The sequence below is a fragment of the Halodurantibacterium daqingense genome (assembly GCF_042666235.1).
GTDB lineage: Bacteria > Pseudomonadota > Alphaproteobacteria > Rhodobacterales > Rhodobacteraceae > Halodurantibacterium > Halodurantibacterium daqingensis.
In genome coordinates this window covers 54,409-165,291 of sequence record NZ_JBHTFQ010000001.1, presented here as the reverse complement: position 1 = coordinate 165,291, position 110,883 = coordinate 54,409, and the positions used below count along the sequence as shown (strand labels likewise).

Here is a 110,883-nt window from a genome sequence, read left to right as displayed (position 1 = left end):
TCGAACGCGGACACACCGCCTGATCCCCTGGAAGGCCGCCCCCGGCGTCAGGCCGGGGGCGATGCTGTCTTACGCGCGCACCAGCTTTTCGTAGGCTTCCGCGATATCGCGGGTCAGCGCGCCGACTTCGAAGCGATAGTCGCCGATCTGCCCGACGGGCGTCACCTCGGCGGCGGTGCCGGTCAGCCAGCACTGCTGGAAGCCCTCAAGTTCTTCCGGCATGATGTGGCGCTCATGCACGGTGATCCCGCGTTCCTTGAGCATGCGGATCACGGTCTGCCGGGTCAGGCCGTTCAGGAAGCAATCCGCCAGCGGCGTGTGAACCTCGCCGTCGCGGACAAAGAAGATGTTGGCCCCGGTCGCCTCGGCGACATAGCCGCGATAGTCCAGCATCATGGCGTCCGAACAGCCCTTCGCCTCGGCCGCGTGCTTGGACATGGTGCAGATCATGTAAAGCCCGGCCGCCTTGGCTGCCGAGGGGATGGTTTCAGGGCTGGGCCGCTTCCATTTCGACAGGTCGAGCTTGGCGCCCTGCATCTTGGCCGCACCGTAATAGGCCCCCCATTCCCATGCGGCCACGGCCATCCGGACCGGGTTGCGGCTGGAGGCCACGCCCATATCCTCGCCCGCGCCGCGGAAGGCCACGACGCGCACATAGGCATCGGTGAACCCGTTGGCCGCCAGCACCTCGGTCTTGGCGGCTTCGATCTGATCCACGGTATAGGGGATCTCCATATCGATCAGCCGGCCCGAGGTCAGCAGACGCTCGGAATGTTCGCGGCTCAGGAAGATCTTGCCTCCATAGGCCCGTTCGCCCTCGAATACCGAACTGGCATAATGCAGCGCATGGGTCAGGACGTGGACCTTGGCGTCCCGCCAGTCCAGCATCTTGCCGTCCATCCAGATCTTTCCGTCACGATCGTCATAGGCACCGACCATAGTGTCCTCCATGCGGCCCGCCGGCCACTTTCCACAAGTTGCGCAATAAACGGCCGTCATGGACATATTATTGCGCCGAAGCGTGATTTCGCTAACAATTGATTCTTGGAAAGTCAACAAGGCTGACATAAAATCTGAAGGCAAGATACAGGGGAGCTGGGGCACAGATGGCAGAAGGCGGCGCAGGACCCGGAGGCGAAAGCCTCCTCTTCCTGACGGACGAGCAGCTGCGAAAGGGCATCGAGGCAATGTTCTTCGCCTATCGCGGCTTTACCGCGGATCCGGACCGGATTCTTGAAAACCATGCCTATGGCCGGGCCCATCACCGGGCGCTGCATTTCATCCATCGCAGCCCGGGGACCACGGTCAACAACCTGCTGGGTATTCTTGGCGTCACCAAGCAGTCGCTGAACCGGGTTCTGCGCACCCTGATCGACGACGGGCTGGTCGAAAGCCGTGTGGGGCGCAAGGACAAGCGCGAGCGTCATCTGTTCCTGACGGAAAAGGGTGCGCAGCTTGAACGGGACCTGTCCGATGCCCAGCGCGCCCGCATGCGCGCAGCTTATCGGAGTGCAGGCCCCGCCGCCGTCGCCGGGTTCCGGCAAGTGCTCGAGGCGATGATGGACCCGGATCTGCGCCGCCAGTACCAGAGCAGCAAGGATACCGGCTGATGACCCTTGATGCCACCGCGCAACCCCAGGCCCATCTGTTGATCGTCGACGATGATGAGCGCATCCGCGGACTTTTGCAGAAATTCCTGATCCGGCAGGGATTTCTGGTCAGTGCCGCGCGCGATGCCGCACAGGCGCGCCGTCTCTTGGGGGGGCTCGAATTCGACCTGATCGTGCTGGATGTGATGATGCCGGGCGAGGACGGCATCAGCCTGACCCGCGCCCTGCGAGACACGCTGGATACGCCGATCCTGTTGCTCACCGCCCGCGGCGAAGCCGAGGACCGCATCGCCGGGCTTGAGGCCGGGGCGGACGATTATCTCATCAAGCCGTTCGAGCCGCGGGAACTGCTGCTGCGCATCAACGCGATCCTGCGGCGGATGCCCCAGCCTGCCGTGCAGCCCGGCGGGCCGAAGGTGCTGCAGCTGGGTCCCGTCCGCTATGATGTCGAAAGGGGCGAGCTTTGGCAGGGCAGCGCGCCGGTTCGGCTGACAGCGACGGAATCGGCGTTGATGCGCATCTTTGCCTCGCGCCCGAACGAGGCCTTCAGCCGCATCCAGCTGGTCGAGGATCTGGGCCGGGACCGCGGCGCAGGCGGCGACCCGGCACAGGAACGCGCGGTAGACGTTCAGATCACGCGGCTGCGCCGCAAGATCGAATCCGATCCGAAACAGCCGCGCTATCTTCAAACGGTGCGCGGCGCCGGCTACATGCTGACCCCGGACTGACGCTTTCGCCCGCGCCACATGCAGGTGGCAACTGCGGCCGCGTCATGCCTGCGCCTCAAGCCTGAAAGGATCACCGGTGACTGCCTTCGTTCTGACCGTAAAATGCCGCTCGCGCCGCGGAATCGTCGCCGCCATTTCCGGCTTTCTGGCCGAGATGGGCTGCAATATCACCGACAGCGCCCAGTTCGACGATTCGGTCACCGGCAACTTCTTCATGCGCACCACCTTTCGCAGCGAAACCGGCGCCGACCTTGAGGCGCTCTCAGCCGGTTTTGCCAAGGTGGCAGAGCCTCTGGACATGGACTGGCAGTTTCACGATGCCGCACGACGCATGAAGGTTCTGGTGATGGTCTCGAACTTCGGGCATTGCCTCAATGACCTGCTGTATCGCTGGCGGATCGGCGCACTGCCGATCGATATCGTGGGCGTGGTGTCGAACCATCTTACCTATCAGAAGGTCGTGGTGAACCACGATATCCCCTTCCACCACATCAGGGTCACCCCCCAGAACAAGCCCGAGGCCGAGGCCCGGCTGATGGCCCTGATCGAGGAAACCGATACCGAGCTGGTGGTGCTTGCGCGCTACATGCAGGTGCTTTCCGACGAGATCTGCGCGCGGATGTCAGGCCGCATCATCAACATCCACCATTCCTTCCTGCCCAGCTTCAAGGGCGCCAACCCCTACAAGCAGGCCTATGAGAGGGGCGTGAAACTGATCGGCGCCACGGCGCATTACGTCACCCCCGATCTCGATGAAGGCCCGATCATCGAACAGGACACGGTGCGCATCACCCATGCCCAGTCACCCGAGGATTATGTGAGCCTGGGACGCGACGTCGAGGCGCAGGTTCTTGCCCGCGCCGTGCATGCCCATATACACCACCGCGTGTTTCTCAATGGCAACAAGACGGTGGTCTTTCCTGCAAGCCCGGGCTCTTATGCCTCGGAACGGATGGGCTGAGCAGAGCCCCCTATCACGATCGGACGGGGGGAGCCGGCGCCACCCCCGCCACTGCCCGCCCCTGGTTTCTTGGAAGGCGGGCAGCGAAAGGCGTGTCACTGCCGCGCCGGAACCATGCGAGACCTTCGCGCCCCGGCCGCGCGGGCCAGGCCCGACGGTGCGAAGCCCCGAAGACGCGGCACAGCGGCGGCAGGCAAAATCCGACCAGTTGCCAGCCCCCGGAGGCGCCGTTAGTCTGGCGCCATGACCACCGCCCTTCTCAGCCACGCCGCCTGTCTTGATCATGTGACACCCCCCGGCCATCCCGAACGGGTGGCCCGCCTCGAGGCGGTCCTTGCCGCCCTGGACGCACCGGAATTCGCCGGCCTGGTCCGGCTTGAGGCGCCTCTCGCCGATGTGGCCGAGGTTCTGCGGGTTCATCCCGCGGCCTATCTCGCCCAGATCAAGGGGGCGATCCCCCGCGCCGGCCAGGTGATGCTGGATGAGGATACCCATGTGTCACAAGGCTCGCTCGACGCGGCGCTGCGGGCGGTGGGGGCGGCCACGCTCGCGGTCGATCTTGTTCTTGCCGGACGGGTCCGCAACGCCTTCTGCGCCACACGCCCTCCGGGCCACCATGCCGAGACGGCGCGCGCAATGGGGTTCTGCCTCTTCGGCACTGCGGCAATCGCCGCCAAACGCGCGCTTGACCACCACGGGCTGAACCGCGTTGCGGTGGTGGATTTTGACGTGCATCACGGCAATGGCACTCAGGATCTGTTGTGGGATGACGGCCGCGCCCTGTTCATCTCGCTGCACCAGATGCCGCTTTATCCCGGAACCGGCAGTTCCGGCGAGCGGGGCGCGCATGACAATGTGCTCAACCTTCCGCTGCCGCCGGGCAGCGGGGGCGCCGAAATGCGCCGCGCCGTGACGAAACAGGTCATGCCACGCCTGCGCGCCTTTGCGCCCGAGCTTGTGCTGATCTCGGCCGGCTTCGACGCCCATGCCGATGATCCGCTGGCCAACCTCGCCTGGCACGAGGATGATTTCGCCTGGATCACCTCGGAACTGTGTGAGCTTGCCGATCAATGCGCCGGGGGCCGGGTGGTCTCGACACTCGAGGGGGGATATGATCTTGACGCGCTGGCCGCGAGCGTCGCGGCACATGTGCGGGTTTTGATGGAGCGAGACGGATGACCGAAAGAGCCGTGACCGAAATGAGCTTTGAAGAAGCAATGGCCGAGCTTGAAGGCGTCGTGAGCCAACTGGAACGTGGTGATGTGGCGCTGGAGAAATCCATCGAGCTTTATGAACGCGGAGCGGCCCTGAAAAAGCACTGCGAGGCGCGGCTGCGCGCCGCCGAAGAGAAGGTCAAGGCGATCCAGCTGGCCGAAGGTGCGCCGGTCGGAACGACACCTGTCGAAGGGCTTTGATGTTTCCGCAGGCTTTGGCGGCCGCTGTCGGGAAGGTGCAGGCGCGCCTGGCGCAGGAGCTTTTCCCCTTCGACGACCAGCCGGTCGTCCACGCGATGCGCTATGCGCTGGCCGGCGGCAAGGGGTTGCGCGGCTTTCTGGTTCTGGAAAGCGCTGCATTGCATGGGGTGCCGGCCGACGCTGCGCTGCCGGCTGCTGCCGCAGTCGAGGCGATTCATGCCTATTCTCTGGTGCATGACGATCTGCCGGCGATGGATGACGACGATCTGCGCCGAGGCCAGCCGACCGTGCACGTGAAATGGGACGAGGCGACCGCGATTCTGGCCGGCGACGCGCTTCAGACCCTGGGCTTCCAGTTGCTGACCGATTCCGTGCTGGGCGCGGCGGACCGACGCCTTGCGCTTGTCTCGGGTCTGGCGCGCGCGGCGGGCGCGCAGGGCATGGTGCTAGGCCAGGCGCTTGACATCGCGGCCGAGACGGCGGCCCGCCCCCTGTCGCTTGAGGAAATCACCGCGCTGCAGGCGGGCAAGACCGGGGCGCTGATCGTCTGGTCGGCCGAGGCGGGGCCGGTGCTGGCCGGGGCCGATCCCGCGCCGATGCGCCGTTACGCCAAGGCGCTGGGCCTTGCCTTTCAGATTGCCGACGACATCTTGGATATAGAGGGCGATCCGGAACGGGCCGGCAAGCGCCTGCAGAAGGACATGGTTGCCGGCAAGGCCACCTTCGTGTCGCACCTCGGGCTGGAAGGCGCGCGCCAACGTGCCCGCGCCCTTGTGGAGGAGGCCGAAGCGGCCCTTGCGCCCTTCGGCGACCGGGCCCGAACCTTGCGAGAGGCCGCCCGTTTCGTTATTGCCCGCGACATGTGAAGCCTGGCCCCGGGGAGGGGCACGCCAAATGATCGAACGACCCAAGACGCCGCTTCTGGATCGGGTAAACCTGCCAAGCGACCTCAAGGCCCTCAGCGACCGGCAGCTTCGTCAGCTGGCGGATGAGCTGCGGGCCGAAACGATTTCGGCGGTATCGGTCACGGGCGGGCATCTGGGTGCAGGTCTTGGCGTGGTCGAATTGACGGTGGCGATCCATGCGGTGTTCGATACGCCGCGCGACAAGCTGATCTGGGATGTGGGCCACCAATGCTACCCGCACAAGATCCTGACCGGGCGGCGGGACCGCATTCGCACCCTGCGCCAGAAGGACGGGCTGAGCGGCTTCACCAAACGTTCGGAATCGCCCTATGATCCGTTCGGCGCGGCTCATAGCTCCACCTCGATCTCGGCGGCGCTGGGGTTTGCCATGGCCCGCGAACTGGGCGCCGGCGACGTGGGCGACGCAATCGCGGTGATCGGCGACGGATCGATGAGCGCGGGCATGGCCTATGAAGCGATGAACAACGCCGGGCATCTCAGGAAACGCCTCATCGTCATTCTGAACGACAACGAGATGAGCATCGCGCCCCCGGTCGGTGCCATGTCGGCCTATCTGTCGCGCCTTTATGCAGGCGCACCGTTTCAGGAGCTCAAGGCCGCCGCGAAGGGCGCAGTAAGCCTTCTGCCCGAACCGTTGCAGGAAGGCGCGCGCCGCGCCAAGGACATGCTCAAGCATCTGGCCGTGGGCGGCACCCTGTTCGAAGAAATGGGCTTTTCCTATGTCGGCCCCATCGACGGGCATGATCTGGACCAGCTTCTGCCGGTGCTTCGCACGGTCAAGGCGCGCGCGGACGGGCCGATCCTGATCCATGCGCTGACGAAAAAGGGCAAGGGTTATGCCCCCGCCGAGGCCGCCGCAGATCGCGGCCATGCCACCGCGCAGTTCAACGTTCTGACCGGCGAACAGAAAAAGGCGCCTTCGAACGCGCCCTCCTATACCAAGGTCTTTGCGCAAAGCCTCATCCGCGAGGCCGAACTGGACGACCGGATCGTTGCCATCACCGCCGCGATGCCGGACGGAACCGGGCTCAACCTGTTCGCCGAGCGGTTTCCGCGCCGCTGTTTCGACGTGGGCATTGCCGAACAGCATGGCGTCACCTTTTCCGCAGGGCTTGCCGCGGCAGGGATGAAGCCTTTCTGCGCCATGTATTCCACCTTCCTGCAGCGCGGCTATGACCAGGTGGTGCATGACGTGGCGATCCAGCGCCTGCCGGTGCGGTTTGCCATCGACCGCGCCGGGCTGGTCGGCGCCGATGGCGCGACCCATGCCGGCAGCTTCGACATCGCCTTTCTGGCCAATCTGCCCGATTTCGTGATCATGGCCGCCGCGGACGAGGCCGAACTGGTGCACATGGTCGCAACCGCCGCCGCCATCGACGACCGGCCCAGCGCCTTCCGGTTCCCGCGGGGCGACGGAGTCGGGGTAGAGATGCCCGAACGGGGCGCGCCGCTCGAGATCGGGCGCGGGCGCATCCTGCGCGAAGGTGGCCAGGTGGCGCTGCTGTCGCTGGGCACCCGCCTGTCCGAGGTGCTGATCGCGGCCGAGGCGCTGGCCCAGCGCGGGATCCGGGCCACAGTGGCCGATGCGCGCTTTGCCAAGCCGCTGGACCGGGACATGATCCTGCAGCTTGCCCGCAACCACGAGGCGCTGATCACGATCGAGGAGGGCGCGATCGGCGGGTTTGGCAGCCATGTGGCACAGCTTCTGGCCGAGGCGGGCCTGTTTGACCGCGGGCTGCGCTACCGCTCGATGGTTCTTCCGGACACGTTCATCGATCAGGCAAGCCCGGCCGACATGTATGCGACCGCCGGGATGAACGCGCCGCAGATCGAAGCCAAGGTGCTTGAGGCCCTCGGTATCGCCGTGGTCGGCGAACGTCGCGCCTGATCAGGCTGCGGCGCCGCCTGTCCAATGGCACAGGCCACACCGGCAGATTGCATCGCCGCGCCGCGGCCGCTAGAGAACATCCGAGCCAGCTCTTCCACCCCTTGCCATCTGGCGGGACCAGAGCAGCTCGTATCAGCGTGGGCGCCGGCCCACGATCCGAAAGCGCAGGCCGGGGCCTGCCCGGCATGGGCCGGCCCTGCGGGCCTTCATCGGCCCGGAGCCACCACCCGCGGGCCTGCCCGCGACCACAATCCTGCGGCCCGGCCGCAGTCAACGATGCGGGCCCGGCCCGCAGGGGGAACCGTGACGATTCATCTGCATCTCAATGACCTCCCTGACGGGCTCGACCTGGGGCCGGTCGTCGCCATCGATACCGAAACGATGGGGCTTAATCCGCACCGGGACCGGTTGTGCCTTGTCCAGCTGTCGGCAGGCGACGGTGATGCACACCTTGTGCAGATCGCGCGCGGCCAGACCAGCGCGCCCAACCTCTGCCGCATGCTGACGGATCCGCAGGTGCTCAAGCTGTTCCACTTCGGCCGGTTCGACATCGCGGCGCTGCTCAATGCATTCGGGGCGCTTACGGCACCGGTCTATTGCACCAAGATCGCCTCGAAACTGATCCGGACCTATACCGACCGTCACGGGCTCAAGTACCTGCTGCAGGAGCTTCTGGAGATCGACATCTCCAAGCAGCAGCAAACCTCGGACTGGGGCGCACCTGACCTGAGCGAGGCGCAGAAGGCCTATGCCGCGTCGGACGTGCTGTATCTGCACCGCCTGAAGGCTGCGCTGGACCTGCGGCTTGCGCGCGAAGGCCGCACCGGGATCGCCCAGGCGTGTTTCGATTTCCTTCCGGCGCGGGCGCAGCTTGACCTGACCGGCTGGCCGGAAGCCGACATCTTCGCCCATTGAACCGGAGCGGCCCATGAGCGACGAGATCTTCCTGACCACCGCCCGCCGCGTCATCCGCCGCGAGGCCGAGGCGCTGGAGCTTCTGGGCGAAAGCCTTGGTCCGACCTTTTCGGCCGCCGTCAGGCTGATCCTGGACACGAAGGGCCGGGTCATCGTGTCGGGCATGGGCAAATCCGGCCACATCGCCCGCAAGATCGCGGCTACTCTGGCCAGCACCGGCACGCCCGCACAGTTCGTGCATCCCGCCGAGGCCAGCCATGGCGACCTGGGCATGGTGGCGCGCGGAGATGTGGCGCTTGTCCTGTCGAATTCCGGCGAAACGCCCGAGCTTGCCGATATTGTCGCCCATACCCGCCGCTTTGCGATTCCCCTGATCGGCGTCGCCGCACGTGCAGACAGCACGCTGATCCGGCAATCGGATGTCGCGATCGTGCTGCCGCAGGCTGCCGAGGCCTGCGACACCGGGATCGTTCCCACCACCTCGACCACGATGACCCTTGCCCTGGGGGATGCGCTGGCCATCGCACTGATGGAGCACCGCCGATTTACCCCCGAGCACTTCCGGGTCTTCCACCCCGGCGGCAAGCTGGGCGCCCGGCTGGCGCGGGTGGGTGACCTCATGCATGGCGCACAGGACATGCCTGTCGTTCCCACAGGCGCCCCGATGAGCGAGGCGCTGATCGCCATCAGCCGGAAGGGCTTTGGCGTGGTAGGCATTATCGATGCCAACGGCGGATTGGCTGGCGTCATCACAGACGGCGACCTTCGCCGCCACATGGAGGGCCTGCTGGCGCGGCGCGTGGACGAGGTGATGACCCGCAGCCCCCGGACCATCGGCCCCGAGGCCCTTGCCGAGCGCGCCGTCGCCGTGATGCAGGAGGCCAAGATCACCAGCCTGTTCGTCCTGGATGACGAAAGCCGCCGCCCCCTGGGCATCCTTCACATCCACGACTGCCTGCGCGCCGGGGTCGCCTGAGCCATGGCCGGGCGGCAGAACAGCTACTCACGGCTGGTCGCGGGGCTCAAGATCACGCTTCCCCTGGTCGCGCTGGCGCTTCTGGCCACGCTGTTCCTGTTTTCGCGCAGCATCGACCCCAGCCGCGCAATCCCCTATGCAGCGCTGGATGTCGAACAGCTTGCCCGCGAACCCCGCATCTTCGAGCCGGAATATGCGGGCGTGACCGAGGACGGGGCAGCGCTCTCGATCCGGGCCCAAAGCGCGCAGACCAATCCCGCCCGTCCCGCGCAACTTGAAGCCACCAGCGTCGAGGCGAGGATCGACACGCCCGATGGCGGTTTCGCGGCGATCACCTCGAACAGCGGCATCATCGACGATGTGGCAGGTGAAGTTCAGCTTGAGGGTGCCGTTCGCGTCATCACCGGAACCGGCTACCGGATCCGGACCGAGGCACTTTCGGCTGCGCTGGACCAGACCCGCCTCGACAGCCCCGGCGAAATCTCGGGCGAAGGGCCACCGGGGCACTTCACTGCGGGCCGGATGGCGCTGATGCAGCGCCCGGACAGTTCTGACTATGTTATCATTTTCAACGGTGGTGTCCGGCTGATATATGAGCCGTGAAAGGAACGTCATGCAGCGACTTGCCCGCCCCTTCTGCCTTGCCCTTGCCCTGCTTGTTCCGGGACTGCCGCTGCCTGCCGTGGCACAGGGCGCACAGGTGGCCTTTGGCACAATGCAGGCCGATACCAGCCTGCCGGTCGAGGTAACCGCCGATCAGCTTGAAGTCGATCAGGCGGATGGAACGGCAGTATTCACCGGAAATGTCACGATCGGCCAGGGGGCGATGCGCCTTACAGCCGACCGTGTGCGGGTGGAATATGCAGCCGGCGGCGTGAACCGGATCGCGCGGCTTCTGGCCTCGGGCAATGTCACGCTGGCAAGCGGCAATGAGGCCGCCGAGGCGCAGGAGGCGGATTATTCCATTGACGACGGGCGCATCGTGATGACGGGTGATGTTCTCATGACCCAGGGACAGAATGCGCTGAGCGGCGAGCGAATGGTCGTCGACCTGACGCGCGGCACCGCCCTCGTCGAGGGACGCGTGCGCACCATCCTCGCCCCCGGGCAGAACGCGCCGCAGCCCGCCCCATGACGATGCCTGTTCCAGATCCGGTTGCCGCGCGGACGGGCCTTCAGGTCACCGGCCTGCGCAAAAGCTATCGCAAGCGCCCGGTCATCCGCGATGTGACGCTGCATCTGGGCCGGGGCGAAGTTGTTGCCCTGCTCGGGCCGAACGGTTCGGGCAAGACCACCTGTTTTTACGCCATTGCGGGGCTGGTGCCGGCCGAGGGCGGCGAGGTCACCATCGACGGGCGCGACGTGACCGGCCTGCCGATGTACCGGCGCGCCAAGCTTGGCATCGGCTACCTGCCGCAGGAAATGTCGATCTTTCGCGGGCTCAGCGTCGAAGACAATATCCGCGCCATCCTTGAAATCACCCATTCCGACCGGCACAAGCGGCGTGAACGGCTGGAAGAGCTTCTGTCCGAGTTCTCGATCAGCCACCTGCGCCGCGCGCCCGCGCTGGCGCTTTCGGGCGGCGAACGGCGCCGCGTGGAAATCGCGCGCTGCCTTGCCGCCGATCCGAAATACCTGCTGCTGGACGAGCCCTTCGCCGGGGTGGACCCGATCGCAGTGGGAGAGATCCGCGGCCTTGTGTCAAAGCTGCGCACCAAGGGCATCGGCGTGCTGATCACGGATCACAATGTTCGGGAAACGCTCGAGATCGTCGACCGCGCCTATATCCTGCATGACGGCACGGTGCTCATGAGCGGGACAACCCAGGAAGTGGTGCGTGACGAAAACGTGCGGCGGGTCTACCTGGGCCAGACTTTCCGCATTTCCTGACGGGTAACAGCGTGAAACCGGGCCTTCGCATCGTCCAGACCCAGAGGCTGGTTCTTGCGCCCGGAATCCGGCAGGCGCTGGCGCTTTTGCGGCTGCCCGCCGGCGACCTGCACGAGATCATCGCCCGGGAGGCTGCCGAAAACCCTTTCCTTGTAGTGGACGAACCCGTCCGCCCCCGCGGACCCCGGACCAGCGCCTATGACGTGGCGCTTGATACGCGCGCGGCCACACACTCGGTCCTCGCGCAGGTCTTCGACCAGATCGGCGCCATGAAGCTTGATCCGGCCCTCCGCGCGCTGGCGCTCCACCTGGTGGCCGATCTGCGCGAAGACGGCTACCTCGACACCCCCCTGGCCGAGCTTGCGGCCGAGCTTGGTCAGCCGCTTGCTACGCTGGAAGCCGCGCTCGCAGTCCTGCACGCCTGCGAACCGGCCGGCATCGGCGCGCGCAATCTCGCCGAATGCCTTGAGCTTCAGTTGCATGATCAGGGACTTGAGAGAGATCTGGCGCGACGGGTGGTCGCACAGATCGGCCTTTTCGCGCGGCCCGACGCTGCGCAGTTGCGGCGCGCCTTCGATCTGCCCGACCAGCGGATCGACGCGATCACCCGCATGGTGCGCAGGCTGCGCGCCCGGCCCATCGAACCGGAACCCGCCGCGGCCCAGCCGCTGGTGCCGGACCTTGTGGTGACCGTTGCCGCCGATGGCCAGTTCGAAATGACCCCGGGCCGCGGCAGCCTGCAGGGGGTGCGGGTCAATGCGGCGCTGCGGGCCTCGGCGCGCGAAAGCGGTTTCGGCACCGAGGCGCTCGCACGCGCCGAGGCGCTGGTGCAGGCGCTCGACTATCGTCAGAACACGCTGCGCCGAATCGTCACCTGCCTTCTGCGCCATCAGGAACGCGCCCTGCGCGAGGGCGATGAACACATGCTGCCCCTGACCCGCGGACAGATCGCCGCCGAACTGGGGCTTCATCCCTCGACCGTCGGCCGGGCGGTCACGGGCAAGGCAATCGAGGTGGCCGGGCGGCTCTGGCCGCTGGCCCGGTTCTTCGGCCCTGCCCTTTCAGCGCCGGGAGAGAGCGAGGTTTCAGCCTTCGCCGTGCAGCGCAGCATCGCGCGGCTGATTGCCGCAGAGCCGCCCCTGGACCCCTTGTCGGACGCCGAGATTCAGCGACGCCTGCTTGCGGAAGGCGTTGACATATCACGCCGAACTGTCGCCAAATACCGGGGATGCCTGCGCATCCCGGCATCGCATCTGCGCCGCAGGAAACGGGCGCAGCGCGTGCCGAACGGCACGGGGCCGGGCGGTGGAAAGGCATTGACTTGACGGCCCTTTGCGTCGCGAAGGCCGACCGGCAGACGAACCAGAAGGAGGTGTCATGCGGTACCAGATCAGCGGAAAACAGATCGACGTCGGGGATGCGCTTCAGACGCATGTGAAGACCGAGCTTGGCGAGGTGATGACCAAGTATTCGCAGCGCCCGACCGATGCCACGGTGGTTTTTTCCCGCGATGCACATGAATTCGTCTGCGAAGCCACCGTCCATCTGTCGACCGGACTTACCGCGCAGGCCAAGGCCAGCGCGACCGAGATCTATGCCGCTTTCGATGGGTGCCGCGAGAAGATGGACAAGCAGCTGCGCCGCTACAAGCGCCGCCTGAAGGACCACCACCGCGCCCGTGCACAACCGGTTGAATTCGGCGGCGCACAGTCCTATATCCTCGCCGCATCGGAAGGACCGGAGGATGCCGAGCCTGACACGTTGCAGCCGATGATCATCGCCGAGATGGAAACGCGCATCCCAAGCGTTTCGGTGGGCGAGGCGGTGATGCAGATGGAACTGTCGGGGTCGCAGATGCTGGTGTTTCGCAACGAAGGCCACGGTGGGGTGAACGTCGTATATCGCCGCGAAGACGGCAACATCGGCTGGATCGACCCGCGCAACAGCAAATAGCGCCCGCAACGTCGGGCGCGGGAACGTTAACGGTTCATGAATCTGTCAAAACTACTCGAACCCGGAGCCATCAAGGTCTGCGGACACCTGACAAGCAAGAAGCGTCTCTTCCAAGATCTGGGAGAGATCGCCGCTGCGGCCTATGGGATCGATGCCAGCACAGCCGTTGACGCGCTGCAGGAACGCGAAATCCTGGGTCCGACGGGTGTCGGCCATGGAATAGCCCTGCCGCATGCACGTATCGACGGGCTGGACCGGGTTGTAGGTGTGTTCCTGCGCCTTGAACGACCTCTGGATTTTGATTCGGTCGATCGGCAGCCGGTCGATCTGGTCTTTGCGCTTTTCGCCCCCAAGGATTCGGGCGTAGAGCATCTGAAGGCACTTGCGCTTGTGTCGCGCACCATGCGTGATCCCGGCATCTGCACCAAACTGCGTGCAAACGCGGATCCCGCCACCCTGCACGCGATCCTGACCGAGAGCCGCGACACCCGCGCGGCCTGAGCGATCCCCCCTCCAGCGGCCAAGGCCTGATCCCATTCGAACCGTTGCGAGGGATCAGAAGGGGCAGACTGGTCTTTGGATCACCCCGAGATCCGGATGCGTTCTGAAGCGGAATGCCGGCCGGCGGCCTCGGCCTCGATGCGAGGCAGGGTCCGAGGCTGGACGCCGCCGCCAACGTGGCGCCACGGCCTGGTTCAGGGTCGGGCGGGCCTGCTCTGCACGATCCCCACACGCCTGCCGCGTGCCTCGGCGATCGGCATGAACGGACGCCCTCCTGCAGCGCGGTCCCGCTCGGCGGCTTGGCGCCCCGCGCGGCGGGGTTCAGGCGTGAAAGGGCTCTGGGCGTCCGGCCCGGGAGGTGGGGGGAATGGAACCCACAGCGGCATCGGCGGGAGGGCGAGACCGAGGGTCGTGCGGGGGATCGGCCGGCCGAGATGCGCCCTGCGCGGCATGATGTGCGTTTTCCAGCAATGGACGCCAGCACCCTATCTGGCCCAACCGCCGGACCCTCCGCCGCAGCCAGCGACCGCTCCAGGCATGGCCAGGCACAACGCAGCTTGCGCAGGAACCGGCCCCGATCAGCCCCCCCAGGCGTCGAATCCGAAGGTCAGATAATCGCGCTGATAGGCATCCCGTGCCGCGGCCTCAAGCTCCTCGTCGTAGAACTCGGCCAGCGCATAGGGGGCGGAACTGCGCGGCTCGGGCAGTGCCGGTGCGGCGCGGCCGAACCGGGCGGCGAGGGTTGCAAGGCCTTCACCAAGTTCGTCTTCGCGCAGGATGAGGTCTGGCAGCAACAGCGACGACATGCCCTGAAGAACGGCGCTCTGGCTTGCCCAGGCGCTGTCGACGCGGATGCTGCTCTGTCCCGCCAGGTTGCCTTTCAGAAACCGCAGGAAAGCCAGAAAGGCATCGCGGTGCGCATCAAGGCTCTGCACTTCTCCCTCTCGCGGAAGGGCAACGCCATAGATCCGCGCCAGCGTTGCAGCGATATTGCCATAGCGGCCGCTGAGGATCGTTTCGCAAAAGGCCGCATGGGCACGCGCAAGAGGATGGCGCAGCACGGTAAAGCTGCGGTGTCCGGGATTGTCCTGCTTCCACTTGCGGATGGTCTTGTAGCTGAAGCCGCCCCTGACCTCCGCACTGTCCAGCGCCGCCATCCACTCCAGCACCTCGGCCTCGGGGCCGGAACGCACCGGAAGGTAGAGCAGCGGCGTGTGCGCAGCGGCGTGGAACGTGCCGATGGCATGGCCGCGGCGGGGTTCGAAATTCGGCGTTCGGCACAGGTTGAAGCGATCAAGCCGCGCCAGAGCCTGCTCCATCTCCTCGAAGTTCACGACCTTTTCGGAAATCTCTTCGGGGTTCTGTTTCTTCAGCTTGTCCGAGATCTTCTCGATGCGCCCTTCGATGCCGAGGTATTGCGCAAGACCGTTGAGCACCTTCACATCCTGGATATCTTCATAGGCGATGTAGAAGGCTGTCTGCCCCGAAACCTGAAGGCCATGCAGCAGCGTGACCTGAAAGGCCTGCAGGCGTTCAAGATGTTCCTCGAACTCGGCCGCATCGAACTCGGCCCTGGCGCTGCGCTGGTGACGAAGATCCGAAAGCTTCCACTGCCCGGTTGCGGCGGCGATCTTGCGCGACACATAGCTTTCGATCGGATTGCGCGTCAGGACGATCTTGGCGCAGCGCGGATCCTCCAGCACATGCGCCAGCACACGCGGATCATGGTCATGGAAAAAGCGGAAGCCCGGAAGGCCTTCGGTTTTTTCACGCATCCTGGCAATCAGGCGCAGCGGATCGTCACGCCGCTCCTCCATCGTTATGCCCATCATCTGCATCTTGTCCTTCTGCCCGATGAAATGCGGGTTGAAGGCTTCGCCGTAGCACTGAAGCTCGGAAAACTCGTTCAGGTTCGCCTCGAGGAAGTTCGAACCGGTCCGCATTTCTGCGAACAGCACGAAGTAATCGAATTTTCGGGTCATCAGATCATTCACCACGTGTTCTTGTCTGGCGGGCGCCCTGCCTTGGCGGGGCTACCCGGAAGTCGCCCATTACCAGGGGCTGCATTCCCTCGTTACGAAGGTTCTGCAGGAAGGCGCCGAAACCGTCCAGCGAAACCATGGGCGGCAGGACGCCCGGCGTCAGATGTGCACGCGGATTCATCTCGTCGAGAATCATGTGCAGGTGATCGCGCGGCGCGTCGATGAAATCCGCAAGCGTCCAGACATGAAGCCGTGCCTTGGTCCAGGGGGATCGCAGGACCTTCAGGAAATCCAGTTCGACCTGCTGCAGGCGCGCCGCCTCGCGGCGGATGTCGGCGAAGTTCCTGTTCGACCGGAACAGGGGAATCGCCCAGGCGCCGCTGATCACCGCGATCTGCGCGTTGTGATCCGTCGCCAGGAACCAGGTGAGCGCCTGGGTATCCCCCGGTCCGAACTGGAAGCACTGGCGTTCGCCGCGGGTGTTCCAGATCAGGCTGGTCAGAAAGCCCCGCGGCTCGCGATCACGCAGCGCGGCGGAATCCGACAAGCCACCGCGATAGACTCCCACACCGCCCGCATAATGCACCCGGTCCGGCGCGAACAGCTTGCCATGGACTGCCGTTCCGGTGACCTCGGCCATCCAGGGCTCGAACCCTTCAAAAAGCTCGGCGAAACCGGAAAAAAGCGAATAGGGCGCTGCCGTCTTGCTGTTTTCGCGGTCCGGGCGCGGAAAGCGGCTCTGCATGTAAAGGCCGGGGCGGCCCCGAGTGCGCCGCTCGAGCGCCGTCGAAAAGATCCGGTCGATCCGACCGGGGTTCGGTTCCGCACGCCGCAGTGCCTCCTTCTCCTCGCTCAGGAAAACCCGGTAGAGCAGGTTCGCCTGGGGCCAGATCTTGCGCGCGACAAAGCAGTCCGAGCGGCGCAGGAGCCGCAGATGATCGTCGTAAAAGATATGGGGCTTGCCCTGGAAATCGAACTTCGACAGCGTCAGCGACCGGCTTTCGATGGTGCGGGCGTGTAACCGCACAAGCGACTGGAAGTAGGATTCATCCGGAATCCAGACCTTGCGGAAGTAGCGGTCGTACTCGGCGCGGCGCGGATCGTTGAGTATCGCGCTCAGCGTCGCCCGCGACAGGCACCACCATTGCGACCCCAGATGCGGCACCACCCCCTTCGGGATTCGGCGGCGGATGCGGAATCGCCGCTGCAGCCTGACCGTCAGATCGAACAGCTTGCGCTGGCGCTTCCAGGAGAAGGGAAACCAGAACTGGAAACGTTCCCTCTCAAGCCCGTCCACCGTCCAGGACACATCCTCGGTGGTAACCGATTCGATGAAGTCGGTGGTTGGCCGCTGCGCAAGATAGTCGCGCAGCTCCTGAACCGGGCGCAGCGGCAGGCAGGATCCCGAGGCATGAAAGACGTGATCGACCTTCGGAAATTCGCGCAGCATCATCCGGGCCGCAGCCTGTGTAGCCGTCACCAGCGACCAGGTCCCCCATTCGCAGCTGTGCCTTTCACAGAACCGGACGTTCGGCAGGTCGGACAGCTTGCGCACCAGTTCATCATAGGAACGCCTGCGCACCCTCCGATCGACATGCAGCACCACCGGGCAATCGGCCCGCGCCCAATGCCGCGCCACCTGCGCCGCGCGGTTGAGCGCGGTGTGACACAACATGATGAAGCCCACGCTCATACCCAGTTCCCCTTGGACATGAGGCCGAGGATCTCCAGCTGGCGCCAGTTGTCGTAATGCTCGGAGCATTCCGTCCAGAAGACGGGGTCGTCCTGCAGGCCCTCGTGGTAGGCCTTGTATTCGTGGCTGCCCGCGTAATGCTGCCGGCGCACCATTTCCTCCTGCGACTTGGCGACAAAGGTGTCGATGAACTTGGCGTGCAGGAGGCAGCCCGAGGCCTTTTCCCCGCCCCATTCATCATAGACAAGGTTCAGCCCGCGCGGCAGCAACATATGGGTCGAACTGACATAGGTGTATTTGCGGTGCCACTTGACCAGCGGGATCTTGTTCAGGGCAGGCGCCCGTTCGGGCAGGTCGCGGAAGAACATCCGGGCCCGGGGCCCGCCCTGGATCCAGAGATTCCCGAACCGCGCGTTGCGCTTGATGGCGTAATTGCCGCTGTCGAACCAGCAGGCGATCTCGAACGGATCCTGACCTTCCTGATAGGGAACCTCGTGGATCCGCCCCTTGGGATACATGTCAAGAAGCATCGCGCTGAAGGAGCGCACCGAAGAGGCATCGAGCCAGTCCGTCAGGGCCTGGATGGGACGGGTGTCGCAGAACGGGTAGACAAGGAATTCGTCCACATCGACGACAAGCGTCCAGTGCTTGTGGCCGTAGGTGCTTTGCAGCCAGTTCAGCCAATCGACCCCGAACCGCGACCGCTTGTAGCTGCCCTCGGTGGTCCAGAGCGAGACGTCCGGCTGATCGGCGAGGTATTCGCGCGATCCGTCGTCCGAGCCGTTATCGACCATCAGGAAGTGGTTCACGCCCAGGTTGCGGTAATACTGAAGGAAATACGGCAGGCGGATCCGTTCGTTCCGCAGGGTCGAGAACAGCAGCACATCGGGCTTGCGGATCAGATCGGTACGGCGGGCAACGGGCACCAGTTCACGGCTTTTCCGAAGGGCGCGGAGCCTCCATCGCTTCCGCGCCAGCCGCAATCGGTATTTGGCAAGAAGTTCCAATCGTCCCCATCCAGCAAGGCGCTGCAACCATAAGCAGCGCCCGCGATCCTATCAAGTCAGCTTCAACACCGACTGGAAATGCTTGTTCCAGCTTGGCAGATCCAAGATCGCGGCTGGCCGAGGCATTGCCTCGTCATCCAGCGCCTCGGCCAGCTTCCTCGCCCACTGATACCGGTCATGCACCGGGGCGTAAATGGGATAACTTCCGGCGAATTCGCGGTAGATGGGCAGGTCGTTGCAGATTACCGGAACGCCCAGCGCCGCAGCTTCGAGCAGGGGCAGGCCAAAGCCTTCCGCGTGGCTTGGAAACAGCAGGGCCCGCGCGCCTTGCAGCAGCGCCGCCACCGCTCCGTCATCCAGGCCGGCAAGCTCAATGACCGTATCCCCCATGAACGGCGCCTCATCCAGCCGTCGGAACAAAGCTTCGTTCTTCCAGCCGCGACGCCCGATGATGAACAGACGCGGGATGGAAGATGGGGGCAGCGCTTCGTGCATTTGTTGCCACAGATCCAGCAGCAGGGCATGGTTCTTGCGCGGCTCGATCGTGCCGATGGTCACGAACCACGGCCGATCGAGAGGCAGGCCCGGTGGCAGCTGTGCGGGCTCGGGACGCGGAGGCTCGACCGCAAGATGCGCGACCAAACCCTCGGGCACCCGCTCCATGCCGCTGAAATGGCGCTCGGCATCGCGGCGGCTTTGTTCGGAGTTGTAGATCACCAGATCGGCATGAGCCGAGACAGTCGCGAGACTGTCGGCAAAGCGTTCCACCTGCCCCGCCCCCGCGAACTGCGGAAAATCGACGGGAATCGTATCATGCAGGAACACCGTGATGCGCGCGCGCGGAACGGAACGGACTGCCTGCAGCACCCGTGGTTTCAGATTCGAGTGCCCGATGTTCAGATAGGCTGTGCCGGACGGCAGGTGGCGGCGCAGCATCGGCCCCAGCAGCGGCCCTGCGGCCCGCGCCAGCGCCAGACGCCGCACCGTTGACCGGGCGCGGCTGCGGGTGTCCCTTCCGCCGCGCGCGAGGATCCGCGCCAGAAGGTCGGGCCGGCCCCAGGGGGTATCGCCACTGATTCGGTCAGCAAAGGCGGCGATGCCGTGCCGGTCCAGAAGCACATCCACAGGCGAGGCGCGCATCAGCGCAAAAAGGGGCACATCTTCTTGCAGCAGGCGCCGGAGATAGGCCAGCTCCACCCGGTCGATACCCGTCAACGGCCCCTGCCCTGCGCGCGACAGCAGCCGCGTCAGGTCCAGCAGACGTGCAGGAGGGGGCGAACCCTCGTTCGCCCCCTCCCGAGCCGCGTCATTGGCTCGCAGCGTCATCACACCGGATTATTCGGCCGCGTTCTGGACTGCTGCCATTTCCTGCAGGAATTCCGAAAGCTCGTCGCGCAGATCGTCGCGCGCCAGGCCGAAGGCGACCGTCGCCTGAAGGAAGCCGGCCTTGGAGCCGCAGTCGAAGCGTTGCCCGCGGAAGCGGAAGCCATAGACGTTGTCCGATTCCTCGATTTCCTCGGCAATCGCGTCGGTGAGCTGGATCTCGCCGCCGGCGCCGCTGCGCATGCGGTTGAGGTTATTCAGCACCTTGGGATTGAGGATGTAGCGCCCGATCACAGCAAGATTGGACGGCGCCTCCTCGGCCTTGGGTTTTTCCACCATGCCACGGACTGAAACGAGCGATCCCATATCCTCGCGCACATCCAGAACACCATAGGATGATGCCTTTTCGGGTGGCACTTCCATGGCGGCGACCATGTTGCCGCCGGTTTCGGCATAGGCTTCGACCATCTGCTGCAGACAAGGCTTTTCGGCGGCGATGACGTCATCGGGCAGGATCACCGCGAAGGGCTCGTTGCCGATCAGGCGGCGCGCGCACCAGACCGCATGGCCCAGGCCAAGGGCCTTGTGCTGGCGCACATAGGCAATGGCGCCGCTGTCCATGTTGGTGGTCTTCAGCACTTCCAGCAGGTGATCCTTGCCGGCGCGGCGCAGCGAGTTTTCAAGCTCGGGGGCGTGATCGAAATAATCCTCGAGCGCGCCCTTGCCGCGCGAGGTCACGAAGATGAACTCCTTGATGCCGGCGGCGCGGGCCTCGTCGATCGCGTACTGGATCAGCGGGCGGTCAACCAGCGTCATGATTTCCTTCGGGATCGACTTGGTCGCCGGCAGAAACCGCGTGCCAAGCCCCGCGACAGGAAAGACTGCCTTGGTTACCTTGCTCTTCATGACGTATCCCCTAAATCACCTTGTTACCGAGAAAGCTGGCGATGTGTTCAACTTTCTGCACACGCTAACGTTCCAAGCTTACATCCATTCGGATAAGATAAACATCCGTTTGAAACAATTTTACTTATATAGTGCGCAAAGTTTCGCCAGTTTGCGACTCCGGGGCGTCATTTGCGGCACGTTCATGCACTTCTCTCAATGATTTGTTAATTAATTCATCGCTCGGAGTTCGGCAAGCCGCTGCAGCTCTGCTGCAACGCGGCATTCGAATCGCCAGAATCGGATCAGCGGCCCCTCCCGTTCCGAGCGGCCACACAGCCCGCCCTGTTGTTCCCAGATCCCGCTTTCCAGAAAGCGCATCCGGTGAAAGCCGGGGCCAGGATCCAGACAGAGGATTGTCGCAACCTCCCCCTTGGCACGGGCTGCGCGCGCCTGCTGGCGGAGCCTTTCCCGCTGCCAGCGCCAGCCGCTGAAAAGCCGACCGGGCCGCGGCCCGGTGTCGGGAAGCGGCAGGAAGGGCTCGCTGCCCTTGTCCGGAAGCGGCGCAAGCACCGGCAGGGCGCGGACGCGGCCCTCGGCGATGCCAGCCTCGAGGGTGTGCTGCAGGTGTCGCACATCGCGCGGCTCGAGCGTTCCGGCCACCATATGGCGCAACAGCCGCCGCCGCTGATCCAGGCGCAGCCGGTCAAGGGCGGCATCGTGAACCTCTGGTGTGGCGTGGCGGCGCAGAAAGACAGCCGTGCTTGCACCGATGTCAACCAGCGTCAGCGGCGCGCGGTTCGCGCGGCGGCGCCCGCTTGGCGCCGTGCCATGGTGCACCTGCGCCAGCGGCACGATCGCCGTCAGCGCCCCGCGCGCGGCAAGGCGCATGTTCACGTCGGTTTCGTCCAGATAGAAGGTATATGAAGGATCGAACCCGCCGATCTCGCACAGCAGATCGGTGCGAAACGCGCAGTTCGTCCCTTCCGTCTTGATCGCGCGACCCGGGCGACCGGCCAGAGTGGCGCCGGCCCGGGGGATATCAAGGGGCGCGGCATGCCCGGTTTCATCGACCGTCTGCGCCCGCCACTGGAAGGAAATGCCGTTTCGCCCCCGGACAAATCCACCCGCCGCCGCCACAGACCGATCCGCAAAAGGCGCGGCAAGGCGCGACAGCCAGGTGGGCTCGGGCACCGCATCATCGTCGATGAAGGCCACCACCTCGCCCGCGGCACGCAGGATGCCGAGATTGCGCGCGGCGGAAATGTTCGGAATCTCGTAGTGACAGGTCTTGGCGGCAAGACCCAGATCCTGCACCTGCGCAAGCCCGGCGCCGTCGGCGACCACGATCACCTCGAAGGCGGGGTGATCCTGCTGCATCAGTCCCAGCAGGCACAGTCGCAGATGGGCAGGCCTTCCCCGGCTGACGACGATCACACTCGCCGTGGCGGGCCTTTCGGTCATTCCATCCCCATCTCGGCCATCATTGCCTCGATGCGCGGCACATCCTCGGGGTTGTTCAATTCCCAGAACTGGCGGCCGCGCGCCTCGACCTCGACGCACAGCACGGGGTGACCATTTTCGAGGAAGCGCAGCTGCTCCAATCCCTCGAGCTGCTCGAGCAGCCCCGGCGCCCAGCGCGGATAGGCGGCAAGGGCATGGGGCCGGTAGGCATAGACGCCGACATGATGAAAGACCGGGGTCGGCGCATCGGCCGCATAGGTTCGCGCCGTGAAGGGAATCACCTCTTTCGAGAAATAGAGCGCGCGGCGGGCGGAATCGAAGACAGCAGTGGTTCCCCCCACCCGGCCCGCGCGCCGATCCTCAAGCAAGCCGGCAAGCGCGCGCCCGTCGCAGCGCAGAACGGGCGTGGCCATTCCCGCGTCAGGATCCTCTGCAAGGCCCGCGATCAGGGCCTCTACGAACCAGGGCGGGGTCAGGGGCGCGTCGCCCTGCAGGTTCACGATCACTTCGTGCCCTTCGCCCAGCGCCGCCATGGTTTCGGCGCAGCGTTCGGTGCCGTTGGCGCAGGCCGCCGAGGTCATCACAACCTCGGCGCCAAATCCGTCGCAGGCCGCACGGATGCGGTCGTCATCGGTGGCCACCACCACCCGGTCCGCACCCCGCACCGCCTGCGCCGCCCGCCAGGACCGTTCGATCAGCGTCCGCGCCACCCCATCCGCGCCCCGCAACGGCACCAGCGGCTTGCCGGGATAGCGCTGCGAGGCAAAGCGGGCGGGGATGACGATCAGAACGGACATCAGGACGCTTTCAGATCTACGCCGGGCGCATAGGCGATGAAGAACGGGTTCTCATAGCCCGCCTTGCCATAGGTCAGCGGCAAATGATCGTCGAACCGGACAACCTTTCCGCCCGCGCCAAGAAGAACCGCCTGACCCGCGGCGGTGTCCCACTCCATCGTGCGGCCCAGCCGCGGATAAAGATCGGCCTCGCCCGTTGCGACCAGGCAGAACTTGAGCGACGATCCGGCGCTGGTCATGTCCCTGACCGCATACTTGCCGATATAGGCATCGGTCGCGGCATCGCGGTGCGACTTGGAGGCCACCACCATCAATGCGCCATTGTCGGGGCGTCCCACCGACAGCGGCGTCAGCGTGCCGGCGCGGGTGATATCGAAGGGGCCCTGTTCTTCCACGGTCACGCCATCTGCGCCGGTATAGAACAGCCGCTCCTTGGCCGGCGCATAGACCACGCCCCGCGTCGGCACACCGTTTTCGACCAGCGCGATATTGACAGTGAAATCGCCCCGGCGCTGCACGAACTCTTTCGTGCCGTCCAGCGGATCGACGATGATGAATGTGTCGGCAGCCTTGCCATGGGTAGCGGCCTGTTCCTCGGTCACCACCAGAATATCGGGGAACGCCTGCGCAAGCCCTTCGGCGATCAGCGCATCGGCGGCCTCATCCGCCTCGGTCACCGGGCTCGCGTCGGATTTGGCGCGGACATCGAAATCCTCGGCGCCATAAATTTCCATGATCCGGTCGCCCGCCTGCAGCGCGAGGCTCCGGAAACACTCGACAAGGCGTTGGTAATCCATACTCTCTCCTGACCTGCGCGCCCGATGGGCATGCGCGTTGAACAATCCGCCCTTCCCCTTTATCATCGCATGATCAGGCATCGGCAAGATGACCGGCGCACTTTCGCGCCCCGCCGCATCGACAGGTCAGGCATGTTTCAGCGCAGCGCACCAAAATCCAAGCTCCACTCTGCCGCGTCATTGCTGGAACTGATCTATCACAGCACCGTGCGCCACATCCGGAAATCGCATGGAAACGCGGTGATCGGGTTGTTTCTGAACATCATCCAGAGCCTCGTTCTGGTGATCGTCTTCTACTTCATGTTCTCGGTTCTGGGGCTTCGCGGCAGTGCGGTGAGGGGCGATTTCATCCTCTACATCATGTCAGGGATCTTCCTGTTCATGACGCATATCAAGGCAATCGGTGCCGTCGCGGGTGCCGAGGGGCCGACATCGCCGATGATGCACCACCTGCCCATGAACACAATCGTCGCCATCACGTCGGCGGCGCTTGGCACGCTTTATATCCAGGTGCTTGCGATGGGCGTGATCCTGTTCATGTATGACGTTCTGGCCAGCCCCATCACCGTCTACAAACCGGCGGCGGCGTTTTCCATGCTGTTGTTGTCGTGGTTTTCGGGCTGCGCGATCGGAATGCTCTTCCTGGCGTTGAAGCCCTGGTTTCCCAGTGCCGTCGCGATCGTTTCGCAACTTTACACCCGCGCGAACATGATCACCTCGGGCAAGATGTTCCTCGCCAACACCATGCCCGGCTATTTCATCGCGATGTTTTCATGGAACCCGCTGTTTCACACGATCGACCAGGCGCGGGGCTTTACGTTCATCAATTACAATCCCCACTATTCCTCTGTTTCCTATCCGATCTACTTCTCGCTGGCCTGTCTCGTCATCGGACTGATGGGCGAGTTCTTTACGCGCCAGCGCGCCTCGATCAGCTGGTTCGCGCGGCGCTAGGCACCGCGCGCGCCGATATCAGACGGCATAGCGCAGCACCGCTGCAAGCGCAGCGTCCTGCGGAATATCGGCGCGCCGGACGCCCAACACCCGCCCGCCACTCGCCAGCACGCGGCCCGCGATCTCATCAACCACGCCATAGTTGGTCGCGTTGTCTTCGGCATCGAAGGTGACCGCGCCGGCCTCGTCCACCGTTCCAGCCACCACATCGTCGATATCGACCAGAAGCGTGTCGATCGCACCGAAGGTCGCAGCCCGCGCAGCATCGGAAATATCGGTGATCGCCCGCCCCTCGGACTGACGGGCGGCAAACAGGTCATGAAAATGCCGAATGGTATCCTGATGCAGCCGGTCCAGAATGGGGCGTGCCGCCTCGGCCAGCGCCGAAGGCGTCTCGTTCACGGGGCTGGTCTCGATCATGCCCTCGGACAGATGTGGATAGCTGCTGACCGAGCGGAAGATCGATTTCAACGGCTCGGCCGCGGCAAGGATCAGCGGCTCGGTCCGACCCGACAGGATCGGCCGCAGGGCGGCATCAATCTGACGGCAGAAGTTGCGCAGCAGGATCTTCTGCCCTTCGCTGGCATGGATGCGCCCCGAGGCCGAGCGGGAGTTGACGCTGGCTGTGTGGTTGGCATCGGCAGCCGTCTTGGGCATGTCCGGAACCCGGACGGTTTCCGCCGGCAGATCACCGGTCACTTCGATCAGCCGCACCTCGTTTTCCGCCAGTGCCAGGACGAAGGCGTGCTGCGGAACCGAGACGGCCCGGATCAGCGGCTTGAGGTGAAAGCGGTCCGAAACCTGCACAAGCTCCGGCAGACGGTTGGGCAACCGGAAGGTTCGGATCCGGTCGGGCGTCACCAGAACGGCCAGGCTGTTGGCCTGATGCGACCAGAAGCCATCATCATCCAGAAGGTCATTGACCTGTTCGGCGATGGGCCAGATCGTGCGCTTGGGCGTTCCAGCGGCTTCAAGCTGCTCTTCTGCTTCCTTCAGCATATGGCCAAGGCGCAGGCGCGAGGTTTCGATATTCTGGGTTTCGGGGGTGGTGTGGAGATAGATCGATACGCTTGCCTCATGCCGGCTGGACACGAGGTTCTGCAATTCCGGCTGGGTCGGAATGTCGACATAAAGCATATGGGGCTCCTTCTGAAATCTGTGCACGGCAACACCGGACGACGCGCGCCCTTCCCTGCCAGAGGCTGGGCCGGGTGCCTGCTTCGAGGGCAACGCGGCTGCGCAGGTGAGGTTCCGCCACCGCCCGGGTTGACTTTCAAAACCCGAAGGGGCAGGCCCGAGGGGGCGAACATGGACCGGCCGCGCCGGTGGCTACGCCGGGCGCCTATCCCCCGGCCAACTCTGACAACAGAGATGACCTGATGATCCTGAACGATCGTGTGAGACGCGAGTGGATTGGCAATCCGCGCACCGAGCTGCTTTCCGGCCTTGTGGTGGCCCTTGCACTTATCCCCGAGGCCATCGCCTTTTCCATCATCGCCGGCGTCGATCCCAAGGTCGGGCTTTATGCCTCGTTCTCGATCGCGGTGCTGACGGCGATCGTTGGCGGGCGGCCCGGCATGATTTCAGCCGCGACGGCGGCAACGGCAGTGCTGATGGTCACGCTGGTGCGCGATCACGGGTTGCAATACCTGCTTGCGGCGACGGTTCTGGCCGGGCTTTTGCAGATTGGTGCCGGCGCGCTGCGGCTGGCCTTCGTGATGCGCTTCGTGTCCCGCTCGGTCATGACAGGCTTCGTGAACGCGCTCGCCATCCTGATCTTCATCGCGCAGATCCCTGAACTGACGAATGTGCCACCGCTGACCTACGTGCTTGTCGCGGCTGGGCTGGGTGTCATCTACCTGTTCCCGCTCCTGACCCGCGCGATCCCTTCACCGCTGGTCTGCATCCTGTGTCTGACCGCGCTGGTCTGGGCGCTGGGGCTCGACGTGCGCACCGTCGCCGACATGGGCGCGCTGCCGGATACCTTGCCGATGTTCCTGATCCCGCAGGTGCCCCTCACGCTCGGGACGCTGACCATCATCCTGCCCTATGCACTTGCCGTCGCGGCCGTGGGCCTTCTGGAAAGCCTGCTGACCGCCCAGCTGGTTGACGAACTGACGGATACGCCCAGCAACAAGAACCGGGAATGCATCGGGCAGGGCGTCGCAAACAGCGTGACCGGCCTCATGGGCGGCATGGCGGGTTGTGCCATGATCGGCCAATCGATGATCAACGTGAAATCCGGCGGGCGGGCGCGGCTTTCCAGCCTGACGGCCGGGGTGATGCTGTTGTTCCTGATCCTTGTCCTGGCGGATTTCGTGCGCATCATTCCGATGCCCGCGCTGGTGGCGATCATGATCATGGTCTCGATCGGCACCTTTTCCTGGTCATCGCTCCGGAACCTGCGGACGCATCCGCTCAGTTCCTCGGCGGTCATGCTGACCACGGTGGTGCTGGTGGTCTGGACCCACAACCTTGCGATCGGCGTGCTTGCCGGGGTGCTGATGTCGGGGATCTTCTTTGCGGCCAAGATCAGCCAGATCTTTCGGGTCACCTCCGAGCCATCGGCCGATGGCCGCAGCCGCACCTACCGGATCGAGGGGCAACTGTTCTATGCGTCGGTCGAGCGTTTCTCGGCCTCGTTCGACTTCCGCGAGGCGCTGGACGAGGTGACGATCGATGTCAGCCGCGCCCATATCTGGGATATCTCGAGCGTGGCGGCAGTGGACATGGTGGTGCTCAAGTTCCGCCGCGAAGGCACGAAAGTGACGCTGGTGGGCATGAACGAGGCCTCGGAAACCATCGTGGACAAGCTGGCCCTGCACGACAAGCCGGGTGCGATGGACAAGCTTCAGGCGCATTGAGGAGAGACGATCATGCAGAAGATCACCGCCTTCATCGACGGATCATCCTATGCCGAAAGCGTCTGCGACCATGCCGTCTGGGCGGCGTCGCGCCTGAACATGCCGGTCGCGCTGGTGCATGTGCTTGGGCGACGCAGCGACGCGTCAAGCCAGCCCGCGGATCTGAGCGGCAACCTGTCCCTGGGCGCACGATCCGACCTGATGGAGAAACTGGCCCGCCTTGACGAAGAACGCGCGGCACTTGCCCGCGAACGTGGCCGCGCCCTTCTGGATGATGCCCGGGCACGGATCGGGGACGGCATCGAGGTCAGCACCCGGCTGCGCAGTGGCGATCTGAGCGACGCGGTGCACGAACTGGAACCCGAGACCCGATTCGCGATCATCGGCAAGCGCGGCGAGGCGGCAGATTTCGAGAAGATGCACCTTGGCTCGAATCTCGACCGGCTGGTGCGGATGGCAAACCGGCCCGTGCTGGTGGTATCGCGCAGCTTCCGCCCGATCGAGAGCTTCCTTCTGGCCTTCGATGCAGGCCCCAGCGCCCAACGCGCGGTCGAGCGGCTTGCGGAGGGCTCGGTACCGCGCGGCACGCGCTGCCATATCCTGACGGTGGGCGATGCCACCCCCGCAACCCGCGACCGCCTGTCCGCTGCGGCAGCCGCTTTGCGCAAGGCGGGCTATGCGGTGGAGGAACATCTTGTGCAGGGCCACCCGGAAGAGGCCATTGCCCGGGCGGTGCGGGAAACGGGGGCAGACCTTCTGGTCCTGGGCAAAAGCGGGCACTCGCGGCTGCGGCAACTGTTCATCGGCTCGACCACGCTTGACCTGATGCGGACCTGCCCTGTTCCGGTCCTGATCTTTCCCTGATCAGGTCACGATCCGAAGCGTAAGGTTGATACGGCCGCCCTGCGGCAAGAGGGCCGAGGACCGAAAGCGGATGCGGTCCACCCCGTGATGCACAAGGCGGCTTTCGCCACCCAGCACCACGACATCGCCCGAGCGCAGCCAGAGGCTTTCGGTGCGGCCGCCGCGTTCACGGTTGCCGACCCGGAACAACCCGTCGTCTCCAAGCGAGATCGAAACCACCGGGCAGGAGAAATCGGCCTCGTCCCGGTCCTGATGCAGCCCCATGCGCGCGCCTTCGCCGTAGAAGTTGACCAGAAGGCTTTCCGGCGCGCGGGCCGAGCCTGACACCGCATCCCAGATCGCAAGAACGCGCGCCGGAATTGGCGGCCACGGGCGGCCATCCGGCTGCTGCGCCGCATAGCCCTGAAAGCCACGGCCCGAGATCCAGCCGAACTGCCCGGCTGCCGTCATGCGCACCGACATCGGCCTGCCCCCCGGCGTCACCTGGGATGCAAAGGGCGCCTGCCGCGCAATGCCCCTCAGATCGGCGACAAGGTCGGCCTGTTCGGCTGGCGACAGAAACCCGGGCCAGACAGCCACGCCCCGCAGATGCAGTGCCGGGCCTCGCAGCGGGCCGGTTGCGGGGCCATCCGGGGCTTGCTCATCCGGTCTGCCGGGCCTGTTGCAATTCTGTTCATTTTTCATGGAACTCTTCCCCAAATCACAGGCGCGTGACGCTTGCAGCCCCCAAACCCCCTGCCTATATACCCCCTGAAGCCGGATCGGGGGCCACCCCGGCCAAAAATGGGATCGGAGGGCAGAAGCCGCAACTCGGGTCTGCTTTCCACGTAATCGCCGAAAGAAGAGGTAGCATATCATGGCCAAAGTCATCGGGATCGACCTTGGGACCACGAACTCCTGCGTTGCCATCATGGACGGGGCGCAGCCGCGGGTCATCGAGAACTCGGAAGGTGCACGCACGACCCCGTCGATCGTCGGGTTCACCGACACCGAACGTCTGGTCGGCCAGCCGGCCAAACGGCAGGCAGTGACCAACCCCACCAACACCATTTTCGCTGTCAAGCGTCTCATCGGCCGCCGGTTCGATGATGCGGATCTTGCGAAGGACAAGAAGAACACGCCCTATGCCATTGTGAATGGCGGCAACGGCGATGCCTGGGTCGAAGTGCGCGGCGAAAAATACTCGCCCAGCCAGATCTCGGCCTTCATCCTGCAGAAGATGAAGGAAACCGCCGAAAGCTATCTGGGTGAAACCGTGACGCAGGCGGTCATCACGGTTCCCGCATATTTCAACGACGCACAGCGGCAGGCCACCAAGGACGCGGGCAAGATCGCAGGGCTTGAAGTGCTGCGCATCATCAACGAACCCACGGCCGCGGCGCTGGCCTATGGGCTCGACAAGAAGGACAGCCGGACCATCGCGGTCTATGACCTTGGCGGCGGCACCTTCGACATCACCATCCTGGAAATCGACGACGGCCTGTTCGAGGTCAAATCGACCAATGGCGACACCTTCCTGGGCGGCGAGGACTTCGACATGCGCATCGTCAGCTACCTGGCCGACGAGTTCAAGAAAGAGCACGGCGTCGACCTCACGCTTGACAAGATGGCGCTGCAGCGGCTGAAGGAAGCCGCCGAGAAAGCCAAGATCGAGCTGTCGTCCAGCCAGCAGACCGAGATCAACCAGCCGTTCATCTCGATGGACAAGAACACCGGCCAGCCGCTGCACATGGTCATGAAACTGACCCGCGCCAAGCTGGAATCGCTGGTGGCAGATCTCATCAAGCGCTCGCTCAAGCCCTGCGAGGCCGCGCTGAAGGATGCTGGCCTGTCGAAAGGCGATATTGACGAGGTGGTTCTGGTCGGCGGTATGACCCGGATGCCCAAGGTGATCGAAGAGGTCACCAAGTTCTTCGGCAAGGAGCCCCACAAGGGCGTCAACCCGGACGAAGTCGTGGCACTGGGCGCGGCCATCCAGGCCGGCGTGCTGCAGGGCGATGTGAAGGACGTGGTGCTGCTGGACGTGACGCCGCTGAGCCTGGGCATCGAAACGCTGGGCGGCGTTTTCACCCGGCTGATCGACCGCAACACGACGATCCCCACCAAGAAGAGCCAGGTCTTCTCGACCGCCGAGGACAACCAGAACGCGGTGACGATCCGCGTCTTCCAGGGCGAACGGGAAATGGCGGCGGACAACAAGCTGCTTGGCCAGTTCAACCTCGAGGATATCCCGCCGGCCCCCCGTGGCATGCCGCAGATCGAGGTGACCTTCGACATCGACGCCAACGGCATTGTCTCGGTTTCGGCCAAGGACAAGGGCACCGGCAAGTCGCAGAACATCACCATCCAGGCCTCCGGCGGCCTGTCGGACGAGGATATCGAGAAGATGGTCCGCGACGCCGAGGCCAATGCCGAGGCTGACAAGCAGCGCCGCGAACTGGTGGAAACCCGCAACCAGGCCGAAAGCCTGATCCACTCGACCCGCAAGTCGATGGAAGAGCATGGCGACAAGGTTGATCCTTCGACGATCGAGGCGATCGAGCTTGCCATCGGCGCGCTGGAAGAAACGCTCGAGAAGGACGACGCCGGCAAGATCAAGGGCGCGATCCACAACCTGACCGAAGCTGCGATGCGGCTGGGCGAAGCGATCTACAAGGCGCAGGCCGACGCTGGCGAGGCCACCGACGAGGAAGCGCCCCGGGGCGTGGACGAAGACATTGTCGATGCCGATTTCGAGGATCTCGGCGAAGACAAGAAACGTTCGTGACAGCGGATTGAACCAGGGGGGCCGGCCTGCTGACAGGCCGGCCCCTGCGTTCCCGGGAAGGGCCAGCCATGGCAAAACGTGATTTCTACGAAGTGCTCGGGGTTGCGCGCGGTGCCTCTCCGGACGAGATCAAGAAAGCCTATCGCCAGAAGGCGAAGGAATTTCACCCAGACCGCAACGCCGACAATCCCAACGCCGAGGCCCAGTTCAAGGAAGTGAACGAAGCCTATGACGTGCTGAAGGACGCCGAGCGCAAGGCCGCCTATGACCGTTTCGGACATGCCGCCTTCGACGGAGGCATGGGCGGCGGCGGCCAGCGCGGCCGCGGCGCCTATGCTCAGGGCCAGGGCGATTTTGCTTCGGCCTTTTCGGACGTGTTCGAGGATCTTTTCGGCGATTTCATGGGCGGCCAGCGGGCAGGCGGCGGGCGACAGCGCGCGGCGCGGGGTTCGGACCTGCGGTACAATCTCCGCGTGACGCTGGAGGAAGCCTATGGTGGCGTTCAGAAAACGATCACCGTTCCCGCCTCGACCAGCTGCGATGCCTGCAACGGCACCGGCGCAGAAGGCGGCGCCGAACCGGTCACCTGCCCCACCTGTTCGGGCATGGGCAAAGTGCGGGCGCAGCAGGGCTTCTTTACTGTTGAACGGACCTGCCCCACATGTGGGGGCCTTGGTCAGATCATCAAGAACCCCTGCAAGGCCTGCGGCGGTGCCGGCCGTATCGAGAAAGAGCGCGCCCTGTCGGTCAACATCCCGGCCGGCGTCGAAACCGGCACCCGGATCCGGCTCTCGGGCGAAGGCGAGGCCGGGTTGCGCGGCGGGCCATCGGGCGATCTTTACATCTTTATCGACGTGCGGGAACACCCTCTATTCCAGCGCGACGGCGTGAACCTCTATTGCCGGGTACCGGTCAGCATGACGACCGCCGCCCTTGGGGGCGATATCGAGGTGCCGACGATCGACGGTGGTCGCAGCCGTGTGAAGGTGCCGGTGGGTAGCCAGACCGGCAAGCAGATGCGCCTGCGCGGCAAGGGCATGCCGGCCCTGCGGGGCGCCGGCCAGGGCGACATGCTGATCGAGCTTGCGGTGGAAACGCCCGTGAACCTGACGGCCCGCCAGAAAGAACTGCTGCGCGAGTTCGAGAAGCTCAGCGAGGACAACAACCCCGAAGGATCGTCGTTCTTTTCCAAGGTGCGCAGCTTCTGGGACGGGATGAAGGGCTGAACGCCTTAACACTTCGTTTACTCTGATTTGCGAGTCTGGGCGCATGACCCAGATTCGCGCATTCCATGAATCCCCCATGCCGCTGTTCGAAGCGGATGAGGCGGTTGTCATCAGCCCCGAGGGCAAGCTGCCCTCGTATATCCGCGATCACCGGAAGCGGCTCCGCACCCGCTTTCTGGAAGGTGGCGCACAGGCGATGCCGGATTACGAGCTTCTGGAGCTGGTCCTGTTCCGCGCCATTCCGCGTCACGACGTCAAGCCACTGGCGCGCAGGCTGCTTGACGTTTTCGGCGATTTCAACCGCGTGGTTTCGGCCCCCCCACACAGGTTGCTGGATGTGAACGGCGTCGGTGAAGCGGTCGTGCTGGAACTCAAGATCGTCGAGGCCGCAGCCCACCGGCTTGCGCGCGCGAAGGTCATGCATCGTCCGATCCTGTCGAGCTGGGACGCGCTTCTGGATTACTGTCGCACCGCCATGGCGCACCGTGAAACCGAGCAGTTCCGCGTGCTTTACCTCGACCGCAAGAACACCCTGATCGCGGATGAGGAACAGGCACGGGGCACGGTGGACCATGTGCCGGTCTATCCGCGCGAGGTGGTGAAGCGCGCGCTGGAACTGAACGCCTCGGCACTGATCCTGGTGCATAACCACCCTTCCGGCGATCCGACTCCATCCGAGGCCGATATTACCATGACGATGCAGATCCAGGACGCGGCGCAGGCGCTTGGGCTTGCCCTGCACGACCATCTGATCATCGGCAAGGCGCGCGAACTCAGCTTCCGGTCGATGGGCTATCTCTAGTTCAGCCGCGGCCTGTCCAGAAGCCCCGGCACCACCACGCCTTGGCCGATCGCGTCGCACCCCGGCATCGCGATGGTCAGATCGCGGCGCAGAAGAACGCCGTCGCGCACCTGCACCGTCTCGGCCAGAACCTCGGTGCCGCAGGTCGTCCGGGTGACCGGGGCAACCGCCCGCAGATCGGGATCGCCCGACGGAATCGGCACTACCGCGGCAAGCATCGGCCAGGGAGCGTCTGCATCGCCCAGCAGCAGTGGCGCCACGCCCTCGGCCTCAAGGCGCAGATCGTCCCCACCTTGCCATTGCAGGACGAACCATTCGGCGTTGAAAGACTCAACGGGCGTGTCCACCTCCGTCAACAGCCGCGCACCATCCGGCATCAGGACGCCAACAGCCCCTGTTCCGAGGGCTGGCACGTCAAGTGACAAGACCCCCTCCTCATCCAGCAGACCAGCGAAGGTAAGCCCCTCATGGGTCACCACGGCCCGTTCGCCCGCGCGGCAGGGCCAGTGCAGATCCAGCGCGATCATGCCATCGGGCGCAGGCTCCAGCACCAGGCTGGCCGGGCAGTCTGCCCAGAGAACCGTCGAGGATCCAAGAAGCCCCGCCGCAAAGATCACCGCACGCATTCCTGTCTCCTGCCCGGGGCACTGCACCCCGATTGTGACAGAGAACGCAGCTCAGGCAAAGCGTCCGTGGCAGTGCTTGAACTTCTGCCCCGAGCCGCAGGGGCAGGGATCGTTGCGCCCGGGTTCGCCCCATGTCGCAGGGTCGTCTTCATCGAAACCCGCGACAAGCGGCTGATGCCCCGGGGCCTCGGGCGCTTCGGCGGCGCGCGCAAGGGCGGCCTGTTGCGCCGCGATCTGACGCAGCATCGTCTCCTGCTCTTCCTTGCTGAGCGGACGGATCTGCGCAAGTTTCTGCGTCACCTCAAGGCGCAGGCTGTTGAGCATGTTCTCGAACAGCGTGAAGGCTTCGGTCTTGTATTCGTTCAGCGGGTCGCGCTGCGCGTAACCGCGGAAGCCGACCACCGACCGCAGATGCTCCAGCGTCAGCAGATGTTCGCGCCACTTGCCATCGATCGTCTGCAGCAGAAGCTGCTTTTCGATGTTGCGCATGGTTTCCGGGCCGAACTTGGCGGCCTTGTCGGCCATCATCTCGTCCGAGGCCTTGTAAAGCCGCTCGCGCACCTCGTCCTGATCCACGCCTTCTTCCTCGGCCCAGCCGATGATCGGCAGATCAAGGCCCAGCTTGTCCAGCGCCGCCGCATAAAGCCCCTCGACATTCCACTGGTCGGCATAGGACTTGGGCGGCAGGAATTCATCCACCAGATCATCGATCACCTGATGGCGCATGTCCTGCGCGATCTCGGACAGATCCTCGGCCTGCATGATCTCCAGCCGCTGACCAAAGACGACCTTGCGCTGGTCGTTCATCACGTCGTCGAACTTAAGCAGCTGCTTGCGGATGTCGAAGTTGCGCGCCTCGACCTTGGCCTGAGCCTTCTCCAGCGACTTGTTGACCCAGGGATGAACGATCGCTTCGCCTTCCTTCATCCCCAGCGTCGACAGAACCTTGTCCAGCCGGTCCGAGCCGAAGATGCGCATCAGGTCATCTTCCAGCGACAGGAAGAACGACGACCGCCCCGGATCGCCCTGCCGGCCCGAACGGCCGCGCAACTGGTTGTCGATCCTTCGGCTTTCGTGCCGCTCGGTGGCAAGAACGTAAAGCCCGCCCGCCTCCAGCACCCGCTGCTTTTCTTCGGCCACCTCGGCCTCGATCCGGGCGCGAAGCTCGTCGGGATGGACATCCGGCGTCTCGGCCAACGCCTGCATCACCTTCATTTCCACGTTGCCGCCAAGCTGGATGTCGGTGCCGCGGCCTGCCATGTTGGTGGCGATGGTGACGGCACCCAGGCGACCGGCGTCGGCCACGATCTGGGCCTCCTGCTCGTGCTGGCGGGCGTTGAGGACGTTGTGCGGGATGCCCTCCTTCTTCAGAAGCTCCGACAGGAATTCCGACTTCTCGATCGAAGTGGTGCCGACAAGGATCGGCTGGCCCTTGGCGTTCGCCTCCTTGATGGCGGCAACGATGCCGTCGAACTTTTCGCGGGCGGTGCGATAGACCTGATCGTGTTCGTCGATCCGCTGGATCGGGCGGTTGGTGGGCACTTCCACGACGCCCAGCTTGTAGATCTCCATGAACTCGTCTGCTTCGGTCGTGGCGGTGCCGGTCATGCCGCCCAGCTTTTCATAAAGGCGGAAGTAGTTCTGGAAGGTCACCGAGGCCAGCGTCACGTTCTCGGGCTGGATCTGCACGCCCTCTTTCGCCTCGATCGCCTGATGCAGACCGTCCGAGAGGCGGCGGCCCCGCATCATCCGGCCGGTGAATTCGTCGATCAGCACGACCTCGCCATCGCGGACGATATACTCCTTGTCCTTCAGGAACAGCTTGTGCGCCCGCAGACCCTGCGTCACGTGATGCACCAGGGTGGTGCTTTCGGGATCGTAAAGCGACTGACCCTCGGGCAGAAGGCCGGCAGCGCGCAGGCGCTGCTCGATGAAATCGTTGCCCTCGTCGGTATAGGTGACGTTGCGGGTCTTTTCATCGAGGGTGAAATGCTCCTCGGTCACTTCGGGGATGATCGCGTTGATCTTGACGTAAAGCTCGGAACGGTCCTGCGAGGGGCCCGAAATGATCAGCGGCGTCCGCGCCTCGTCGATCAGGATACTGTCCACCTCGTCGACGATGGCAAAGAAATGGCCGCGCTGCGCCATATCCTCGAGCGAGGATTTCATGTTGTCGCGCAGATAATCGAAGCCGAGTTCGTTGTTCGTGGCATAGGTGATATCGGCGCGGTAGGCGGCGCGCTTCTCGGGCTCGGGCTGATAGGGATAGACCACACCCGTGGTCATGCCGAGCTGGGCATAGACCTTGCCCATCCATTCGGCGTCGCGCTTGGCAAGGTAGTCGTTCACCGTGACGACATGCACGCCCTTGCCGGCCAGCGCGTTCAGATAGGCCGGGAAGGTGGCCACCAGCGTCTTGCCCTCGCCCGTCTTCATTTCGGCGATATTGCCCTGATGCAGGAAGATCCCGCCCATCAGCTGCACGTCGAAGGCCCGCAGCCCCAGGGCCCGCCGTGCCCCTTCGCGGCAGTTCGCAAAGGCTTCCGGCAGGATGTCGTCCAGCGTTTCGCCCTTGGCGACACGGTCCTTCAGCTCGGCGGTTTTCTGCTTGAGCCCCTCGTCGGACAGCGCCTTGAACTCGGGCTCCAGCGCGTTGATCCGTTCGACCAGCGGCCGGGTCGATTTGACCTTGCGATCATTCGGCGTGCCAAAGACCTTTTTGGCGATTGTTCCGAGACCCAGCATGTTTTCTCCGCGTGGCGTTTGACAGGATCGTGTGGCGCTTTGCCTTGCCGCTTCGCCCGGCCCGCCATAGAACTGCAGGAAATCTGGGGCGGCCCGACGTTTCAAAGGCCCTTGGGCGATGTAAGGGGCCGCCGGCAGAGTGTCAACGTCACGGCCCGTCAAGGGCCAAAAGCAGGAGTGTTCATCATGGCGAAACTGGCAGGATTCTGGCTGGGAAGCGCGCTTGGCCTTGCGCTGGCGGTCCCGGCGCTTGCCCAGGACGCAGAGACGGTCGTTGCGACCGTGAACGGCACTGAAATCACGCTGGGTGAAATGATCGTCCTGCGCGAACAGCTTCCGGAACAGTATCAGGCACTGCCTGACGAGGTTCTTTTCGAGGGAATCCTTGATCAGCTGATCCAGCAGACCGCGCTGGCACAGACGCTTGAGGGCAACCTGAGCCGCCGCGACCAGATCGCGATCGAGAACGAGCGTCGCGCCTATATCGCCAGCACCGTCCTGTCGGAAGCCGCCGATGCCGCCGTCAGCGACGAGGCGCTGCAACAGGCCTATGACCGCCTGTTCGCAGAAGCCGAACCGACACGCGAATACAATGCCGCACATATCCTTGTCGAAACCGAGGAAGAGGCGCGGGCGCTCAAGTCCGAGATCGACGGCGGCGCCGATTTTGCAGAGCTTGCCCGCGAGCATTCCCGTGACGGGGCCGCCCAGGGCGGCGGGGCCCTTGGCTGGTTCGGCCCCGGCATGATGGTGCAGCCCTTCGAGGATGCGGTGACGCAGCTTGAGGTCGGCGAAGTGTCGGACCCCGTTCAGACGCAGTTCGGCTGGCATCTGGTGCGGCTGAACGAAACCCGGATGGCCGAAGCCCCTGCCCTGGACGATGTGCGGGGCGAACTGGCGGCAGAACTGCAGCGCGAAGCCATCGAGGCGCGGATCGCCGAATTGACTGCGAACGCCGAGATCACCCGCAATCCCGAGGGGATTGACCCGGGCGTGCTTCGCAATCAGATGTTGCTTGACTGACATCGCAGATCGCAGAGGGCGACATGGCCAAGAAAGACGGCAAGAAGGACAGCAAGAAGGACAAGGCCGGCAAGTCCGGCCTGAAGTCCGAGGTCAAGTCGCTTCGCAAGGAGGTCAGGAAACTGGCTGCGCAGGCAACCGCCCCCGCGCCGGCCAAACCGCTTGTCTCACCTCTGGCGCCTTCTGCCTTTCCGGCGCTGCCGATCATCAAGGGAGTGTCCTTTGCCGCGGCCGAAGCAGGGGTCCGCTATCGCAACCGCAAGGATGTGATGCTGGTTCGCCTGGCCCCCGGAACCTCTGTCGCCGGGGCCTTCACCCGCTCGGCGACCCGGGCGGCCTCGGTCCTCGATTGCCAGGCCAAGCTGGCGGCGGGTGAAGGGCTTTCCGAAGGCGCGGCGATTCTGGTCAATTCCGGAAATGCGAACGCCTTCACCGGCGCGAACGGCCAAGAGGCCGTGGACCGCATCACTTCCGAAGTGGCACGCGTTACCGGCGTGCCGCAGGGCCGGGTCTTTTCCTCCTCGACCGGTGTGATCGGCGAGCCGCTGCCCCACGAGCGTATCACGGCCTGTCTTGAGGCGCTTGCGGCGGATCTGCGGGAGGACGGCGCCGAGATGGCCGCACGTGCCATCATGACGACCGATACCTTCCCCAAGGGCGCAGCGGCCGAGGTCGCGGTCGAGGGCGGGACGGTGCGGATTGCCGGCATTGCCAAAGGTTCGGGCATGATTGCCCCCGACATGGCGACGATGCTGGTCTATATCTTCACCGATGCCGCAATTGCGCCCGGCCCGCTGCAGAAGATGGTCTCCCGGCTGACGGATCAGACCTTCAACTGCATCACGGTGGACAGCGACACATCTACCTCCGATGCGCTTCTGGTGGCGGCCACAGGCCAGGCCGAGGCACCCGCAATCACCAATCTGCGCAGCAAGTCGGCCCGCGCCTTCGAGCGTGGCCTGCGCAGCGTGATGCTGGACCTCGCACAGCAGGTGGTCCGCGATGGCGAAGGCGCAACCAAGTTTGTCGAGGTGCGCGTGACCGCCGCAGCCGATGATGCGGATGCACGACGCGTGGCAATGGCGATCGCCAACTCGCCGCTGGTCAAGACGGCCATCGCTGGCGAAGATCCCAACTGGGGCCGCATCGTGATGGCAGTCGGAAAATCAGGGGCCGCCGCCGACCGCGACCGTCTGAGCATCCGCTTCGGGGATCTCACCCTGGCCGAGAATGGCTGGCGCGCGCCCGACTACAGCGAGGAACAGGCCGCAGCCTACATGAAAGGGCAAGACATCGTGATCGGCGTCGATCTGGGCCTTGGCAAGGGATCTGCGACCGTCTGGACCTGCGACCTGACCCATCGCTATATCGACATCAACGCTGACTACCGCTCATGAAGCTGGTTCTGGTTGCGGCCGTCGCGCTGATCGATGCGGACGGTCGTGTGCTTCTGGCGCAACGCCCCGAAGGCAAGGACATGGCCGGGCTGTGGGAGTTTCCGGGCGGCAAGATCGAGGCGGGCGAGACACCCGAAGCTGCCCTGGTGCGCGAATTGCACGAAGAACTGGGCATCGAGACCTGGTCAAGCTGTCTCGCGCCGCTGACCTTCGCAAGCCATTCCTATCCCGGCTTTCACCTGCTGATGCCGGTCTTCGCCTGCCGCAAGTGGCAGGGCACGCCGAGTTCCCGCGAAGGCCAAAGCCTCGCCTGGGTGCGGGCCGCGCGGCTGCGCGACTATCCGATGCCGCCGGCGGATCTTCCGCTGATCCCGATCCTGCGCGACTGGCTCTGACCGGGTGACGGCCGCGAAGCGCGCCGCTCGGTCTCTCCCTCCCGACAGGGGAAAGCAGGACGGCTGACACCGGCTTCCTGTGCGCGCTTCGTGGCCGGCGCAGTGGGTGCATCCGGCGGCATGGGCTTCGGCTGGGTGGCCGCGCGACACAGCCATCAGACATTTCGGTCGTGCCCCCAAGGATCGCGCGCGCCCCTCCGTCGCGGCGGCGTCCCGGCATCAAGAAGGCTCCGGCGGCGTCCGTTCTTCGCGATGCGGATCCGAGGGGCGAGGCGCGCTGGCCTCAGAGCGGGTGTTCCTTCGCGCGCTCAAGCATCGACGGCCGCAGTCGAACATCCCTCTGATCCCGTTGCACCTGATGCCGGCCGCACCCGCGTCATGTCCGGAATCAGGAGGCGCGGGCCCCGGAACCGCGGCGAGATGCCGCCGGCGGCGTCCACACCAAACTCAAAGTGACGTAACGTAATACATACTTTTTATCAAAAGTGTCAAAATACGTGCGTAAAAGAGATCCGATTGCCCGGAAGAATAATGTTTTTTTAAGTCTGTGCGGCTTACATTCAGATCATGGTATTCGCGGAGGCTCGAATCATGATCCGGACGATCAGCATCGGTAGCTACATCTCGGTTCAAGGAACGTTTGTGCGTCAGCTCCCCAACGGGAAGCTTGCGGTACGTGTGGGCGAGAAGACGTTCGTCGGAACGCCCGTATCCAGCGGGAAGCGCAGCGCCGCCTGATCTCCCGACGCATGGGGCCTCGCGCCCGGCGCGCGCAGCTGTCCATTCACTGCCAGATCACCGTATGGAGTCAGCCGGGGCATCGCTGCCCCGGCTCTTTCTTGATCAGCTGAGCTTGCGCTCGACCTCTTCGCGCTCGAAGATCTCGATGATGTCGCCCGGCCGGATATCGTCATAAGCCTCGAAGGCCATGCCGCATTCCTGCCCAGACTGGACTTCCTTCACCTCGTCCTTGAAGCGCTTGAGCGTCTTCAGCGTGCCCTCGTGGACCACGACGTTGTCGCGCAGCAGGCGCACGCCCGCAGACCGGCGCGCCACGCCTTCCGTCACAAGGCAGCCCGCCACCTTGCCGACGCCCGTGACCTTGAAGACCTCGCGGATCTCGGCGTAGCCGATGAACTTTTCGCGGATCTCGGCCGAAAGCAGGCCCGAAGCCGCCGCCTTCACGTCGTCCACCAGATCGTAGATGACCGAGTAGTAACGGATCTCGACCCCCTTCTGGTTGGCGCTGTTTCGCGCCGGCGCATTGGCCCGGACGTTGAAGCCGATCACCGGCGCGCCTGACGCTTCGGCAAGGCCGATGTCCGATTCGGTAATCGCGCCCACACCGTAATGCAGCACCCGTACCCGGACCTCGTCATTGCCGACCTTTTCAAGCGCCTGCACGATCGCTTCGGCCGAACCCTGAACATCGGCCTTGAGAACCACCGGCAGTTCCGCAACGCTCTGGTCCGCCTTGGCCTTGGCCATCAGCTGTTCCAGGGTGGTTGCCGCGCCCGCAGCCGCCCGGCGATCCTTGGCGGCCTGTTCGCGATAATGGGCGATCTCGCGGGCCTGGGCTTCGGTTTCGACCACGTTCAGCACGTCACCGGCTTCCGGCGTGCCGTTCAGGCCCAGAACCTCGACCGGAACCGAGGGGCCCGCCTCCTTCACGCGGTCGCCCTTGTCGTTGATCAGCGCGCGAACCTTGCCCCACTGTTCGCCCACAACGAAGATATCGCCTTGCTTGAGCGTGCCGTGCTGCACCAGGACCGTGGCCACCGGCCCGCGGCCGACGTCGAGCTTCGCCTCGATCACCGCCCCCATCGCCGCCCGCTTCGGGTTGGCCTTGAGTTCCAGAATCTCTGCCTGCAGCGCGATCGCCTCAAGCAGCTCGTCCAGGCCCTTGCCGGTCAGCGCCGAAACTTCGACGTCCTGAACATCGCCCGACATCTTCTCGACCACGATCTCGTGCTGAAGAAGGTCGGTCCGCACCTTGTCGGGTTGCGCCGACGGCTTGTCGCATTTGTTGATCGCGACAATCATCGGCACTTTTGCTGCCTTGGCGTGGTTGATCGCCTCGATTGTCTGCGGCATCACAGCATCATCGGCCGCAACCACAAGCACGACGATATCCGTCACCTGCGCCCCACGCGCCCGCATCGAGGTGAAGGCGGCGTGGCCCGGCGTGTCAAGGAAGGTCAGCACTGCCCCGCTGTCGGTTTTCACCTGATAGGCGCCGATGTGCTGGGTGATGCCGCCGGCTTCCCCGGATACGACGCTGGTCTTGCGAATCGCATCCAGAAGCGAGGTTTTGCCGTGGTCCACGTGACCCATGATCGTGATGATCGGCGGACGCGAGACCAGATCTTCGGGCGCATCCTCGACCGAATCGATCACCTGCTCCACATCGGCATCCGACACGCGGAGGGCGCGATGGCCGAATTCCTCGATCAGAAGCTCGGCCGTGTCTGCGTCGATCGTCTGGTTCATGGTCGCCATGACACCCATCTTCATGAGCGCCTTGACCACATCCGCCACACGTTCGGCCATCCGGTTCGCGAGTTCCTGAACCACGATGGTTTCGGGCAGCTGCACGTCGCGCACCTGCTTTTCGCGCGACTGGTTCGCGCCCATCGCCTTCTGGCGGGCGCGTTCCTGCTTGCGCTTCATCGCGGCGAGGCTGCGCTGGCGGCCCCCTTCGCCGGAAAGTGCCTCGTTCAGCGTCAGCTTGCCGGCACGGCGGCTGTCGTCGCCCCCCTTGCCCTTGCCGCGGCTGTCGCGATCGGCCTCGCGCTCACGCTCGACCTTGCGCGGACCAGATGCCGCCTTGGGCATTGCGCGTTCCGCAGCGGGGGCTTCCGGCGTTGCTGCCGGGGCATCCGCGATCTTCTTCTTTTCGGCCGCACGGCGGCCACGCTCGGCCTCGGCAGCCTTCTCGCGCTCTTCTTCCTCGGCCTTCAGCCGGGCACGCTCCTCGCGCTCGCGCTCTTCGCGTTCGCGCGCCTCGATCTCGTCGCGACGGCGCTGGCGTTCTTCCTCGCGCTCGCGCTCTTCCCGCTCGCGGCGGGCGGCGTCTTCGGCCTCGCGGGCCTTCGCCGCCTGAACCGCGCGCAGGCGGCGCTCCATCTCGGCGTCAGAGATTCCCGCCGGGCGCTTGGAGGGGTCGCCAAGATGCGGGGCTGATGTCGTGCCCGAACCGCCGGCCGCGCCGGGCTTCGGCACGACGACGCGCTTGCGCTTCGTTTCAACCACAACACTCTTGGTCCGGCCGTGGCTGAAGCTTTGCTTCACCTGACCGGAGTTTCCGCCACGCAGCCCAAGGGGCTTCTTACCGTCTGTATCGCTCATGCGTCTTTCGTATCCTTCCCGACGGCCCTGCCGCCGAACTGCCCACGGATGCCCGAGAGCCTTGCGGCCTCCTCTACAACACGCGCCGTGAGTCCACCAGCCGCAAGCGCGGCATGTATCACATGTTCGCGCCCAAATGCCAAACCCAATTCGGCGGCAGTCAGGCACCCAATAAACGTCGTATCCCCGGATTCGCGGGGTTCTGGCGGGCGGAGCTTCGTCTTGCCACGTTCCGACCCGTCGCTGGCCTGGATCAGCACCTCGGCCTGATCCTTCACCAGCCAGTCCTTGACCTTCTCGAACCCCGCCACGGCCGCACCGCCCTTGCGGGCAAGTGAGATAAGCTCGCCCAGCCGGCGGGCCAATGCAGCCTCGACTTCCGCGACGAGATCGGGGCCCGCCTGCACCGGCTGACGCGCGGCACGGGCGAACAGGCCCTTCTTCACCGCCTTTTCCAGCGCGGCACGGTCGGCCGTGACCCAGATCCCCCGGCCCGGAAGCCGTTCCAGAAGATCCGGCACAACCTGCGCATCAGGCCCGACGACAAACCGGATCAGCCCGGATTTCGACCCGGTGCCACCGGTGGCGATGCAGCGCCGCTCCGGCTCATCCCTCTGCTTGTCGCGTCCGCCACGCGTCATGCCGGTCCCCTCCGGGCCGCTCAGGCCTCGTCCTCTTCGCCGTCCACCTCTGCTTCGGCCTCATCGGCCTCAAGCTCGGAGGGATCGACCCAGCCCAGAAGCACGCGCGCGGTCATCACCAGCGTCTGCGCCTCTTCAAGGCTTACGTCGAACTTCTCCAGCACGCCTTCATCCTTGACACGCTGCCCGTTGACCGTGGTCCAGCCACCGGCCAGTTCCCAGTCGGCGCAGGTGGCAAAGTCTTCCAGCGTCTTGACGCCGTCCTTGGCCAGGGCCTCGACCATCTGCGGGGTCAGCCCGTCGAAGGTGATGAGGCTCTCCTCGGCGCCCAGCGCGCGGGCATTTTCAAGCGCCTTGCGGTTGGCTTCCTCAAGCTGGTCGCGGGCGCGGGCCTGAAGTTCGTTCGCCGTGTCGGCATCAAAGCCGTCGATGGACAGAAGCTCGTCCTGATCGACATATGCGACTTCTTCGAGATTTGTGAAGCCCTCGGCGACAAGAAGTTGTGCGAGCGTTTCATCCACATCCAGCGTATCCATGAACAGCTGCGTGCGTTCGGCAAATTCGGCCTGACGGCGCGCGGCTTCATCGGCTTCGGTCATGATATCGATGTCGAGCCCGGTGAGCTGGCTTGCCAGCCGCACGTTCTGACCGCGACGTCCGATCGCCAGCGACAGCTGTTCGTCCGGAACGACAACCTCGATCCGGCCGGCATCCTCGTCGATCACCACTTTCGACACTTCGGCCGGCTGCAGCGCGTTGACAAGGAAGGTCGCCTGATCCTCGTTCCACGGGATGATGTCGATCTTCTCGCCCTGAAGCTCGTTCACCACCGCCTGGACACGGCTGCCGCGCATACCCACGCAGGCACCGACCGGGTCGATCGAGCTGTCATAACTGATGACGGCAATCTTGGCGCGGCTGCCGGGATCGCGGGCAACGGCCTTGATCTCGATGATGCCGTCATAGATTTCGGGCACTTCCATCTTGAACAGCTCGGCCATGAACTCGGGCGCAGTGCGCGACAGGAAGACCTGCGGGCCGCGGGCCTCGCGCCGGACATCCTTGACATAGGCGCGGATCCGGTCGTTCGGACGATAGCTTTCGCGGCCGATCTTCTCGTTGCGGCGCAGGATCGCTTCGCCCCGGCCGATGTCGACGATGATGTTGCCGTATTCCTCGCGGCGCACCGTGCCGTTGATGATGGTGCCCTTGCGGTCCTTGAATTCCTCGTACTGGCGATCACGCTCGGCTTCGCGGACCTTCTGCAGGATCACCTGCTTGGCCGATTGCGCGGCGATGCGACCCAGTTCGACCGGCGGCACTTCGTCGATGATCTCGTCGCCCACCTTCGGATCGGCCAGATACTGCTTGGCCTGCTTGACGGTCACCTGTGCCTGGTGGTTTTCGACGGCATCATCCTCGACCACGGTGCGAACGCGGGTAAAGCGGGCGCGCCCCGTCTTGCGGTCGATGCTGACGCGGATGTCCAGCTCGGACCCATAGCGCGACTTGGCTGCCCGGGCGAGGCTTTCCTCCATCGCCTGAACGACCAGTTCCGGGTCGATCATCTTCTCGCGCGCTACCGCTTCGGCGGTCTGCAGCAGTTCAAGCTGGTTGGCAGAGGTGATTGCCATGTCTCACTCCTTTTCCGAAGCGCTGTCCGATTCGTCATCGGTTTCTGTTTCAATCTCGTCAAATTCGTCTTCGTCGATGATGCCGGCTTCCTTGCGCTGACGCAGCATCTCGGCGATCAGATCCTCGGTCAGAATCAGTTTGGCATCCGACAGCCAGTCGAACTTCAGCCCGATGGTGCCTTCCTCGATCTCGATCAGCACCTCGTCGCCCTCGGTGCCGGCCAGAATGCCCTTGAAGCGGCGGCGGCCGTCAATCATCTCGGTCGTCTCAAGCCGGGCCTCGTAGCCCTCCCAGACATCGAAATCCTTGAGCCGCGTCAACGGCCGGTCGATGCCGGGGCTTGAAACTTCAAGCGTATAGGCATCTTCAAGCGGGTCCTCGACATCCAGAACCGCCGAGACCGCGGTCGAGATGGCCGCGCAATCGTCCACGACGATGCCGCCCTCGGGCCGGTCGGCCATGATCTGAAGGATACGGGTCTTGCCGCCCATCAGCCGGACGCGCACCAGTTCAAAGCCCAGCCCTTCGATGGCGGGGGTGATGATCTCGGCAAGGCGCCGGTCGATGGCGGTTTTCGCGATAAGGTCGGTCATAGGTCCAAGCACAAAAAAACGGGCGCGCGGCCCGTGACATCTTTCCCGGTGGGTATCGGTTGTGGAGGCCGACACGCCGCTGTTGGCTTGCATATACGCGCCCCGATGCAAAACTGCAAGCGTTCTGGCGTCAGATCCCCAGCGCCCGCCCCTGATCGCGCAGAAGGTTCATCGTCCGCACCAGTTCCGCGCTTATTCCCGGCTCGGACAGGGCGTGTCCTGCCACCGGAATCATGCGCAGCGTCGCCTGTGGCAGGGCTTCCGCAAGTCGCCAGGCGGAAAGCGGCGGGCAGATCATGTCATACCGCCCCTGCACGATGGTCGCGGGGATGTGTTCGACCCGGGGCAGATTGTCCAGGATCTGGCCATCCTGCTCCAGAAAGCCGTTGTTCACGAAATAGTGGTTCTCGAGCCGGGAGAAGGCGCGGACGTAATCCGACGGGCTTTCCCCCACCGGTCCTTCATGTTCGATCGCGGCAAGGGCGTTTTCCCAGGAAGCCCAGGCACGGGCAAAGCGGATTTCCTCGGGCAGGTCGCCCGAGAACAGCCGCCGGTGATAGGCGCCGATCATGTCTCCGCGCTCCGCTTCGGGAATGATGCGGCTGAACTCGGACCAGCGGTCGGGAAAAAATTGCCCCGCGCCGCCGCCATAGAACCAGTCGAGCTCGGCCCGGGTCATCAGGAAGACACCGCGCAGCACCAGATGCGCCACCCGGTCAGGTTCGGCCTGGGCATAGATCAGCGCAAGCGTCGCCCCCCAGCTTCCGCCAAAGACGATCCAGCGATCGATGCCCAGCGTGGTGCGGATCCGCTCGATATCGGCGACAAGATGCCAGGTCGTGTTGTTCTGGACGCTGGCATGGGGACGCGAGCGCCCGCATCCGCGCTGATCGAACAGGACGATGCGATAGACCGCGGGATCAAAATAGCGGCGCATGGCCGGGCTGCAGCCGCCACCCGGGCCGCCATGCAGAACGACAACCGGTATGCCTTGGGGATGGCCGCACTGTTCCACAAAGATGCGATGGCCGTCGCCAGTGTCGATCACCCGCTGGTCGAAAGGATCGATCGGCGGATAAAGAAAGGCGCCTGCGCGCTTTTGGCCTGCGGTTCTGTCCATCAAGCTTCTATATAATGCTTCACGCAGCCCCGCCACGGGGTTTTGAGGAAAGGCAGAGCGCATGGACACCGAAACGACCCGCGGCACCACCGTCGATCAGGCCGAAATCGCCAAGTTCGAGGCGATGGCCGCCGAATGGTGGGACCCGAACGGCAAGTTCAAACCGCTGCACATGCTCAACCCCTGCCGGCTCGATTACATCACCCGCCAGATCGCGGCCGAATATGACCGCGACCTGAGCGCCGAGCAGCCCTTCGCCGGGCTGCGCATCCTTGATATCGGCTGCGGCGGCGGCCTTCTGTCAGAACCCATGGCCCGTCTGGGGGCCGAAGTTGTGGGGGCGGATGCCGCACCGCGCAACATTCCCGTGGCCAGGATCCACGCCGAAAAGATGGGCCTTCAGATCGACTACCGCGTGACCACCGCCGAGGCGCTGGCCGAGGCGGGCGAGGTTTTCGACGTGGTCCTGAACATGGAGGTCGTCGAACATGTGGCCAATCCCGCCTCCTACCTCGCGGCCTGCCAGCAACTGTTGCGCCCGGGCGGGTTGATGATCTGCTCGACGATCAACCGCAATGCGAAAAGCTGGCTGATGGCGATCGTCGGCGCCGAACATGTGATGCGCTGGCTTCCGAAAGGCACGCATGACTGGCAGAAGTTCATCACGCCCGACGAGCTTTACGACCTGCTGCGCGGTGCGGGGCTTGAGCCTGTGGACCGCAAGGGCTTTGTCTTCAATCCCCTGGGCTGGTCCTGGTCGCTTTCGGACCGGGATCTTTCGGTGAACTACGTCACCGCGAGCCTCAGGCCCTAGTCACCTTCCATTCGGATGCGCATTTCGCGCAATACCGGCAGCACGGCCCGCACGCGCGCGGCCCCCAGCGCCCGCACCACATCGCCCAGAACCGGGGTGATGGCCTGAAGTGCCGCGTCGCGGGCCGCCCGGCCGGCGGGGCTGATCGAGACGAACTTGCGCCGCGCATCGTCCCAGTCAGGGCGAATATGGACATGTCCTGCCCATTCCAGCCGCGTCAGCGTGTTCGTCATCGCGCCGCGCGTCACGTGAAAGCTGCGGGCAAGTTGCGCGGGCGTGCGTTCGTCGCTGACCCGGGCCAGCAGGTTCAGCACGCTGAAATGCGACAGCTCCATCCCCTTGGGCAGCACCTTCGACAGACGGTTGCGGGCAAGCTGGTCCGCCATGAACAATTCGCTGAACAGCGCCGCGGCCAGATCCTCGGTCTTGTCGGCTGTGCGGTCGGGTTCGGTCATCAGGGCCCCTCGAACGGTCGGTCGTGGGAAAGCGAGGGCACCCGCGCCCGCGCGCGCGCCACCTCGGACAGGTCGAGGTCGGCATAGGTGACGCCCGGTTCTGTCCCCGCATCGGCAAGCACTTCGCCCCAGGGCGCAATGGCCAGCGAATGGCCGTGGGTCCGGCGCCCGCGACCGGCGGTTTCGGGATGGAAACCGGTCTGGGCCGGGGCCAGAACGAAGCAACCGGTTTCGATCGCCCGGGCGCGCAGCAGGCTTTCCCAATGCGCGGCACCCGTGATGTGATTGAAGGCCGCAGGCACCGTCAGGATATCCGCCCCCGCCTGGGCAAGGCAGCGGTAAAGTTGCGGAAAGCGCAGGTCATAGCAGATCGTCATGCCGATCCGGGCAAAGGGCGTATCGGCCACTACAGCGCGCGTGCCGGGGCGATAGCCTTCCGATTCACGATAGGTCTCGGTTTCCGAGACGCGTACATCGAACATGTGGATCTTGTCATAGCGGGCGACGATCGCGCCATCCGGCCCGACCAGAAAGGACCGGTTGGCAAAGCGGCCATCCGCATCCTGCGTCTGCAACCCCAGCGACCCGATCAGCAGCCAGATGCCCAGCTCCGCCGCCTCGTCGCGCAGCGCGGCAAGGGTGGGGTCATCCTGTTCGTGGTGCAGCACCTGCCGCTGGTGGGCGCGGCTGGAGGACAGGCAGTTCGTCAACTCGGGCGTCAGAACAAAGCCCGCGCCCCCCGCCGCCGCAGCCCGCACCAGGGCCCGGGTGGCGACAAGGTTCTGCGCCGGGTCATCGGTGACCGTCAGTTGCACCAGCCCGGCGCGCATCGCCTAGCCCGCCAGCAGCGGATCAAGCTTGCCGCCGCGGTCCAGCGCCATGAGGTCATCGCAGCCCCCGACATGCCGATCGCCGATGAAGATCTGCGGAACGGTATGGCGGCCATTCGCGCGTTTCATCATCGTCTGGCGCAGGGCCGGATCGGTGGTCACGTCATATTCGGTAAAGCTGACGCCCTTCTGGCTGAGCAGGCGTTTTGCGGCATGGCAGAAGCCGCAGGTGGGCGACGTGTAGATTTCTACGGGTTGCATCTGGATCCCTTGTCCGAAGTTACGGTTACTATAGGGATTTAGGAACCCTTCGCAACGCGGGCCAGTGCCAGAACGCTCACCGCTGCGGCACCGGCGGCACGGCAGGCCTCGGCCCCCGCGTGAAAGGTGGCGCCCGAGGTCATCACGTCATCGACCAGAAGCACATGCCGGCCCACCAGCAGATGCCTGCGCCGCGGATGGACCGCCAGCGCCCCCTCGAGGGTGGCAAAGCGTTCGTCGCGCCCGCGTCCGTCAAGGCTTCGTGTGGCACGCGGACGCACCAGAAGATCGGGGCAATGCGCCAGCCCGGTGCGCGCAGCAACCCCGCGCGACAGCAGCGCCGCCTGGTTGTAGCGCCGTCTGAGCAGGCGCAACCAATGCAGGGGTATCGGCGCGACGATCATGTCCGATTGCAGCATCGGGGCTGCGGCGCGTGCCAGCCACTCGGCCGCGGCCCGGCCCACATCCAGCCGGTCGCCATGCTTCAGCGACAGGACGATCCTGCGGCCGTTGCCGGCATAAAGCATGGCCGCACGCCCGCGCAGCCAGGGCCGGGGCCGGTCAAGGCAGTCGTCGCAGTGGACGGGCGTGCCCTCATCCTCGCCCGGCAGGGGCATGCCGCATTGATCGCAGCACAGCCCCGCCACGAAGGGCGTATCGCGCCAGCAGGTGCCGCACAGGCCGAACTCGCTTGTGACATGGGCGCGGCAGGACAGGCATTGTGGCGGATAGATCGCCCTGAGCACGCTTTGCATTCCCCGCCCCGCCCCCTACATAGCGCCCACAACCGCAGGAGCGCCGATGAACCGCCCCCCCGACCTTGCCGATCGCACCGCCCTTGCCCGCCACCGGTCGCGCGTTGCAGCCGCACCGGCGCTTTTCCTGCACGAGGAAGCGGCGCTCGACCTGCAGGAGAGACTGAACGAGGTTAACAGAAGGTTTACGGCACCCGCGCTGGTGACGCATTTTCCCCGCCCCTGGCAAGCGGTCCTGCCGGATGCGACGATTGTTGCAGACGAGGATGTCCTTGCCCTGCGTGAGGGCGCGCATGACCTTGTGGTTCATGCGATGTGCCTTCACTGGGCGAATGATCCGGTTGGACAGCTGGTGCAGTGCAGGCGCGCGTTGCGCCCCGACGGGCTGTTCCTGGCGGTGCTCTTCGGCGGGCAGACCCTGGCCGAGCTTCGGGCCGCCCTGGCCGAGGCAGAAGCGCGGGTAAGCGGCGGCATCTCGCCCCGGGTTCTGCCGATGGCGGAAATCCGGGATCTGGGCGCGCTGCTGCAACGCGCAGGATTCGCGCTGCCGGTGGCCGACAGCAGCCTGCGGACCGTGACCTATGCCGATCCGCTCCGGTTCATGCATGATCTGCGGGCCATGGGCGAAACAAACGCGCTGGCGCAGCGGCTTCGGCGCCCGACGCGCCGCGCCGTTCTGGCCGAAGCGGCGCGCATCTATGCCGAAAACTATCCCGCAGGCGATGATCCGTCGCGCATCCGCGCCAGCTTCGAGATGGTCTTCCTCACCGGCTGGGCCCCGCATGACAGCCAGCAAAAGCCGCTGCGCCCGGGCTCGGCGGTGAAAAGCCTTGCCGAAGCGCTGCGCAGCCCGGAGCCGCCCATTCCGCCGCCCGCGACCAAGCGCGGCATTTGACCCGCGCCAAAAACCCTTTATCTGAGCGTCATCCCGCGCAGGCCCTCTGGGGGTCGCACGGAATGCCCCGGGGCCAGGACAGACAGGAAGCCACATGCTGGACGCACATACGGACGCGAATGCCCATGCCACCGTTAAACCGGGCGAAGGCCGCCTTGCCCACGCCGCACCGGATCACCCGCCCGTGCCGCGGGCGCGGATCGGGGTTCTGCTGGCCAATCTCGGCACGCCGGACAATTACGACTACTGGTCAATGCGCCGCTACCTGAACGAGTTCCTTTCGGATCGCCGGGTCATCGATTATTCGCCGCTTTTCTGGCAACCGCTGTTGCAGCTGGTGATCCTGACCAAGCGGCCCTTCACCTCGGGCGCGAACTACAAGTCGATCTGGAACCACGACAAGGGCGAAAGCCCGTTGATGACCATCACCAAGGATCAGACGGCAGCAATCGCGGCGCAGATGCAGGAAAGCTTCGGCGATCAGGTGATCGTCGATTTCTGCATGCGCTATGGCAATCCCTCCACCGAATCCAAGGTGCGGGCGCTGGTGGAACAGGGCTGTGAAAAGATCCTCTTCTTCCCGCTTTACCCCCAATATGCCGGCGCAACCACCGCCACCGCCAACGATCAGTTCTTCCGCGCATTGATGAAGGAAAAGTGGCAACCCGCGTCGCGAACCGTGCCGCCCTATTTCGAGCATCCGCTTTACATTCAGGCGCTGACTCAATCCGTCCGCCGCGTCTGGGACGCGATGGAGGAAAAGCCCGAGGTTCTGGTCACGTCCTACCACGGCGTACCCAAGCGCTATCTGCTGGAGGGCGACCCCTACCACTGCCAATGCCAGAAAACATCGCGCCTGCTGCGCGAAAGCCTGGGCTGGGAAAAGGACAAGGTGGTGACGACCTTCCAGTCGCGCTTCGGCTCCGAGGAATGGTTGAAGCCCTATACGGTGGAAGAAGTCGCGCGACTGGCCGAAAGCGGCGTGAAACGCATCGCGGTCGTGGCGCCAGCCTTTTCCGCCGATTGCATCGAGACGCTGGAAGAGATCAATGAGGAAATCCGCGAGAGCTTCGAGCATGCAGGCGGGGAGCAGTTCACCTATATCCCCTGCCTCAACGATGATGCCGCCCATATCGCGGCGCTGAGCGCGGTGATCCGCGAAAACCTGCAGGGCTGGATCGGCTGAGGCCGCGGCCGCCCGTCTGGCACTGGATGAGGCGGTCCTGCCGGGGCGGAAATGAAAAGGGGCGGCCATTGGCCGCCCTTCAGTTTTTGCCGCACCTTTGGCATTGCCTCAGATCAGCAGCACCTGCGTGCCGACATTGGTCAGGCGATAAAGCTCGGCGATATGTTCATTGAACAGCCCCACGCAGCCATTCGACGACCGGCGACCGATCTTGCGCGTGTCATGGGTGCCGTGAATCCGGTAGTACTGCCACGACAGGTACAGCGCATGTGTGCCCAACGGGTTGTCGGGGCCGGGGCCGACGAAATCGGGCCACTCGGGGTTGCGCAGCTTCATTGCCGGCGTCGGCGCCCAGGAAGGGCCTTCGACCTTGCGGATCACCTCGGTCCGGCCGCGGCGGGTCAGATCCTCGCTCAGCGGAACACTGGTCGGATAGAGGCGGTAGACGCTCTGATCCTCGGACCAGAAATGCAGCGCGCGCGAATCAAGATCGACCAGGACCGCACCGTTGCGCAGCGAATCGAAATAGGGGCGCCAGTCCAGCGTGCGGAAGCTCGAGATGTTGCGCTGAACCGAAGAAGACAGCGAACGTTCCATCTCGGTCGTGCCATCCTGTGCCCAGGCGGGCATGGCAGCCGCCGCCAATGCCGCAGCGCCCGTGCCGACGAAAACGCGGCGGTTCATCCTGTGAGAGCTCTCGCCACTCATCCTCAACGCTCCTTGATCACATATGGGGAAGGGCCACGAAATGCCGGCCCACCGCCTCAGAAATATCCTCTTTGCCAAATCACGGCAATTCACACACTTGTCAACCGACCTTGCAGCACCAGTTGGGTTTGATCATTGAGGCCCAAGCTTGTAAGGCTCGCGCAAACAACACTGGATGGCTGAATATGTTTCGTCTGACTGGTCTTTTCGTCGTCGCAGCTTTGGGTCTGGCCGCCTGCGCCGGCGCACCTCCGACGCAACTGGGCGCTGACGGGCGCCCGGTCGCCCGCGTCTATGATGTCGGCAGCATGAATACTGCCGAGGTGCAGTTCCGCATGGTGGATGCGGTGAACGCCTATCGCCAGGCGGGCAACCGCGCGCCGCTGCAGCTGAACGCACAACTGAACGCCGCAGCGGCGACCCATGCGCGGGACATGTCGGTTCAAAACCGCCCCTGGCACTTCGGGTCGGACGGCTCCTCGCCGGTGGATCGCGTGCGTCGTGCGGGCTATCCCGCCGCGCTGCGCGGCGAGGCAATTTCGGAAACCTACGAAAGCGAACTGGAAACGCTTGCCGCCTGGATGAGCGAGCCGCTGACGCGCAATGTCATCATGGACCCGCAGGCGCGCGACATGGGCTTTGCCTGGTTTCAAGAGCCCAGCGGCAAGATCTGGTGGACGCTGACCATCGGCGGCTAGGCCCACGACCAACGGCCAAGGGGCGCCGATGGCGCCCCTTTTCCAATCCGACTGTCTCAGGAAGCCGCGCCTGGGCCACCCCACCGCCGCAGCCCGGGTCAGGGAACGATGGTGATCGGCGTTCCGGTGCGCACCATCATCCAGATTTCCTCGATCTCCTTGTCGGTGACCGCGATGCAGCCTGCTGTCCAGTCACGCAGGCCGTTGTCCTTGCCCGCGCGCCCGTGAATGAAGATGTTGCCTCCTGCCGAACGGCCTACCTGCTTGGCGAAGGCATAATCGACGGGGTTGGGATAGGAGATTCCCAGCGACAGATGATAGGCGCTGTTCGGGTTGCGGCGATCGATGTAATAGGTGCCCTCCGGCGTGCGTCCGTCACCCTCGAACTGCTTGTGCCCGTCCGGCGAAAAGCCCAGGTCGATGTCATAGCTCTTGATGATCTGGTTGCCATGCAACAACATCATCCGGCGGTTCGCCTTTTCCACATAGATATGTGTCACCTCGGGTCCCTGATAGACCTGTGGTGCCTTCTGCCCGCATGCCGCGACCACGGCCAGCCCGAGCATAAGCCCGATCACCCTCAATATCCGCATTGTTCTGCCTGCCCCTTTGGGATTTTTTTGCAGAATACTGCGGAATCGGGGCATCTGCCTAGCCCCTTCCCGGCGACCCCATACGCATTTCGGGGGCCTTGTCTTTCGTCGGTCAGGCCTTCTCTTTCAGGCGTTCCTCGATGGCGGCGAGGCGGGCAAGCACCTCGTCGCGATAGGCATCGGTGCGCAGGTTTTCCTCTTCCTGGTGCGCGTCCTGCATCGAATTCACGATCAGGCCGACCAGCAGGTTCACCACGGCGAAGGTGGTCACCATGATGAACGGCACGAAGAACAGCCAGGCGTAGGGGTAATGCTCCATCACCGGGCGCACGATCCCCATCGACCAGCTTTCCAGCGTCATGATCTGGAACAGCGTATAGGCCGACAGCCCGATCGAGCCGAACCAGTCGGGGAAGCTCGCCGCGAACAGCTTGGTCGCCATGACCGCACCGATATAGAAGATCAGCGACATCAGCAGAAAGACCGAGCCCATGCCCGGCAGGGCGGTGATGAAGCCCTCGACCACCCGGCGCAGCCGCGGCGCGGCGGAGATGACCCGCAGCACCCGCAGGATCCGAAGCGCCCGCAGCACGCTCAGCGTCTGCGCGCCGGGCAGAAGCGAGGCGCCGACGATCACGAAATCGAACAGGTTCCATCCCGAGCGGAAGAACCGCCCGCCCCGCGCGAAGAGCTTCAGCGCGATTTCCCCTACAAAGACCGAGAGGCAGGCAAGATCCAGCAGGATGATGAGCCAACCGGCACGCGCCATCACCGTGCCCGATGTCTCGAGCCCCAGGATGACGGCGTTGAACAGGATCACACCAATGATCGCATTGCGCACGATGCGTCGCTCGAGCCACGCGTCGATCTGCTGTCTCAGTGTCATATCCGCCCCTTGCTGTTCAGTCGCGGCGGATATGGCCCTTCGTGAACCGGGCCGCAAGTTCGACATGCGACGACCAGCGGAATTGATCCACGACCTGCACCCATTCCAGGCTGTGGCCGGCAGAAACGAGCGTCCGCGCGTCACGCGCGAAAGTCACCGGGTTGCAGGACACCATCGCGATCACCGGCACGTCGCTTGCCGCCAGCTGCGCCACCTGAGCCTCGGCCCCTGCACGCGGCGGATCGATCACCACCGCGTCGAAGCGGCGTAATTCCTCCGCCATCAGCGGGCGACGAAAGAGGTCGCGCGCTTCGTGCGTCACGCGGCGCAGGCCCTCGGCTGCACGCCAGCCGCGGTCAAGCGCCTGAAGCATCGCGGCCTCGCCCTCGACGGCATGCAGCTCGGCCTGCCGGGCAAGCGGCAGCGCGAAGGTGCCGCAGCCCGCGAACAGATCCGCGACGCGGCGGGCGGATCCCACCGCCTCGGTCACTGCCGCGACCAGGGCCGCCTCGCCTTCGGCGGTGGCCTGCAGAAAGGCCCCCGGTGGCGGTGCAACCTCGGCACTGCCAAAGCGTTGCACCGGCAGCTGATGCAGCGCGACGGTTTCCCCGTCCCAGCTGAGGCGGGCAATCGCCCAGCGCCCGGTCAGTGCGGCAAGCTCGGCGCGCAGCGCGGGGTCAAGCGGCTTGCCCCCGCGCGCAGCGACATCGGCTCCGCTGTCGCTGCGGGTGACAACCAGGCTCATTTCGCCCTTGCGGGTTGCGCCAAGGGTCACGATGGCCTCAAGCGCGGGGATCAGCGCCATCAGATCCGGATGCAGAAGCTGGCAGCCCGGAATCGCCACCAGCGTATCCGAGGCGCGGCCATGCAGGCCGACGATGGCGCCCTTCTTCGTTCGCCGCCCCGACAGCGCCGCGCGGCGCCGGGACCGCGGCGGCGATGTCAGGACAGGCCGCATCGGGGCGTGGAGGCCCTGCGCGGCAAGGGCGGTCGTGACAACCTCCTGCTTCCAGCCGGCGACAAATCCGTCCGAGGCATGCTGCACCACGCAGCCACCGCAGCTGCGGAAATGGCCACAGGGCGGGCGCACCCGGTCGGACGAGGGCGTGACGATCTTCGGTGCCACCATGCGGCCATCGGACAACTCGCCTTCAACAACCTCGCCGGGCAGGGCAAGCGGCACCAGAATGCCCTCGGCTACACCGTCGCCCCTGTGGCCCAGCCGCGCGATGGTCAGCCTCATTCCGCGGCCTCGTCCAGAAAGCCGCCGGATTGACGCTCCCAGTAGCGTGCATAGGTGCCGCCGCGTTCCAGAAGCGCCTCATGCGTGCCTTCCTCGACGATCCGCCCCTCCTCCATCACGATGATCCGGTCCATGGCAGAGATCGTCGACAGGCGGTGCGCGATGGCGAGGACGGTCTTGCCTTCCATCACCCGCAACAGCGCATCCTGGATCGAGGCCTCGACCTCACTGTCCAGTGCCGAGGTTGCCTCGTCCAGCACCAGGATCGGTGCATCCTTGAGAAAGGCCCGGGCAAGGGCGATCCGTTGCCGCTGTCCGCCGGACAGCTTGACCCCGCGTTCCCCCAGATGGGCGTCATAACCGCGCCGGCCGGCATGATCGACCATGGATTCGATGAACTCATGCGCCTCGGCCTGTTTTGCCGCGGCGATCACCTCGTCCATTGTCGCACCGGGGCGCCCGTAAAGGATGTTGTCGCGGGCCGAGCGGTTGAACATCGCCGTTTCCTGCGTGACCATGGCGATCTGCTGGCGCAGACTTTCCTGGGTGACACTGCGCACATCATGGCCATCCAGCAGCACCCGGCCACGATCCGGATCGTAAAGCCGCAGCAACAGCGCAACCAGCGTGGATTTCCCCGCGCCCGAGGCGCCGACGATGCCGATCTTTTCACCCGGATGCACGGTCAGCGTGATATCCTGCACGCCGCCCGCCCCCGATCCATAGGCAAAGCAAAGCCCGTCGAACCGGATCTCGCCGCGCAGGCGCGGCAGGTCGCGGGCATCGGGCGCATCGGCCAGGGCATGGGGCGGGGTCAGGGTGCGGATCCCGTCCTCGACCTCGCCGATATTGCCATAGATCGCCATCAGCGTGAAACTGACCCAGCCCGTCATCTGTGCAATGCGGATCGAAATGGCACCGGCCGCCGCAATGTCGCCCGCAGTGGCCGCCCCTTCGGTCCAGAGCCACAATGTGCCGCCGATCAACAGCACCGGCAGGATTCCCGCCACCGTCATCAGCGACAGGCGGAACCAGGCTGACACCACGCCGAATTCCAGGCTGCGTTCGCGGAACACGGCCATGGCCGAGAGGGCGGCGCGATCCTCGTGTTCGGCATGGGCAAACAGCTTGACCGTCTTGATGTTGGTGATCGTGTCCACGACCTGCCCCGACACCATCGCGCGCGCCCCGGCCCGGCTTGCCGAGTATTTGCGCACCCGCGGGATGAAGAAGCGGATCAGCGCGAAATAGATCGCAAGCCACAGCGTCAGCGCCAGCGCGACCCGCGTGTCGATGGCCAGCAGAAACACCGCCGAACCCAGAAGCGACGCCAGGGCAAAGGCCACGACGTTGATGCATTCCGATGCGACATCCGTCACGGCGCGCGCGGTCTGCATCTGTTTCTGCGCGATCCGCCCGGCGAAATCGTTGTCGAAGAAGGTGACGGCCTGGCCCATCGTCCAGCGGTGGATCCGCGACAGCACCAGCGGCGTCACATTGGGCGTCACCACAACCGAATTCGCCGCCGACGAGGCCGCAAAGACCAGGGGACGCAGCAGCACGAAGAACAGGAGTGCACCGATCAGCAGCCCGATGTTCTGACTGAAGAACTCCTCGGGCCCGCTCCCAAGGGCGATGTCGATCACCCGCCCGAGGATCAGCGCCGAAACCACCTCGAGGATCCCCGCAAGCGCCGAGACAAGTCCGGCGCCAATCAGCACCGGCCATGACCCGGCAAGGCACCAGTAGAAGAACGCGCCAAGGCTGCGCGGAGGGGCGCCCGTCGCGGGCTGGAAGGCGTCGATCAGGCGGTCAATCTTCATGCGTGGCCTCGTCGGTGCCGATGAAGCCCCCCGATTGCCGCGTCCAGAACCGGGCGTAAAGCCCGTTCCGGGCGATCAGCGCATCATGCGTGCCCTGTTCGGCAATCCGCCCGTCCTCAAGAACCAGGATCCGATCCATGCGCGCGATCGTGGACAGGCGGTGCGCAATGGCGATCACGGTCTTGCCCTCCATCACGCCGTAAAGCGTGTCCTGAATCGCGGCCTCGACTTCGCTGTCCAGGGCCGAGGTTGCCTCGTCCAGAATCAGGATCGGCGCATCCTTCAGGATCACCCGGGCAAGCGCCACGCGCTGCCGCTGTCCGCCCGACAGCTTGATGCCACGCTCGCCCACCTGGGCGTCATAGCCGGTGCGCCCCTCAGGATCGCGAAGCCCCAGAATGAACTCATGCGCCTCGGCGCGCTGTGCGGCGGCGATCATTTCGGCCTCGGTCGCATCGGGGCGCCCGTAAAGGATGTTGTCGCGCACCGACCGGTGCAGAAGCGCGCTGTCCTGCTGCACCATGCCGATCTGCGCGCGCAGGCTGTCCTGCTGGACATGGCGGATGTCCTGCCCATCGATCAGGATGCGCCCGCCGTCGGGATCGTAGAAGCGCAACAGCAGCTTGACCAACGTGGATTTGCCTGCCCCCGACCGGCCGATCAGCCCGATCCTTTCGCCAGGGCGGATGGTCAGATCCAGCCCCTCGATGCCGCCGCTGCCGCGGCCATAGTGATGGGTCAGGCCCTGAAGCTCGATCCGGCCCTCGCGGAAGGCAAGCGGGCGCGCCGCCGGATCGTCGCGCAGCGTGATCGGCTGGGCGATGGTTTCCATCCCTTCCGCAACGACGCCAAGCGACCGGAAAAAGGTGGACAGCGCCCACATGATCCAGCCGGTCATCGCGTTCAGGCGCAGCGTCAGCGCCGCCGCCGCCGCCACCACCCCGACCGAAGCTTCGCCCGCAACCCAGAGCGTGATCGCCCAGCCCACCACCGCCACGATCAGGAACCCGTTCAGCGCCACCAGCGCCACATCCATCACCGTGAAGATGCGCATTTCCCGGGCGAAGGTGCGCCGCGTATTTTCGATCGCTTCATGCGCGTAATCAAGTTCGCGCGCGTGATGGGCGAACAGCTTGACCGAATGGATGTTGGTATAGCTGTCCACCACGCGGCCCGTCACCTGGCTGCGCGCATCCGACGAGGCCTTCGAGGCCGGCCCCACGCGGCGCATCGTCCAGCGCACCAGAAGCCCGTAAAGCACGAACCAGATCAGCAGTGGCACCGCCAGCCGAAGATCGGCCTCGGACAAGAGAACCGCCGCGCCGATCAGATAGGCCAGCGAAAAGGTGATCGCGTCGAAGATCTGGAACACCGCATCGCCGGCGGCGGGCGGCGTCTGCATGATGCGGTTGGCAATGCGGCCGGCGAAATCATTCTCGAACCAGCCGACGGACTGGCGCAGCACGTGCCGATGGGCCCGCCAGCGGATCAGCGTGCCGAAATTGGGCAGGATTGCATTGTTCAGAAGCGCCACGTCCAGCCCCTGCAACAGCGGCCGGACCAGAAGGATGAAGGCGCCGGCCAGCAGCAGTTCGGTGCCGTAGGTCTGCCATACCGTTTCGGGCGAGGCCGTGGACAGAAGGTCCACCACCCGGCCCATGTACCAGATCAGCCCGATCTCGATCGCCGCGACCACCACCGACATGATGGCGGTTGCGATGAACACCCCGCGGAACGGCCGGGCATAGGTCAGCAGGAACGGCCAGAGCTGCCGCGGAGGAGTGTCGTTCTCCTCATAGGGTGTATAAGGATCGACAAGCCGTTCGAAATGACCAAGCACGATTGAAACCCACTCTTGACCTCAGGCATATAGCCGGCTTCGGATCAAAGGAAAACCATCCCCGCCGAGATGGCGAGCATCAAGGCCATGAATGTCGTGAAGATCGACCAGGCCCGCGGGGTTTTCAGAAGCCAGGTCAGCGCCGTTCCCGCGGCGGCCCAGAACAGGCAGACGAACAGGTTGATCCCGGAAAAGGCCGCGGCAAGCCGCGTCGCTTCGCCCCAGGGCGTCAGGCCCGCCGCATAGCCCGAGGCTGCCGCCAGCGCCACCGCCCAGACCTTCGGGTTGACCCATTGGAACAGCATCGCCTCGTGAAAGCGCATCGGGCGGGCGGGTGCCGCGCCTTCAGGGGCGCGGGTCGATTGAAACAGTTGCCAGGCCATCCACAGGATCCAGCCTGCCGCCACGATCCGCAGCAGCAGGCCCAGCGTGGGAAGCCCCGCCAGCAGCGCGCCGATCCCCAGCCCGGTCAGCCCCGAGGTGATCCCCACGCCAAGCGATATGCCCGCGATCATCGGCAAGGTCCGCGCCATGCCAAAGCGCGCCCCGGCCGCCGTCAGCAGGATGACATTCGGGCCGGGCGAAAACAGGCCGGCAAAAACGAAACCGTGCAGCGGATCAAGGGGCAAGGCCTATTCCACAAACAGCCAGACGACGCCCAGTGCGATCGTGGCCCCCATCGTGATGTTGAAGATCCGCAGCCGCAGCGGGTCTCCCAGCCAGCGCCGCAGCGCAAGACCCGCAGCAGCCCAGCCGAAGGCCGAGGTAAAGCCGGCGGCGATGAACACAAGGGCCACCCACAGGGCCGAAACCATCGGCGCTTCGGCGCGCACGAATTGCGCGCTGATCGCAAGCGCCATGACCCAGGCCTTGGGATTGATCCACTGGAAGGCCGCGGCTTCGGTGAATGTGAAGGGCCGCGCGCGTCCGCCGCCTGCACCCAGACCTCCGGCTGTGGCGATCTTCCAGGACACCCACAAAAGCAGGGCCGCGCCCCCCCAGCGCAGGGCTTCGCGCAGCATCAGGCTCTGGCGGAACAGCTCACCCAGAAAGAAGCCCACCATCAGGATCATGAAGGAAAAGCCCAGCGCGATGCCCGCCACATGCGGCAGGCTGCGCCGCAACCCGAAGTTCACCCCCGATGCCGCAACCAGGGCATTGTTCGGCCCCGGCGTCCAGGCCGAGGCCATGGCGATCGTGAACAGCGACAGCAGCATATCGGGGGGCATGGCGGCGCGGCCTCTTGCAAGCGGTTCGACCTAGGTGCCGCTGCGCCGGGGCCTCGTCAAGCCAGAAGTTCCTCGCGGCTCAGCGCAAAGCCCGAGGCGATCCAGCGCGCCTCGGCTTCGCGCAACTGCGTGCCCAGCGCCGCACCCTGGAAACGATCGACGAGATCTGCCGCGCGCAGCGGAAACTGCGCGGCAGCCCCCTGTTCCAATGCTGTGCGCCAGTCGGGTGGCGGCGGATCACCCAGAAGCGCGGCCCGCGCCAGAACGGCATCCGCCCCGCGCGCAAGGCCCAGCCGATAGCCAAGCTCCCCCGCCGATGCCGCGGACCCGATCACGCCCTGCAGCGCCGCAAGGGCGCGTGCCTCGGCCCGCGACAGGCGCAGGCCTTCGGGGGCGCTTTCGCCGCCCAGAACCACAAGCCGGCGCAGCCAGTCGGGGGCTGCACCCGCCTCAAGATGCACAAGAACGGCCAAGGCCCGCGCATCGGCCCCCGGCAGAACCCGGGCCAGCACCCCTGTCGCTGCCATGGCGGCAACGGCGGGCGCGGGATCGGGCGCGGCAAGCAGCCGGCGCATTTCGGCCCCCACCCGTTCGCGCGACAACCCGTCCAGCCCCTCGGCCAGCGCGGCCACCGCGGCAAGCCCCTCGGGGTCAAACCCCCGCGCGGCATCCCCATACCAGGCGTGGAAACGGAAGAAGCGGAGGATGCGCAGATAATCCTCGCGGATACGGGCCCGGGGATCGCCCACAAAGCGCACATGCCGGGCCACCACATCCGCCAGCCCGCCAAGCGGGTCGATCACCGTGCCGTCGGCGGCGGCATAAAGCGCGTTCATGGTGAAATCGCGCCGTGCCGCATCCTCGGCCAGATCGTCCGAAAAGGCCACGGTCGCATGGCGCCCGTCGGTCTGCACGTCGCGGCGGAAGGTCGTCACCTCGTGGGGGATGGCGTTCGCGATCACCGTCACCGTGCCATGCGCGGCACCCGTGGGCACGGCGCGCAGGCCCGCAGCCTCGGCCAGGGCGATGACGCGCTCGGGGCGGGCGTCGGTCGCGATATCCACATCCGCCACGGGCATATCCAGAAGCGCGTTGCGCACGCAGCCACCAACCAGAAGCGCACGATGCCCCGCATCGGCCAGCATGGCGCAGACGGCCTGGGTCTCGGGCCGCTCAAGCCAGGGGCCGGACACCTTCACCGCAGGCTCTCCGCATCGTTATCCCTGCCCAGCCCATGCGCAAGCCCGCGCAGGATCCGCGCCGTGGCCCCCCAGATGTAATAGGGTCCATAGGGCACCGTGTAATAGCGCCGCCATTCGCCGCGCCACAGCCGCCGTTCCACACGGAACCGCGCCGGATCGGTGACATGCGACAGCGGGACCGAGAACACCTCGTCCACCTCGCCCAGCTGCGCGCGCGCGGCGAAGGGGGCGTGGATCCGGGCCAGAACCGGCTGGACCGCAAAGCCCGTGACGGTTTCATGCACCGGAAGCCGGCCGAAGGGTTCCACGATGGACGGATCGAGGCCGATTTCCTCATGCGCTTCGCGCAGCGCGGCGGCTTCGGGCCCGGCATCCTCGGCTTCGATCTTGCCGCCCGGAAAGGCCACCTGCCCCGGGTGATGCCGCAGATGCGAAGCGCGTTTGGTCAGGACCAGTTCCAGTCCGTGCCGCCCTTCGGTCACCGCAACCAGAACCGCCGCCGGCCGCAGGACCCGGTCGGCAGGCAGGTTCACATGGGGGTTGAGGTCGAAATCCGACGAGGCCGCGCCCGCCCGGCCTGCGGCGCGCGCGAGGCGCGCCCAGGGGTCATCGTGCAGCACCCGAACGGGATCAGGACTGTTCACCTTTCGCCTCGAACCCAAGCGTTTCGGGATCCAGTTCGTAATGCGCACCGCAGAACTGGCAATCAGCCGTCACGATTCCCTCGTCGGTGGTCATGGTGGCAATGTCCTTGGCCGAATAGATCGACAGGCTTTCGCGCACGCGCTCTTCCGAACAGGTGCAGCCGAACTTGACCGGCTGCGCATCATAGACGCGCGGGCCTTCCTCGTGGAACAGTCGCACCAGAAGATCGGTCGGATGCACCGTGGGTCCGATCAGCTCCATCTCCTCGACCGTATCCAGAAGCAGGTTGGCGCGGCTCCAGTTTTCCTCGTCATCGCCGCTGAGGATGTCGGTCGCGGCCAGAAGCCCGCCCTCTCCGGTACCGCCTTCGCCCTGAACATGCGGCGAGGCCTTGGGCATGTGCTGCAACATCACGCCGCCCGCCCGCCAGCCTTCGATCCCGCCCGGCAGGCGCGACCGGCCGAAGGAGACGGCAAAGCGCGTGGGCAGCTGTTCGGACTGCGCGAAATAGGTTTCGGCACAGGCGGCCAGCGACCCGCCGGCGATCGGCGTGATGCCCTGATAGGGAACCATTCCCTTGCCCTGATCGATCATGATCGCGAAATAGCCTTCTCCGATATGGTCGAAAGGCGCGCGCGCGGGATCAATCCGGTCGCGGTCAAAGCTTGCATAGGCGCGGATGCGCGCGGGCGTGCCTTCGGCGGTCGGGCCGTAGTAATCCGTCGCGATCAACCGCACCGGGCCATTGCCCCGGATCTGCAGCGACAGCTTCCAGCGCAGCTTGATCGTCTGGCCGATCATCGCGGTCAGCATGGCGGCTTCGGCCACCAGCGCCTCGACCTGGGGCGGGTAATCATGCTGGGCCAGCACCTGATCCAGCACGCCGTCAAGCCGCGCAACCCGTCCCCGGATGTCCGAGCGGTCAAGTTGAAATGGCAGGACGGTATCGTCCCAGGCGATCTGCGAACCAAGCGTCATGGGGTTTCCTTAAGTGCCGAAGAAAGGCATACCGCGTCTATATAAGGACGACAACCGAAGGGCCAAGGGCACATGCGCAGGTTCGGAGAAAGCCCACGTCCCGGGCAGATCTATCGCCGCCGCCCCGGCGTCTATGCGGTGATCCGGGAAGGGGGCGATCTGCTGCTGACCCATCAGCGCGATCCCGCGCCCGATTTCCAGCTTCCCGGCGGCGGCATCGACGCGGGCGAATCCCCGCTGCACGCGCTGCACCGCGAGGTTTACGAGGAAACCGGCTGGCGCATCCGCATCCTGCGCCGGCTGGGGACGTTCCGGCGCTTTGCCTATATGCCGGAATATGACCTCTGGGCGGAGAAGCTCTGCATGATCTATCTGGCGCAGCCGGTCCGCAGGCTTGGCCCGCCGACCGAGCCGGGCCACAGCGCCGTCTGGATGTCCGGCGCAGCCGCGATCCGCCTTCTGGGAAACGACGGCGACCGCCATTTCGCCCGACAAAGCCTCCGGACCCGATGATCGGATCAGCCCTGACCGCATGTGCGGCCTCTCCCGCCGCATTACGGGTTTCGGGTGTAGCCCTGCACACAGTCTCTAGATCAGGAATTCGGACAGGGTTTCATCGCGGGTGATGTCGCGGTAGGCAAAGCCCTTGGCATCCAGCCGCGCCAGAAGCAGCGGAAAATTCGCGGCGTCCCGGGTCTCGATCCCGATCAGCACGGTGCCGAAGTTGCGGGCCGATTTCTTCAGGTACTCGAAGCGGGCGATGTCATCTTCGGGGCCGAGCATCTCCAGAAAATCTCGCAAGGCGCCGGGGCGCTGTGGCAGACGCAGCAGGAAGTACTTCTTGACCCCGGAAAAACGCATTGCCCGCTCCTTCACCTCGGGCAGACGCTCGAAATCGAAGTTCCCGCCCGAGGTGACGCAGACAACCGTCTTGCCGCGGATCACCTCGCGCAGATCGCCCAGCGCATCGATGGCCAGCGCGCCGGCCGGTTCCAGCACGATGCCTTCGATGTTCAGCATCTCGAGCATCGTGGTGCAGATCCGGTCCTCGGGCGCGCGCAGGACATGGGCAGGATCGACCGCGGCAAGCATGGCGAAGGTTCGGTCCCCCAGCCGCGCCACCGCCGCACCATCCACGAAGCTGTTGACCTGCGGCAGGGTTACCGGCGCCCCCGCCGCCAGTGCCGCCGTCAGACTTGCGCCACCCTCAGGTTCGACAAAGCGATAATCGCACCGATCCCCCAGATAGGCCGTCACCCCAGAAGCCAGCCCGCCGCCGCCCACCGGCAGGATCACCACATCCGGCGCCCGGCCAAGCTGTTCCAGCATCTCGACGGCAACGCTCGCCTGACCCTCGATCACATCCGCATCGTCGAAGGGCGACAGGAACCACGCGCCCTGTTCGGCGCACCAGGCCTGGGCCGAGGCAAGCGACTGGTCAAAGTAGTCGCCGGTCAGCCGGATCTCGACCGCGCCGGCGCCAAACGTCCGGGTCTTGTCGATCTTCTGCTGCGGGGTGGTGACGGGCATGAAGATCGTGCCTTTCACGCCGAAATGCCGGCAGGCATAGGCCACACCCTGCGCGTGGTTTCCCGCGCTTGCACAGACGAACTGCCCCTGCCCCGGATCGCGCGCCAGAACCTTGCGCATCGCGTTGAAGGCGCCGCGGATCTTGTAGGAGCGCACCGGCGAAAGATCCTCGCGCTTGAGCCAGATCTCGGCCCCATACCGCTGCGACAGGTGGTCATTGCGCAAAAGCGGCGTCTCGGGAAAGAGGGCGCGCATCTCGGCACAGGCTTGGCGGGCATGTTCGGCAAAATCACTCATGGCGCGGGACGCTAGCCCCCTTTGCGCTGCTTGAACAGGGGCCGCTCTTGTCCCGTTTATGAAAAGGCAATAGACCCGCGTGAAGGATTTCCCGACAGGAGTGCCCATGTCTGCCCCCAAGAAAGTCGTGCTCGCCTATTCCGGCGGGCTGGATACCTCGATCATCCTCAAGTGGCTGCAAACCGAATACGGCTGCGAAGTGGTGACCTTCACCGCCGATCTGGGCCAGGGCGAGGAGCTGGACCCGGCCCGCAAGAAGGCGGAACTGCTGGGGATCAAGCCCGAGAACATCTATATCGAGGATGTGCGCGAGGAATTCGTGCGCGACTTCGTCTTCCCGATGTTCCGGGCGAATGCGGTCTATGAGGGGCTTTATCTGCTGGGCACCTCGATCGCGCGGCCGCTGATTTCGAAGCGACTGATCGAGATCGCGGCGGAAACCGGCGCCGATGCCGTGGCCCATGGCGCGACCGGCAAGGGCAATGACCAGGTGCGGTTCGAACTGTCGGCCTATGCGCTGAACCCGGACATCAAGGTGATCGCCCCCTGGCGCGAATGGGACCTGACCAGCCGCACCAAGCTGCTGGAGTTTGCCGAGGCGAACCAGATCCCGATCGCCAAGGACAAGCGCGGCGAGGCGCCCTTCAGCGTCGACGCGAACCTTCTGCACACCTCCTCCGAAGGCAAGGTTCTGGAGAACCCGGCCGAGGAAGCGCCCGATTACGTCTACCAGCGCACCGTGGACCCCGAGAACGCGCCAGACACGCCGGAATATGTGGAAATCACCTTCGAACGTGGCGATGCCGTCGCGATCAACGGCGAGGCGATGTCGCCTGCGACCATCCTGATCAGGCTGAACGAACTCGGCGGCAAGCACGGCATCGGCCGCCTTGACCTTGTCGAAGGGCGTTTTGTCGGCATGAAGTCCCGCGGCATCTATGAAACCCCCGGCGGCACCCTGCTGCTGGAGGCCCATCGCGGGATCGAGCAGATCACGCTGGACCGGGGTGCTGCGCATCTGAAGGACGAGCTGATGCCGCGCTATGCCGAGCTGATCTACAACGGCTTCTGGTTCAGCCCGGAACGCGAGATGCTGCAGGCCCTGATCGACCGCAGCCAGGAACACGTGACCGGCACCGTGCGGCTGAAGCTCTACAAGGGCCTTGCCCGCACCGTCGCGCGCTGGTCCGATCACTCGCTCTACTCCGAAGCGCATGTAACCTTCGAGGAAGACGCCGGCGCCTATGACCAGAAGGACGCGGCGGGCTTCATCAAGCTGAACGCGCTCCGCCTGAAACTGATCGCCACGCGGAAACGCAGGCTGGGCCAGTAAACGAAGAAGCCCCGGGAAACCGGGGCTTCTTGTTTCACGACACCATCACAGAGAACCGGGAAAATGACGATCACGAAGCAGGATGAACTGGACGCGCTCAGGGACATCGGCCGGATCGTCGCCAAGACCATGCACACCATGGCCAAGGCGCTGGAACCCGGCATGACGACGGGCGAACTGGATGAGATTGGGCGCGTGCTTCTGGAACGTGAGGGCGCGGAATCTGCACCGCAAACGACCTATGACTTCCCCGGGGCGACCTGCATCAGCGTGAACGAGGAAATCGCCCACGGCATTCCCGGCGACCGCAGGATCGCCGCCGGAGATCTGGTCAACATCGACGTCTCGGCCGCGAAGAATGGCTATTACGCCGATACCGGGGCGACCTTTCGCGTGGGGATCGTGCGGCCGTCGCTGGATCGGCTCTGCCGCGACGGCAGGCGTGCCATGCAGATCGGGATTGCACAGGTCGGCAGCAACAAGCCGCTGGCAGGCATCGGCCGGGCGATCGGCAGGTTTGCTTCAGACCGGGGCTACACACTGATCCGCAACCTCGCCAGCCACGGCGTGGGTCGATCCTTGCATGAATACCCCGAGGAAATCGCAACCTGGCCCACACGCGGCGAGACACGGCGCATCACCAGGGGCCTTGTGCTGACGGTCGAGCCGTTTCTTTCCAGGGGCGGTCTCTGGGCGGCCGAGGGCGCGGATGGCTGGACGCTCTACAGCGACCCGCGGGCCCCGGTTGTTCAGTATGAACACACGGTCGTCGCGACGGATCGTGGGGCGCTTGTCGTCACCTTGCCGGGCTGACGCTTCCTCACTCTGATATCAGCGCGCGATGGTTCCGCAGCCGCTCGTAGAAGGGCATCGCCTCCTCGACCAGCGCCGCGTAGGGGCCAGAGAGCGTGGGCAGCGGCCCCTCTGGTCCGTCGAAACCGGTTGATCGGTGGACGGCACCATACCAGTGGCGCGCCCAGATGCCGTCGTCCCTGTGGCCGCCCGCGGGCCAGTGCAGCATCGCCGCGTCGAACGGGATGCCGATGGCCTCGCACAGCGCCGTCAGGGCCCCCCCGGGATTGGCGCGGATATCGGCGCTGTCGATCACGATGGGCGTCTGGCCCCAGCCCTGCACCAGGTCGAAAAGCTCCGCCTGCTGGCGGAAGCCGATGTCGTCGAGCACCGGCCCTTCCCGCTTTTGCGCATAGGAGGCGACGACCCGGGCCGGATGGCGGGTCAGGAAGACGTTGACGCAGCCCCGCATCCAGTCGCGCGGGATGGTGGGCAACATGTGCTGCGTCATGTGCTTCTGATAGAAGACGGGCCGCCCCGGATCGGCCAGCAGGTCGGCGATCACCGCCTGCGGGTCCTGCGGCTGGGCGGCCAGAACCTCGTCCCGCATCGGGTGGTCGAGGCCGGTCTGCGCCAGATAGGCGGCATAGAACGGCTCATCCACCACGGCGCAATCGGCACGCGCGCCGAAGGAATACATCATGGCCGTCGACAGGTTGCGCGGCCCCGACCACATGGCGATGCGGATCATGCGCCCACCAGCTGCTTGTAGAGGCCACGAATCCGCTCGGTCATCGGCCCCATTTCGCCCGTGCCGATAACGCGCCCGTCGATCATGCCCACCGGCGTCTGCGCCCCGAAGGTGCCGGTCAGGAAGGCTTCATCGGCGGAATAGGTCTCCACCAGGCTGAAGTTCTTCTCGAACACCGGAATGTCGTTGTCGCGGCACAGCTGGATGACCTTGGCGCGGGTGATGCCGTTCATGCAGTAATCGCCGGTGCTGGTCCAGACCTCGCCCTTGCGGACGATGAAGAAGTTGCAGGCATTGGTGGTGTTCACGAAGCCATGCACATCCAGCATCAGCGCCTCATCCGCGCCGGCCTTTTCGGCGGCGATGCAGGCGAGGATGCAGTTCAGCTTGGAATGGGAATTCAGCTTCGGATCCTGGGTCATCGGCAGGCCCCGCAGGTGCGGCACGGTGGCAAGGCGGATCGGGCGCGGGATCTTCGGACGCGAATGCTCCATGATGATTGCCATGGTCGGCCCCTGGCGCGACAGGCCGGGATGCTGGAAGGGGCGGGTCTTCACCCCCCGGGTCACCATCAGGCGGGCATGGGCGTCGGTCTCCATTCCGTTGGCCCGGCGTGTTTCTTCCAATGCGGCGATGACGCCGGCGCGGTCCATGCCGATATCAAGGTCGATGGCCTTGGCCGCCTCGAACAGCCGGTCGATATGTTCATCGACAAAGCTCCAGCGGCCATTGTACAGGCGCAGCCCCTCCCACACGCCGTCGCCCAGCATGAAGCCGCTGTCATAGACGCTGACAACCGCCTGCGCCTTGGGCAGGATGCGGCCATTGACATAGATCAGGATATCCTCGTTCCGGGCATCCTCTTCGGCCTGATGGGTGGTAACATGATCGGTCATGAATGCTCCTGCAGGAAGGCATCGGTTTCAGCGGCGGTGGGCATGGCGTCGGCAGTGCCGGGGCGGGTAACCTGAATCGCGGCGGCTGCGGCGGCGCGGCGCATGGCGGCTTCGGGGGCAAGGCCGGCATCAAGAGCGGCAACCATGTTTCCCGTGAAACAATCGCCCGCCCCTGTCGTGTCTACCGGCGTCACCGGATAGGCCGGCACCCGGGCCCGCCCGCGCCACTCGGCCCCCTCGGCCCCAAGGGTCACGACCAGTTCCGGGCCGCTGACCCCGCCCAGCGCCGCGCGCAACTGTGCCTCTTCCACCGCGTTCACGCACAGGATGTCGATGAAGGCAAGCACGGCGCGGACGGCATCCACATCGAAGGGTGCCGCCGAATAGACGACCCGCAGCCCCCGTTCCCGCCCGATCCGCGCCGCTTCGGCCTGACAGCAGGTCTCGTTCTGTATCAGCAGGATATCGCCCGCCCGTGCTGCCGAAAGCGCCCGGGCCACCGCAGCGGGATCCAGCGCAAGGTTCGCGCCGCCGTGGATGACGATGTTGTTTTCGCCGGCAGGGTCGATGTTGATGATCGCATGTCCCGTTGACCCTTCGACGCGCGCGACATGGGTCGTGTCGATCCCGTCGGCGGCAAGCTGGTCCAGCACCGCCTTGTCGCGCGCCCCCACCGCACCGATGTGATGAACCCTTGCCCCGGCCCGCGCCGCGGCAACCGATTGGTTCGCACCCTTGCCGCCCAGGCCGGTGGCATAGCCAAGCGCGGCCAGCGTTTCGCCCGGCCCCGGCAGATGCGGCAGGTGGTAGAAATGGTCGATGTTGATCGAGCCGAGGTTCCAGATCGCCATCGCTCAGCCGATCTTGCAGGCGGCCATCGCGGCCATGTTGAGGATATCGTTGACGGTCGAGGTGGTGGTGCAAAGCTGGATCGGCCGCGTCACCCCGGTCAGGATCGGGCCGATCACCGTCGCCCCGGCCATTTCCTGCATCAGCTTGACCGAGATCGAGGCAGAATGCCGCGCCGGCACGACAAGGATATTTGCAGGCCCGCTGAGCCGGCAGAAGGGATAATTCGCCATCACATCGGGGTTGAGCGCGACATCCACCGTCATTTCGCCCTCGTATTCGAAATCCACCTTGCGGCCGTCCAGGACCACCGGTGCCCGATGCATCTTTTCCGCCCGCTCCGACACCGGATGCCCGAAGGTCGAGAACGAGACGAAGGCCACCCGCGGTTCGAGCCCGAGGCTGCGGGCCACGCCGGCGGCGCGCGTTGCGATCAGCGCCAGATCGTTTTCGTCGGGCCATTCGTGGACAAGCGTGTCACCGATCAGGATGATCCGCCCCTTGTGCAGAAGCGCCGTCACCCCCACGGCCCCATCCTGGGCGCTGGCATCAAACACGTGGTTGATGTGCTCCATCACATGCGCGGACTTGCGGGTGGCCCCGGTGACCAGCCCGTCGCCATGACCATGGGCCAGCATCAGCGCCGAAAACACATGCCGGTCCCGCGCAGCAAGGCGGTGAATGTCCTGCCGGTCATAGCCCTTGCGCTGCAGCCGGGCGTAAAGAAACGCCTTGTAGGTATCCAGATGGCGCGAATTGGCGGCGTTCACCACCTCCAGTTCCCGCACCGCATCGGCAAGGCCCGCCGCCTCGAGCTTTTCCTTCACATCCGCCTCGCGGCCCACGACCAGCGCCTTGCCAAGGCCCGAGCGCTGCCAGGCGACCGCCGCCCGCAGCACCCGCGGGTCATCGCCTTCGGCAAAGATCATCCGCGCCTGCGCCGATTTCGCGCGGGCATAGATGCCCTGCAGGATGCTCGCCGTCGGGTCCATCCGGGATTTGAGCGACATCTCGTAGGCGGCCATGTCGATGATCGGGCGGCGCGCCACGCCCGTGTCCATCCCGGCCTTGGCCACGGCCGGCGGGATCACATGGATCAGCCGCGGATCGAAGGGTGTGGGAATGATATAGTCACGCCCGAACGACAGCTTGCGGCCATAGGCCATCGCCACCTCATCGGGCACATCCTCGCGCGCGAGACGGGCCAGCGCCTCGGCGCAGGCGATCTTCATCTCGTCGTTGATGGCCCGCGCATGAATGTCCAGCGCGCCCCGGAACAGATAGGGAAAGCCCAGGACGTTGTTCACCTGGTTGGGGTAGTCGCTGCGCCCCGTGGCGACAATCGCATCGGGGCGCACGGCATGGGCCTCTTCCGGGGTGATTTCCGGGTCGGGGTTGGCCATGGCGAAGATCACCGGGTTGTCGGCCATGCTCGCGATCATCTCGGGCGTTACCGCGCCCTTGGCGGAAACGCCCAGGAACACATCCGCGCCCTTCATCGCCTCTTCCAGCGTCCGCGCTTCGGTGCGGGCGGCATGGGCCGATTTCCACTGGTTCATGCCCTCGGTCCGGCCCTGCCAGATCACGCCCTTGGTATCGCACATGATGCAGTTGTCATGGCGCGCGCCCATGGATTTCAGCAGTTCCAGACAGGCGATCCCCGCCGCCCCGGCACCATTGAGGACGATCTTCACCTCCTCGATCTTCTTGCCGCTGATCTCCAGCGCATTGATCAGGCCCGCGGCGCAGATCACCGCCGTGCCGTGCTGGTCGTCGTGGAAGACGGGGATGTCCATCTCCTCTTTCAGGCGCTGTTCGATGATGAAACATTCCGGCGCCTTGATATCCTCAAGGTTGATGCCGCCGAAGGTGGGGCCCATCAGCTTGACCGCGCGGATGATTTCCTCGGCATCCTCGCTGTCCAGCTCGATGTCGATCGCGTTCACATCCGCGAACCGCTTGAAGAGAACCGCCTTGCCCTCCATCACCGGCTTGGAGGCCAGCGCGCCCAGATTGCCCAGGCCCAGGATCGCCGTCCCGTTCGAGATCACCGCCACCATGTTGCCCTTGGTGGTATAGTCATAGGCGGTTTCGGGGCGTTCGGCGATTGCCAGCACCGGCACCGCAACCCCGGGCGAATAGGCAAGCGACAGGTCGCGCTGCGTGGCCATCGGCTTTGACGCCGTGATCTCGTATTTCCCCGGCTGCGGCTCGAAGTGATAGGCCAGCGCCTCTTCCCGTGTGGTTTTGGCTTTGCTCGACATGGCAGTTCCTTCCCCTTGCCCCAGCGTCATAGCAAAGCCCGCGTCGTGAAACAGCCGGAAATCTGCTTTCCGGAACACCGGCGCTTTTGTAGGGTCGCCCGGAAACAGCGGACTGCAAGGGGACGACGTGACCACCGACACACCCGTCACGCCGATGATGGCGCAATATCTGGAGATCAAGGCACAGCACGCGGATGCGCTCTTGTTCTACCGGATGGGCGACTTCTACGAGATGTTCTTTGACGATGCGGTCGCGGCCGCTGCGGCGCTGGACATCGCGCTGACGAAACGCGGCAGGCATCTGGGCGAGGATATCGCGATGTGTGGCGTGCCGGTGCATTCCGCCGAAGGCTACCTGCTGACCCTGATCCGCAAGGGGTTTCGCGTCGCCATCGCCGAACAGATGGAAGACCCGGCCGAGGCGAAGAAGCGCGGATCGAAATCGGTGGTGAAGCGCGATGTGGTCCGCCTGGTCACCCCCGGCACCCTGACCGAGGAAAGCCTGCTGGAGGCACGGCGCCACAACTTCCTTGCCGCCTTTGCGCAGGTGCGCGACGAGGGGGCGCTGGCATGGGTGGATATTTCGACCGGCGAATTCCGGGTGATGCCCTGCCCGCCCCTGCGTCTGGGCCCCGAACTGGCGCGGCTGGCCCCGCGGGAAGTGTTGTTGTCGGAAAGCGCGCCCGCAACGGCCAGCGATACGGTCACGGAAATGGGCGCTGCCGCAACGCCCTTGTCGCGCGGAAGCTTTGACAGCAGTTCCGCCGAGAAACGTCTGTGCGCCCTTTACGGGGTGGGCAGCCTTGACGCCTTCGGCAGCTTTGCGCGCTGTGAACTGTCGGCCATGGGCGCCATCGTCGATTATCTGGACCTGACCCAGCGCGGCAAGCTGCCCCTGCTGCAACCGCCCCTGCGCGAAATGGCCGACCGTCTGGTTCAGATCGATGCCGCGACGCGCCGGAACCTCGAGATCACCCAGAGCCTGACCGGCGGGCGCGAAGGGTCGCTTCTGCATGCGATCGACCGCACCGTCACGGCGGCGGGCGGGCGGCTTCTGGAGCGGCGGCTGTCGTCGCCCTCGCGCGATCTGCGCGACATCGCGAACCGGCTGGCGGCGGTGCGGTTTCTCGTGGAACAACGAGGGCTGTGCGAGGATCTGCGCGCCGATCTGCGCAAGGCGCCCGACATGGACCGGGCGCTGTCGCGGCTGGCGCTGGACCGGGGCGGCCCGCGCGATCTGGCCGCGATCCGGAACGGGCTTGCACAGGCCGCACGGGTTGCGGCGCGGCTGCAGGATGACGCGCCCGCCCTCCTGACCGGGGCCGCAACCGCCCTGCAGGGGCATGACGCGCTTTATGCGCATCTCGAAACCGCCCTTGTTGCCGAACCGCCGCTTCTGTTGCGCGATGGCGGGGCAATCGCATCCGGCTATGACGGCGAACTGGACGAAGCGCGGCATCTGCGCGACGAGGGCCGCGGCGTGATCGCGGGAATGCAGGCCGAATACGTTCAGGCAACGGGGATCAACAGCCTCAAGATCAAGCACAACAACGTTCTGGGCTATTTCATCGAAACCACCGCCACCCATGCGGAACGGATGCTGGCCCCGCCGCTGAACGAAACCTTCATTCACCGGCAGACCACCGCCAATCAGGTGCGTTTCACCACCCTGCCGCTGTCCGAGATCGAGACGCGCATCCTCAATGCCGGCGCGCAGGTGCAGGAACTTGAAAAGCGCCTGTTCGAGTCCCTGCGCGCGGCGGTTCTGGATCAGGCGGCCCGGATCGCCCAGGCGGCCCGCGCGCTGGCAGAGATCGATCTTGCCGCGGCGCTGGCCGATCTTGCCTGCGCCGAGGACTGGACCGAGCCGAAGGTGGATGACAGCCGCGCCTTCCACGTCATCGGCGGGCGCCATCCGGTGGTGGAACGCGCGCTGCGCCGCCAGGGCCAGCCCTTCGTCGCCAACGATTGCGATCTGAGCGCCGGCGACAGTGCCGCGATCTGGCTGCTGACCGGGCCGAACATGGCCGGCAAATCGACCTTCCTGCGCCAGAATGCACTGATTGCGCTGCTGGCCCAGGCCGGAAGCTTTGTCCCGGCGCAAGAGGCGCATATCGGCCTTGTGTCGCAGCTCTTCAGTCGGGTTGGCGCCGCCGATGATCTGGCGCGTGGACGGTCCACCTTCATGGTAGAGATGGTGGAAACCGCCGCGATCCTCAATCAGGCCGATGACCGCGCGCTGGTGATCCTGGACGAGATCGGGCGCGGCACCGCAACCTACGACGGGCTCTCGATCGCCTGGGCAACACTGGAGCATCTGCATGACGTCAACCGGTGCCGCGCGTTGTTTGCAACCCATTACCATGAAATGACGGCACTGGCCGGCAAGCTGGCCGGCGTGGACAATGCCACGGTCAGCGTGCGGGAATGGGAAGGCGATGTCATCTTCCTGCACGAAGTGCGCAAGGGTGCCGCCGACCGATCCTATGGGGTGCAGGTGGCACGGTTGGCCGGGCTGCCCGCTTCGGTGGTGAACCGTGCGCGCGTTGTGCTTGAGGCGCTGGAACAGGGCGAACGGGAAGGTGGCCGACGGCCGAAGGCGCTGATCGACGATCTGCCGCTTTTTGCAGCCAGCGCCGCCCATGTGGAGCAGCGCGCCCCGAAAACCAGCGCGGTGGAAGACAGGCTTGCCGCCGTGATGCCGGATGAGCTTACGCCGAAACAGGCCCTGGCGCTGGTTTACGAACTGCGGGATCTGCTGGGCTGAACCCCGGCCCGTGGGCCGGGGCCCGCCGTCACTTGGCGGCGGGGCTTGAGGAAACACCCACCTGTGCCGGGCGCAACAGCCGTTCGTGCAGAATGAAACCTTCGGCCATCACCTGAATGATGCCACCGCCCGGAACGTTCGGGACCGGCGCCTCGAACATGGCCTGATGCAGCTGCGGATCAAAGGCCTCGCCCACTTCGGGCGCAATGCGCTGGATACCATGCTTGGAGAAGATGTTGATCAGCTCGCGCATGGTCAGTTCGACACCCTCGAAGAGCGCGGCGGCACTTGCGCGCTGTTCCTCGGTGGCGGCGTCCAGCGCCCGCTTGAGGTTGTCATAGACCGGCAGCATGTCGCGGGCGAATTTCGCGCCGCCATATTGTTCGGCCTCGCGGCGGTCGCGCTCGCCGCGTTTGCGGGCGTTTTCGGCATCTGCCAGCGCCCGCATGAAGCGGTCGCGCATCTCGTCGCGCTCGGCTGTCAGCCGCTCCAGCTCGGCGGTCTGGTCAAATCCTGTCTGCGCCTCGGCGCCGTCATCAACGAAGCCCTCGGTCTGTGTGTCGCTGTGCTGGTCTTTTTGCATCTCTGCCATCTTTCACCCCTTGCCCCGATCGGAAAGCAGCTTTCCGACCAGTTGCGCCGTATAGTCCACGATCGGCACGATCCGCCCGTAATTGAGCCGTGTCGGCCCGATCACGCCCACCGCGCCAATGATCTTTCGGTCAGCGTTCATATAAGGAGAGACGACCAGAGAGGAACCCGAAAGTGAAAAAAGCTTGTTTTCCGAACCGATAAAAATGCGCACACCCTCACCATCCTCGGCCAGCTCCAGGAATTCGGCAATATCGCGCTTGCGTTCCAGATCGTCGAACAGGCTGCGGATCCTGTCCAGATCGGCGGCCTCGGCCGCGCTGTCCAGCAGATTGGCGCTGCCGCGCACGATCAGGCGTTCATAGGGCTGGCCCTCGTTTTCCCACATCGCAAGGCCACTTTCGACCAGTTCGCGGGCAAGCGAATCGATTTCCTGACGTCGCAGGCCGATTTCGGCACTGATCCGCTGGCGCAGGTCCGACAACGTGACCCCCTCGGCCATTGCATTCAGGAAATTCGCGGCCTCACGCATCGAGGACGGCGTCTGCCCCGGCGGGGGCGTGAACACCCGGTTCTCGACATGGCCATCGGCAAAGACCAGAACCACAAGCGCCCGGTCCCCGCCAAGGCTCACGAATTCGATATGCTTGATCGGGGCCTCACGCTTGGGGGTCAGCACAAGGCTCGCACCCTGGGTAATGCCCGAAAGTGCCGCGCCGACCTTGTCAAGAAGTGTGCCGACGTCGCGCTCGTTGCTACCCAGGGTCGCATCCAGGCGTTCGCGATCCTGATCGTTTACCGGCGCGACCTCCAGCAACCCGTCCACGAACATGCGCAGGCCCAACTGGGTGGGGATCCGGCCCGCAGAGACATGCGGGCTGTTCAGAAGCCCCATGTATTCCAGATCCTGCATCACGTTGCGCACCGTCGCCGCCGAGATCTTCTCGCTCATGCTGCGGGTCAGGGTGCGCGATCCCACCGGATCACCCGATTCAAGATACCCCTCGACCACCCTGCGGAAAACCTCGCGCGAGCGATCGTTCATTTCGGAAAGCAACCTGGAGCCGTCTTGCATTGTCATTCTTCCGAAACACTCTGTTGAAGCCAGAGACCACCAGAATAAATTCGCGCAGGAACGGGCGTCAATCGACCTCTGGCAGCCCGAGGTGCAGCCTGTGGTTCAGGGTTGCATCGCAGCCGTCCGCCCGGGTAACTGGCCCCAGCAACCGAAAGGACAGAACATGCGCCCCTCAGGCAGGAAACTAAGCGATCTGCGCCCGATTTCAATCGAGACCGGGATCATGAAACATGCCGAAGGCTCGTGCCTCATCAAGATGGGCGAAACGCATGTGCTGTGCTCGGCCAGCATCGAGGACCGGCCGCCGCCGTTTCTGAAGAACACCGGGCTGGGCTGGGTCACCGCCGAATACGGAATGCTGCCCCGCGCCACCAACACGCGCAACCGCCGCGAAGCGGCCAGCGGCAAGCAACAGGGCCGCACGATCGAGATCCAGCGCCTGATCGGGCGTGCCCTGCGGGCGGGGGTGGACCGCGTGGCCCTGGGCGAACGTCAGATCACCATCGACTGCGATGTGATCCAGGCAGACGGCGGCACCCGCTGCGCTGCGATCACCGGCGGCTGGGTGGCGCTGCGGCTTGCGGTAAACAAGCTGATGAAGGCCGGGATCGTCACCAGCGATCCGCTGCTTGACCATGTGGCGGCGGTGTCCTGCGGGATCTATGCCGGGCAGCCGGTGCTGGACCTTGACTATGCCGAGGACAGCGAGGCCGGCACCGACGGGAATTTCATCCTGACCGGTAGCGGGCGCCTGATCGAGGTGCAGATGTCGGCCGAGGGCGCCACCTTCACGCGCGACCAGATGACTGAGCTTCTTGACCTTGCCGAAGGCGGGATCGCGCAGCTGGTCGCGGCACAGAAGGCGGCGCTCTGATGCGGCGGTTCAGCGGCACCGAACTGCTGGTGGCGACCCACAACAGCGGCAAGCTGCACGAGATTTCCGCCTTGTTAGAGCCTTTTGGCATCAAGGTCAGCTCGGCCGCCGAGCACGGTCTGCCCGAACCGCAGGAGACCGAGACCACATTCATCGGCAATGCACGGATCAAGGCCCATGCCGCGGCGCGGGCAACCGGGCTTCCGGCGCTTGCCGATGACAGCGGCATCGAGGTCGAGGCGCTGGACGGCGCACCGGGCGTGCATACCGCCGATTGGGCCGAAACACCGCAGGGCCGCGATTTTGTCATGGCCATGACCAGAACCTGGCAGATGCTCGAGGAACGCGCGGCGCCCCACCCGCGGCGCGCCTGCTTCCGCTCAACCCTGGTTCTGGCCTGGCCCGACGGTCACGACGAGGTTTTCGAGGGGCGCATGGATGGCCAGCTGGTCTGGCCGATGCGCGGGGCGCAAGGCCATGGCTATGACCCGATCTTCCAGCCCGAGGGGTTTGATATCACCTTCGCCGAAATGGCACCCGAGCTGAAGAACCGGATCAGCCACCGCGCGGATGCCTTCCGCAAGCTTGTCCAGGGATGTTTCGGATGAAACGCATCAGCACCGGCTCCCCGTTCGAGGCCAAGATGGGCTATTCCCGCGCGGTTGTGAAAGGAGGCTGGTGCTTCGTCTCGGGCGTCACCGGTTACGATTATGCCACGATGAAGATGCCTGCAGATGCCACCGAGCAGGCGCGCAACTGCTTCGCAACCATCGAGTCGGTTCTGACCGAGGCAGGCTTTGCCATGGCAGACATCGTGCGCGTGACCTATATCGTCACCGATGCTGCATTGGTGGAAGCGGTCGCGCCGGTTCTGGCCGAAGCTCTCGGCACCGTCCGGCCGGCTGCGACGATGGTGGTCGCGGGTCTGATCCGCCCGGAAATGCAGATCGAGATCGAAGTGACAGCCTTCAAGGGATGATGATGCAGGACTGGCGGAACGGCGGCTTCGGGCTTTATCTGCACTGGCCGTTCTGCCAGGCGAAATGTCCCTATTGCGACTTCAATTCCCATGTGTCCGCCGCCATAGACCAGAGCCGCTGGCAGGCGGCCTATCTGTCCGAGATTGACCGGATCGGCCGTGAAACCGAAGGGCGGATCCTCAACACGGTTTTCTTCGGCGGTGGCACCCCAAGCCTGATGGAGCCGGAACTGGTGGCTGCCGTGCTCGACCGGATCCGCCGCACCTGGCCGCAATCCAATGACTGGGAAGTGACGCTTGAGGCCAACCCCACCTCGGTCGAGGCGGGTCGTTTCCGAGGCTATCGCGACGCCGGCGTGACGCGGCTGTCAATGGGCGTGCAATCGCTGCGCGACGAGGATCTGCGTCGCCTCGGACGCCTGCACAGCGCAGCCGAGGCGCGCCGGGCTTTCGATATCGCCCGCGATTGCTTCGATCGCGTCAGCTTCGACATGATCTATGCCCGCCAGCATCAGACACTGGCGGATTGGCGTCTGGAACTGGACGAGGCGCTGTCGATGGCCATCGACCATCTGTCGCTTTACCAGCTCACGATCGAGGACGGCACCGCCTTTGGTGCGCGCCATGCCGGCGGTGGCCTGCGCGGCCTGCCCGAGGATGATCTGTCTGCCGACATGTATGCCATGACGCAGGATCGGTGCGGCGCGGCTGGAATGGCGGGATACGAGGTGTCAAACCACGCCCGGGAAGGCTCTGAATCACGGCACAACCTGATCTACTGGCGCGCCGGAGACTATGCCGGCATCGGCCCCGGCGCGCATGGGCGTCTGACGCTTGGAACGCAGCGCCTTGCAACCGATACGCCGACGGACCCTTTGGCCTGGCTTGCCCAGGTGGAACGGAAGGGAAGCGGCGAGCTGCCCCGTCAGCCCCTGGACGGCGGCGATCAGGCGGACGAATATCTGATGATGAGCCTGCGGCTTGCCGAGGGGGTGGATCTGACCCGACACGCCGCCCTGGCCGGCCAGACCATTCCCGAACACCGCATCGCTCCGCTTCAGGATCTGGGCCTTCTGGAGCTAAAGGGCGACAGGCTTTGCGCCACTGCCGATGGGCGGATCGTGCTGAACGCCATCCTGCGAGAGCTTATGACATGATGCGCTGGTTCTGGGCCTTTTGCGGGCTGATCTGCCTCGCCCTTGGGGTGATCGGCGCAGCCTTGCCCCTGCTGCCGACGGTGCCCTTCCTTCTTCTGGCCGCGTTCTGCTTTGCTCGATCATCCGAGCGGCTGCATCATTGGCTGATTACACACCCGCGCCTCGGCCCGCCGATTGAAAGCTGGCAGCGCAACGGCGCGATTTCGCGCAGGGCCAAGCGTGCGTCGAGCCTTGCCATGACAGCGGCCCTGGGCCTGTCAGTCGTCCTCGCCCTTCCACTCTGGGTTCTGCTTGTCCAGGGCGCGACACTTGCCTGCGTCGCCTTGTTCATCTGGAGCCGCCCCGAAGGTTAACGGCTCAGCAATCCGCAAAGTCGGTCAAGATCGTCCAGCGTCTTGTATCGGATCACAAGCTGGCCCGCCTGCCCTCCCGGCTGATGGTCGATCGTTACCGACAAGCCAAGATTCGCCGACAGATCGCCCTCAAGTGCACGGGTATCGGCATCCTTCTCGGCAGTTGCGGGTGCCTGCGGGCGCCGGGTTTCGCCTCCGCGCGGCTTCTTGACCAGGGCTTCGGTTTCGCGCACCGAGAGTTCCCGCGCCATGACCTGACGCGCCAGTTCGCCGGGATTGTCGGTGGTGATCAAGGCACGGGCATGGCCAGCCGTCAGCTTGCCCTCGCGCAGATAGCCCTGCACCTCTTCCGGCAGCTGCAGAAGTCGCATCAGATTGGCGATATGGCTGCGACTCTTGCTGAGCGCCTCGGCCAGTTTTTCCTGGGTATGGCCGAACCGTTCCATCAGCAGGCGGTAGCCCATCGCCTCTTCCACCGGATTGAGATCCGCACGCTGAATGTTCTCGATGATGGCGATTTCAAGCACTTCCGAGTCCGAAAACTCGCGCACCAGCACCGGAACCTCGTGCAACTGGGCCATTTGCGCGGCGCGCCAACGACGTTCGCCGGCAACGATCTCGTAGGTGCCGCTCTCGCTGTCCTTCACGCGTACGATCAGGGGCTGGATGATGCCCTTTTCACGGATCGACGCAGCCAGTTCTTCCAGCGCCTCGCGGGTGAAGTGCCGACGGGGCTGATCGGGGTTCGGGATGACTTTCTCGACCGGAAGAACAAGATCTGCGCGCCGTGGTCGCGCTTCGGGCTCGGCCGAGGGCGCGTGGTCGAGGCTCACATCTGCCATGAGTGCCGAAAGACCCCGGCCAAGACCGCGCCGCTCCACCCGCTTTTCCATCACACCTGCCCCTCTAGCTGTTGTTGCGCGCCGTGTCGCGCGAGTATTTCTCGTGCCAAGGCGCGATAGGCCTGGCTCCCGCGCGAGGTGCTGTCATAGGCCAGGACGGGCATGGCATAGGATGGCGCCTCGCTCAACCGCACATTTCGCGGCACGACCGTTTCGAAGACCAGCGGCCCGAGGTTGTCCCGGGCATCCTGCTCGACTTGCTGCGACAGGTTGTTGCGGCCATCGTACATGGTCAGGACAACCCCTTCGATCCGCAGATCCGGGTTTGCCTTGCGCACCTGCTGCACCGTCAGAAGCAGCTGCGACAATCCTTCCAGGGCGAAGAATTCGCTCTGCAACGGGACAAGAACCGAATGAGCCGCAATCATGGCATTGACCGTCAGCAGGCTCAGAGAAGGCGGGCAGTCGATCAGAACATAATCGAACGCTCGCGCAGAGGGCTGCTGCAGCGCTGCCCGAAGCAGGGAGCTTCGCTTTTCGTTGTTGCCAAAGTCGATATCGGCCGACGACAGGTCCGTCGTTGCAGGACACAGCCAGATGTTAGCGAAGGCGGTTTCGACCACAACATCATGTAGCCCTGCCTCTCCCAGCATCAGATCATAGGTTGTGTGGCGGCGCTGCCCCGGCTCGATTCCCAGCCCCGTCGATGCATTTCCCTGCGGGTCGATATCGATCAGGAGAACCCGTTGACCCGACTCGGCCAGAGACGCCGCAAGATTGATCGCGGTTGTCGTTTTGCCAACCCCGCCCTTCTGGTTGGCGATGGCGATGATGCGGGGCGCGGATACTGAAACGTCAGACACGAGATATGGCTCCGATGGTCAGGATCACCCCCGAGGGGTCTGTCTTGCTTTTATGCGCCTCGAACTCAAACTTCCAGTGTTTCTGCGCTTCTTCGACCTCGGACGGCCAGCTTCCGCCTTTCAGAAACACCGCCCGTCCCCCAGGGGCAAGATGACGATCAGCATGACCAAGAAGCTGCGAAAGCGGCGCAAGCGCGCGTGCCGAAACAACCTGCGCAGCGAGCGGCGGAACTTTTTCGATACGTTCCGGGATCACCGCGGCGCCCAGCGACAGCTCGCGCACCACCGTCGTGAGAAAGGTGGCCTTGCGCAGGTCTGATTCGACAAGCGTCACCCGAAGATCAGGGGCCTCTGCAGCGGCAAGGATCGCAACAACGATCCCCGGAAATCCCCCGCCACTTCCCATATCCGCCCAGGTTCTTGCATCCGACGCCTTCGAAAACACCTGCGCCGAATCCAGGAAGTGGCGCGACCAGACCTCCTTCAGCGAGCCGGACGAGACAAGGTTGATCGCCGCATTCCATTTGCGAAGCAGGGCTTCATACTGATCGAGCCGCTCCAATGTTTCACGTGAAACATCCAGCGCTGCACGGAATGCATCCTGACTCATCCTGCCGACCGCTCACGTCCCGCTTGCCGGATCTTGGCCAGCAACAAGGTCAGCGCCGCCGGCGTCATGCCGTCTACGCGCCCTGCCTGACCAAGGGTTTCAGGACGCACCTGTGACAGCTTTCCCTTGAGTTCGTTCGACAACCCGCTGATCTGGGTGTAATCGAAACCGGGCGGAATCGCTTGCCCCTCGTCGCGGCGCAGCGCTGCAACATCGAGTTCCTGCCGTAGAATATAGGTCGCATAAAGTGCGTCACGCTCTGTCTGAAGGCGCGTTTCCGGATCCAGATCGGCAAGGTCTGGCTCCAGTACTTCAAGGTCTCGCAGTGACACATCCGGGAATGCCAGAAGATCATAGGCCGACCGGCGCTGTCCGTCCTGGCTCACCTTGAAGCCGGCTTCTGCCAGCTGAGGCGGAGTGAAAGTCAGCGCCTGCAGCCGCTCCTTCGCCCGGGCGAGAAGATCCTGCTTCTTCTCGTAAGCAACACGCCGTGTCTCGCCTACGCACCCCAGGCGGATACCCAGGCCAGTCAGGCGCTGATCGGCGTTGTCAGCCCGGAGCGACAGACGAAACTCCGCGCGTGAGGTGAACATCCGGTAGGGCTCGGTCACGCCGCGCGTCACCAGATCGTCGATCATCACCCCGATGTAGCTGCTGGCGCGGTCAAACACGACCGGCTCGCCGCCCCGCGCGTGCAGCGCCGCGTTAAGGCCCGCCACCAGCCCTTGGGCTGCGGCCTCCTCGTATCCCGTGGTTCCGTTGATCTGACCCGCGAGATACAGTCCCGGCACCTCGCGCAGTTCGAGCGTCGGCCGCAACGCCCTGGGATCAACATAGTCGTATTCGATCGCGTAACCGGGCTGAAGGATCTCGACCCTTTCCAAGCCACGCATCGATCGAACATAGGCCCATTGCACCTCGACCGGCAAGGAGGTGGAGATTCCGTTGGGATAGACGGTGTCATCGTCCAGCCCTTCCGGTTCGAGAAAGACCTGATGCGCCTCCTTGTCGGCGAACCGCACGATCTTGTCTTCGATCGACGGACAGTATCGGGGCCCTACCCCTTCGATGTGCCCACCATACATCGCGGAACGATGCAAATTCTCCCGAATAAGATCATGGGTTTCCTGGTTCGTATGGGTTATCCCGCAAGAAAGCTGCCGAGCAGACGGACGGCTGTTCAAGAACGAGAACATTACCGGATCGTCGTCTCCCGGCTGCATTTCAAGAACAGACCAGTCGATTGTTCGCCCGTCGAGCCGAGGCGGGGTTCCCGTCTTGAGCCGGCCGAGCGGCAGCCCGAAGCTGGAAAGGCGCTCGGCCAGGCCAACTGATGGCTTGTCCCCCATCCGTCCGCCCGGCCGCCGCTCGTCTCCGATATGGATCACGCCGCGGAGGAAGGTTCCTGAGGTAAGCACAACGCAACGCGCTGCAAGATGTTCGCCCGTCGCCAGAACGACTCCGGCTACAGAACCGCCTTCAAGGATAAAATCGGCGGCTTCTCCTTCGATAATGGTCAATCCGGCTTGAAGCGCCAGCTCTGCCTGAATTGCGTCCCGATACAGCTTTCGATCGGCCTGCGCACGAGGTCCCTGGACCGCAGGACCTTTACGCCGGTTCAGAAGGCGAAACTGGATGCCAGCCTTGTCGGCAGCACGTCCCATGAGCCCGTCGAGGGCGTCGACCTCCCGCACCAGATGCCCCTTGCCCAGGCCTCCGATTGCCGGATTGCAGGACATGACGCCGATCGAGGCCTTGGTCAGCGTGACCAGCGCCACTTGCGCGCCCATGCGGGCCGCTGCATGCGCCGCCTCGGCCCCGGCATGTCCGCCGCCGATTACCAGAACGTCAAAATGTTTCACGTGAAACACTCCTACTTGCCGATGCAGAAGCTGGAAAAGATCTCGTCCAGAAGATCTTCGACATCTACCCGCCCCACGAGCGCATTCAAGGCCCGAATCGCGCTCCGAAGCTCTTCGGCCGCCAATTCGGGATGGGGAAGGTTCTGTTCTAACTGATCCCGGGCGCGATCCAAAGCAGATATGGCCCCTTCGGCTGCGCGGCGATGGCGTGCTCGCGTAAGTGTGACCGGCCGGGCGGCTCGGTCGGACAGGATCTGCGTGATTCGGGCGGTGAGCTCTTGCAGCCCCTCGCCCGTCTTGCCGGAGACGGACAATCCCTGACCCGGAGCCAGATCCGCCTTTCCCCGCACCACAAGATCATCCGGCCGCAGCGCGAGCTGCGGCTTCGCCTCTCCCTCGACCAGTAGAATACGAAGATCCGCCGAGTCCGCACGGGCAAGGGCGCGGCTGATGCCCAGGGCCTCGACCTCATCCTCGGTATCTCGAAGTCCCGCGGTATCAAGAAAGGTTACCGGGAGGCCATCAAGGTCCATCCGAACCTCGATGATGTCCCGCGTCGTTCCGGCAATGGCCGATGTGATCGCAGCTTCACGTCTGGCCAAGGCATTGAGCAAGGTGGATTTTCCGGCATTCGGTGCGCCAAGGATTGCCACCTCGAAGCCGTCGCGAACACGCTCGGCAAAGTAGCTTCCCGCGACTTCCTGGCGGAGTTCGCCCTGAACCTCGGCAATCAGGGCCGAAACCTCGGGCGCCACGTCGACCGGAACATCTTCATCGGCAAAATCAATCGTGGCCTCCAGAAGCGCCGCGGCCCGCACAAGACGGCTGCGCCACTTCTCGGATCTCTGCCCTATCTCGCCTGCGAAAACCCGCTGCGCTTGCTGGCGCTGCGCTTCGGTTTCGGCCTCAAGAAGATCGGCAAGCCCTTCGATCTGGGCAAGGTCCATGCAGCCATTCTCAAGCGCACGGCGGCTGAACTCACCGGCTTCGGCAGGGCGCAGACCGGGCTGTTGGTCAAGCCAGGCAAGCACCGAGCGTATGATCGCCGGGCTGCCATGAAGCTGCAGTTCTGCCACCTCTTCACCGGTATAGCTCTGACCGCGCGGAAAAAGGATCACCAGCGCCTGGTCCAGAACCTCCCCTTCCCTGTTCCGCAAGGTCCGCAAGGCGGCACGACGGGCCGTCGGCAGGGTCCCCGCCAAGGTTTCAACCACCGGCCAGGCATCCGGTCCTGACAACCGCACAACCGCTACCCCGGCCTTGCCGCGTGCGGTGGCCAAAGCAAAGATCGTGTCCATGGCCCGTTCCGTCAGGTGTTCATCGAATCGAAGAAATCACTGTTCGACTTGGTCTGCTTCAGCTTGGAAATCAGGAACTCGATGGCTTCGGTCGTCCCCATCGGATTCAGGATCCGCCGCAACACGAAGGTCTTCTGAAGATCGGCCTTGTCGACCAGAAGATCCTCTTTGCGCGTTCCCGATTTGAGGATATCCATCGCCGGGAAGACGCGCTTGTCCGCCACCTTGCGGTCAAGCACGATCTCGGAGTTGCCGGTCCCCTTGAATTCCTCGAAGATCACTTCGTCCATCCGGCTGCCGGTGTCGATCAGCGCCGTTGCGATGATGGTGAGCGATCCGCCTTCTTCGATATTCCGCGCGGCGCCGAAAAAGCGCTTTGGGCGTTGCAAGGCGTTCGCATCCACACCCCCGGTCAGCACCTTGCCTGACGAGGGGACCACGGTGTTGAACGCGCGGCCCAGACGGGTGATCGAGTCAAGCAGGATGACGACATCACGCTTGTGCTCAACCAGACGTTTGGCCTTTTCGATGACCATCTCGGCAACAGCCACGTGACGCGTCGCAGGTTCATCGAAGGTCGAGGAGACAACTTCGCCCTTCACGCTGCGCTGCATGTCCGTCACCTCTTCAGGCCGTTCATCGATCAGCAGCACGATCAGGTAGCATTCCGGATGGTTCTGCGCGATCGAATGGGCGATATTCTGCAAAAGCACCGTTTTACCGGTCCGTGGCGGCGCCACAATCAGCGCCCGCTGCCCCTTGCCCATGGGTGCGACGATATCGATGATCCTCCCGGACCGGTCGCGGACCGTGGGGTCGTCAATCTCCATCCGCAGCCGTTCATCAGGATAAAGCGGCGTGAGGTTGTCGAAATGCACCTTGTGGCGTGCGCGTTCGGGTTCGTCGAAGTTGATGCGGGTCACCCGCGTCAGGGCAAAATAGCGCTCGTTCTCGCGCGGCGCCTGGATAACACCTTCCACCGTATCGCCGGTGCGCAGGCTGAACTGGCGGATCATCTCGGGCGACACATAGATGTCATCCGGGCCAGGCAGATAGTTGGCCTCGGTCGAACGGAGGAAGCCGAAACCATCCTGAAGAACCTCGAGAACACCGTCGCCCGATACCTCCCAGCCTTCTTCCGCGCGCTCCTTGAGGATCGAGAACATCATCTCGCCCTTGCGCATGGACGAGGCATTTTCGATCTCCAGCTCTTCGGCCATCGCCAGAAGGTCTGCCGGGCTTTTTGCCTTGAGCGATGAAAGCGTAAGACGGTCTTGGGTCATCAATATGCCTTTCGGGCCGCATCTTCAGCAGCCGGCACCAGGTCGGAACGGGAAATGCACGGACCGGACGGCCCTGCCTGAGGCCAGATACACGCCAGATCGCGCTGAGTCAAATCTCTCAGAACTTCAGCACGACCGAAAAGACGATCACGATCAGAAACAGCGTCGGCAGTTCGTTCATCATGCGGTAATGCCGGCCCGAGACCTTGTTGTCACCGCGCACGAAGTTCTTGCGCCGAAGGCCCAGCCAGTGATGAAACCAGGTCATGCCCAGCACCGCCGCCGCCTTCGTCCAGGGCCAGACCGACCCCCAATAGACGATGCCCGGGGTCAGGACCAGCAACAGACCGAAGATCCAGGCGGCGATCATCGCCGGATTCATTATGTATCTCAGAAGCTTGTGTTCCATTGTCTGGAACAGAAGATCGGTATCGCCACCCGCTGCCACCCGTTCCACGTGATAGACGAACAACCGGGGAAGGTAGAACAGCCCCGCCATCCAGGCGATTACCGACAGGATATGCAGGGATTTGATCCAGGGATAGGCGAGCGCGAGGAAGTCCCACATGACATCTGACCTGCTGAACGGGGCCTTCTTTCTAAATGAAAGAATATTAGAAAGAAAAGTAGTTGATGTAGTAAGGCCGGTGGATAACCCTAATTCCTGCGTTTTCCCGCCCTCTCTCCACAAGAACGGCAACCTGTGTATAACTCTGTGCACGAAATGACCAGTCGGGCACAACTTCTAAATATTCTTTCTGAACCAGTACCTTGTATGCAGAAAGCGCGTTAACACTCTGTGGATAAGATGGGATCGCTGGTGTGGCCGAGATCTTCTCCACAGGCAGCGCGGCTCCTTTGTCCACGGTGGATAACCAGCCGCGGTTTCTTGACATCCGGCCCCGGGATCGGGGATTCCGATGCAGGGCCTGATCCGCCCACAATCCGTTCGCCGATTCCTCTGCCGATTCCACCACAGGGTTTTCCACATGCCACGACCGATCATTCTTGCTTCCGCCTCGGCGATCCGTGGCACCTTGCTGACGAATGCCGGGCTGGCGATCGAACAGCAGGACGCGCGCGTGGATGAAGAGGCGTTGCGCGAAGGACTTGCCGCCGAAGAGGCCCCGCCGCGCGACGTCGCCGATGCGCTGGCCGAGGCAAAAGCGCGGAAGATATCCCTCCGTCACCCGGCTGCCATGGTCATCGGCTGCGATCAGGTTCTCGAATTCGGAAAGAAGATCATGACCAAGCCGGCCGACCCTGATGCAGCACGGGCACAGTTGCGCGCCCTTCGCGGCCAGACCCACCGGCTTTTGTCGGCGGCCGTGATATATGAGGATGGACAACCCGTCTGGCGCCATGTCGGGCAGGTCCGCCTGACCATGCGCAGCTTCAGCGACGCCTATCTGGAGGATTACGTGACCCGCAACTGGGACAGCATTCGCCACTCGGTCGGCGCCTACAAGCTCGAGGAAGAGGGTGTCCGCCTGTTTGCGGCGGTTCAGGGGGATTATTTCACCACCCTTGGGCTGCCGTTGATCGAGATGTTGAATTTTCTGAGTATCCGCGGAGATATCGCTGCATGACAACCGAACGGATCGGGCTGGCCGGGGTAATCGGCTCGCCCATCGCGCACAGCCGCTCGCCCGCCCTGCATGGCCACTGGCTGAGAACCTATGGCATCCCGGGCTTTTACATCCCCATGGACGTGGCTCAGGCCGATCTGAAAGAGGTTCTGCACGCGCTGCCAAAGATGGGGTTCCTGGGCGTCAACGTCACGATTCCGCACAAGGAAACCGTGCTTCAGATTGCCGATGTGGTCAGCGATCGCGCCGCACTGATCGGCGCGGCCAACACGCTGATCTTCCGCCAGGACGGCAAGATTCACGCCGATAATACCGATGGCTATGGCTTCATCGCCAATCTGCGCCAGAATGCGCCCGACTGGCAGCCGGCGCTTGGCCCCGTGGCACTTTTCGGTGCCGGGGGTGCGGCGCGTGCGGTCATTTCATCCCTGATCGAGGTGGGGGCGCCCGAGATCCGCATCGCAAACCGGACCCGTGCACGGGCCGAGGCGATGCGGGCAGAGTTCGGCGCCAAGGTCATCGTGTACGATTGGGTGCAAAGCGCCGAGATGCTGGAAGGTGCGGTGACCGTGGTCAACACCACCGCGCTCGGCATGGCCGGCAAGCCGGATCTGCGCATCCCCTACGATGCGATCTCGCCCACCGCGCTGGTGACCGACCTTGTCTATACGCCGCTGCGGACGACCTTCCTTGCCGAAGCCGCTGCACGGGGCTGCACCACGGTCGATGGCCTCGGCATGCTGCTTCATCAGGGCGCGCCCTGCTTCGAACGCTGGTTCGGACAAAGGCCCGAAGTCGATGCCGCGACGCGGGCGGCTGTCCTTTCGGCATGAGCCGCCCGTTCCGCCTTGGGCTGACCGGCTCGATCGGCATGGGCAAATCCACCACCGCGGCCATGTTCCGCGATCTGGGGGTTCCGGTCTGGGATGCCGATGCGGCCGTTCATCGCCTTTACGAAGGCGATGCCGTGGAACCGCTGCGCGCGCTCTGCCCCGAGGCGGTGGTCGATGGCCGTGTCGATCGGGAGCGCCTGCGCGACTGGATCGCGCGCGATCCGGACGCGCTGCCCCGGATCGAAGCTGTGGTGCATCCGCTTGTTGCCGCGGATCGCGCTGCGTTCCTGAACAACGCCAGGGGCGATCTGGTTGTGCTGGACATCCCGCTGCTTTTCGAAACGGGTGCCGATGCGCAGATGGATGCGGTGCTTGTGGTCACGGCGCCGCCCGAAGTGCAGCGCAGCCGCGTTCTTGCGCGCCCGGGCATGACTGCCGCGCGGATGGAAATCCTGCTGGCCAAGCAGATGCCGGATGCGGAAAAACGCCGCCGTGCGACCCATGTGATCGAAACGACGGGGCTTGAACAGACGCGGGCAGCGGTGCAATCACTGGTCTCCAGCCTGAGGGACCGAAAACATGCGTGAAATCGTCCTCGACACCGAAACCACGGGATTCGAACCCTCGGAAGGGCATCGCATCGTCGAAATCGGCGCGGTGGAACTGCTCAATCACGTTCCGACCGGGCGCACCTATCACCAGTATATCAATCCGCAGCGTCCGATGCCTGCCGAAGCCTTTGCCGTTCACGGGCTTGGCGATGAGTTCCTGCGTGACAAGCCGGTGTTCCGTGCCGTCGGGCAGGCGTTTCTGGATTTCGTGGGATCGGCGCGTCTGGTCATTCACAACGCTGCCTTCGACATGAAGTTTCTCAATGCCGAACTGGGATGGGCCGGCCTTCCGACCCTGCCGAATGATCGCGCGCTGGATACCCTGGCGCTTGCCAAGCGCCGGTTTCCCGGCGCGCCGGCCTCGCTTGATGCGCTATGTCGCCGCTTCGGCGTCGACAATTCCGCGCGGGAAAAGCACGGCGCGCTTCTGGACAGCGAAATCCTTGCCGAAGTCTATCTGGAACTGATCGGCGGGCGGCAACCTGATTTCGCGCTTGCAGGCACCTCGCAGGCCGCGCCGGCCATGGGACATACGGCCTGGCGGCCGCAGCCGCGCCCTGTTCCGCTTGCGCCACGTCTCACCGAGGAAGAGGCGCTCGCCCATGCTGCCTTCGTTGCGAAGATGGGCGAGGCGGCCCTGTGGAACCGCTATGGCGGGGGCGAACCTCCTAGTTGACGGGCGTCGCGGCAGGCTGCTGCTGTTCGGCGCTGCGGCGGGCCAGCTCCTGGCGGTAAAGCGCGAGGAAATCCACCGTGTCGAGGTTCAGCGCCGGGAAACCGCCATCGCGCGTCACGTCGCTGACGATGCGGCGGACGAACGGGAACAGCATCCGCGGACATTCGATCAGAAGGAAGGGGTGCATCTGTTCCTCGGGCACACCGTCGATCAGGAAGATGCCGGCATATTCCAGCTCCAGATGGAACAGCGGATCGTTGTTATTGGCCTTGTTGCGCGACTGGATCTTGAACTTGGTCACGACTTCGTACTGGTTCGCGACCGACCGCTTGCGCGCGTCAAGGCTGACCTGAACCTGAATGTCAGGGGTGACCTCTCCGTTCTGCAGGCCTTTCTGGGCGACGATGTTCTCGAAGGACATGTCGCGGATGAACTGCGCGAGCACCTGCATCTTGATCTGGGGCGCGGCCTGCGCCGGCTGCTGCGGGGCAGCGCCGTTGTCGTTCTCGGCCATGGGACTCTCCTGCTAAGCAATGCCGGAACTGTCTAGCAGGTCATCCCCGGCTTCTCAATGCCGCGTCCAGCCCGAGGGGCGGTGCGTGGGCCGTTTTGGCGATGGGCCGCTTTCCTCGCCCTGGGCTTCCTCGTAGTCGCCCTCGATGATGTCAGAGGGTCGCGCGGGATAGCGCCGCGTCCCCCCCATTTCGAACCGGGTCACCTGTACATGCCGCGCCGCCTGACGCATCAGCGCCACGCGGAACGGCGGCACCAGAAGCAGAAGCCCCACCGCATCGGTCAGAAAGCCAGGCGTCAGCAGCAGTGCCCCCGCCAGCAGCAGCAAGGCCCCATGAGCGAGCGGCGCGGAAGGATCGCGCAGTTCGGCCAATGCGCCGCGCAGATCCATCAGCGTCTGTCGCCCCTGCTGGCGCACCAGGGCCGTCCCGATCAGCGCGGTCAGCACCACGATCGCAAGCGTCGGCCACAAGGTGAGCCAGCCGCCGATCTGGATGAACAGCGCGATCTCGATCAATGGAACCGCGATGAAAAGAGCAAGTAGCCACATGTCACATGTCCTTATCCGGGTCGCGCGGTGGACTTGGGCGCTTCCCTGCCTTACATAAGGTCGGACCGCCGATGAAACCAACCCCCTCTGCCCACCCAAGAGGCACCGATGAGTTCTGCCGTGATCCAACTTCTTGTTCTGGCCGGGATTGCCATTTTCCTGATCCTCCGCCTCAAAAGCGTTCTGGGTACGCGCGAGGGATTCGAAAAACCCCCCGTACCGATGGGCGAGGCGCCGGCGGCGAACCGGCCCCAGTTCGACGTGATCGAGGGCGGGGTGGATGCCGATATCGCCGATCACGCCCCGGAAGGCAGCCCGGCTGCCAAGGCGCTGGCCTCGATGAAGATGGCAGAGCCGGCTTTCAACGTGGGCGAGTTCCTGCACGGGGCGCGGGGCGCCTACGAAATGATTCTGATGGCCTTCGAGAATGGCGAGCTGGACAGCATCCTGCCGTTCCTGTCGCGCGACGTCTACGATACCCTGGCCGAGGTGGTAGAACTGCGCGAGCGTGAGGGCCTGACCGTTCAGGCCAGCTTCATCGGCCTGCGGGAACTGTCGCTTGTCAATGCCTCCTTCGACGCGGCCACGCGGGATGCCGAGATCACCGTTCGTTTCGTGGGCGAACTGACCTCGGTGGTGCGCAACCGCGAAGGCGAGATCGTCGAAGGCAGCCCGTCGGAAATCAAGCGTCAGAAGGATGTCTGGACCTTTGCCCGCCAGATGGGTTCCGACAACCCGAACTGGCAGCTTGTCGCGACAGGGGAATGAGCGCGCGTTCACACGCCCGACCCCGGCGGCGCACCTCGGGCTAGGGCCATGGCCCGCCGTACGCCGCGCGGGCTTCGGCCCGATGAACAGGATCTCTGGCATCAGGTTGCGGCCTCGGCCGTGCCGCTGCGCAAGATCGTTCAGCGTCCGGTCGAAACCGCGGCGGCCCCGCCCGTTCAGGGGCCCCGCCCGCCACTGCCCGAATTCAGCATTGGCCAGAAGACGCGCGACACGCATCCAGCGCATGATCTTGCCCCGCCGGCCAGCGAAGATCTGGCGCGAAGCCCGCTGCGGATGGACCGCAAATCATTCGAGCGCATGTCGCGCGGCAAGCTGGTCCCCGAGGCCCGCATCGATCTTCACGGAATGACGGTTGCCCAGGCGCATCCGGCGCTGACTCGGTTCATCCTTGCGTCGCATGCGGCGGAAAGGCGATTGGTGCTTGTCATCACCGGCAAGGGGCGGCCCGGACAGGATGATGGCCCGATCCCGCAACACCCCGGCGTCCTGAAACGCCAGGTGCCGCAATGGCTTGCTGCGCCGCCGCTGGGGCCAGTGGTGCTGCAGTTGGCCCAGGCCCATTTGCGCCATGGTGGCGCGGGTGCCTACTATGTTTATCTGCGCCGTCCGAGATAGGCCGCTGATGGGCGAGGGGCGGGAAAGCCGCCCTCGCCGGTCGGATCAGAGCACGTAGCGGCTGAGATCAGCCGAACGTGCCAGTGATCCGAGGTTCTGCTCGACAAAGGCGGCATCCACCGTCACCTCATCGCCGCCGCGATCGGGCGCCGCGAAGGACAGTTCCTCGAAAACCCGTTCCATTACGGTGTAGAGCCGGCGAGCGCCGATGTTTTCCACCGCCTGGTTCACCTCGGCAGCAATCCGAGCCAGCGACTGTATGCCATCGTCGGTAAAGCTGACGCGGACATTTTCGGTTGCCATGAGCGCGGCATACTGCCGCGTCAGGGCATTCTCGGTCTCGCGAAGGATGCGGACGAAATCCTCTTCGGTCAGGGCGCGCAGTTCGACCCGGATCGGTAGCCGCCCCTGCAGTTCCGGCAGCAGATCCGACGGTTTCGCAATATGAAAAGCGCCCGAGGCGATGAACAGGATGTGGTCGGTCTTGACCGGGCCATATTTGGTGGAAACCGTCGTGCCCTCGATCAGCGGCAACAGATCGCGCTGCACACCTTCCCGGCTTACATCCCCCCCGCGCGCATCCGAGCGGGTGCAGACCTTGTCGATTTCATCGATGAAGACAATGCCGTTTTCCTGGACGGCTTCGAGCGCTGCGCGGTTGACGGCCTCGTCGTCCAGAAGCTTGTCCGCCTCTTCGCCGATCAGCAGTTCATAGCTTTCGGACACGGTCATCTTGCGGCGGACCTTGCGGCCTCCGAACGCCTTACCGAACAGATCTCCCAGGTTCATCATGCCGGCGCCCGGCTGGCCGGGGATCTCCATCATGGGCAGCGGGCTTGAATTGTCGGTGACCTCAAGCTCGATCACCGTGTCATCCAGTTCGCCGCGTTTGAGCTTGTTGCGGAACATGTCCTTGGTCTGTTCGCGCGCGTCGCGGCCGGCGATGGCCTCGATCACCCGATTTTCCGCGGCGTCATGCGCGCGTGCGCGCACGTCCTCGCGCATCGTCTCGCGGGTCATTGCCACGGCGGCATCGACCAGATCACGGATGATCTGTTCCACGTCGCGGCCGACATATCCGACTTCGGTGAACTTCGTCGCCTCGACCTTGATGAAGGGCGCGCGGGCAAGCCGGGCAAGCCGGCGCGAGATCTCGGTCTTGCCGACGCCGGTGGGCCCGATCATCAGAATGTTCTTGGGATAAACCTCGTCGCGCAGGTCATCGGGAAGTTGCTTGCGCCGCCAGCGGTTGCGCAACGCGACTGCCACCGCCCGCTTCGCGTCCTTCTGCCCGATGATGAAGCGGTCCAGCTCCGAGACGATCTCGCGCGGGGTGAGACTGCTCATGCGCTGATCCTTTCAACAGTGAGGTTGCCGTTCGTATAGACGCAGATTTCCTGCGCAATGCCCATGGCACGGCGCGCAACCGCCTCGGCATCAAGCGGGCCGTCCATAAGCGCGCGGGCGGCAGCAAGGGCATACATCCCGCCCGAGCCGATCGCTGCCACATCCTGTTCCGGTTCCAGAACGTCGCCCGCCCCGGTGATGACCAGAAGTTCGCGCCCATCGCTGACGATCAGCATCGCCTCGAGCTTCTGCAGATACTTGTCGGTGCGCCAGTCCTTGGCAAGTTCAACGGCGGCACGGGCCAATTGTCCCGGCGTGGCCTCAAGCTTGGCCTCCAGCCGCTCCAGAAGCGTGAAGGCATCCGCGGTCGAACCGGCAAAGCCGGCCACCACATCGCGACCACCCGGCGACAGGCGTCGCACCTTGCGTGCCGTGCCCTTGATGACCGTCTGGCCCAGGCTCACCTGGCCGTCGCCCGCAATCACCACCTCTCCGTTCTTTCGCACGCCAATGATCGTGGTGCCGTGCCAGCCTGGAAATGTGTCTTCCGCCATGAGTGCCTCCGTTTCGGGGTATATGGCGGTTGTGGCCCGGGGCTGCAACCCGGGCCCCAGGGCTCAGGGTCGGCGCGGGAGTTCGAAGGCTGCAAGCAGGGCTTCGAGGGACTCTCGGTTGGCGCGGCTGTCCTCAAGAAGGCTGCGGCTTGCGGCGAGCGTCACCTCAAGCTCGGCTGCGGCCGCTGTGTCCCCTGGCAGGGTTTCTGACGTGTCGGCATCGCTTTGCTGGGGCAGGACCGTCGGCGCGATGGCCGCCAGAGTGTCGCGGCGCACCGGATCGAGTTCTGCCGCGCCTGCGATATCGCCCGCCCTCCAAAGCGCCTCGGCCTGCAGTGCCCCGTCCTCCGCCTCGGCGAAGGCCAGGGCGGCCGCTGCATGCTGGCCAAGCGCCTCAAGGGCCAGTCCCCGCACACGCGACGCCGGCGCCCCCTCAAGCCCGGCAAGATGCCGAAGCGCCTGCTGGGGGTCGCGACGGGTCAGAGCGGCTTCGGCCAGAAGTACCCGATCCGCCGCTTCCGGCGGCAATGCAACAAGAAGCGGCAACTGCCCTAGTTCCGGAAAGCCGAGATCGATCAGCCTGCGCGCAACCGCGCGCCGAAGGGCTGCTGGGCGCGGGGTCTCGAGAAGGTCGCGATGCGCGTAGAGAAGCTCGACAAACATAGCATCGGGGGCAAGGCCCGTCAGATACTCAAGCAGCGGATCTGCGGCATCCGGATCCTGCCCGTGCCGGACGAAGGCGGCAAAGGCGTCCGGGATCGCGCCGGACGCGGCAAGCGCCAGCACCTCGGCCCGCGCAAGACGGCGGCCAAGCTCTGTACCGCGGTGTTCGAAGGCAAGGGCCGCAGCGGTGGCGACAAGATCGGGATCGACGGGTTGCCCCTGCCGCAGCCGCGTCTCGACAAGCCAGGCATGGGCCTCTGCCCCCTCCGCTCCGCCTGCCTGGGCTGCCCGTCGAAGCTCTTTCTCGGCGGCGCTGTCTTTGCCACGTGCAATGTTCATCCGCGCGTTCAGCAGCGAAAGCCCGCTTTCATCGTCCGGGATGGCGCGCTCGATCGCCTTGCGGACCAGTTCTGCGGCCTCTGTCTCACCCAGCGCAAGCAGGCGCTCGGCAAGGCGGTCGCCAAGATGACGCCGCAGATGCAGAGGAAGTGCAGAAAAACCCTGAACGACCGCCTCGGTGTTGACTGTGTCCCGCTCGGGGGGAGAGGCGGCTGCGAGCAGCGCCCAGAGGGCCGCAGCCCCGTCGCATCCCGTCATCCCGGCCAGGGAGCTCTGGGAGCGCGGTTGCTGAGAATCGAGGATGTACCCCATGGTGGCGAGGATCTCGCCGTTGGGAACGACCACGTTGAACGCGGTAAGGCTGCGCCGTGCCTCGGCCCCGAACCCGAAATGAAGATAGGTTCGCGCCATGGCTTCGATGGCTGCGACAGAAGGGGTATCGAATTCGCCCACCACGGCAGCGCGTGCCCGTGCTATCTGATCGGCCGCCGGGCGCCCGTCCCCCTGATCGGAAAGATCGAAGACGCTGTCGGGGGCGCAGATTGAAGGAGAGATATCGGCAAGCCGGGCCGCAGGGCCGGCAAGCTCGCGATCGAGCGCGCTTTGTGCGCGCAGGCTGAGGTGACCTGCGAGGGCGGGGGCAGGTTCGGGCGGCGGGGGCGCGCTGGGTGACGGCTCGGCGCCCGGGGTGCCCGGAAGATCCGCGACACTTGCCTCAAGAAGACCCTGCGAGGCGGCGCGGGCAAGCTGTTCCACGAGATGTGCCTGTGCCTGGGCAAAGCGACCGGTATCGTCCGGGTCCGGTTCGGGCGATGGCGCTTCGGCGCGGACGGGCGGCCCCTCGGAGACCAGACGACCGCGCCAATACAGGCTGAAATCGGTTGCGATGGCTTCCGGGGCATTGGGGGCGATGATTGCCGGAACCGCCGGGGGTACGTCCGACAGGGCCATCTCGAAGCGCGAGGCGGCGGGCGCGCGCCCCTCGCGGATGTCGATGACGATAAGCCCGGGCCGGTCCTCGAAGACGTTGGCATAACATGTGCAGTCCAGGGCGATGCGAAGGCCGTTCGTCGTCGGGTTCACCGCCACGTCCGCGATGCGGCGCCGCGCGATCCGGCTGAAGACGCTGGTGGTATCAAAGCTGATCCCGCCGCGTGCAAAGCGAAGCTCATAGCCGCCTTCGACGCGGCCGAATTCCCAGCCCGAGGGGCTTTCCAGCACCATGGCGAGGCGTGTGAAGCGGCCGTGTTCGCCGGACAGGACCCGCACCTCTTCCGCAACGGCCGGGGCTGCAAGGAGTGCAAGTGCGCTGGTGAAGGTAAGGATCCGTTTCATGCTGCCTCCTGCTTGACGGTTTTCAGCGCATCCTCAAGCTCGCCAAAGCTTGGCCGGACGTGATGCGGGGTATTCTGACGTCCGACCTCGATGCAGATGTTGGTGGCGTGGTTGTGAAGGTTGGCAACCAGCACCTCGCGGATCAGCTGGTAGAAATGGGCGTCTTCCTCGATCACCGCCTTCAGGCGGTTGGCAAAGGGCCCGACCATCCCGTAGGCAAGGAAAACCCCCAGAAAGGTGCCGACCAACGCACCACCGATCATCTTGCCCAGGATCTCGGGCGGCTGGTCGATGGAACCCATCGTCTTGATCACCCCCAGAACGGCCGCAACGATACCCAGCGCGGGAAGTGCATCGGCGACAGTCTGCAGCGCGTGGCTTGAATGCATTGCATGCTGCATGTTCGTTTCCATGCGCTTCTGCAGAACCTCTTCCACCTGATGCGGATCGTCATAATTCATCGAGGCCGAGCGGAGCGTGTCACAGATCAGTTCCACCGCCTCGTGATCGGCAAGGATGCGGGGATAGCGGTTGAAGATCTCGGAGGTCGCGGGTGCTTCGATATGTTCTTCAAGCGCTACCGCGTTCTGGCGGGCCAGGCGGATCAGCTCGAACAGAAGGCACAGCAGGTCACGATAATCTCCTGGCTGCCACACGGGTCCCTTGAACACCTTGCGCAGATCGCGGAGCGTCGCCTTGATCGCGGCCTTGTCATTCGCGATGAGAAACGCACCGACCGCCGCGCCGCCGATGATCATCAGCTCGAACGGCAGCGATTTGAGGATGATCCCCATGTGTCCACCCGCGGCAAGATAGCCGCCGAACACCATGACGAAGATCATTGCTATCCCGAAAATACCGATCATGTCGCTGCCTCCGGCTGGAATCGTGCCTGCCCGAAGCTTTCGGCAGGATCATTAACAAAGCGTTCCATTGCGGCTACTCCGTCGGAACAAGGGCGTTGCGCCCGGCGAGGATCACGCTGATGGCATAGGCGCTGCGCGGCTCGAGCCCGGCAAGCACACCTGCTGCCGCTTCGGGTCGCATCCGTGCAAGGAAGCCTGCGGCAAACTCGGGCTCCATCTCCTCGAACAGGATTGCGGCATCCTTCGGCTTCATGCTTTCGTAAACTGCTGTCAGCCGCGCGATATCCGTTTCTGCCGCCTGATCAGCCAGGGCGAGGGTTGCGGAAAGGGCGCGTTCGGCGTCAACCAGTGCCTGCATCTGCAGGCTGATGCGGCTTTCGGCGACGCTCAGCGCCTGCATCCGGTCGGCGAGTGCTGCCTCCATTTCGGCAACCCGGGCTTCACGCGCTTGAAGGGCCGCGAGAAGGGGCGCGGGGTCGGGGGCCGCCGCGGCAGTCGCCGGCGGTCTTTCCGTCTCGTCGCGCGCGACGGCCTCGGCGACGCCGACGCCGAGCCGGATTGCGCCGGAAGCAGCCAGAACCGCCACGACGATCCACAGAGTCCCGCGGCGCGCACGGCCTCGGGGTTTCGGTGCGGCCTTCATTCCGCCACCTCATAACGGCTGCGGGTGGAATTGCGTCGCACAGAGCGGCGGGACATGGTTCGGGGAATTTCTTCAAGGTCGGGCAGGTCATGCATTGCGGCGAGCAGAAGCTCGAGCCGGTTCGTTGCGGCCGCGGCACGCGCCATCTGTTCATCAAGCGCGCCGGCCGAGGCCTTCGTGGCCGCCTCGGCGCGCTTGAGGGCGCGTGTCAGTTCGTCCACTTGGGCCGACAGCACGGCGATTGCACCGCCCATGCCACCCTCGAGCCGCGTGAAGCGCTTGAGCCGGCGCGACAGGACCAGGCAGTAGACCGCGGCGGCAATGGCGCCCGCGGCAAGAAGAATATCGGAAATGATCTGCATCTTGAGCCTCAGTTCAGGACGAATTCGGTAACGAGAAGGTCCTTGACCCGGCCTTCTCCGGTGACGATCTGGATGCGGCGCAGCATCTGGGCGCGCAGTCGGATCAGGGCGCCCGGCTCCTCCAGTTCACGCATCTCGAGCGCGTGAAGATAGCCGTTCATCGCATCCTGGATCCGGGGCATGAGGGCCACGATCTCCTTCTGATGCGCGCCATCGACCTCGAGCTGGGCAGCGAAGCGGAGGTGGGTGCTGCGCGACTGCGGACCCAGCGAGATGATGAGCGGATCAAGGGGCACGAAGCTTGGTGCCGCTTCGCCGCCCGGCTTGCTGCTGCTGCTGACGAAGGCGGGAATCAGCCCGCTGTAGACGGTGTAGAATCCCGCACCGCCCAGAAGCAGTGCCGCGCAAATGCCAAGGACAAGAGGCAGCTTGCTTCGCTTGCCCACGGTCTTTTCCGTCAGTTCTTCCGACTCGGACATGAGGTTCCCCGTTCTAGGTTGCTCATCGTCTATAGGCCTGAGGACACTAACCAATTGTTAAGTCCGATCGGCAAAAGTGGCCCGGCGCGGGGCAGAAGGCCCCCATGAAAGGAGAATCGCCGTGCCGCAGTTACTTTCGGTCTGGTCCGCCCTCAGCCCGCAGCGCAAGGCTGTCGTCGTCCTCGCAACTGTTGCCATGTTTGCCGCCGTTCTCGCGGTTGCCCGCCTTGCGACCGCGCCGACGATGGGGCTGCTTTACGGCGGGCTTGAAAGCGGGCCGGCGGGCGAAGTCGTGCGTGCGCTCGATCAGCGGGGCATCACCTACGAAGTCAGAGGTGATTCGATCTGGGTGGAAAGCCCCCGGAGGGACGAGATCCGGATGTCGCTTGCCGCCGACGGGCTGCCCAGCAACAATGCCGCAGGATACGAACTTCTTGACGGCCTGTCGGGTTTCGGCACCACATCGCAGATGTTCGACGCCGCCTATTGGCGCGCGAAAGAAGGTGAACTGGCACGGACCATTACCGCCAGTCCGCAGATCCGCGCCGCCCGCGTCCATATTGCACCGGCCGGAACCCAGCCTTTCCGGCGCGAAATCCGGCCCTCTGCATCGGTTACGGTGACGACGCTTGGCGGACAGCTCGCCCCCGGTCAGGCGAAGGCGCTGAAGTTTCTGGTCGCATCGGCGGTGGCGGGGCTTCAGCCCGAGGATGTTTCGGTGATCGACAGCGTTGGCGGTATCGTCGTCGCCGGAGATGACCCCACTGCGGTTGCCCGCACCGGCGACGATCGCGCGCTGGAGTTGAAGCGCAACGTGGAGCGGCTCCTTGAGGCTCGGGTCGGTGCCGGCAAGGCAGTGGTCGAGGTCAGCGTCGAAACCCTTATGGAAAGCGAGCAGATCGTCGAGCGACGCTTTGACCCGGAAAGCCGCGTGGCCATCAGTGCAGAAACCGAGGAACGCAGCACCAGCTCAAACGATCAGGGCCGGGCGCAGGTGACGGTTGCCAGCAACCTCCCGGATGGCGAGGCCGCGAATGGGGGCGGAAGCTCGCAAAGCCAGACAGCCGAAACGCGGGAGCGGGTCAATTATGAAGTCTCTGAGCTTCAGCGTGAGGTCATCCGCGCGCCCGGTTCGATTCGCCGCATTTCGGTGGCGGTGCTTCTGGATGAACCGAAGGTTCCGGGCGCGGATGGAATCCCGGTGCTGGCGCCGAGATCCGAAGCCGAGCTCGAGGCTTTGAAGGAACTTGTGGCTTCGGCGATCGGCTTTGATGACGCACGTGGGGACGTGATCACGATCAAGGCGTTCGAGTTCGAGCCGGTGCAGCCCCTCGGCGCGCTGGTCGAAGCGAACATACTGGGTGGACTCGATCTCATGTCGCTCATCCAGCTGGCAGTTCTGGCGTTGGTGGCCCTAGTGTTGGGACTGTTTGTGGTGCGGCCGCTGCTCAGCGCCCAAGCCACGCCTGCCGCGCTGCCTGCACCACCGGCCGAGCCCGAGGCCGCAGCGACGGCCCTGCCCGAACTGCCGCCGCTTTCGGGAGAGATAGATCTTGGCGATCTGCCGATGTTCCCCATCATGACAGGCGACCCGGGCGAGAGCTTTGAAAGCGACGATCCCGTATCTCGTCTTCGCAGGCTGATCGAGGAACGCCAGCAGGAATCGGTCGAGATCCTGCGCGGATGGATGGAAGACCGGGAGGAGCGCGCATGATGGCCCGCAGGATTCAACTGCGTGAATTCGACGCGCCCGAAGCCGCGCCCGAGCCGCCACGTTTCTCGGAGCAAGAACTCGAGACGGCACGTTTGACTGCCTATGACGAAGGATACCAGCGCGGGCTGGACGATGCGATGCGCGCTGCCGAACAGGATCAGCTGCGCCTGCGCGAAGATATTGCGCAGGCCCTTCAGGAAATGTCGTTCACCTATCACGAGGCGCGCGGTCATGTGCTGCGCGCATTGCAACCGCTCTTCTCCGAAATGCTGGCCAAGCTTCTGCCAGAGGCTGCACGCGCGGCGCTTCCGGGGATCATCTCCGAAGTGCTGATGCCTGCGGCCGCTGCGGCGGCCGGGATCCCGGTGCAGATCGCGGTCGCGCAGGACGATCTGGCGGCCGTGACCGCTGCGATCGAGGATCCCGGCTTCCCGGTTCACTTCTTCGCTGATCCGGCGCTTCTGCCGGGCCAGGCAGCCCTTCGCCTTGGCGATACGGAAACGGCAATCGACCTTGACGATGCCGTGGAACACATCCGTGCCGCCGTCACCGGTTTCTACGCTTTGCAATCAGAGGCACGTATCCATGGATGAGAATCTCGCATCGCCCGCCAATCCGTTCACGCAGGTTCCGATCGAGATCACGATCTCGGTCGGGCGCGCCCGCCCGCTCGTCCGGGATCTGCTGCGCTTGCGCAGGGACTCGGTCCTGCCGCTTGACCGCAAGGTGGATGACCCTGTCGAGCTTTATGTCGGTGACAAGCTGATCGCGCGGGGCGAACTGCAGGAGCTTGACGGCGATCAGGCGGGGCAGCTTGCCGTGCGCCTGACCGAAGTGGCGGATCTGCAAGATGGGCTTTAGGCTCGGTTGGCTGATCCTGCTGGCGCTGGCGGTGATGCCCTCGGCGGGAACGGCCCAGGAGATTTCGATTTCCTTTGGGGATGAGGGTTCGCTTGCCGCCCGCTCGGTGCAGCTGCTTGCACTTCTGACGATCCTGAGCCTTGTGCCCGGCATCGCCATCATGGTGACCTGCTTTCCGTTCATCGTGACGGTGCTGTCCATCCTGCGCCAGGCGATCGGGCTTCAGCAGTCGCCGCCCAACATGCTGATTGTCAGCCTTGCGCTGTTCCTGACCTATTTCGTCATGGAGCCGGTTTTTTCCGAGGCGTATCGAACCGGCATCGCGCCATTGTTGGAAGGCGAGCTTGCCGTCGAGCCCGCCCTCGCCCAGGCGCTTGATCCGTTCCGGCGCTTCATGACCGCCCGGGTCACCGCCGAAACCTTCGAGCATCTCCGCTCTCTCCGACCTGATGCCGCAGATCAGGCCTTGGTGCCCGATGCGCCCCTGTCTCTGCTGATTCCCTCGTTCCTGTTGAGCGAGGTTGCGCGCGCCTTCGAGATCGGCTTTCTCGTGTTCCTGCCGTTCCTGATCATCGATCTCGTCGTCGCAGCGATCCTGATGTCGATGGGCATGATGATGGTGCCCCCAGCAATCGTGTCGCTGCCGTTCAAGCTGGCCTTCTTCGTCGTTGCTGACGGCTGGAGCCTTATTTCGGCGGCGCTGGTGCGAAGTTACTTCTGACATGTCGCCCGCGCCACCAAGGCGCGGGCCCGGCTCAGAAGTCGAGGTTTTCGACGCTCAGCGCGTTCTGCTGGATGAACTCGCGCCGCGGCTCCACCACATCACCCATGAGCTTGGTGAAGATGTCGTCAGCCTCGGCCAGATCCTCGATCCGGACCTGGAGCAGCGTGCGCGCCTCGGGGTCGAGCGTGGTTTCCCACAGTTGATCCGGGTTCATTTCGCCAAGGCCCTTGTACCGCTGCAGGCTGAGTCCCTTTTCGCCCTCGGTCAGGATCGCATCCAGCAACTCGACCGGTCCGTGGATCAGCTGATCACGGTCCTTGCGCATCAGCCGCGCCGGCTGTCGATAGACATCCTGAAGGGCCTTGGTGTGGCTGGCAAGCCGCCGGGCCTCGCCCGAACGGAGAACCTGCCCGTCAAGCGTCCGCACCTCCTCGACCCCGCGCAGGAGCCGCGAAAAGCGCAGGCCATGATCCTGGGTCGGCCGCCCCTGCCAGCCGCGTTCGTATTCCACCGCCACCAGATCAAGTCGCGCTGCGACCTCATCGGCCACGCCTTGCGGATCCTGATCGACGCGTCCCTGCAGAAGTGCGCCGGCAATGGCCGCCTGTTCCAGAATCCGCTGCGGATAGTGCGTCGGAAAGGATTGCAGGCTGCGCCGCACGGCGCGGGCCTCTTCCACCACGCGGGCCAGATCCTGGCCGATGATCTCCTCGCCGGTGCCAAGCCGCAGGCGGGCCCCTTCGACCCCCTGCTGGATCAGGTAGTTCTCCAGCGCCGCCTGATCCTTGAGGTAGACCTCGGACTTGCCGCGCGACACCTTGTACAGGGGCGGTTCGGCGATATAGAGGTGCCCCGCCTCGATCAGTTGCGGCATCTGGCGGAAGAAGAACGTCAGCAGCAGGGTCCGGATATGGGCACCGTCGACGTCTGCGTCCGTCATGATGACGATCTTGTGGTAACGCAGCTTGTCGAGGTTGAATTCGTCGCGCCCGATCCCGGTGCCAAGCGCGGTGATGAGGGTTCCGATTTCCTGGCTGCTCAGCATCCGGTCAAAGCGGGCCCGTTCCACGTTCAGAATCTTGCCCCGCAGCGGCAGAACGGCCTGGTTCGCCCGGGAACGCCCCTGCTTGGCCGAACCACCGGCCGAGTCGCCCTCGACCAGGAACAGTTCCGAACGTGCAGGATCCTTCTCCTGACAGTCCGCCAGCTTGCCCGGCAGGCTGGCCACATCCATTGCCGTCTTGCGGCGCGTCAGTTCGCGTGCCTTGCGCGCCGCCTCGCGCGCCAGCGCCGCCTCGATGATCTTGCCGACGATCTGCTTGGCATGGGCGGGATTCTCCTCGAACCACTCGCTCAGCTTTTCGTTCAGAAGGTTCTCGACCGCCGGTCGCACCTCGGAACTGACCAGCTTGTCCTTGGTCTGGCTGGAGAATTTCGGATCGGGCACCTTGACGGAAAGAACGCAGGTCAGCCCCTCGCGGGCATCATCGCCCGTGAAGCTCACCTTCTCTTTCTTGGCGATGCCGGAGGATTGCGCATAGATGTTCATCGTCCGGGTCAGCGCGCCACGAAAGCCCGCCAGGTGCGTGCCGCCGTCGCGCTGGGGAATGTTGTTGGTGAAGGGCAGCACCGTTTCGTGGTAGCTGTCGTTCCACCACATCGCCACCTCGATACCGATCCCGTCGCGTTCGCCGGTGATGAAGATCGGCTCGGGGATCAATGCGGTTTTCGAACGGTCGAGGTAGCGCACGAATTCGCGCACGCCACCATCGTAGAACAGTTCCGACCGGAGCGGTTCGGCCGGACGTTCGTCCTCAAGGATGATCCGCACGCCCGAGTTCAGGAAGGCGAGCTCGCGCAGGCGGTTCTCCAGCGTCTTGAAGCTGTAGTCGAGGTTCGAGAACGTGCTGGTCGAGGCCAGGAACCGCACCTCGGTGCCCTTCTTGCCATGGGCCTCGCCCACCACCTCCAGGTGCCTGACTGTTTCGCCGCGTTCGAAGCGGGCATAGTGTTCCTTGCCATTGCGCCAGATGCGCAGGTCAAGCCAGTCGGAAAGCGCGTTCACCACAGAAACGCCCACGCCATGCAGGCCGCCCGACACCTTGTAGCTGTTCTGATCGAACTTGCCGCCGGCATGCAGCTGGGTCATGATGACTTCGGCTGCCGAAACACCCTCTTCCTTGTGGATGTCGACGGGGATGCCGCGGCCGTTATCGGTCACCGAAATGCTGGAATCGGCGTGGATCTTGACGCTCACATGGTCGGCATGGCCTGCAAGGGCCTCGTCGATGCCGTTGTCGACCACCTCATAGACCATGTGATGCAGGCCCGAACCGTCGTCGGTATCACCGATATACATTCCCGGCCGTTTACGGACAGCGTCCAGTCCCTTGAGAACCTTGATGGATTCTGCGCCGTATTCTTCCGGAATCTGTGCTGCTTCGGCCATGCGGATCTTCCTTTGAAACTTGCGCGACTTATAGTGGTTCGGCCCGGCATTGTCACGCCTTGGACACCATATTTGGGGTCAGGTGAGGGCAATTACCACGCCGACAAGAACAAGAAGCCCGCCGGCGATCCGGTTGGTACGCCGCAAGGCCGCCGGAGAGGACAGAAGCCGCCGGGCACGATCGATGAAGAGCGCCAAAGCCAGATTTCCGGCCAGCGGGATCACCATCGACATGGCGACGATTGCCGCGATGTCGGCGCCGGTTATCCGCGTCAGATCAAAGAAACCCGGAAGCACACCCATGTAGAACAGGATCGCCTTGGGGTTGCCAAGGATCACAGCCACACCTGCCGCAAAACCCGCCCAACGACCGGGCCTGGTCAGGCGGCTGTCGGACGAGAGGCCGCGCCCGGCGTTGCGGATCAGCAATAATCCCATGATCAGGAATGTGCCCGCCGCAATCCAGCGCATCAGCGCCATGAAGCCCTCGAAGGCAGAGAGGATCCAGCTCAGTCCGAAGATCGCCGCCAAGGGCCAGAGCGCGTCGCCCAGAACCACCCCGACGGCGAGCGGCCAGGCCGAGGCAAAACCGCCTGACAGCGCGCGCGCCGTCAGCGCCACCCAGACCGGCCCAGGCGTGAAGAACAGGATGACAAGTGCGCCGCCATAGAACAGCAGATCCCAGGGCGTGATGGTCATCGGGGCCTCTGCCGCAACGCGCGCCTTCGATGCAGGTTCAACGACTGCTCCTTTCCAGAATGGCCGATCCCCCGCTTTCCTCCAGAACCTCCAGAACCTGTGCCGAACTGCCCAGCTCGGCAAAAAGCTCGGGTCCGGTCCCGGTCATGAAAGCCTGGGCACCAAGCGCAAGAACCTCGGCATAAAGCGCCGCACGCCGATCGGCGTCAAGATGCGCCGCGACCTCATCCAGAAGCAGGATCGGAGGACCGTCCAGATCGGCAATCAGCGCCCGGGCATTCGCCAGGATAAGCGAGATCAGCAGTGCCTTCTGCTCCCCTGTCGAACATTGCGCCGCCGGCATCGACTTGGCGGCAAAGATCGCCGTCAGATCGGCGCGATGTGGCCCCAGCAATGTCCGACCGGCGGCCATGTCACGGCGGCGCCCGGCCGCGAAGGCTTCGGCAAGCCCGGCCTCGGACTCGGGCAGCTCTGTGCTGTCAGAGGTGGTGAGCGCCAGATCCGCCTGAGGAAATGCGGAATCGGCATTGTCCTGCGCTGCCATCAGCCGGGCAAGCGCCAGCCGCCGGTTCGCCATGATCTGCGCCCCTGCCTGCGCCATCTGGCTTTCCAGCCCGTTGAACCAGACCTGATCGTTGATCTGATCGCGCAGCAGCCGGTTCCTGTCGCGCATCGCCTTTTCGTAGGTCAGGGATGCCTCGGCGTGATCGGGAACGAAGCTGAGCGTGATCCGGTCCAGAAAGCGCCGGCGGCCCTCGGCGGGTTCGATCCAGAGCCTGTCCATCGCCGGAACAAGCCAAAGCACCCGAAGACAGGCGGCCAGCGACACCTGCGTGGCCGCCTTCCCGTCGATGCGGACCTGTCGCGAACTGCCCGGCTCGGCCCAGGTCTCGATCTCATGCGTGCGGGAGGGGGTCCGGATTTCCGCGCGGATCTTCCACCCCAGGCGCTCGGGGCGGCGTGCGAGTTCGTCACTGCCTGCCCGCCGCAGCCCCCGGCCGGGCGACAGAAGCGAGACGGCCTCCAGCAGGTTGGTCTTTCCTGACCCGTTGGCGCCATATATGGCGATTGGCCTGCCATCGAAGGCAAGCCGGGCAAGGCGATGTGACCGGAAATGGGACAGGACAAGCGCCCTGACGCAGAGCGAGGTCATGCCTGCGGGCGCTCCGGCCCGGATCAGACGCGCATCGGCATGACCACATAGACTGCCGAGGCATCGTTGCCTTCGCGCATCAGGGTCGGATCGCCGGACGAGTTGAACAGGAAGACGGCGTTTTCACGATCAACCTGGCTGGCGATCTCCAGCAGATACTTGGCGTTAAAGCCGATCTCCAGCCGTTCGTCACCATAGGCAACCGCAAGTTCCTCTTCGGCGGCGCCGCTGTCGGGGGCGTTGACCGAGAGGATGAGCCGGTCTTCGTCAAGCGACAGCTTGACCGCGCGGGACCGTTCCGAGGACACGGTGGCCACGCGATCGACCGCTTGCGCGAATTCCGTCGCATCAACTTCAAGCCTGCGGCTGTTTCCGGTCGGGATCACGCGAGTGTAATCCGGGAAGGTGCCGTCGATCACCTTCGAGGTCAGGGTAATGGCGGGCGTCGCAAAACGCACCTTGGTCTCCGAGACGGAGACGGCAATCTCGGTTTCGTCGTTGTCCAGAAGCTTGCGCAGCTCGCCCACGGTCTTGCGCGGCACGATCACGCCCGGCATGCCTTCGGCCCCTGCGGGCAGGGGCGCATCGATCCGCGCCAGGCGATGTCCGTCGGTCGCCACGCAGCGCAGCGCCGGCCCCGTCTCGCCCTCCGCGACATGCATGTAGACGCCGTTGAGGTAATAGCGGGTCTCTTCGGTCGAGATCGCGAATTTCGACTTGTCGAACAGCCGCCGCAAGGCCGCCGCAGGCGCGGTGAAGCTGGTGGTGTATTCCGACGAGGCCATGACCGGAAAATCCTCGCGCGGCAGCGTTGCAAGCGCGAAGTTGGAACGTCCGGCCTGCACCGTCAGCCGCCCCGAGGCGCCATCATCGGTCAGCATGACCAGGGCGCCGTCAGGCAGCTTGCGCACGATCTCGTGCAGCATCACCGCCGACACGGTGGTTGCACCGGCCCGTTCAACCTGCGCGGGGGCCTTGTCGACCACCTCGATATCCAGATCGGTGGCGCGGAAGCTGACGGTGTCGCCCTCGGCCTCGATCAGGACATTGGCCAGGATGGGGATGTTGTTGCGGCGTTCGACGACCGACTGGGCCTGTCCGACAGCCTTGAGCAGCGTGCCGCGTTCGATGCTGATCTTCATCCTGTTCCCCATTCTTTCAAGGCCACCCCCGGGGCAGGCAAACTGAGCCAAAACCCGCGGCGCCTCAAGTCTTTTCTTGGCTCGAACTCTCGGCTGCTTTGAAAGGGGCGTCAAGGGCCGTGGCCCTTGATGCGATACTGCCGGTCAGGCTTCGAGCAGGCGGCGCAGCAGCTGCAGATCTTCGGCGATCTGCTGGTCGCTGCCGATCAGTTCCTCGACCTTCTTGACGCCGTGCATGATCGTGGTGTGATCCCGCCCGCCAAAGCGGCGCCCGATTTCGGGCAGGCTGCGCGAGGTCAGCTGCTTGGCCAGATACATCGCGATCTGGCGGGGCCGCGCAATCGTGCGCAGGCGCTTGGGGCCGATCAGGTCCGACAGGCGGATGTTGTAATGCTCGGCCACCCGGCGCTGGATTTCTTCAACCGTGACCTTGCGATCCGAGGCGCGCAGGATGTCGGCCAGGCAATCCTGGGCCAGATCCAGCGTGATCTCGCGTCCGACAAGCGAGGCGAAGGCAAAGAGGCGGGTCAGCGCCCCCTCCAGCACGCGCACATTGGTGGTGATGCGATGGGCGAGGAATTCAAGCACCCCGGGCGCCAGCTGAAGGCCCGGATATTGCCCGCGATAGGCTTCGGCCTTCTGCTGGAGGATGCCCAGCCGCAGTTCGTAATCGGTCGGATGCAGATCGACGACCAGCCCGCACTGCAGGCGCGACTTGATCCGCTCTTCCAGGTCCTTGATCTCGCCCGGGGCGCGATCGGCTGAAATGACGATCTGCTTGTTCTGATCCACCAGCGCGTTGAAGGTGTGGAAGAACTCTTCCTGGGTGCTGTCCTTGCCGGCGATGAACTGCACATCATCCACCATCAGCACGTCGACCGAACGGAACAGCTCCTTGAAGTTCATGATCTGCTTGTCGCGCAGGGCCTGAACGAAGCGATACATGAACTGTTCGGCGGACAGGTAGAGCACCCGCATCTCGGGGCTGCGCATGTGCAGCTCATGCGCAATGGCGTGCATGAGGTGGGTCTTGCCCAGCCCGACGCCGCCATAAAGAAACAGCGGGTTGAAGGTGGCCGGACCGCCCTCTGCCACGCGGCGCGCAGCGGCATGGGCCAGTTCGTTCGGCTTGCCGACCACGAAGCTGTCGAAGGTAAAGCGCGTGTCAAGCGGCGCGCCGGGCAGCTCGCCCTCGTCGGCACGCGGCACGACCGGGGCCGCCGGGCGCGGTGATGCGGCGACGGCAGGTGCCGGACGCGCGGCGCTTGCCACGGTGAATTCCACACGGTCCACCGGTGCCCCGGCCACTGTCAGCTGATACCGGATCTGGTCGGCAAAGTTGCGCGCCACCCAGTCGCCGATGAAATTGGTCGGCGCCTCAAAGCGGGCCACGCCTTCCGACAGCCCCGAGAAGGCCAGCGGTTCGATCCACGTCACAAAGTTGTTCTGACCCACTGATCTGAGTAGTTCCGCACGTGCCTGCCCCCAAGTCTCTTGTTGCATTGCCCAACCGCCATTTGCCTCGTTTCGCCTCCGCCACGGCACACACACATACCCGCGACAGAGGCCTGTCCCGATCCCGTTCTCCCTGGACAACAGATTTCGGTCCGGCGGAAACCGCGCCGGTTGACCCGAAGGCTCTTGCCGGACAGGACACGGCAGCCGGATGAACCTGTCACCCGAGCATCCTGCACCCCGGCAGAGGTGTCTGCTGGACATTTCGGTCTGCGGCGGGACCAGCAGCTGGCCCGGGCCACATGGGTTCCTGCCAGCAAAGCCCCACTTTGCTGCCCGGTTCCTTTCCGTCCGCCGCGGTATTCCGCGGGCGGGTCGGATGACGTCATGTCCCCCCAAGGCGATGTGAATCGCATCGACACGCTAGCTTGAGGTCGCGCCGGGCTGCAACAGAACTCTTGGCTTGACTCCGCCTTTGACGAACCGAATCCGGAACACCGTGGGGAAAAGGGCACGGCGCATAAAAAAGGCAATAAAGACGGGTAAAAAAGCAAAAAGGCGCGCCAACTGGCACGCCTTCAGCAATGGATGGTCAAGGCAGGATCAGGCCGCGGCGAGCGCCTTGACCCGCGAAGACAGCCGCGACATCTTGCGCGCGACCGTGTTCTTGTGCAGCACACCCTTGGTCACACCGCGCGCCAACTCCGGCTGAGCAAGACGCAGAGCTTCCGCAGCTGCCTCCTGGTTGCCGGTGGAGATCGCTTCTTCGACTTTGCGCAGGAAGGTGCGGATCCGCGAACGGCGCGCCTTGTTGACGGCATAGCGCCGCTCATTCTGGCGTGCGCGCTTCTTGGATTGGGGCGTATTGGCCATGTTATCGAGTTCCGGTTCCGGTTCGGGT

General features: G+C 64.6%; 111 protein-coding genes and 1 other annotated feature (1 of these 112 only partly in view). Of the genes, 49 read left to right on the top strand and 62 right to left on the bottom strand.

Annotated features, from left to right (window positions below; genetic code table 11):
* Positions 1-23 carry the end of a hypothetical protein gene (locus ACFQXB_RS00840; protein ID WP_377397669.1) on the top strand. Its footprint begins 169 nt before the window's first position, so only the last 23 of its 192 coding nucleotides appear in the window; its start codon lies beyond the left edge, outside the window; it ends in the stop codon at positions 21-23.
* Positions 24-69: 46 nt separating this feature from the next.
* Here the strand turns inward: ACFQXB_RS00840 and ACFQXB_RS00835 are convergent, their stop codons facing one another.
* Entirely contained in the window at positions 70-939 is an 870-nt protein-coding gene (locus ACFQXB_RS00835) for a branched-chain amino acid aminotransferase (RefSeq protein ID WP_377399114.1), read from the bottom strand.
* Positions 940-1,106: 167 nt separating this feature from the next.
* On the opposite strand from ACFQXB_RS00835, the gene ACFQXB_RS00830 reads away from it, so the two are divergent.
* The 15 genes from ACFQXB_RS00830 to ACFQXB_RS00760 all read left to right on the top strand — a co-directional run bounded on the left by ACFQXB_RS00830 (position 1,107) and on the right by ACFQXB_RS00760 (position 13,763).
* The gene (locus ACFQXB_RS00830) at positions 1,107-1,610 is read left to right on the top strand and encodes a MarR family winged helix-turn-helix transcriptional regulator (protein ID WP_377397666.1); all 504 of its coding nucleotides are present in this window, start codon (positions 1,107-1,109) and stop codon (positions 1,608-1,610) included.
* On the top strand, positions 1,610-2,338 hold the full coding sequence (locus ACFQXB_RS00825) for a response regulator (protein ID WP_377397663.1): 729 nt from the start codon (positions 1,610-1,612) through the stop codon (positions 2,336-2,338). Before ACFQXB_RS00830 ends, ACFQXB_RS00825 begins: the two co-directional genes overlap by 1 nt.
* A gap of 76 nt (positions 2,339-2,414) precedes the next feature.
* Positions 2,415-3,299, top strand: a complete 885-nt coding sequence (gene purU, locus ACFQXB_RS00820; RefSeq protein ID WP_377397660.1) for a formyltetrahydrofolate deformylase — start codon at positions 2,415-2,417, stop codon at positions 3,297-3,299.
* A 243-nt stretch (positions 3,300-3,542) separates the two neighbouring features.
* On the top strand, positions 3,543-4,478 hold the full coding sequence (locus ACFQXB_RS00815; protein ID WP_377397657.1) for a histone deacetylase family protein: 936 nt from the start codon (positions 3,543-3,545) through the stop codon (positions 4,476-4,478).
* Positions 4,475-4,714 (top strand): exodeoxyribonuclease VII small subunit, encoded by a 240-nt coding sequence (locus ACFQXB_RS00810; RefSeq protein WP_377397654.1) that lies wholly within the window; start codon positions 4,475-4,477, stop codon positions 4,712-4,714. Before ACFQXB_RS00815 ends, ACFQXB_RS00810 begins: the two co-directional genes overlap by 4 nt.
* Entirely contained in the window at positions 4,711-5,580 is an 870-nt protein-coding gene (locus ACFQXB_RS00805; protein WP_377397651.1) for a polyprenyl synthetase family protein, read from the top strand. The genes ACFQXB_RS00810 and ACFQXB_RS00805 overlap by 4 nt, the downstream gene beginning before the upstream one ends.
* Before the next feature lie 28 nt (positions 5,581-5,608).
* Positions 5,609-7,528, top strand: a complete 1,920-nt coding sequence (gene dxs / locus ACFQXB_RS00800) for a 1-deoxy-D-xylulose-5-phosphate synthase (RefSeq protein ID WP_377397649.1) — start codon at positions 5,609-5,611, stop codon at positions 7,526-7,528.
* Between the two features lie 276 nt (positions 7,529-7,804).
* Complete coding sequence (locus ACFQXB_RS00795; protein ID WP_377397646.1) at positions 7,805-8,443, top strand: ribonuclease D; 639 nt, start codon at positions 7,805-7,807, stop codon at positions 8,441-8,443.
* Between the two features lie 13 nt (positions 8,444-8,456).
* Positions 8,457-9,419: a KpsF/GutQ family sugar-phosphate isomerase gene (locus ACFQXB_RS00790; protein ID WP_377397644.1), complete on the top strand. Its 963-nt coding sequence runs from the start codon at positions 8,457-8,459 to the stop codon at positions 9,417-9,419.
* Positions 9,420-9,422: 3 nt separating this feature from the next.
* A complete protein-coding gene (gene lptC / locus ACFQXB_RS00785) occupies positions 9,423-10,022 on the top strand; it encodes an LPS export ABC transporter periplasmic protein LptC (RefSeq protein ID WP_377397641.1) in 600 nt (199 codons plus the stop codon).
* A 10-nt stretch (positions 10,023-10,032) separates the two neighbouring features.
* Entirely contained in the window at positions 10,033-10,554 is a 522-nt protein-coding gene (lptA, locus tag ACFQXB_RS00780) for a lipopolysaccharide transport periplasmic protein LptA (protein WP_377397638.1), read from the top strand.
* On the top strand, positions 10,551-11,309 hold the full coding sequence (gene lptB / locus ACFQXB_RS00775; RefSeq protein WP_377397634.1) for an LPS export ABC transporter ATP-binding protein: 759 nt from the start codon (positions 10,551-10,553) through the stop codon (positions 11,307-11,309). The genes lptA and lptB overlap by 4 nt, the downstream gene beginning before the upstream one ends.
* 11 nt (positions 11,310-11,320) lie before the next feature.
* Positions 11,321-12,634: an RNA polymerase factor sigma-54 gene (locus tag ACFQXB_RS00770; RefSeq protein WP_377397631.1), complete on the top strand. Its 1,314-nt coding sequence runs from the start codon at positions 11,321-11,323 to the stop codon at positions 12,632-12,634.
* Positions 12,635-12,686: 52 nt separating this feature from the next.
* A complete protein-coding gene (gene hpf, locus ACFQXB_RS00765; protein ID WP_377397628.1) occupies positions 12,687-13,262 on the top strand; it encodes a ribosome hibernation-promoting factor, HPF/YfiA family in 576 nt (191 codons plus the stop codon).
* Positions 13,263-13,298: 36 nt separating this feature from the next.
* Positions 13,299-13,763 carry a PTS sugar transporter subunit IIA gene (locus ACFQXB_RS00760; RefSeq protein ID WP_377397625.1) on the top strand — a complete coding sequence of 155 codons (465 nt, stop codon included), beginning with the start codon at positions 13,299-13,301 and terminating at the stop codon, positions 13,761-13,763.
* Positions 13,764-14,341: 578 nt separating this feature from the next.
* On the opposite strand, the gene ACFQXB_RS00755 is transcribed toward ACFQXB_RS00760, so the two are convergent.
* The 8 genes from ACFQXB_RS00755 to cysQ all read right to left on the bottom strand — a co-directional run bounded on the left by ACFQXB_RS00755 (position 14,342) and on the right by cysQ (position 23,711).
* A complete protein-coding gene (locus ACFQXB_RS00755; protein ID WP_377397621.1) occupies positions 14,342-15,745 on the bottom strand; it encodes a nodulation protein NodH in 1,404 nt (467 codons plus the stop codon).
* Positions 15,746-15,749: 4 nt separating this feature from the next.
* Positions 15,750-17,438: a DUF5927 domain-containing protein gene (locus tag ACFQXB_RS00750; protein WP_377397618.1), complete on the bottom strand. Its 1,689-nt coding sequence runs from the start codon at positions 17,436-17,438 to the stop codon at positions 15,750-15,752.
* Positions 17,435-18,445, bottom strand: coding sequence for a glycosyltransferase family 2 protein (locus ACFQXB_RS00745; protein WP_377397615.1), 1,011 nt, complete (start codon positions 18,443-18,445; stop codon positions 17,435-17,437). The genes ACFQXB_RS00750 and ACFQXB_RS00745 overlap by 4 nt, the downstream gene beginning before the upstream one ends.
* A gap of 51 nt (positions 18,446-18,496) precedes the next feature.
* A complete protein-coding gene (locus ACFQXB_RS00740; RefSeq protein ID WP_377397612.1) occupies positions 18,497-19,771 on the bottom strand; it encodes a glycosyltransferase family 4 protein in 1,275 nt (424 codons plus the stop codon).
* 9 nt (positions 19,772-19,780) lie between these two features.
* Positions 19,781-20,674 (bottom strand): UTP--glucose-1-phosphate uridylyltransferase GalU, encoded by an 894-nt coding sequence (galU, locus tag ACFQXB_RS00735; RefSeq protein WP_377397610.1) that lies wholly within the window; start codon positions 20,672-20,674, stop codon positions 19,781-19,783.
* 210 nt (positions 20,675-20,884) lie between these two features.
* Complete coding sequence (locus ACFQXB_RS00730) at positions 20,885-22,117, bottom strand: glycosyltransferase family 2 protein (RefSeq protein ID WP_377397607.1); 1,233 nt, start codon at positions 22,115-22,117, stop codon at positions 20,885-20,887.
* Positions 22,114-22,914, bottom strand: a complete 801-nt coding sequence (locus ACFQXB_RS00725; protein WP_377397604.1) for a 3-deoxy-manno-octulosonate cytidylyltransferase — start codon at positions 22,912-22,914, stop codon at positions 22,114-22,116. The genes ACFQXB_RS00730 and ACFQXB_RS00725 overlap by 4 nt, the downstream gene beginning before the upstream one ends.
* Positions 22,914-23,711 carry a 3'(2'),5'-bisphosphate nucleotidase CysQ gene (cysQ, locus tag ACFQXB_RS00720; protein ID WP_377397601.1) on the bottom strand — a complete coding sequence of 266 codons (798 nt, stop codon included), beginning with the start codon at positions 23,709-23,711 and terminating at the stop codon, positions 22,914-22,916. The genes ACFQXB_RS00725 and cysQ overlap by 1 nt, the downstream gene beginning before the upstream one ends.
* A gap of 132 nt (positions 23,712-23,843) precedes the next feature.
* Here cysQ and ACFQXB_RS00715 point away from each other — a divergent pair, with 132 nt between their 5' ends.
* Positions 23,844-24,665, top strand: a complete 822-nt coding sequence (locus ACFQXB_RS00715; RefSeq protein WP_377397598.1) for an ABC transporter permease — start codon at positions 23,844-23,846, stop codon at positions 24,663-24,665.
* A gap of 18 nt (positions 24,666-24,683) precedes the next feature.
* On the opposite strand, the gene ACFQXB_RS00710 is transcribed toward ACFQXB_RS00715, so the two are convergent.
* On the bottom strand, positions 24,684-25,802 hold the full coding sequence (locus tag ACFQXB_RS00710) for a baeRF11 domain-containing protein (protein ID WP_377397595.1): 1,119 nt from the start codon (positions 25,800-25,802) through the stop codon (positions 24,684-24,686).
* A 170-nt stretch (positions 25,803-25,972) separates the two neighbouring features.
* Positions 25,973-26,024, top strand: a sequence feature (sul1 is cis-regulatory element that is thought to sense ions involved in sulfur or methionine metabolism; They are found in Alphaproteobacteria).
* A 20-nt stretch (positions 26,025-26,044) separates the two neighbouring features.
* Here ACFQXB_RS00710 and ACFQXB_RS00705 point away from each other — a divergent pair.
* Complete coding sequence (locus tag ACFQXB_RS00705) at positions 26,045-27,529, top strand: SulP family inorganic anion transporter (protein WP_377397592.1); 1,485 nt, start codon at positions 26,045-26,047, stop codon at positions 27,527-27,529.
* A 12-nt stretch (positions 27,530-27,541) separates the two neighbouring features.
* Positions 27,542-28,393 (top strand): universal stress protein, encoded by an 852-nt coding sequence (locus ACFQXB_RS00700; protein ID WP_377397589.1) that lies wholly within the window; start codon positions 27,542-27,544, stop codon positions 28,391-28,393.
* Here the strand turns inward: ACFQXB_RS00700 and ACFQXB_RS00695 are convergent, their stop codons facing one another.
* Positions 28,394-29,077: an alpha-ketoglutarate-dependent dioxygenase AlkB family protein gene (locus tag ACFQXB_RS00695; RefSeq protein ID WP_377397586.1), complete on the bottom strand. Its 684-nt coding sequence runs from the start codon at positions 29,075-29,077 to the stop codon at positions 28,394-28,396.
* 172 nt (positions 29,078-29,249) lie between these two features.
* On the opposite strand from ACFQXB_RS00695, the gene dnaK reads away from it, so the two are divergent.
* From dnaK to radC, 3 genes are all read left to right on the top strand, one after another.
* The gene (gene dnaK / locus ACFQXB_RS00690) at positions 29,250-31,160 is read left to right on the top strand and encodes a molecular chaperone DnaK (RefSeq protein ID WP_377397583.1); all 1,911 of its coding nucleotides are present in this window, start codon (positions 29,250-29,252) and stop codon (positions 31,158-31,160) included.
* A 68-nt stretch (positions 31,161-31,228) separates the two neighbouring features.
* Positions 31,229-32,386 (top strand): molecular chaperone DnaJ, encoded by a 1,158-nt coding sequence (dnaJ, locus tag ACFQXB_RS00685; RefSeq protein ID WP_377397581.1) that lies wholly within the window; start codon positions 31,229-31,231, stop codon positions 32,384-32,386.
* 43 nt (positions 32,387-32,429) lie between these two features.
* Entirely contained in the window at positions 32,430-33,188 is a 759-nt protein-coding gene (gene radC / locus ACFQXB_RS00680) for a RadC family protein (protein ID WP_377397578.1), read from the top strand.
* Here radC and ACFQXB_RS00675 read toward each other — a convergent pair.
* Both ACFQXB_RS00675 and secA read right to left on the bottom strand, forming a co-directional pair.
* On the bottom strand, positions 33,185-33,814 hold the full coding sequence (locus ACFQXB_RS00675) for a hypothetical protein (RefSeq protein ID WP_377397575.1): 630 nt from the start codon (positions 33,812-33,814) through the stop codon (positions 33,185-33,187). The two genes, radC and ACFQXB_RS00675, sit on opposite strands and share 4 nt — an antisense overlap.
* Positions 33,815-33,865: 51 nt before the next feature.
* Positions 33,866-36,559: a preprotein translocase subunit SecA gene (gene secA, locus ACFQXB_RS00670; protein ID WP_377397572.1), complete on the bottom strand. Its 2,694-nt coding sequence runs from the start codon at positions 36,557-36,559 to the stop codon at positions 33,866-33,868.
* Between the two features lie 186 nt (positions 36,560-36,745).
* Here secA and ACFQXB_RS00665 point away from each other — a divergent pair, with 186 nt between their 5' ends.
* The 4 genes from ACFQXB_RS00665 (at position 36,746) to ACFQXB_RS00650 (ending at position 40,112) form a co-directional block, all read left to right on the top strand.
* Positions 36,746-37,582 carry a peptidylprolyl isomerase gene (locus ACFQXB_RS00665; protein ID WP_377397569.1) on the top strand — a complete coding sequence of 279 codons (837 nt, stop codon included), beginning with the start codon at positions 36,746-36,748 and terminating at the stop codon, positions 37,580-37,582.
* A 23-nt stretch (positions 37,583-37,605) separates the two neighbouring features.
* Positions 37,606-38,979, top strand: a complete 1,374-nt coding sequence (argJ, locus tag ACFQXB_RS00660; RefSeq protein ID WP_377397566.1) for a bifunctional glutamate N-acetyltransferase/amino-acid acetyltransferase ArgJ — start codon at positions 37,606-37,608, stop codon at positions 38,977-38,979.
* A complete protein-coding gene (mutT, locus tag ACFQXB_RS00655; RefSeq protein ID WP_377397563.1) occupies positions 38,976-39,374 on the top strand; it encodes an 8-oxo-dGTP diphosphatase MutT in 399 nt (132 codons plus the stop codon). The genes argJ and mutT overlap by 4 nt, the downstream gene beginning before the upstream one ends.
* Before the next feature lie 591 nt (positions 39,375-39,965).
* On the top strand, positions 39,966-40,112 hold the full coding sequence (locus ACFQXB_RS00650) for a hypothetical protein (RefSeq protein WP_377397560.1): 147 nt from the start codon (positions 39,966-39,968) through the stop codon (positions 40,110-40,112).
* Between the two features lie 105 nt (positions 40,113-40,217).
* On the opposite strand, the gene infB is transcribed toward ACFQXB_RS00650, so the two are convergent.
* The 5 genes from infB to pip form a co-directional block, all read right to left on the bottom strand.
* The gene (gene infB, locus ACFQXB_RS00645) at positions 40,218-42,722 is read right to left on the bottom strand and encodes a translation initiation factor IF-2 (protein ID WP_377397557.1); all 2,505 of its coding nucleotides are present in this window, start codon (positions 42,720-42,722) and stop codon (positions 40,218-40,220) included.
* Positions 42,719-43,363 carry an RNA-binding protein gene (locus tag ACFQXB_RS00640; protein ID WP_377397553.1) on the bottom strand — a complete coding sequence of 215 codons (645 nt, stop codon included), beginning with the start codon at positions 43,361-43,363 and terminating at the stop codon, positions 42,719-42,721. Before ACFQXB_RS00640 ends, infB begins: the two co-directional genes overlap by 4 nt.
* 20 nt (positions 43,364-43,383) lie before the next feature.
* A complete protein-coding gene (gene nusA, locus ACFQXB_RS00635; RefSeq protein WP_377397550.1) occupies positions 43,384-44,997 on the bottom strand; it encodes a transcription termination factor NusA in 1,614 nt (537 codons plus the stop codon).
* 3 nt (positions 44,998-45,000) lie between these two features.
* Positions 45,001-45,591 (bottom strand): ribosome maturation factor RimP, encoded by a 591-nt coding sequence (gene rimP, locus ACFQXB_RS00630; RefSeq protein ID WP_377397547.1) that lies wholly within the window; start codon positions 45,589-45,591, stop codon positions 45,001-45,003.
* A gap of 130 nt (positions 45,592-45,721) precedes the next feature.
* Positions 45,722-46,711 carry a prolyl aminopeptidase gene (gene pip, locus ACFQXB_RS00625; protein ID WP_377397544.1) on the bottom strand — a complete coding sequence of 330 codons (990 nt, stop codon included), beginning with the start codon at positions 46,709-46,711 and terminating at the stop codon, positions 45,722-45,724.
* Positions 46,712-46,772: 61 nt separating this feature from the next.
* Between pip and ubiG the strand changes: the two genes are divergently transcribed.
* Positions 46,773-47,525: a bifunctional 2-polyprenyl-6-hydroxyphenol methylase/3-demethylubiquinol 3-O-methyltransferase UbiG gene (gene ubiG, locus ACFQXB_RS00620; RefSeq protein ID WP_377397541.1), complete on the top strand. Its 753-nt coding sequence runs from the start codon at positions 46,773-46,775 to the stop codon at positions 47,523-47,525.
* Here ubiG and ACFQXB_RS00615 read toward each other — a convergent pair.
* Genes ACFQXB_RS00615 through ACFQXB_RS00600 form a run of 4 tightly spaced genes read right to left on the bottom strand, consistent with a single transcriptional unit; the run spans position 47,522 to position 49,826 of the window.
* Positions 47,522-47,980, bottom strand: coding sequence for a MarR family winged helix-turn-helix transcriptional regulator (locus ACFQXB_RS00615; protein WP_377397538.1), 459 nt, complete (start codon positions 47,978-47,980; stop codon positions 47,522-47,524). The two genes, ubiG and ACFQXB_RS00615, sit on opposite strands and share 4 nt — an antisense overlap.
* Entirely contained in the window at positions 47,980-48,810 is an 831-nt protein-coding gene (locus ACFQXB_RS00610) for a carbon-nitrogen hydrolase family protein (RefSeq protein ID WP_377397535.1), read from the bottom strand. The genes ACFQXB_RS00615 and ACFQXB_RS00610 overlap by 1 nt, the downstream gene beginning before the upstream one ends.
* A gap of 3 nt (positions 48,811-48,813) precedes the next feature.
* Positions 48,814-49,071 carry a glutaredoxin 3 gene (gene grxC / locus ACFQXB_RS00605; protein WP_377397532.1) on the bottom strand — a complete coding sequence of 86 codons (258 nt, stop codon included), beginning with the start codon at positions 49,069-49,071 and terminating at the stop codon, positions 48,814-48,816.
* Positions 49,072-49,109: 38 nt separating this feature from the next.
* A complete protein-coding gene (locus tag ACFQXB_RS00600; protein ID WP_377397529.1) occupies positions 49,110-49,826 on the bottom strand; it encodes a double zinc ribbon domain-containing protein in 717 nt (238 codons plus the stop codon).
* Between the two features lie 46 nt (positions 49,827-49,872).
* Between ACFQXB_RS00600 and ACFQXB_RS00595 the strand changes: the two genes are divergently transcribed.
* Both ACFQXB_RS00595 and hemH read left to right on the top strand, forming a co-directional pair.
* A complete protein-coding gene (locus tag ACFQXB_RS00595; RefSeq protein ID WP_377397526.1) occupies positions 49,873-50,721 on the top strand; it encodes a methyltransferase domain-containing protein in 849 nt (282 codons plus the stop codon).
* A gap of 94 nt (positions 50,722-50,815) precedes the next feature.
* Entirely contained in the window at positions 50,816-51,907 is a 1,092-nt protein-coding gene (gene hemH / locus ACFQXB_RS00590) for a ferrochelatase (protein WP_377397523.1), read from the top strand.
* Positions 51,908-52,015: 108 nt separating this feature from the next.
* On the opposite strand, the gene ACFQXB_RS00585 is transcribed toward hemH, so the two are convergent.
* On the bottom strand, positions 52,016-52,615 hold the full coding sequence (locus ACFQXB_RS00585; protein WP_377397520.1) for a L,D-transpeptidase: 600 nt from the start codon (positions 52,613-52,615) through the stop codon (positions 52,016-52,018).
* Positions 52,616-52,800: 185 nt separating this feature from the next.
* On the opposite strand from ACFQXB_RS00585, the gene ACFQXB_RS00580 reads away from it, so the two are divergent.
* The gene (locus ACFQXB_RS00580) at positions 52,801-53,313 is read left to right on the top strand and encodes a CAP domain-containing protein (RefSeq protein ID WP_377397518.1); all 513 of its coding nucleotides are present in this window, start codon (positions 52,801-52,803) and stop codon (positions 53,311-53,313) included.
* Positions 53,314-53,411: 98 nt separating this feature from the next.
* Here ACFQXB_RS00580 and ACFQXB_RS00575 read toward each other — a convergent pair whose 3' ends face one another.
* From ACFQXB_RS00575 to hslO, 10 genes are all read right to left on the bottom strand, one after another.
* On the bottom strand, positions 53,412-53,906 hold the full coding sequence (locus ACFQXB_RS00575; protein WP_377397515.1) for a L,D-transpeptidase family protein: 495 nt from the start codon (positions 53,904-53,906) through the stop codon (positions 53,412-53,414).
* Between the two features lie 112 nt (positions 53,907-54,018).
* Complete coding sequence (locus tag ACFQXB_RS00570) at positions 54,019-54,792, bottom strand: ion transporter (protein WP_377397512.1); 774 nt, start codon at positions 54,790-54,792, stop codon at positions 54,019-54,021.
* Between the two features lie 16 nt (positions 54,793-54,808).
* Positions 54,809-56,035: a class I SAM-dependent RNA methyltransferase gene (locus ACFQXB_RS00565; protein ID WP_377397509.1), complete on the bottom strand. Its 1,227-nt coding sequence runs from the start codon at positions 56,033-56,035 to the stop codon at positions 54,809-54,811.
* Positions 56,032-57,858 (bottom strand): ABC transporter ATP-binding protein, encoded by a 1,827-nt coding sequence (locus ACFQXB_RS00560; RefSeq protein WP_377397506.1) that lies wholly within the window; start codon positions 57,856-57,858, stop codon positions 56,032-56,034. The genes ACFQXB_RS00565 and ACFQXB_RS00560 overlap by 4 nt, the downstream gene beginning before the upstream one ends.
* Positions 57,848-59,698 (bottom strand): ABC transporter ATP-binding protein, encoded by a 1,851-nt coding sequence (locus ACFQXB_RS00555; RefSeq protein WP_377397503.1) that lies wholly within the window; start codon positions 59,696-59,698, stop codon positions 57,848-57,850. The genes ACFQXB_RS00560 and ACFQXB_RS00555 overlap by 11 nt, the downstream gene beginning before the upstream one ends.
* Positions 59,699-59,742: 44 nt before the next feature.
* Complete coding sequence (locus tag ACFQXB_RS00550) at positions 59,743-60,327, bottom strand: LysE family translocator (RefSeq protein WP_377397500.1); 585 nt, start codon at positions 60,325-60,327, stop codon at positions 59,743-59,745.
* Positions 60,328-60,330: 3 nt separating this feature from the next.
* Entirely contained in the window at positions 60,331-60,927 is a 597-nt protein-coding gene (locus ACFQXB_RS00545; RefSeq protein WP_377397497.1) for a LysE family translocator, read from the bottom strand.
* A 56-nt stretch (positions 60,928-60,983) separates the two neighbouring features.
* The gene (locus tag ACFQXB_RS00540; RefSeq protein ID WP_377397494.1) at positions 60,984-62,126 is read right to left on the bottom strand and encodes a CCA tRNA nucleotidyltransferase; all 1,143 of its coding nucleotides are present in this window, start codon (positions 62,124-62,126) and stop codon (positions 60,984-60,986) included.
* On the bottom strand, positions 62,123-62,773 hold the full coding sequence (locus ACFQXB_RS00535) for a CoA pyrophosphatase (RefSeq protein WP_377397491.1): 651 nt from the start codon (positions 62,771-62,773) through the stop codon (positions 62,123-62,125). The genes ACFQXB_RS00540 and ACFQXB_RS00535 overlap by 4 nt, the downstream gene beginning before the upstream one ends.
* Positions 62,760-63,752 (bottom strand): Hsp33 family molecular chaperone HslO, encoded by a 993-nt coding sequence (gene hslO, locus ACFQXB_RS00530; RefSeq protein ID WP_377397488.1) that lies wholly within the window; start codon positions 63,750-63,752, stop codon positions 62,760-62,762. Before hslO ends, ACFQXB_RS00535 begins: the two co-directional genes overlap by 14 nt.
* Positions 63,753-63,824: 72 nt before the next feature.
* On the opposite strand from hslO, the gene ACFQXB_RS00525 reads away from it, so the two are divergent.
* A complete protein-coding gene (locus ACFQXB_RS00525; RefSeq protein ID WP_377397485.1) occupies positions 63,825-64,265 on the top strand; it encodes an NUDIX hydrolase in 441 nt (146 codons plus the stop codon).
* Between the two features lie 75 nt (positions 64,266-64,340).
* Here ACFQXB_RS00525 and ilvA read toward each other — a convergent pair whose 3' ends face one another.
* Positions 64,341-65,579 carry a threonine ammonia-lyase IlvA gene (gene ilvA, locus ACFQXB_RS00520; RefSeq protein WP_377397482.1) on the bottom strand — a complete coding sequence of 413 codons (1,239 nt, stop codon included), beginning with the start codon at positions 65,577-65,579 and terminating at the stop codon, positions 64,341-64,343.
* A gap of 106 nt (positions 65,580-65,685) precedes the next feature.
* Here ilvA and ACFQXB_RS00515 point away from each other — a divergent pair, with 106 nt between their 5' ends.
* Entirely contained in the window at positions 65,686-66,912 is a 1,227-nt protein-coding gene (locus ACFQXB_RS00515) for an argininosuccinate synthase (RefSeq protein WP_377397479.1), read from the top strand.
* 63 nt (positions 66,913-66,975) lie between these two features.
* Positions 66,976-67,725: a type I methionyl aminopeptidase gene (map, locus tag ACFQXB_RS00510; protein WP_377397476.1), complete on the top strand. Its 750-nt coding sequence runs from the start codon at positions 66,976-66,978 to the stop codon at positions 67,723-67,725.
* 7 nt (positions 67,726-67,732) lie between these two features.
* Here map and ACFQXB_RS00505 read toward each other — a convergent pair whose 3' ends face one another.
* Genes ACFQXB_RS00505 through ACFQXB_RS00490 form a run of 4 tightly spaced genes read right to left on the bottom strand, consistent with a single transcriptional unit; the run spans position 67,733 to position 72,464 of the window.
* Positions 67,733-68,452 (bottom strand): sulfotransferase-like domain-containing protein, encoded by a 720-nt coding sequence (locus ACFQXB_RS00505; protein ID WP_449301240.1) that lies wholly within the window; start codon positions 68,450-68,452, stop codon positions 67,733-67,735.
* Positions 68,452-69,351 carry a D-amino acid aminotransferase gene (locus ACFQXB_RS00500; protein WP_377397473.1) on the bottom strand — a complete coding sequence of 300 codons (900 nt, stop codon included), beginning with the start codon at positions 69,349-69,351 and terminating at the stop codon, positions 68,452-68,454. Before ACFQXB_RS00500 ends, ACFQXB_RS00505 begins: the two co-directional genes overlap by 1 nt.
* Positions 69,348-70,202 (bottom strand): ribokinase, encoded by an 855-nt coding sequence (locus tag ACFQXB_RS00495; RefSeq protein ID WP_377397470.1) that lies wholly within the window; start codon positions 70,200-70,202, stop codon positions 69,348-69,350. Before ACFQXB_RS00495 ends, ACFQXB_RS00500 begins: the two co-directional genes overlap by 4 nt.
* A gap of 3 nt (positions 70,203-70,205) precedes the next feature.
* A complete protein-coding gene (locus ACFQXB_RS00490; RefSeq protein WP_377397467.1) occupies positions 70,206-72,464 on the bottom strand; it encodes an NADP-dependent malic enzyme in 2,259 nt (752 codons plus the stop codon).
* A 154-nt stretch (positions 72,465-72,618) separates the two neighbouring features.
* Between ACFQXB_RS00490 and mutS the strand changes: the two genes are divergently transcribed.
* Positions 72,619-75,231: a DNA mismatch repair protein MutS gene (gene mutS / locus ACFQXB_RS00485; protein WP_377399108.1), complete on the top strand. Its 2,613-nt coding sequence runs from the start codon at positions 72,619-72,621 to the stop codon at positions 75,229-75,231.
* A 28-nt stretch (positions 75,232-75,259) separates the two neighbouring features.
* Here mutS and ACFQXB_RS00480 read toward each other — a convergent pair whose 3' ends face one another.
* Entirely contained in the window at positions 75,260-75,823 is a 564-nt protein-coding gene (locus ACFQXB_RS00480; RefSeq protein WP_377397464.1) for a nucleotide exchange factor GrpE, read from the bottom strand.
* A 3-nt stretch (positions 75,824-75,826) separates the two neighbouring features.
* Positions 75,827-76,897 carry a heat-inducible transcriptional repressor HrcA gene (gene hrcA, locus ACFQXB_RS00475; RefSeq protein ID WP_377397461.1) on the bottom strand — a complete coding sequence of 357 codons (1,071 nt, stop codon included), beginning with the start codon at positions 76,895-76,897 and terminating at the stop codon, positions 75,827-75,829.
* A 166-nt stretch (positions 76,898-77,063) separates the two neighbouring features.
* On the opposite strand from hrcA, the gene rph reads away from it, so the two are divergent.
* From rph to ACFQXB_RS00450, 5 genes are read left to right on the top strand one after another with little or no spacing between them, the layout of a single operon-like run.
* Complete coding sequence (rph, locus tag ACFQXB_RS00470; RefSeq protein ID WP_377397458.1) at positions 77,064-77,774, top strand: ribonuclease PH; 711 nt, start codon at positions 77,064-77,066, stop codon at positions 77,772-77,774.
* The gene (gene rdgB, locus ACFQXB_RS00465) at positions 77,774-78,382 is read left to right on the top strand and encodes an RdgB/HAM1 family non-canonical purine NTP pyrophosphatase (protein WP_377397456.1); all 609 of its coding nucleotides are present in this window, start codon (positions 77,774-77,776) and stop codon (positions 78,380-78,382) included. Before rph ends, rdgB begins: the two co-directional genes overlap by 1 nt.
* Complete coding sequence (locus ACFQXB_RS00460) at positions 78,379-78,753, top strand: RidA family protein (protein WP_377397453.1); 375 nt, start codon at positions 78,379-78,381, stop codon at positions 78,751-78,753. Before rdgB ends, ACFQXB_RS00460 begins: the two co-directional genes overlap by 4 nt.
* Before the next feature lie 2 nt (positions 78,754-78,755).
* Positions 78,756-79,910, top strand: coding sequence for a radical SAM family heme chaperone HemW (hemW, locus tag ACFQXB_RS00455; protein WP_377397450.1), 1,155 nt, complete (start codon positions 78,756-78,758; stop codon positions 79,908-79,910).
* Positions 79,910-80,263 carry a YbaN family protein gene (locus tag ACFQXB_RS00450; RefSeq protein WP_377399105.1) on the top strand — a complete coding sequence of 118 codons (354 nt, stop codon included), beginning with the start codon at positions 79,910-79,912 and terminating at the stop codon, positions 80,261-80,263. The genes hemW and ACFQXB_RS00450 overlap by 1 nt, the downstream gene beginning before the upstream one ends.
* On the opposite strand, the gene ACFQXB_RS00445 is transcribed toward ACFQXB_RS00450, so the two are convergent.
* The 7 genes from ACFQXB_RS00445 to ACFQXB_RS00415 all read right to left on the bottom strand — a co-directional run bounded on the left by ACFQXB_RS00445 (position 80,260) and on the right by ACFQXB_RS00415 (position 87,589).
* On the bottom strand, positions 80,260-81,156 hold the full coding sequence (locus tag ACFQXB_RS00445) for a ParB/RepB/Spo0J family partition protein (protein ID WP_377397447.1): 897 nt from the start codon (positions 81,154-81,156) through the stop codon (positions 80,260-80,262). The genes ACFQXB_RS00450 and ACFQXB_RS00445 overlap by 4 nt on opposite strands.
* Complete coding sequence (locus ACFQXB_RS00440; RefSeq protein WP_377397444.1) at positions 81,156-81,968, bottom strand: ParA family protein; 813 nt, start codon at positions 81,966-81,968, stop codon at positions 81,156-81,158. Before ACFQXB_RS00440 ends, ACFQXB_RS00445 begins: the two co-directional genes overlap by 1 nt.
* Positions 81,961-82,578, bottom strand: a complete 618-nt coding sequence (gene rsmG, locus ACFQXB_RS00435; RefSeq protein ID WP_377397441.1) for a 16S rRNA (guanine(527)-N(7))-methyltransferase RsmG — start codon at positions 82,576-82,578, stop codon at positions 81,961-81,963. The genes ACFQXB_RS00440 and rsmG overlap by 8 nt, the downstream gene beginning before the upstream one ends.
* Entirely contained in the window at positions 82,575-84,449 is a 1,875-nt protein-coding gene (mnmG, locus tag ACFQXB_RS00430) for a tRNA uridine-5-carboxymethylaminomethyl(34) synthesis enzyme MnmG (RefSeq protein ID WP_377397438.1), read from the bottom strand. The genes rsmG and mnmG overlap by 4 nt, the downstream gene beginning before the upstream one ends.
* A gap of 2 nt (positions 84,450-84,451) precedes the next feature.
* Positions 84,452-85,738 carry a tRNA uridine-5-carboxymethylaminomethyl(34) synthesis GTPase MnmE gene (gene mnmE, locus ACFQXB_RS00425; protein ID WP_377397435.1) on the bottom strand — a complete coding sequence of 429 codons (1,287 nt, stop codon included), beginning with the start codon at positions 85,736-85,738 and terminating at the stop codon, positions 84,452-84,454.
* Between the two features lie 11 nt (positions 85,739-85,749).
* A complete protein-coding gene (gene rho / locus ACFQXB_RS00420; RefSeq protein WP_377397432.1) occupies positions 85,750-87,021 on the bottom strand; it encodes a transcription termination factor Rho in 1,272 nt (423 codons plus the stop codon).
* Positions 87,022-87,139: 118 nt separating this feature from the next.
* The gene (locus ACFQXB_RS00415; protein WP_377397429.1) at positions 87,140-87,589 is read right to left on the bottom strand and encodes a CopD family protein; all 450 of its coding nucleotides are present in this window, start codon (positions 87,587-87,589) and stop codon (positions 87,140-87,142) included.
* Between the two features lie 421 nt (positions 87,590-88,010).
* Between ACFQXB_RS00415 and ACFQXB_RS00410 the strand changes: the two genes are divergently transcribed.
* Genes ACFQXB_RS00410 through dnaQ form a run of 4 tightly spaced genes read left to right on the top strand, consistent with a single transcriptional unit; the run spans position 88,011 to position 90,730 of the window.
* Positions 88,011-88,610, top strand: a complete 600-nt coding sequence (locus ACFQXB_RS00410) for a Maf family protein (protein WP_377397426.1) — start codon at positions 88,011-88,013, stop codon at positions 88,608-88,610.
* Positions 88,607-89,443 carry a shikimate dehydrogenase gene (locus ACFQXB_RS00405; protein WP_377397423.1) on the top strand — a complete coding sequence of 279 codons (837 nt, stop codon included), beginning with the start codon at positions 88,607-88,609 and terminating at the stop codon, positions 89,441-89,443. Before ACFQXB_RS00410 ends, ACFQXB_RS00405 begins: the two co-directional genes overlap by 4 nt.
* The gene (coaE, locus tag ACFQXB_RS00400; protein ID WP_377397420.1) at positions 89,440-90,030 is read left to right on the top strand and encodes a dephospho-CoA kinase; all 591 of its coding nucleotides are present in this window, start codon (positions 89,440-89,442) and stop codon (positions 90,028-90,030) included. Before ACFQXB_RS00405 ends, coaE begins: the two co-directional genes overlap by 4 nt.
* Positions 90,023-90,730 carry a DNA polymerase III subunit epsilon gene (gene dnaQ, locus ACFQXB_RS00395; protein ID WP_377397417.1) on the top strand — a complete coding sequence of 236 codons (708 nt, stop codon included), beginning with the start codon at positions 90,023-90,025 and terminating at the stop codon, positions 90,728-90,730. The genes coaE and dnaQ overlap by 8 nt, the downstream gene beginning before the upstream one ends.
* Here the strand turns inward: dnaQ and secB are convergent.
* The gene (gene secB, locus ACFQXB_RS00390) at positions 90,723-91,244 is read right to left on the bottom strand and encodes a protein-export chaperone SecB (protein ID WP_377397414.1); all 522 of its coding nucleotides are present in this window, start codon (positions 91,242-91,244) and stop codon (positions 90,723-90,725) included. The two genes, dnaQ and secB, sit on opposite strands and share 8 nt — an antisense overlap.
* A gap of 54 nt (positions 91,245-91,298) precedes the next feature.
* A complete protein-coding gene (locus tag ACFQXB_RS00385) occupies positions 91,299-91,793 on the bottom strand; it encodes an FxsA family protein (protein ID WP_377397411.1) in 495 nt (164 codons plus the stop codon).
* Positions 91,794-91,901: 108 nt separating this feature from the next.
* On the opposite strand from ACFQXB_RS00385, the gene ACFQXB_RS00380 reads away from it, so the two are divergent.
* The gene (locus ACFQXB_RS00380) at positions 91,902-92,561 is read left to right on the top strand and encodes a Tim44/TimA family putative adaptor protein (RefSeq protein WP_377397408.1); all 660 of its coding nucleotides are present in this window, start codon (positions 91,902-91,904) and stop codon (positions 92,559-92,561) included.
* A gap of 48 nt (positions 92,562-92,609) precedes the next feature.
* Positions 92,610-93,197 (top strand): Smr/MutS family protein, encoded by a 588-nt coding sequence (locus tag ACFQXB_RS00375; protein ID WP_377397405.1) that lies wholly within the window; start codon positions 92,610-92,612, stop codon positions 93,195-93,197.
* 45 nt (positions 93,198-93,242) lie between these two features.
* On the opposite strand, the gene hslU is transcribed toward ACFQXB_RS00375, so the two are convergent.
* From hslU to ACFQXB_RS00340, 7 genes are all read right to left on the bottom strand, one after another.
* On the bottom strand, positions 93,243-94,544 hold the full coding sequence (hslU, locus tag ACFQXB_RS00370) for an ATP-dependent protease ATPase subunit HslU (RefSeq protein ID WP_377397402.1): 1,302 nt from the start codon (positions 94,542-94,544) through the stop codon (positions 93,243-93,245).
* Positions 94,541-95,098, bottom strand: coding sequence for an ATP-dependent protease subunit HslV (gene hslV, locus ACFQXB_RS00365; RefSeq protein ID WP_377397400.1), 558 nt, complete (start codon positions 95,096-95,098; stop codon positions 94,541-94,543). Before hslV ends, hslU begins: the two co-directional genes overlap by 4 nt.
* Positions 95,099-95,161: 63 nt before the next feature.
* Positions 95,162-97,435 carry a hypothetical protein gene (locus ACFQXB_RS00360; protein ID WP_377397397.1) on the bottom strand — a complete coding sequence of 758 codons (2,274 nt, stop codon included), beginning with the start codon at positions 97,433-97,435 and terminating at the stop codon, positions 95,162-95,164.
* On the bottom strand, positions 97,432-98,301 hold the full coding sequence (gene motA / locus ACFQXB_RS00355) for a flagellar motor stator protein MotA (protein ID WP_377397394.1): 870 nt from the start codon (positions 98,299-98,301) through the stop codon (positions 97,432-97,434). Before motA ends, ACFQXB_RS00360 begins: the two co-directional genes overlap by 4 nt.
* A gap of 73 nt (positions 98,302-98,374) precedes the next feature.
* Complete coding sequence (locus ACFQXB_RS00350; RefSeq protein WP_377397391.1) at positions 98,375-98,944, bottom strand: MotE family protein; 570 nt, start codon at positions 98,942-98,944, stop codon at positions 98,375-98,377.
* Entirely contained in the window at positions 98,941-99,306 is a 366-nt protein-coding gene (locus ACFQXB_RS00345; protein ID WP_377397388.1) for a hypothetical protein, read from the bottom strand. Before ACFQXB_RS00345 ends, ACFQXB_RS00350 begins: the two co-directional genes overlap by 4 nt.
* An 8-nt stretch (positions 99,307-99,314) precedes the next feature.
* Positions 99,315-99,785 carry a flagellar basal body-associated FliL family protein gene (locus ACFQXB_RS00340; RefSeq protein WP_377397385.1) on the bottom strand — a complete coding sequence of 157 codons (471 nt, stop codon included), beginning with the start codon at positions 99,783-99,785 and terminating at the stop codon, positions 99,315-99,317.
* A gap of 121 nt (positions 99,786-99,906) precedes the next feature.
* Here ACFQXB_RS00340 and fliF point away from each other — a divergent pair, with 121 nt between their 5' ends.
* From fliF to fliP, 4 genes are read left to right on the top strand one after another with little or no spacing between them, the layout of a single operon-like run.
* On the top strand, positions 99,907-101,499 hold the full coding sequence (gene fliF, locus ACFQXB_RS00335; RefSeq protein WP_377397382.1) for a flagellar basal-body MS-ring/collar protein FliF: 1,593 nt from the start codon (positions 99,907-99,909) through the stop codon (positions 101,497-101,499).
* Positions 101,499-102,092 (top strand): flagellar biosynthesis protein, encoded by a 594-nt coding sequence (locus ACFQXB_RS00330; RefSeq protein WP_377397379.1) that lies wholly within the window; start codon positions 101,499-101,501, stop codon positions 102,090-102,092. The genes fliF and ACFQXB_RS00330 overlap by 1 nt, the downstream gene beginning before the upstream one ends.
* Positions 102,085-102,360: a FliM/FliN family flagellar motor switch protein gene (locus tag ACFQXB_RS00325; protein WP_377397376.1), complete on the top strand. Its 276-nt coding sequence runs from the start codon at positions 102,085-102,087 to the stop codon at positions 102,358-102,360. Before ACFQXB_RS00330 ends, ACFQXB_RS00325 begins: the two co-directional genes overlap by 8 nt.
* Complete coding sequence (fliP, locus tag ACFQXB_RS00320) at positions 102,350-103,081, top strand: flagellar type III secretion system pore protein FliP (RefSeq protein ID WP_377397373.1); 732 nt, start codon at positions 102,350-102,352, stop codon at positions 103,079-103,081. The genes ACFQXB_RS00325 and fliP overlap by 11 nt, the downstream gene beginning before the upstream one ends.
* Before the next feature lie 34 nt (positions 103,082-103,115).
* Here fliP and gyrB read toward each other — a convergent pair whose 3' ends face one another.
* From gyrB to rpsT, 6 genes are all read right to left on the bottom strand, one after another.
* Positions 103,116-105,533 carry a DNA topoisomerase (ATP-hydrolyzing) subunit B gene (gene gyrB, locus ACFQXB_RS00315; RefSeq protein WP_377397370.1) on the bottom strand — a complete coding sequence of 806 codons (2,418 nt, stop codon included), beginning with the start codon at positions 105,531-105,533 and terminating at the stop codon, positions 103,116-103,118.
* A gap of 78 nt (positions 105,534-105,611) precedes the next feature.
* Positions 105,612-106,232, bottom strand: coding sequence for a LysE family translocator (locus ACFQXB_RS00310; protein ID WP_377397367.1), 621 nt, complete (start codon positions 106,230-106,232; stop codon positions 105,612-105,614).
* Positions 106,233-106,269: 37 nt separating this feature from the next.
* Positions 106,270-107,385, bottom strand: a complete 1,116-nt coding sequence (gene recF / locus ACFQXB_RS00305) for a DNA replication/repair protein RecF (protein ID WP_377397364.1) — start codon at positions 107,383-107,385, stop codon at positions 106,270-106,272.
* Positions 107,386-107,408: 23 nt separating this feature from the next.
* Entirely contained in the window at positions 107,409-108,527 is a 1,119-nt protein-coding gene (gene dnaN / locus ACFQXB_RS00300) for a DNA polymerase III subunit beta (RefSeq protein WP_377397361.1), read from the bottom strand.
* A 144-nt stretch (positions 108,528-108,671) separates the two neighbouring features.
* Positions 108,672-110,030: a chromosomal replication initiator protein DnaA gene (gene dnaA, locus ACFQXB_RS00295; RefSeq protein WP_377397358.1), complete on the bottom strand. Its 1,359-nt coding sequence runs from the start codon at positions 110,028-110,030 to the stop codon at positions 108,672-108,674.
* Positions 110,031-110,585: 555 nt separating this feature from the next.
* Positions 110,586-110,855 carry a 30S ribosomal protein S20 gene (gene rpsT / locus ACFQXB_RS00290; protein WP_377397355.1) on the bottom strand — a complete coding sequence of 90 codons (270 nt, stop codon included), beginning with the start codon at positions 110,853-110,855 and terminating at the stop codon, positions 110,586-110,588.
* Positions 110,856-110,883 lie beyond the last annotated feature (28 nt).

What these genes read in the sequence shown, in the direction of transcription:
- ACFQXB_RS00835 (WP_377399114.1), bottom strand. Translation starts at nt 939, where the DNA reads ATGGTCGGTGCCTATGACGATCGTGACGGAAAGATCTGGATGGACGGC.
- ACFQXB_RS00830 (WP_377397666.1), top strand. Translation starts at nt 1,107, where the DNA reads ATGGCAGAAGGCGGCGCAGGACCCGGAGGCGAAAGCCTCCTCTTCCTG.
- ACFQXB_RS00825 (WP_377397663.1), top strand. Translation starts at nt 1,610, where the DNA reads ATGACCCTTGATGCCACCGCGCAACCCCAGGCCCATCTGTTGATCGTC.
- ACFQXB_RS00815 (WP_377397657.1), top strand. Translation starts at nt 3,543, where the DNA reads ATGACCACCGCCCTTCTCAGCCACGCCGCCTGTCTTGATCATGTGACA.
- ACFQXB_RS00810 (WP_377397654.1), top strand. Translation starts at nt 4,475, where the DNA reads ATGACCGAAAGAGCCGTGACCGAAATGAGCTTTGAAGAAGCAATGGCC.
- dxs (WP_377397649.1), top strand. Translation starts at nt 5,609, where the DNA reads ATGATCGAACGACCCAAGACGCCGCTTCTGGATCGGGTAAACCTGCCA.
- ACFQXB_RS00795 (WP_377397646.1), top strand. Translation starts at nt 7,805, where the DNA reads ATGCGGGCCCGGCCCGCAGGGGGAACCGTGACGATTCATCTGCATCTC.
- ACFQXB_RS00790 (WP_377397644.1), top strand. Translation starts at nt 8,457, where the DNA reads ATGAGCGACGAGATCTTCCTGACCACCGCCCGCCGCGTCATCCGCCGC.
- lptC (WP_377397641.1), top strand. Translation starts at nt 9,423, where the DNA reads ATGGCCGGGCGGCAGAACAGCTACTCACGGCTGGTCGCGGGGCTCAAG.
- lptA (WP_377397638.1), top strand. Translation starts at nt 10,033, where the DNA reads ATGCAGCGACTTGCCCGCCCCTTCTGCCTTGCCCTTGCCCTGCTTGTT.
- lptB (WP_377397634.1), top strand. Translation starts at nt 10,551, where the DNA reads ATGACGATGCCTGTTCCAGATCCGGTTGCCGCGCGGACGGGCCTTCAG.
- hpf (WP_377397628.1), top strand. Translation starts at nt 12,687, where the DNA reads ATGCGGTACCAGATCAGCGGAAAACAGATCGACGTCGGGGATGCGCTT.
- ACFQXB_RS00760 (WP_377397625.1), top strand. Translation starts at nt 13,299, where the DNA reads ATGAATCTGTCAAAACTACTCGAACCCGGAGCCATCAAGGTCTGCGGA.
- ACFQXB_RS00755 (WP_377397621.1), bottom strand. Translation starts at nt 15,745, where the DNA reads ATGACCCGAAAATTCGATTACTTCGTGCTGTTCGCAGAAATGCGGACC.
- ACFQXB_RS00750 (WP_377397618.1), bottom strand. Translation starts at nt 17,438, where the DNA reads ATGAGCGTGGGCTTCATCATGTTGTGTCACACCGCGCTCAACCGCGCG.
- ACFQXB_RS00740 (WP_377397612.1), bottom strand. Translation starts at nt 19,771, where the DNA reads ATGACGCTGCGAGCCAATGACGCGGCTCGGGAGGGGGCGAACGAGGGT.
- galU (WP_377397610.1), bottom strand. Translation starts at nt 20,674, where the DNA reads ATGAAGAGCAAGGTAACCAAGGCAGTCTTTCCTGTCGCGGGGCTTGGC.
- ACFQXB_RS00730 (WP_377397607.1), bottom strand. Translation starts at nt 22,117, where the DNA reads ATGACCGAAAGGCCCGCCACGGCGAGTGTGATCGTCGTCAGCCGGGGA.
- ACFQXB_RS00725 (WP_377397604.1), bottom strand. Translation starts at nt 22,914, where the DNA reads ATGTCCGTTCTGATCGTCATCCCCGCCCGCTTTGCCTCGCAGCGCTAT.
- cysQ (WP_377397601.1), bottom strand. Translation starts at nt 23,711, where the DNA reads ATGGATTACCAACGCCTTGTCGAGTGTTTCCGGAGCCTCGCGCTGCAG.
- ACFQXB_RS00715 (WP_377397598.1), top strand. Translation starts at nt 23,844, where the DNA reads ATGTTTCAGCGCAGCGCACCAAAATCCAAGCTCCACTCTGCCGCGTCA.
- ACFQXB_RS00710 (WP_377397595.1), bottom strand. Translation starts at nt 25,802, where the DNA reads ATGCTTTATGTCGACATTCCGACCCAGCCGGAATTGCAGAACCTCGTG.
- ACFQXB_RS00705 (WP_377397592.1), top strand. Translation starts at nt 26,045, where the DNA reads ATGATCCTGAACGATCGTGTGAGACGCGAGTGGATTGGCAATCCGCGC.
- ACFQXB_RS00700 (WP_377397589.1), top strand. Translation starts at nt 27,542, where the DNA reads ATGCAGAAGATCACCGCCTTCATCGACGGATCATCCTATGCCGAAAGC.
- ACFQXB_RS00695 (WP_377397586.1), bottom strand. Translation starts at nt 29,077, where the DNA reads ATGAAAAATGAACAGAATTGCAACAGGCCCGGCAGACCGGATGAGCAA.
- dnaK (WP_377397583.1), top strand. Translation starts at nt 29,250, where the DNA reads ATGGCCAAAGTCATCGGGATCGACCTTGGGACCACGAACTCCTGCGTT.
- dnaJ (WP_377397581.1), top strand. Translation starts at nt 31,229, where the DNA reads ATGGCAAAACGTGATTTCTACGAAGTGCTCGGGGTTGCGCGCGGTGCC.
- radC (WP_377397578.1), top strand. Translation starts at nt 32,430, where the DNA reads ATGACCCAGATTCGCGCATTCCATGAATCCCCCATGCCGCTGTTCGAA.
- ACFQXB_RS00675 (WP_377397575.1), bottom strand. Translation starts at nt 33,814, where the DNA reads ATGCGTGCGGTGATCTTTGCGGCGGGGCTTCTTGGATCCTCGACGGTT.
- secA (WP_377397572.1), bottom strand. Translation starts at nt 36,559, where the DNA reads ATGCTGGGTCTCGGAACAATCGCCAAAAAGGTCTTTGGCACGCCGAAT.
- ACFQXB_RS00665 (WP_377397569.1), top strand. Translation starts at nt 36,746, where the DNA reads ATGGCGAAACTGGCAGGATTCTGGCTGGGAAGCGCGCTTGGCCTTGCG.
- argJ (WP_377397566.1), top strand. Translation starts at nt 37,606, where the DNA reads ATGGCCAAGAAAGACGGCAAGAAGGACAGCAAGAAGGACAAGGCCGGC.
- mutT (WP_377397563.1), top strand. Translation starts at nt 38,976, where the DNA reads ATGAAGCTGGTTCTGGTTGCGGCCGTCGCGCTGATCGATGCGGACGGT.
- ACFQXB_RS00650 (WP_377397560.1), top strand. Translation starts at nt 39,966, where the DNA reads ATGATCCGGACGATCAGCATCGGTAGCTACATCTCGGTTCAAGGAACG.
- infB (WP_377397557.1), bottom strand. Translation starts at nt 42,722, where the DNA reads ATGAGCGATACAGACGGTAAGAAGCCCCTTGGGCTGCGTGGCGGAAAC.
- ACFQXB_RS00640 (WP_377397553.1), bottom strand. Translation starts at nt 43,363, where the DNA reads ATGACGCGTGGCGGACGCGACAAGCAGAGGGATGAGCCGGAGCGGCGC.
- nusA (WP_377397550.1), bottom strand. Translation starts at nt 44,997, where the DNA reads ATGGCAATCACCTCTGCCAACCAGCTTGAACTGCTGCAGACCGCCGAA.
- rimP (WP_377397547.1), bottom strand. Translation starts at nt 45,591, where the DNA reads ATGACCGACCTTATCGCGAAAACCGCCATCGACCGGCGCCTTGCCGAG.
- pip (WP_377397544.1), bottom strand. Translation starts at nt 46,711, where the DNA reads ATGGACAGAACCGCAGGCCAAAAGCGCGCAGGCGCCTTTCTTTATCCG.
- ubiG (WP_377397541.1), top strand. Translation starts at nt 46,773, where the DNA reads ATGGACACCGAAACGACCCGCGGCACCACCGTCGATCAGGCCGAAATC.
- ACFQXB_RS00615 (WP_377397538.1), bottom strand. Translation starts at nt 47,980, where the DNA reads ATGACCGAACCCGACCGCACAGCCGACAAGACCGAGGATCTGGCCGCG.
- ACFQXB_RS00610 (WP_377397535.1), bottom strand. Translation starts at nt 48,810, where the DNA reads ATGCGCGCCGGGCTGGTGCAACTGACGGTCACCGATGACCCGGCGCAG.
- grxC (WP_377397532.1), bottom strand. Translation starts at nt 49,071, where the DNA reads ATGCAACCCGTAGAAATCTACACGTCGCCCACCTGCGGCTTCTGCCAT.
- ACFQXB_RS00600 (WP_377397529.1), bottom strand. Translation starts at nt 49,826, where the DNA reads ATGCAAAGCGTGCTCAGGGCGATCTATCCGCCACAATGCCTGTCCTGC.
- ACFQXB_RS00595 (WP_377397526.1), top strand. Translation starts at nt 49,873, where the DNA reads ATGAACCGCCCCCCCGACCTTGCCGATCGCACCGCCCTTGCCCGCCAC.
- hemH (WP_377397523.1), top strand. Translation starts at nt 50,816, where the DNA reads ATGCTGGACGCACATACGGACGCGAATGCCCATGCCACCGTTAAACCG.
- ACFQXB_RS00585 (WP_377397520.1), bottom strand. Translation starts at nt 52,615, where the DNA reads ATGAGTGGCGAGAGCTCTCACAGGATGAACCGCCGCGTTTTCGTCGGC.
- ACFQXB_RS00580 (WP_377397518.1), top strand. Translation starts at nt 52,801, where the DNA reads ATGTTTCGTCTGACTGGTCTTTTCGTCGTCGCAGCTTTGGGTCTGGCC.
- ACFQXB_RS00575 (WP_377397515.1), bottom strand. Translation starts at nt 53,906, where the DNA reads ATGCGGATATTGAGGGTGATCGGGCTTATGCTCGGGCTGGCCGTGGTC.
- ACFQXB_RS00570 (WP_377397512.1), bottom strand. Translation starts at nt 54,792, where the DNA reads ATGACACTGAGACAGCAGATCGACGCGTGGCTCGAGCGACGCATCGTG.
- ACFQXB_RS00565 (WP_377397509.1), bottom strand. Translation starts at nt 56,035, where the DNA reads ATGAGGCTGACCATCGCGCGGCTGGGCCACAGGGGCGACGGTGTAGCC.
- ACFQXB_RS00560 (WP_377397506.1), bottom strand. Translation starts at nt 57,858, where the DNA reads ATGAAGATTGACCGCCTGATCGACGCCTTCCAGCCCGCGACGGGCGCC.
- ACFQXB_RS00545 (WP_377397497.1), bottom strand. Translation starts at nt 60,927, where the DNA reads ATGCCCCCCGATATGCTGCTGTCGCTGTTCACGATCGCCATGGCCTCG.
- hslO (WP_377397488.1), bottom strand. Translation starts at nt 63,752, where the DNA reads ATGACGCTTGGTTCGCAGATCGCCTGGGACGATACCGTCCTGCCATTT.
- ACFQXB_RS00525 (WP_377397485.1), top strand. Translation starts at nt 63,825, where the DNA reads ATGCGCAGGTTCGGAGAAAGCCCACGTCCCGGGCAGATCTATCGCCGC.
- ilvA (WP_377397482.1), bottom strand. Translation starts at nt 65,579, where the DNA reads ATGAGTGATTTTGCCGAACATGCCCGCCAAGCCTGTGCCGAGATGCGC.
- ACFQXB_RS00515 (WP_377397479.1), top strand. Translation starts at nt 65,686, where the DNA reads ATGTCTGCCCCCAAGAAAGTCGTGCTCGCCTATTCCGGCGGGCTGGAT.
- map (WP_377397476.1), top strand. Translation starts at nt 66,976, where the DNA reads ATGACGATCACGAAGCAGGATGAACTGGACGCGCTCAGGGACATCGGC.
- ACFQXB_RS00500 (WP_377397473.1), bottom strand. Translation starts at nt 69,351, where the DNA reads ATGACCGATCATGTTACCACCCATCAGGCCGAAGAGGATGCCCGGAAC.
- ACFQXB_RS00495 (WP_377397470.1), bottom strand. Translation starts at nt 70,202, where the DNA reads ATGGCGATCTGGAACCTCGGCTCGATCAACATCGACCATTTCTACCAC.
- ACFQXB_RS00490 (WP_377397467.1), bottom strand. Translation starts at nt 72,464, where the DNA reads ATGTCGAGCAAAGCCAAAACCACACGGGAAGAGGCGCTGGCCTATCAC.
- mutS (WP_377399108.1), top strand. Translation starts at nt 72,619, where the DNA reads ATGATGGCGCAATATCTGGAGATCAAGGCACAGCACGCGGATGCGCTC.
- ACFQXB_RS00480 (WP_377397464.1), bottom strand. Translation starts at nt 75,823, where the DNA reads ATGGCAGAGATGCAAAAAGACCAGCACAGCGACACACAGACCGAGGGC.
- hrcA (WP_377397461.1), bottom strand. Translation starts at nt 76,897, where the DNA reads ATGCAAGACGGCTCCAGGTTGCTTTCCGAAATGAACGATCGCTCGCGC.
- rph (WP_377397458.1), top strand. Translation starts at nt 77,064, where the DNA reads ATGCGCCCCTCAGGCAGGAAACTAAGCGATCTGCGCCCGATTTCAATC.
- rdgB (WP_377397456.1), top strand. Translation starts at nt 77,774, where the DNA reads ATGCGGCGGTTCAGCGGCACCGAACTGCTGGTGGCGACCCACAACAGC.
- ACFQXB_RS00460 (WP_377397453.1), top strand. Translation starts at nt 78,379, where the DNA reads ATGAAACGCATCAGCACCGGCTCCCCGTTCGAGGCCAAGATGGGCTAT.
- hemW (WP_377397450.1), top strand. Translation starts at nt 78,756, where the DNA reads ATGCAGGACTGGCGGAACGGCGGCTTCGGGCTTTATCTGCACTGGCCG.
- ACFQXB_RS00450 (WP_377399105.1), top strand. Translation starts at nt 79,910, where the DNA reads ATGCGCTGGTTCTGGGCCTTTTGCGGGCTGATCTGCCTCGCCCTTGGG.
- ACFQXB_RS00445 (WP_377397447.1), bottom strand. Translation starts at nt 81,156, where the DNA reads ATGGAAAAGCGGGTGGAGCGGCGCGGTCTTGGCCGGGGTCTTTCGGCA.
- rsmG (WP_377397441.1), bottom strand. Translation starts at nt 82,578, where the DNA reads ATGAGTCAGGATGCATTCCGTGCAGCGCTGGATGTTTCACGTGAAACA.
- mnmE (WP_377397435.1), bottom strand. Translation starts at nt 85,738, where the DNA reads ATGGACACGATCTTTGCTTTGGCCACCGCACGCGGCAAGGCCGGGGTA.
- rho (WP_377397432.1), bottom strand. Translation starts at nt 87,021, where the DNA reads ATGACCCAAGACCGTCTTACGCTTTCATCGCTCAAGGCAAAAAGCCCG.
- ACFQXB_RS00415 (WP_377397429.1), bottom strand. Translation starts at nt 87,589, where the DNA reads ATGTGGGACTTCCTCGCGCTCGCCTATCCCTGGATCAAATCCCTGCAT.
- ACFQXB_RS00410 (WP_377397426.1), top strand. Translation starts at nt 88,011, where the DNA reads ATGCCACGACCGATCATTCTTGCTTCCGCCTCGGCGATCCGTGGCACC.
- ACFQXB_RS00405 (WP_377397423.1), top strand. Translation starts at nt 88,607, where the DNA reads ATGACAACCGAACGGATCGGGCTGGCCGGGGTAATCGGCTCGCCCATC.
- coaE (WP_377397420.1), top strand. Translation starts at nt 89,440, where the DNA reads ATGAGCCGCCCGTTCCGCCTTGGGCTGACCGGCTCGATCGGCATGGGC.
- dnaQ (WP_377397417.1), top strand. Translation starts at nt 90,023, where the DNA reads ATGCGTGAAATCGTCCTCGACACCGAAACCACGGGATTCGAACCCTCG.
- secB (WP_377397414.1), bottom strand. Translation starts at nt 91,244, where the DNA reads ATGGCCGAGAACGACAACGGCGCTGCCCCGCAGCAGCCGGCGCAGGCC.
- ACFQXB_RS00385 (WP_377397411.1), bottom strand. Translation starts at nt 91,793, where the DNA reads ATGTGGCTACTTGCTCTTTTCATCGCGGTTCCATTGATCGAGATCGCG.
- ACFQXB_RS00380 (WP_377397408.1), top strand. Translation starts at nt 91,902, where the DNA reads ATGAGTTCTGCCGTGATCCAACTTCTTGTTCTGGCCGGGATTGCCATT.
- ACFQXB_RS00375 (WP_377397405.1), top strand. Translation starts at nt 92,610, where the DNA reads ATGGCCCGCCGTACGCCGCGCGGGCTTCGGCCCGATGAACAGGATCTC.
- hslU (WP_377397402.1), bottom strand. Translation starts at nt 94,544, where the DNA reads ATGAGCAGTCTCACCCCGCGCGAGATCGTCTCGGAGCTGGACCGCTTC.
- hslV (WP_377397400.1), bottom strand. Translation starts at nt 95,098, where the DNA reads ATGGCGGAAGACACATTTCCAGGCTGGCACGGCACCACGATCATTGGC.
- ACFQXB_RS00360 (WP_377397397.1), bottom strand. Translation starts at nt 97,435, where the DNA reads ATGAAACGGATCCTTACCTTCACCAGCGCACTTGCACTCCTTGCAGCC.
- motA (WP_377397394.1), bottom strand. Translation starts at nt 98,301, where the DNA reads ATGATCGGTATTTTCGGGATAGCAATGATCTTCGTCATGGTGTTCGGC.
- ACFQXB_RS00350 (WP_377397391.1), bottom strand. Translation starts at nt 98,944, where the DNA reads ATGAAGGCCGCACCGAAACCCCGAGGCCGTGCGCGCCGCGGGACTCTG.
- ACFQXB_RS00345 (WP_377397388.1), bottom strand. Translation starts at nt 99,306, where the DNA reads ATGCAGATCATTTCCGATATTCTTCTTGCCGCGGGCGCCATTGCCGCC.
- ACFQXB_RS00340 (WP_377397385.1), bottom strand. Translation starts at nt 99,785, where the DNA reads ATGTCCGAGTCGGAAGAACTGACGGAAAAGACCGTGGGCAAGCGAAGC.
- ACFQXB_RS00330 (WP_377397379.1), top strand. Translation starts at nt 101,499, where the DNA reads ATGGCCCGCAGGATTCAACTGCGTGAATTCGACGCGCCCGAAGCCGCG.
- ACFQXB_RS00325 (WP_377397376.1), top strand. Translation starts at nt 102,085, where the DNA reads ATGGATGAGAATCTCGCATCGCCCGCCAATCCGTTCACGCAGGTTCCG.
- fliP (WP_377397373.1), top strand. Translation starts at nt 102,350, where the DNA reads ATGGGCTTTAGGCTCGGTTGGCTGATCCTGCTGGCGCTGGCGGTGATG.
- gyrB (WP_377397370.1), bottom strand. Translation starts at nt 105,533, where the DNA reads ATGGCCGAAGCAGCACAGATTCCGGAAGAATACGGCGCAGAATCCATC.
- ACFQXB_RS00310 (WP_377397367.1), bottom strand. Translation starts at nt 106,232, where the DNA reads ATGACCATCACGCCCTGGGATCTGCTGTTCTATGGCGGCGCACTTGTC.
- recF (WP_377397364.1), bottom strand. Translation starts at nt 107,385, where the DNA reads ATGACCTCGCTCTGCGTCAGGGCGCTTGTCCTGTCCCATTTCCGGTCA.
- dnaN (WP_377397361.1), bottom strand. Translation starts at nt 108,527, where the DNA reads ATGAAGATCAGCATCGAACGCGGCACGCTGCTCAAGGCTGTCGGACAG.
- dnaA (WP_377397358.1), bottom strand. Translation starts at nt 110,030, where the DNA reads ATGCAACAAGAGACTTGGGGGCAGGCACGTGCGGAACTACTCAGATCA.
- rpsT (WP_377397355.1), bottom strand. Translation starts at nt 110,855, where the DNA reads ATGGCCAATACGCCCCAATCCAAGAAGCGCGCACGCCAGAATGAGCGG.